Annotated in this window: 75 protein-coding genes, 1 tRNA gene and 1 other RNA gene (1 of these 77 running past the window's edge); 36 read left to right on the top strand and 41 right to left on the bottom strand. The window is 63.1% G+C overall.

The features are described from left to right. Positions 1-705: 705 nt before the first annotated feature. Positions 706-780, bottom strand: a complete 75-nt coding sequence (locus tag CLV78_RS24905; protein WP_425427943.1) for a VPLPA-CTERM sorting domain-containing protein — start codon at positions 778-780, stop codon at positions 706-708. A 146-nt stretch (positions 781-926) separates the two neighbouring features. After that, a complete protein-coding gene (locus tag CLV78_RS11230; protein WP_106204885.1) occupies positions 927-1,367 on the bottom strand; it encodes a hypothetical protein in 441 nt (146 codons plus the stop codon). Positions 1,368-1,775: 408 nt separating this feature from the next. On the opposite strand from CLV78_RS11230, the gene CLV78_RS11220 reads away from it, so the two are divergent. The 3 genes from CLV78_RS11220 (at position 1,776) to CLV78_RS11210 (ending at position 7,163) form a co-directional block, all read left to right on the top strand. Next, positions 1,776-4,181: an arylsulfatase gene (locus CLV78_RS11220; RefSeq protein WP_106204883.1), complete on the top strand. Its 2,406-nt coding sequence runs from the start codon at positions 1,776-1,778 to the stop codon at positions 4,179-4,181. Between the two features lie 401 nt (positions 4,182-4,582). Continuing rightward, the gene (locus tag CLV78_RS11215) at positions 4,583-5,956 is read left to right on the top strand and encodes an aspartate aminotransferase family protein (RefSeq protein WP_106204882.1); all 1,374 of its coding nucleotides are present in this window, start codon (positions 4,583-4,585) and stop codon (positions 5,954-5,956) included. A gap of 22 nt (positions 5,957-5,978) precedes the next feature. After that, positions 5,979-7,163, top strand: coding sequence for a M24 family metallopeptidase (locus CLV78_RS11210; RefSeq protein ID WP_106204881.1), 1,185 nt, complete (start codon positions 5,979-5,981; stop codon positions 7,161-7,163). Between the two features lie 204 nt (positions 7,164-7,367). Here CLV78_RS11210 and CLV78_RS11205 read toward each other — a convergent pair whose 3' ends face one another. Next, positions 7,368-8,114, bottom strand: a complete 747-nt coding sequence (locus CLV78_RS11205) for a gamma-glutamylcyclotransferase (RefSeq protein WP_106204880.1) — start codon at positions 8,112-8,114, stop codon at positions 7,368-7,370. Positions 8,115-8,642: 528 nt separating this feature from the next. On the opposite strand from CLV78_RS11205, the gene CLV78_RS11200 reads away from it, so the two are divergent. From CLV78_RS11200 to CLV78_RS11165, 8 genes are read left to right on the top strand one after another with little or no spacing between them, the layout of a single operon-like run. Further along, positions 8,643-9,038: a hypothetical protein gene (locus tag CLV78_RS11200; protein ID WP_106204879.1), complete on the top strand. Its 396-nt coding sequence runs from the start codon at positions 8,643-8,645 to the stop codon at positions 9,036-9,038. Then, on the top strand, positions 9,035-11,227 hold the full coding sequence (locus CLV78_RS11195; RefSeq protein ID WP_106204878.1) for a NosR/NirI family protein: 2,193 nt from the start codon (positions 9,035-9,037) through the stop codon (positions 11,225-11,227). The genes CLV78_RS11200 and CLV78_RS11195 overlap by 4 nt, the downstream gene beginning before the upstream one ends. Beyond that, positions 11,220-13,130 (top strand): TAT-dependent nitrous-oxide reductase, encoded by a 1,911-nt coding sequence (gene nosZ, locus CLV78_RS11190; RefSeq protein ID WP_106204877.1) that lies wholly within the window; start codon positions 11,220-11,222, stop codon positions 13,128-13,130. The genes CLV78_RS11195 and nosZ overlap by 8 nt, the downstream gene beginning before the upstream one ends. Before the next feature lie 3 nt (positions 13,131-13,133). Further along, complete coding sequence (locus tag CLV78_RS11185; RefSeq protein ID WP_106204876.1) at positions 13,134-14,390, top strand: nitrous oxide reductase family maturation protein NosD; 1,257 nt, start codon at positions 13,134-13,136, stop codon at positions 14,388-14,390. Beyond that, the gene (locus tag CLV78_RS11180) at positions 14,383-15,279 is read left to right on the top strand and encodes an ABC transporter ATP-binding protein (protein WP_106204875.1); all 897 of its coding nucleotides are present in this window, start codon (positions 14,383-14,385) and stop codon (positions 15,277-15,279) included. The genes CLV78_RS11185 and CLV78_RS11180 overlap by 8 nt, the downstream gene beginning before the upstream one ends. Then, a complete protein-coding gene (locus CLV78_RS11175; protein ID WP_106204919.1) occupies positions 15,279-16,100 on the top strand; it encodes an ABC transporter permease in 822 nt (273 codons plus the stop codon). Before CLV78_RS11180 ends, CLV78_RS11175 begins: the two co-directional genes overlap by 1 nt. Beyond that, a complete protein-coding gene (locus tag CLV78_RS11170; protein ID WP_106204874.1) occupies positions 16,097-16,612 on the top strand; it encodes a nitrous oxide reductase accessory protein NosL in 516 nt (171 codons plus the stop codon). Before CLV78_RS11175 ends, CLV78_RS11170 begins: the two co-directional genes overlap by 4 nt. Beyond that, complete coding sequence (locus CLV78_RS11165; RefSeq protein ID WP_106204873.1) at positions 16,609-17,538, top strand: FAD:protein FMN transferase; 930 nt, start codon at positions 16,609-16,611, stop codon at positions 17,536-17,538. Before CLV78_RS11170 ends, CLV78_RS11165 begins: the two co-directional genes overlap by 4 nt. 754 nt (positions 17,539-18,292) lie before the next feature. Here the strand turns inward: CLV78_RS11165 and CLV78_RS11160 are convergent. Further along, positions 18,293-18,379, bottom strand: a tRNA-Leu gene (locus tag CLV78_RS11160). A gap of 195 nt (positions 18,380-18,574) precedes the next feature. Between CLV78_RS11160 and CLV78_RS11155 the strand changes: the two genes are divergently transcribed. Then, complete coding sequence (locus tag CLV78_RS11155) at positions 18,575-19,555, top strand: complex I NDUFA9 subunit family protein (protein ID WP_106204872.1); 981 nt, start codon at positions 18,575-18,577, stop codon at positions 19,553-19,555. A 21-nt stretch (positions 19,556-19,576) separates the two neighbouring features. Here CLV78_RS11155 and CLV78_RS11150 read toward each other — a convergent pair whose 3' ends face one another. Together CLV78_RS11150 and CLV78_RS11145 are read right to left on the bottom strand one after the other, a co-directional pair. Then, positions 19,577-20,482 carry a hypothetical protein gene (locus tag CLV78_RS11150; protein WP_106204871.1) on the bottom strand — a complete coding sequence of 302 codons (906 nt, stop codon included), beginning with the start codon at positions 20,480-20,482 and terminating at the stop codon, positions 19,577-19,579. 9 nt (positions 20,483-20,491) lie between these two features. Next, positions 20,492-21,295: an undecaprenyl-diphosphate phosphatase gene (locus CLV78_RS11145; protein ID WP_106204918.1), complete on the bottom strand. Its 804-nt coding sequence runs from the start codon at positions 21,293-21,295 to the stop codon at positions 20,492-20,494. A 217-nt stretch (positions 21,296-21,512) separates the two neighbouring features. Between CLV78_RS11145 and CLV78_RS11140 the strand changes: the two genes are divergently transcribed. The 6 genes from CLV78_RS11140 (at position 21,513) to gltB (ending at position 29,501) form a co-directional block, all read left to right on the top strand. After that, on the top strand, positions 21,513-22,949 hold the full coding sequence (locus CLV78_RS11140) for an NAD(P)-dependent oxidoreductase (protein WP_106204870.1): 1,437 nt from the start codon (positions 21,513-21,515) through the stop codon (positions 22,947-22,949). Positions 22,950-22,953: 4 nt separating this feature from the next. Beyond that, positions 22,954-23,409, top strand: coding sequence for a GFA family protein (locus CLV78_RS11135; protein WP_158263508.1), 456 nt, complete (start codon positions 22,954-22,956; stop codon positions 23,407-23,409). A 77-nt stretch (positions 23,410-23,486) separates the two neighbouring features. Continuing rightward, a complete protein-coding gene (locus CLV78_RS11130) occupies positions 23,487-24,248 on the top strand; it encodes a hypothetical protein (protein ID WP_106204868.1) in 762 nt (253 codons plus the stop codon). Beyond that, positions 24,245-24,661, top strand: a complete 417-nt coding sequence (locus CLV78_RS11125; protein WP_245924968.1) for a GFA family protein — start codon at positions 24,245-24,247, stop codon at positions 24,659-24,661. Before CLV78_RS11130 ends, CLV78_RS11125 begins: the two co-directional genes overlap by 4 nt. Next, positions 24,658-24,966, top strand: a complete 309-nt coding sequence (locus tag CLV78_RS11120; protein WP_106204867.1) for a hypothetical protein — start codon at positions 24,658-24,660, stop codon at positions 24,964-24,966. The genes CLV78_RS11125 and CLV78_RS11120 overlap by 4 nt, the downstream gene beginning before the upstream one ends. Next, positions 24,963-29,501: a glutamate synthase large subunit gene (gene gltB, locus CLV78_RS11115; RefSeq protein ID WP_106204866.1), complete on the top strand. Its 4,539-nt coding sequence runs from the start codon at positions 24,963-24,965 to the stop codon at positions 29,499-29,501. The genes CLV78_RS11120 and gltB overlap by 4 nt, the downstream gene beginning before the upstream one ends. A 299-nt stretch (positions 29,502-29,800) precedes the next feature. Here the strand turns inward: gltB and CLV78_RS11110 are convergent, their stop codons facing one another. Next, the gene (locus tag CLV78_RS11110; protein ID WP_245924966.1) at positions 29,801-30,850 is read right to left on the bottom strand and encodes a TRAP transporter substrate-binding protein; all 1,050 of its coding nucleotides are present in this window, start codon (positions 30,848-30,850) and stop codon (positions 29,801-29,803) included. A gap of 218 nt (positions 30,851-31,068) precedes the next feature. Then, positions 31,069-31,878, bottom strand: coding sequence for a type I methionyl aminopeptidase (gene map, locus CLV78_RS11105; RefSeq protein WP_106204864.1), 810 nt, complete (start codon positions 31,876-31,878; stop codon positions 31,069-31,071). 188 nt (positions 31,879-32,066) lie between these two features. On the opposite strand from map, the gene ffs reads away from it, so the two are divergent. Together ffs and rsgA are read left to right on the top strand one after the other, a co-directional pair. Continuing rightward, an RNA gene (ffs, locus tag CLV78_RS11100) (signal recognition particle sRNA small type) lies at positions 32,067-32,165 on the top strand. Positions 32,166-32,302: 137 nt separating this feature from the next. Then, a complete protein-coding gene (rsgA, locus tag CLV78_RS11095) occupies positions 32,303-33,337 on the top strand; it encodes a ribosome small subunit-dependent GTPase A (RefSeq protein ID WP_106204863.1) in 1,035 nt (344 codons plus the stop codon). Positions 33,338-33,424: 87 nt separating this feature from the next. On the opposite strand, the gene sfsA is transcribed toward rsgA, so the two are convergent. Beyond that, positions 33,425-34,153 carry a DNA/RNA nuclease SfsA gene (gene sfsA, locus CLV78_RS11090; RefSeq protein ID WP_106204862.1) on the bottom strand — a complete coding sequence of 243 codons (729 nt, stop codon included), beginning with the start codon at positions 34,151-34,153 and terminating at the stop codon, positions 33,425-33,427. A gap of 48 nt (positions 34,154-34,201) precedes the next feature. On the opposite strand from sfsA, the gene CLV78_RS11085 reads away from it, so the two are divergent. Then, on the top strand, positions 34,202-34,933 hold the full coding sequence (locus CLV78_RS11085; RefSeq protein WP_106204861.1) for a competence/damage-inducible protein A: 732 nt from the start codon (positions 34,202-34,204) through the stop codon (positions 34,931-34,933). Continuing rightward, positions 34,930-35,649, top strand: coding sequence for a GNAT family N-acetyltransferase (locus CLV78_RS11080; protein WP_106204860.1), 720 nt, complete (start codon positions 34,930-34,932; stop codon positions 35,647-35,649). The genes CLV78_RS11085 and CLV78_RS11080 overlap by 4 nt, the downstream gene beginning before the upstream one ends. A gap of 199 nt (positions 35,650-35,848) precedes the next feature. On the opposite strand, the gene CLV78_RS11075 is transcribed toward CLV78_RS11080, so the two are convergent. Then, positions 35,849-38,170: a Tex family protein gene (locus tag CLV78_RS11075; protein WP_106204859.1), complete on the bottom strand. Its 2,322-nt coding sequence runs from the start codon at positions 38,168-38,170 to the stop codon at positions 35,849-35,851. A 457-nt stretch (positions 38,171-38,627) separates the two neighbouring features. Between CLV78_RS11075 and CLV78_RS11070 the strand changes: the two genes are divergently transcribed. After that, positions 38,628-40,979: an ELWxxDGT repeat protein gene (locus tag CLV78_RS11070; protein ID WP_106204858.1), complete on the top strand. Its 2,352-nt coding sequence runs from the start codon at positions 38,628-38,630 to the stop codon at positions 40,977-40,979. A gap of 74 nt (positions 40,980-41,053) precedes the next feature. Here CLV78_RS11070 and CLV78_RS11065 read toward each other — a convergent pair whose 3' ends face one another. The 5 genes from CLV78_RS11065 to CLV78_RS11045 form a co-directional block, all read right to left on the bottom strand. Next, complete coding sequence (locus CLV78_RS11065; protein ID WP_106204857.1) at positions 41,054-43,105, bottom strand: PTS sugar transporter subunit IIBC; 2,052 nt, start codon at positions 43,103-43,105, stop codon at positions 41,054-41,056. Between the two features lie 15 nt (positions 43,106-43,120). After that, positions 43,121-45,646: a phosphoenolpyruvate--protein phosphotransferase gene (gene ptsP, locus CLV78_RS11060; protein ID WP_106204856.1), complete on the bottom strand. Its 2,526-nt coding sequence runs from the start codon at positions 45,644-45,646 to the stop codon at positions 43,121-43,123. 246 nt (positions 45,647-45,892) lie between these two features. Next, on the bottom strand, positions 45,893-46,588 hold the full coding sequence (gene aqpZ, locus CLV78_RS11055) for an aquaporin Z (protein ID WP_106204855.1): 696 nt from the start codon (positions 46,586-46,588) through the stop codon (positions 45,893-45,895). 112 nt (positions 46,589-46,700) lie between these two features. Beyond that, the gene (locus CLV78_RS11050; RefSeq protein WP_106204854.1) at positions 46,701-47,690 is read right to left on the bottom strand and encodes an NAD(P)H-quinone oxidoreductase; all 990 of its coding nucleotides are present in this window, start codon (positions 47,688-47,690) and stop codon (positions 46,701-46,703) included. 56 nt (positions 47,691-47,746) lie between these two features. Beyond that, positions 47,747-48,499 (bottom strand): COQ9 family protein, encoded by a 753-nt coding sequence (locus CLV78_RS11045; RefSeq protein ID WP_106204916.1) that lies wholly within the window; start codon positions 48,497-48,499, stop codon positions 47,747-47,749. Positions 48,500-48,613: 114 nt separating this feature from the next. On the opposite strand from CLV78_RS11045, the gene rpsU reads away from it, so the two are divergent. Further along, complete coding sequence (gene rpsU / locus CLV78_RS11040) at positions 48,614-48,820, top strand: 30S ribosomal protein S21 (protein ID WP_005614280.1); 207 nt, start codon at positions 48,614-48,616, stop codon at positions 48,818-48,820. 416 nt (positions 48,821-49,236) lie between these two features. Here the strand turns inward: rpsU and CLV78_RS11035 are convergent, their stop codons facing one another. Next, positions 49,237-50,745: an ankyrin repeat domain-containing protein gene (locus tag CLV78_RS11035; RefSeq protein WP_106204853.1), complete on the bottom strand. Its 1,509-nt coding sequence runs from the start codon at positions 50,743-50,745 to the stop codon at positions 49,237-49,239. Positions 50,746-50,965: 220 nt separating this feature from the next. Here CLV78_RS11035 and CLV78_RS11030 point away from each other — a divergent pair, with 220 nt between their 5' ends. From CLV78_RS11030 to recR, 3 genes are all read left to right on the top strand, one after another. Next, the gene (locus tag CLV78_RS11030; RefSeq protein ID WP_106204915.1) at positions 50,966-52,726 is read left to right on the top strand and encodes a DNA polymerase III subunit gamma/tau; all 1,761 of its coding nucleotides are present in this window, start codon (positions 50,966-50,968) and stop codon (positions 52,724-52,726) included. A gap of 138 nt (positions 52,727-52,864) precedes the next feature. Next, complete coding sequence (locus tag CLV78_RS11025) at positions 52,865-53,212, top strand: YbaB/EbfC family nucleoid-associated protein (RefSeq protein ID WP_106204852.1); 348 nt, start codon at positions 52,865-52,867, stop codon at positions 53,210-53,212. A gap of 3 nt (positions 53,213-53,215) precedes the next feature. Then, positions 53,216-53,815 carry a recombination mediator RecR gene (gene recR / locus CLV78_RS11020; RefSeq protein ID WP_106204851.1) on the top strand — a complete coding sequence of 200 codons (600 nt, stop codon included), beginning with the start codon at positions 53,216-53,218 and terminating at the stop codon, positions 53,813-53,815. Positions 53,816-53,821: 6 nt separating this feature from the next. Here recR and CLV78_RS11015 read toward each other — a convergent pair whose 3' ends face one another. The 3 genes from CLV78_RS11015 to CLV78_RS11005 form a co-directional block, all read right to left on the bottom strand. Further along, on the bottom strand, positions 53,822-54,382 hold the full coding sequence (locus tag CLV78_RS11015) for a DUF4453 domain-containing protein (RefSeq protein ID WP_106204850.1): 561 nt from the start codon (positions 54,380-54,382) through the stop codon (positions 53,822-53,824). Positions 54,383-54,443: 61 nt separating this feature from the next. Then, positions 54,444-56,018, bottom strand: coding sequence for a DUF6798 domain-containing protein (locus CLV78_RS11010; protein ID WP_106204849.1), 1,575 nt, complete (start codon positions 56,016-56,018; stop codon positions 54,444-54,446). A gap of 52 nt (positions 56,019-56,070) precedes the next feature. Then, positions 56,071-56,838: a DUF1013 domain-containing protein gene (locus CLV78_RS11005; protein WP_106204848.1), complete on the bottom strand. Its 768-nt coding sequence runs from the start codon at positions 56,836-56,838 to the stop codon at positions 56,071-56,073. Positions 56,839-56,962: 124 nt separating this feature from the next. On the opposite strand from CLV78_RS11005, the gene CLV78_RS11000 reads away from it, so the two are divergent. After that, on the top strand, positions 56,963-57,592 hold the full coding sequence (locus CLV78_RS11000; RefSeq protein ID WP_106204847.1) for a ribonuclease T2 family protein: 630 nt from the start codon (positions 56,963-56,965) through the stop codon (positions 57,590-57,592). Between the two features lie 89 nt (positions 57,593-57,681). On the opposite strand, the gene dxs is transcribed toward CLV78_RS11000, so the two are convergent. From dxs to CLV78_RS10970, 6 genes are all read right to left on the bottom strand, one after another. Next, complete coding sequence (gene dxs / locus CLV78_RS10995; RefSeq protein ID WP_106204846.1) at positions 57,682-59,607, bottom strand: 1-deoxy-D-xylulose-5-phosphate synthase; 1,926 nt, start codon at positions 59,605-59,607, stop codon at positions 57,682-57,684. Positions 59,608-59,661: 54 nt separating this feature from the next. After that, positions 59,662-60,534, bottom strand: a complete 873-nt coding sequence (locus CLV78_RS10990; RefSeq protein WP_106204845.1) for a polyprenyl synthetase family protein — start codon at positions 60,532-60,534, stop codon at positions 59,662-59,664. Continuing rightward, positions 60,531-60,770, bottom strand: coding sequence for an exodeoxyribonuclease VII small subunit (locus tag CLV78_RS10985; protein WP_106204844.1), 240 nt, complete (start codon positions 60,768-60,770; stop codon positions 60,531-60,533). Before CLV78_RS10985 ends, CLV78_RS10990 begins: the two co-directional genes overlap by 4 nt. Then, positions 60,767-61,702, bottom strand: a complete 936-nt coding sequence (locus CLV78_RS10980; RefSeq protein WP_106204843.1) for a histone deacetylase family protein — start codon at positions 61,700-61,702, stop codon at positions 60,767-60,769. Before CLV78_RS10980 ends, CLV78_RS10985 begins: the two co-directional genes overlap by 4 nt. Positions 61,703-61,793: 91 nt before the next feature. After that, a complete protein-coding gene (locus CLV78_RS10975) occupies positions 61,794-62,513 on the bottom strand; it encodes a response regulator (RefSeq protein WP_245924960.1) in 720 nt (239 codons plus the stop codon). Beyond that, positions 62,510-63,022: a MarR family winged helix-turn-helix transcriptional regulator gene (locus CLV78_RS10970; protein ID WP_106204842.1), complete on the bottom strand. Its 513-nt coding sequence runs from the start codon at positions 63,020-63,022 to the stop codon at positions 62,510-62,512. Before CLV78_RS10970 ends, CLV78_RS10975 begins: the two co-directional genes overlap by 4 nt. Positions 63,023-63,178: 156 nt before the next feature. Here CLV78_RS10970 and CLV78_RS10965 point away from each other — a divergent pair, with 156 nt between their 5' ends. Beyond that, a complete protein-coding gene (locus CLV78_RS10965; protein WP_106204841.1) occupies positions 63,179-64,048 on the top strand; it encodes a branched-chain amino acid aminotransferase in 870 nt (289 codons plus the stop codon). A 126-nt stretch (positions 64,049-64,174) separates the two neighbouring features. After that, on the top strand, positions 64,175-64,603 hold the full coding sequence (locus tag CLV78_RS10960; protein ID WP_146136677.1) for a hypothetical protein: 429 nt from the start codon (positions 64,175-64,177) through the stop codon (positions 64,601-64,603). A 169-nt stretch (positions 64,604-64,772) separates the two neighbouring features. Here CLV78_RS10960 and CLV78_RS10955 read toward each other — a convergent pair whose 3' ends face one another. The 7 genes from CLV78_RS10955 to CLV78_RS10925 form a co-directional block, all read right to left on the bottom strand. Continuing rightward, complete coding sequence (locus CLV78_RS10955; protein WP_106204839.1) at positions 64,773-64,970, bottom strand: hypothetical protein; 198 nt, start codon at positions 64,968-64,970, stop codon at positions 64,773-64,775. Positions 64,971-65,051: 81 nt separating this feature from the next. Beyond that, the gene (queG, locus tag CLV78_RS10950; protein ID WP_106204838.1) at positions 65,052-66,080 is read right to left on the bottom strand and encodes a tRNA epoxyqueuosine(34) reductase QueG; all 1,029 of its coding nucleotides are present in this window, start codon (positions 66,078-66,080) and stop codon (positions 65,052-65,054) included. Positions 66,081-66,176: 96 nt separating this feature from the next. Beyond that, on the bottom strand, positions 66,177-66,842 hold the full coding sequence (fzlA, locus tag CLV78_RS10945; protein WP_106204837.1) for an FtsZ-binding protein FzlA: 666 nt from the start codon (positions 66,840-66,842) through the stop codon (positions 66,177-66,179). A 58-nt stretch (positions 66,843-66,900) separates the two neighbouring features. Beyond that, positions 66,901-67,671, bottom strand: coding sequence for a monofunctional biosynthetic peptidoglycan transglycosylase (mtgA, locus tag CLV78_RS10940; protein WP_106204836.1), 771 nt, complete (start codon positions 67,669-67,671; stop codon positions 66,901-66,903). 102 nt (positions 67,672-67,773) lie between these two features. Further along, positions 67,774-68,292 (bottom strand): hypothetical protein, encoded by a 519-nt coding sequence (locus CLV78_RS10935; RefSeq protein WP_106204835.1) that lies wholly within the window; start codon positions 68,290-68,292, stop codon positions 67,774-67,776. 188 nt (positions 68,293-68,480) lie between these two features. Beyond that, positions 68,481-69,041: a 16S rRNA (guanine(966)-N(2))-methyltransferase RsmD gene (gene rsmD, locus CLV78_RS10930; RefSeq protein WP_106204834.1), complete on the bottom strand. Its 561-nt coding sequence runs from the start codon at positions 69,039-69,041 to the stop codon at positions 68,481-68,483. Continuing rightward, positions 69,041-70,249: an NAD(P)/FAD-dependent oxidoreductase gene (locus CLV78_RS10925; RefSeq protein ID WP_106204833.1), complete on the bottom strand. Its 1,209-nt coding sequence runs from the start codon at positions 70,247-70,249 to the stop codon at positions 69,041-69,043. The genes rsmD and CLV78_RS10925 overlap by 1 nt, the downstream gene beginning before the upstream one ends. 81 nt (positions 70,250-70,330) lie before the next feature. Here CLV78_RS10925 and CLV78_RS10920 point away from each other — a divergent pair, with 81 nt between their 5' ends. Next, a complete protein-coding gene (locus tag CLV78_RS10920) occupies positions 70,331-70,819 on the top strand; it encodes a peroxiredoxin (RefSeq protein WP_106204832.1) in 489 nt (162 codons plus the stop codon). 15 nt (positions 70,820-70,834) lie between these two features. Here CLV78_RS10920 and CLV78_RS10915 read toward each other — a convergent pair whose 3' ends face one another. Genes CLV78_RS10915 through CLV78_RS10885 form a run of 7 tightly spaced genes read right to left on the bottom strand, consistent with a single transcriptional unit; the run spans position 70,835 to position 77,478 of the window. Beyond that, a complete protein-coding gene (locus CLV78_RS10915) occupies positions 70,835-71,620 on the bottom strand; it encodes a mechanosensitive ion channel family protein (RefSeq protein ID WP_106204831.1) in 786 nt (261 codons plus the stop codon). 37 nt (positions 71,621-71,657) lie between these two features. Continuing rightward, positions 71,658-71,942 (bottom strand): 4a-hydroxytetrahydrobiopterin dehydratase, encoded by a 285-nt coding sequence (locus tag CLV78_RS10910; protein ID WP_106204830.1) that lies wholly within the window; start codon positions 71,940-71,942, stop codon positions 71,658-71,660. Then, on the bottom strand, positions 71,942-73,132 hold the full coding sequence (locus CLV78_RS10905; RefSeq protein ID WP_106204829.1) for a GNAT family N-acetyltransferase: 1,191 nt from the start codon (positions 73,130-73,132) through the stop codon (positions 71,942-71,944). Before CLV78_RS10905 ends, CLV78_RS10910 begins: the two co-directional genes overlap by 1 nt. Positions 73,133-73,184: 52 nt before the next feature. Further along, positions 73,185-73,940, bottom strand: coding sequence for a glycerophosphodiester phosphodiesterase family protein (locus tag CLV78_RS10900; RefSeq protein ID WP_106204828.1), 756 nt, complete (start codon positions 73,938-73,940; stop codon positions 73,185-73,187). A gap of 6 nt (positions 73,941-73,946) precedes the next feature. Continuing rightward, positions 73,947-74,411, bottom strand: coding sequence for a RidA family protein (locus CLV78_RS10895; RefSeq protein WP_106204827.1), 465 nt, complete (start codon positions 74,409-74,411; stop codon positions 73,947-73,949). A gap of 23 nt (positions 74,412-74,434) precedes the next feature. Beyond that, entirely contained in the window at positions 74,435-75,745 is a 1,311-nt protein-coding gene (locus CLV78_RS10890; RefSeq protein ID WP_106204826.1) for an HlyD family type I secretion periplasmic adaptor subunit, read from the bottom strand. Then, positions 75,742-77,478, bottom strand: coding sequence for a type I secretion system permease/ATPase (locus tag CLV78_RS10885; RefSeq protein ID WP_106204825.1), 1,737 nt, complete (start codon positions 77,476-77,478; stop codon positions 75,742-75,744). Before CLV78_RS10885 ends, CLV78_RS10890 begins: the two co-directional genes overlap by 4 nt. A 109-nt stretch (positions 77,479-77,587) precedes the next feature. Here CLV78_RS10885 and CLV78_RS10880 point away from each other — a divergent pair, with 109 nt between their 5' ends. From CLV78_RS10880 to CLV78_RS10870, 3 genes are read left to right on the top strand one after another with little or no spacing between them, the layout of a single operon-like run. Continuing rightward, on the top strand, positions 77,588-78,460 hold the full coding sequence (locus CLV78_RS10880; protein WP_158263506.1) for an MlaA family lipoprotein: 873 nt from the start codon (positions 77,588-77,590) through the stop codon (positions 78,458-78,460). Further along, complete coding sequence (locus CLV78_RS10875; protein WP_106204824.1) at positions 78,450-79,055, top strand: MlaC/ttg2D family ABC transporter substrate-binding protein; 606 nt, start codon at positions 78,450-78,452, stop codon at positions 79,053-79,055. Before CLV78_RS10880 ends, CLV78_RS10875 begins: the two co-directional genes overlap by 11 nt. A gap of 45 nt (positions 79,056-79,100) precedes the next feature. Then, positions 79,101-79,487, top strand: a complete 387-nt coding sequence (locus tag CLV78_RS10870; RefSeq protein ID WP_106204823.1) for a VOC family protein — start codon at positions 79,101-79,103, stop codon at positions 79,485-79,487. Positions 79,488-79,615: 128 nt separating this feature from the next. Here the strand turns inward: CLV78_RS10870 and CLV78_RS10865 are convergent, their stop codons facing one another. Beyond that, positions 79,616-81,895 (bottom strand): transglycosylase domain-containing protein, encoded by a 2,280-nt coding sequence (locus CLV78_RS10865; protein WP_106204822.1) that lies wholly within the window; start codon positions 81,893-81,895, stop codon positions 79,616-79,618. Between the two features lie 265 nt (positions 81,896-82,160). On the opposite strand from CLV78_RS10865, the gene CLV78_RS10860 reads away from it, so the two are divergent. Continuing rightward, a complete protein-coding gene (locus CLV78_RS10860) occupies positions 82,161-82,499 on the top strand; it encodes a P-II family nitrogen regulator (protein ID WP_106204821.1) in 339 nt (112 codons plus the stop codon). 30 nt (positions 82,500-82,529) lie between these two features. Further along, the gene (gene amt / locus CLV78_RS10855) at positions 82,530-83,876 is read left to right on the top strand and encodes an ammonium transporter (protein ID WP_106204820.1); all 1,347 of its coding nucleotides are present in this window, start codon (positions 82,530-82,532) and stop codon (positions 83,874-83,876) included. A gap of 263 nt (positions 83,877-84,139) precedes the next feature. On the opposite strand, the gene CLV78_RS10850 is transcribed toward amt, so the two are convergent. After that, positions 84,140-85,082: the 3' portion of an amidohydrolase family protein gene (locus CLV78_RS10850; protein WP_106204819.1), read on the bottom strand. 329 nt of this gene lie beyond the right edge of the window; 943 of the gene's 1,272 nt are visible here — the last part of the coding sequence; its start codon lies beyond the right edge, outside the window; it ends in the stop codon at positions 84,140-84,142.

Below are 85,082 nucleotides of genomic sequence, written 5' to 3'. Positions count from 1 at the left end.
ATACAGGCCACCCGCGCCAGAAACCCTTGTTCCGATGGACCAGAGGCCAACGATGTACTAACAATCAAACCGGACCACCCATTGGGGGCACGCCAGCGGGAAGTGGCCTGTTGCCGTCTCAGTAGCGGAGCCACGAGCGGCGAACTGCTGTGGAGGTTTGAGTTTCAGAGAGAGTGTAGAGGGAGGGTAAGCGTCTCCTTGCCTCAATTTTGGGCCAAGGGCTGTAAGAATCGTCCGGTCTCCGGGCGGTTCGGTTCGTGCTTGCTCGAAAATACTCGGCAGCAACCCCATTCCTTTTAACCTTTTGATTTTGCTGCCTTGCGACTCGGCAGCAGACCGCATGCCGATTGCTCGATACAACCATTTGGAGCAAATCATTGGCAAGAAAAAGTACCATTGAAGAGTATGAGGCAGCCCTCGTCAGAAGATCTTGGAACTCGGATACCGTAGCAATCACATTCGATTTTATTTCAACGCCTTGGAACGCCCTTTCAACAGCGGGCGCATCACAGAGAACAAGAACGAAGTGAAGTGAGAGGACATTGCGCCCTCCGGCCCCGGAAACCAGCGTCCAAATGGACCGAAGGCCAGTCGTGCACTAACAATCAGATTGGACCACTCTAGGCTCTGGACCCATTAATCATTGCCACCCCAAAAGCAACACGCCCCGCGTTGGCTGGGCGCTTCGAGAACTGTCAGAGCGTGTCAACTACGGCGTCTGCGCCGCATCAGGCTCAGAGCGCCAAGTGCCATCACGAGCATGGGCAAGGCCGCGGGCACTGGGACCGGTGCGGGTGTATCGGTTTCACGGTAGAGAAGCCATGAGATGGGCAGATCGGAGAAAGAACCGCCGTCAGCATGTTGGTCTGAATCAGTTGTTGACCCCCACTCGTTGTTTTTGATCAACTGATCGGCGCCTGTGAAAGTTAGGATATACCCAACCTCCCGAAGAGCACCGTTGTCAGACAAAACCCAAGCATAGTTGGATGCGCACTATAGTTGTAACCCACCAGAGCATCGGAATTGACACCCAGACCGTCCGCACAAGTGCTCGAGCCAGTCACAGAGCAGTTGTTGAACTGCCCATCCAAAAAAGCATCGGTAAACGCCTGCGCCGTGGCTTTGTCGGCAATCATCCAGCCTTCGCTCTCTCTCGCGCCACCCGCGCCAATCAAATCAACCGTCTGTTGATAGGTCAGGTCAGCCAGAATATCCCAACGCATCCATTCCAGATTGTTCAGGCTGTCGGTGATAACCTCGGTACTGCCATCGGTGTTGCTGGACAGTGCGCCGTAGCTGACAGGAACAGCATAGGCCGTGGTGGAAGTACTCAGCGCCAACACGGCACCTGCAAACACCTTCTTCATAAGTCTCCCTCCACCTAATCGCTCAAGCCTTTGCGATCTGTTGAATCGAGTCAAATCCGTTATCAGAGCAACGAATGCGGCGGGGTTTGGAGCCTGAAGTTCGGTTGGGACTAGTGGGTCCAGAGCCTAGTGGGGCTGATCACATCAACCTCGACGTCGATCCGCTGGAACACAAGCCGTTCAACTACCCGCATATTCATACGTGGGTCATCGCCCATGCCGCTAGGATTGCAGGAGAGTTCAACGATAGCCTCAAGAGGGAACAGCCAATCCCCGTGGGCGCACCGCTCGATTTCGTACCAACCCATTCACAGTGAACGGCCGAGAGGCTACCTTTGCATCCGCCGTGTCGCAAAACCCGATCGGTCCACAATCCATTAAACCAAAATCAAAAAAGGAAAGGCGCTCATGACTTGGATCAAGACCTTTGCAACGGCCGCACTTGCGGCCATCTACCTCACACCGGCAATCGCGCAGGACGCCCCCACTGTCGACGGCTTTAATGGCAAGATCGAACTGGATGTCCGCGATTCCACACCGGACTGGACACCGTTCACGCCGAAACGGGCGCCGGACGGGGCGCCGAACATCCTGTTCGTTCTCTATGACGATACCGGGCTCGGGGCGTGGTCGCCCTATGGCGGGCGGATCAATATGCCGACAATGGACCGGCTGGCCGCCGAGGGTCTGACCTATACCCAGTGGCACACCACCGCGCTGTGTTCGCCCACCCGCTCAACCCTGCTGACAGGCCGCAATCACCATCTGAACGGTATGGCCTCGATCACCGAGACAGCGGACGGTTTTCCGGGCGCCAATGGCCGCCTGCCCGATCAGGTGACGACCATCGCGCAGGTTCTGCGCGACAATGGCTACAGCACCTTCTGGATCGGCAAGAACCACAACGTGCCCGAGCAGGACGTGGCCCCCGGTGCCAGCCGCGCCGAATGGCCGACCCAGCAGGGGTTTGACCGCTTCTATGGTTTCCTGGGGGGCGAGACGAACAACTGGTATCCCGATCTGGTAGAGGACAACCACTTCATCGAACAGCCCTATGGGCCTGAGGACGGATATCACCTGTCTAAGGATCTGGCCGACAAGGCGATCCAGATGCTGCGCGACAAGAACGCGACCAACCCGTCCAAGCCGTTCTACATGTGGTTCAATCCCGGCGCCAACCACGCGCCGCACCACGTGGCGGCGGAATGGGCCGACAAATACGCCGGCGCCTTTGACGAAGGCTACGATGTGTATCGCGAATGGGTGACCGGGCAGATGATCGAAAAGGGCATCCTGCCCGAAGGCACGGTCAACACCGCGCTGAACCCGATCCCCGAAGACATGGCGAACCCGGCCGATTTCGTGCCGCCGTGGGACAGCCTCAACGACGATCAGAAGAAACTCTTCAGCCGGATGGCCGAGGTCTATGCCGGGTTCTCGGAATACACCGACGCGCAGGTTGGACGGATTGTCGACTATCTGGATGAGACCGGGCAGCTTGAGAACACCGTGATCCTGTACGCTGCCGACAACGGCGCGTCGGGCGAAGGCACGCCTAATGGGTCGGTCAACGAAAACAAGTTCTTCAACAACTACCCCGACGATCTGGAAGAGAACATGAAGTATCTCGACGTGATCGGCGGTCCGGATACCTACAACCACTATCCGACCGGTTGGGCTGCGGCTTTCTCTGCCCCGTTCAAGATGTTCAAGCGCTATGCGAACTATGCCGGTGGCACCAACGATCCGCTGGTGATTTCCTGGCCCAAGGGCATCGAGGCACGCGGCGAGATCCGCCACCAGTACCACCATTCGGTCGATATCGTTCCGACCCTTCTTGAACTTGCGGGCGTGGAGATGCCTGAAGTCTACAATGGCGTCGAGCAATATCCGCTGTCGGGTGTTTCGATGGCCTATTCTTTCGACGCCGAACCGGATGCACCCACGCAGAAGGACGTGCAGTATTTCGCGATGCTGGGCACCCGCGGTGTCTGGAAAGACGGCTGGAAGGCGGTTGCCGTTCATTCGCCGCTCTCCGGCAAGTCGGGTTTCGACAAGGATGTCTGGGAGCTTTACAACGTGGAGGAGGACCGTTCGGAATCGAACGATCTGGCTCAGGAGAACCCGGAGAAACTGGAAGAGATGATTGCGGTCTGGTTCGACGAGGCCGACAAAAACCTCGTTCTGCCACTGGATGACCGCAGTGCCGCGGAAATCCTGACCATTGAACGGCCCACCGAGGAAGAGATACGCGACACCTACGTCTACTATCCGAACACCGCCCCGGTGCCGGAGGGCGTTGCTGTCAACATTCGGGGGCGTTCCTACAAGATCCTCGCCAATGTCGAGATTGAGGAAGGTGCCAAAGGCGTGATCTTTGCCCATGGGTCGCGCTTTGGCGGGCATTCGTTGTTCATCAAGGAAAGCAAGCTCTACTACGTCTACAACTTCCTCGGCATTCAGCCGGAGCAGGTGTTTGAATCCAATGTGGAATTGGCGCCCGGAAAGTACACGCTCGGAATGGAATTCGAGAAGACCGATCAGGGAGAATCCGGCGAGACACTGGGCAATGCCAAGCTCTACATCGACGATCAGGTCGTCGCCGAAGGCGAGATGCGGACCCAACCGGCCAAGTTCACCTTGTCGGGCGACGGGCTCTGTGTCGGTTACGACAGCGGCGATGCGGTGAGTGCGCTCTACGAGACGCCGGGCGAGTTCGAGGGCGGTACCATCCAGGGTGTTGCCGTGACCGTGTCGGGTGAAGCCTATGAAAACCTTGAGCTTGAGGCCAAGCGGATCATGAAACTCCAGTAGGGGGAAAGGATCGCGTGTGGCGATGACGTCGCCACACGTGGGTCTTCGGGCCTCCCGACAGGGCCGGCTCTCCGGCATCCGACCTGTCGCGGAGCGTGCCCCGGTGGCAAACCACCTTCAGTTGGCTCCGACAGACGGGCATGGCATGTGTCCGCCCTTCGGTGGGTCAAGGCTCTGCAGGCTGGGCGATTCGTACCGCCAAGCCACGCGAAACACTCTTGCCTTTGCCCGGCCTTGTATGCTCCAACATCGTCACGACCCTGGCAATAAAGGCATTGCGCGCTGCTGTCCGGGTGAGCGGAGCCTGTCTGCTCAATCCGGGGAAAGTCACCCCAAAGCGTGCAACCGGCTCCTTTCATACGCAACAAGGCGGCGCGCCGCCAAAGCCGGAAGGGTGGCCCATGCTACACAACGATCAACTTGAACACTGGGATCGCGAGAACTTCTTTCATCCCTCGACTCATCTGGCGGGGTTCGCGCGGGGCAATCAGCCTCACCGCGTCCTGACCGGAGGGTCCGGATGCCATATCGAGGATCGCGATGGAAACCGCCTGCTGGATGCGTTCGCGGGGCTCTACTGCGTGAATGCCGGATACGGACGGGCACCTATCGCAGAGGCAATCGCAGATCAGGCGAAGGAACTGGCCTACTACCACGCCTATGTCGGCCATGGTACCGAAGCCTCGATCACCCTGGCCAAGATGGTTCTGGACCGCGCACCCGATCATATGTCCAAGGTTTACTTCGGCCTGTCAGGGTCGGATGCGAATGAAACCAACATCAAGCTGATCTGGTACTGCAACAACATCCTTGGCCGCCCGGAGAAGAAGAAGATCATCTCGCGCTGGCGGGGGTATCACGGATCAGGGCTGATGACCGGGTCGCTGACCGGGCTGGAGCTGTTTCACAAGAAGTTCGACCTTCCGCTGTCGCAGGTCGTTCACACCGACGCGCCGTACTATTTCCGTCGCAGCAATCGCGACCAGACCGAGAGCGAGTTCGTGGCAGAATGCGTGGCCTCCCTCGAGGCGCTGATCGACCGGGAGGGCGCGGACACCATCGCCGCTTTCATCGGTGAGCCGGTGCTGGGCACCGGTGGCATCGTGCCGCCGCCCGAAGGATACTGGCCGGCGATTCAGGCGGTACTGGAGCGTCACGATATCCTGCTGATCGCCGATGAGGTGGTCACCGGGTTCGGCCGTCTGGGCACGATGTTCGGCTCCGACCACTACGGGATGCGCCCCGACCTGATCACGATCGCCAAGGGCCTGACCTCGGCCTATGCGCCGCTGTCCGGATCCATCGTGTCGGACAGGATGTGGAAGGTGCTGGAACGCGGCACGGATGAAAATGGCCCCATCGGACATGGCTGGACCTACTCCGCGCACCCGATTGGTGCAGCGGCCGGCGTGGCGAACCTGAAATTGCTCGACAGCCTTGGGTTGATCGAGAATGCCGGGTCGGTTGGCAGCTATCTGAATGCGACGATGCGCGATGCGCTTACCGAACACCCACATGTCGGTGATGTGCGTGGCGAGGGTATGCTGTGCGCCGTGGAATTCGTGGCTGACAAGGTAGGCCACCGTTTCTTCGATGCCGCAGACAAGATCGGTCCGCAAATTGCCGGGAAACTGCTGGAGCAGGACAATATCATCGCCCGCGCCATGCCCCAGGGCGACATACTCGGGTTTGCCCCACCCTTCTGCCTGACCCGCGAAGAAGCCGATCAGGTGGTGGCGGGCACGGTGCGAGCCGTGACGTCCGTGCTAGGCTGATAAACAGGAAGGGAGGTCGTCAATGACAACGTCCAACGCGCCGTTCAGTATCGCGGAATACGAACGGCGTCTTGCCTGCGTGCGCGCTGCAATGGCAGCCGCCGGGCTCGATGCGCTCTTTGTCACTGACCCGTCCAACCAGGCTTGGCTGACCGGGTACGACGGCTGGTCCTTCTACGTGCACCAGGGCGTGATCGTCACGATGGAAGACGAGCCGGTCTGGTGGGGGCGTCACATGGATATGATGGGCGGTCGCCGGACTTGCTGGATGCAGCACGACAATATCCTCGGATATGGTGACCATTTCGTGCAATCCACTGTCGTGCACCCGATGCAGGACCTTGCACGGCATCTTGAGGGGCGGGGCCTGCAACGGGCCCGCATCGGCGTCGAGATGGAGAACTACTATTACTCGGCCAAGGCGCATGCCGTCTTGGGCGCCGAGCTCCCCGACGCGGGCCTTGTCGATGCGACCGCGCTGGTGAACTGGCAACGGCTTGTGAAATCGAGCGACGAGATCGCCTTCATTCGCAAGGCGGCCCGTATATCGGAACATGTGATCCGGACCGCAATCGACCGAGCAGCGCCCGGCGTGCGAAAGAACGATCTGGTGGCCGACATCCTGCATGCCGGCATCACTGGCGTCGGGGACGATTGGGGCGACTATCCGGCCATCGTGCCGCTCACCCCGTCGGGGCTCGATGCCACTGCGGCCCACCTGACGTGGAATGGCACGCCGATGCGAGAGGGTGAAGCCACGTTCTTTGAGTTGTCGGGCTGCTATCGCCGGTATCATGCGCCGCTTTGCCGAACCGTTTTCCTCGGAACGCCACCAGACGATGTGCGCCGCGTCGAGGCTGCGCAGATCGAGGGCATTGCCGCTGGGCTCGAAGCTGCACGGGCGGGGAACCGTACCTGCGATATCGCCAACGCTTTCATGGCCGTCATGGCGCGATGCGGGATCGAGCGCTCGGGGCGCATGGGTTATCCGGTCGGCCTCAGCTACCCGCCCGATTGGGGCGAGCGTACCGCGTCGATTCGGAGCGAGGACGAGACCGTGTTGGAGCCGGGCATGACGTTTCACTTCATGCCGGCCCTTTGGATGGACACCTGGGGTCTGGAGACAACCGAAACGATCCTGATCCGCGACGACGGTCCCGCCGAGCCGCTTTGCAATGTCGAGCGCAAGCTGTTTGTGAAAAGCTGAGGCACCACCGTGCGGCGCGCGTGTCGGCACGCCAAGCTACATCAAGGTACCTCCCAACCGGCATTGGCAAAGTGCGGACGCAAGGGGGGCCTCGGTCGGTTAGTAACGTCGCCTGCGCGCAGGATCGGCCCGCGCGCGGCTGTTCCCGATGTGCTCCACTGCCGCGGTGCCGGTGGCTGGTCCAGGGTCTCAGTCAACAAGCGGTCATGGCGTCGCGCCGTCCGATGTGGTCGCGATATAGGTATCGACCGCCTCGAGCAGGGCGTGGCAATCGGGATCCTGAATGCCGAGGGCGTTGAAGTGGTCGATGATGTTGGCCAGGTAGTCGCGGCTGCTGCCCATGAAACCGGAGCCCGTGGCGATGAAACGGACCTGCTCCGCAGGGTCCAGTTCCGGACAGATCGCCGGCGCGTCGTGGTTCGCCACGAAGGTAAGCGCCTGCACGGGCCCCCGATCTGTTTCCGCCGTCACGAAAGTGGGCAGGTATCCCGGACCGATCTTCTCCCGGTTCCAGAGGATCTCTGTCTCATGATCCACCGCTTCGGCGGCGATGCGAAACACCAGCCCGGAACAGGTATCCCCCCGGTCAAGCGCGGCCATCAATCCCGGGTTCTCCCGCGTGCCACGCGCGCCATAAATGTCCTTGAGAATGAAGCGCCTGGCGTACCCTGTCAGTCGCGCGCGCCGGACCTCGACGAAATGAATCGCCGGATCCCACATGAGGGATCCATAGGCAAAGATCCACAGATCGCCATCGTGGCCGGCCAACGCATCCCTGCGAGTTGCTTCGCGTGCGTCATCGGTATGGAGGTGATCGAGAACCCACCGAAGATCGGGCTTGTCCTCGAAGAAGCGCCGCGCTTGGAATGTCCGGAAAAAGGAACTTTCCGGATCCGCAACGAGGTCGCGCAGTTCCGGATGATGCGCAAACGCATCCTTGTATTTGGTCAAGTCCGGCTCCTTTCGGGTCCATCATCGGGGATCGGCGTTTCGGGCGTCGTCCGGTTCAGGCTGTCGGCTCCCGAACGATACACGATCCTGCGGTCGCCCGCGAATGCGAGAGAGAGCGTCTACCGAACACGGCGCCGCTCGTTGCGGCGCATGTGTCCGGGAAGGGGCAATCCAGGGTCTCGGGAAGGATCGAACCCCTGGAACACGCGTTGAAAGCGACGCTCTTCAAACTGGAGATCCACGGCTTGCGCCCAACTGCGGGGCAAAAAGGCGTCGGCGATACATGCTGTTGCGGACTTGGCACCGCGCGGAAATCCAACGGGTCGGGTGACATGTTCCGCCGCGGCGACTAGACTTTCGTCGGCAACCCTAACAAAAGTCAAGGAAGGTTGCCGGACAGACGTCCAAGACGTCGGCAACGCAACATCGCACGATCGCGACAGAGGCTGAATGCTACCGCTTCCGCACCTACGACAGTTCAGGAACCAACCGTGGAAGTGGCTTCCGCGGTGTTTTCTTGGTGTCCTGGTGCTGTCCGTTGTCCTGCAATCGATCTTCCCGGTGCGTGGTCTGGCGTATGAGGCCGGAGAGCTGCTCGAAATCTGCTCGACGTCGGGAATCGTCGAGATCAGGGTTGATGCCGATGGCAACGAGATCGCGGGCGACGACGTGCCCTGCTTCGATTGCCGCGACTGTCCGCTTTGCATGATCGTGACGGGTTTCAGCCTTTCGGGCGAAGCCGGTTGGGACACGCACATGGTGCGGGAACCCCAGAAGCGCGGCCCCGAATGCGATACACACACGCGGAACCCGGCCCGGTTCTGGGCTGACAATCGCGGACCTCCAGCCCGCAACAAAAAGGCAATAGACTTGGCAGAAATATTGTTCGTGGAGCCAACCCGGGTCGAAGGGAGGGCGACATGAACGTGAAGCGCACCCTCACTGGCTGGTTCCTGGCCCTTGTGTTTGCAGTCTCCGTTCTCGGAGCTTCGACCCACACGGCGAATGCGGAAACGCTCGCCAGTTTCCTCCCCCAACTCACGGCATCCGATTTCCATCCCGAGGCCGATTCGTTCGGTCCGGTACGCGACGATGTCGCCGTGGCGCCGCTGCTGAAGGGTGGCGAGACGCTCGCCTGGGCATTCCTGACATCCGATTTCGTTGGCACGACCGGTTATTCCGGCAAGCCCATCCACGTTGTCGCGGCGATCGACAACGATGCGGTGCTGACTGGCGTGCAACTGGTCAAGCACTCCGAGCCCATTGTGCTGATCGGTATTCCGGACAGCAAGGTGAAGGCGCTCACCCAATCCTATGCCGGGCTCGACCTGAAAGCCGAAGTCGAGGAATACGGCTCTGCGCACGACCTCGACATCATCTCCGGGGCAACCGTCACCATCATGGTGATCGACGATTCCATCGTTCGCGGCGGTATCAAGGTGGCGCGTGCGCTTGGCCTTGGCGGGCTGGTGCCGGAAGTGACCGGGCCCAAGCGCGAACTCGACATGTCCATGACCGAGACGGCCGATTGGGGCACGTTGTCCGGTGATGGTTCAATCCGGCGGCTGACGCTCGATGTCGGGCAGGTCAACGCCGCCTTCGAGGCGACAGGCGATGAGCGCGCAATCAAGCGGCCGGAACGGGGCGACTCCGACGACACCTTCATTGATATGCACATGGCGCTGGTTTCGGTGCCCACCATCGGACGCTCGCTGCTGGGGGACAACGAGTACAAAAACCTCGTGGAGTGGCTGGAAGAAGGCGAGCACGCGATCCTCGTGCTGGGTCGGGGCACCTATTCCTTCAAGGGATCGGGCTACGTGCGTGGGGGTATCTTCGACCGGATTCAACTGATCCAGGGCGATTCCTCGGCGCGCTTCTTTGACAAGCAGCATCGACGGCTGGGTGATCTCGCCGCACCTGGCGGGCCGAGCTTCAAGGAACTGGATCTCTTCAAGATCCCTGCCGACATGGAGTTCGACCCGGCCGAGCCGTTTACTCTGCAACTTCTGGTACAGCGGTCTGTCGGAGCGCTGGAGCGGGTCTTTCTGACGTTCGACCTCGGCTATACCCTGCCAGAACGCTATCTTCTGGCGCCACCCGCGCCGCAGGTGGTCGACAATGCCGGAGACGAAGCCGCGGCAAAATCTGCGCTCTGGCAGCGGATCTGGCGGGACAAGACTGTCGAGATTGTGGTGCTGGGGGCAATGCTTCTGGTGCTGACCGCGACTTTCTTCTTCCAGTTCCAGGCGACGATGAATGCCCGCGTCTTCTACTGGTTCCGGATCGGCTATCTGACCATGACGCTGTTCTTCATCGGCTGGTACGCCAATGCGCAGCTGTCCGTCGTCAACCTGATGGCGCTGGCCGGGCAATTGCGCGCAGGCTTCAGCTGGGACGCATTCCTGATGGATCCGCTGGTGTTTATCCAGTGGTTTGCCGTCGCCGCCGCGCTCCTGTTCTGGGGGCGTGGTGCCTATTGCGGCTGGCTCTGCCCCTTCGGCGCGTTGCAGGAGCTGACCAACCAGATCGCCCGTTTCTTCAAGGTGCCGCAATGGACCCTTCCCTGGGGGCTGCATGAGCGCCTCTGGCCGGCCAAGTACATGATCTTCCTTGGTCTGTTCGGCGTTTCGCTTGCATCGATCCCCACTGCCGAGCATCTCGCCGAAGTTGAGCCGTTCAAGACGGCGATCATTCTGAAGTTCGTTCGCGACTGGCCGTTTGTGGTCTTCGCGCTGGCGTTGCTACTGGCCGGTCTCTTCATCGAGCGGTTCTACTGTCGATACCTCTGCCCGCTGGGGGCCGCACTCGCGATCCCGGCACGGATCCGGATGTTCGACTGGCTGCGCCGCTACAAGGAATGCGGATCGCCCTGCCAGACCTGCGCCAACGAATGCCCGGTGCAGGCGATCCACCCAACCGGAGAGATCAACCCGAACGAATGCGTGGACTGCCTGCATTGCCAGGTCCTCTACCAGTCGAAAACGAAATGCCCCGTGGTCATCAAGAAGATGAAGCGGCGCGAGAAGGTCGGCTCTGCCCTGAAGATGCCGCCCTCGAACCACCCGAACGCAAAGAAAACAGAACCTGAAGGAGGGAACGCCCATGTCTGAGAAACTGAAACAACTGGCGATGACACGCCGCGGAATGCTCGGCGCCACGGCCACGGGGGCAGTGCTCGCCTCCACCGGCATCGGCGGGACAATGATGTCCGCTACACCCGCTAAGGCGCAGACCGGCTCTGTCCATCTGGAGCCCGGCGAGCTGGACGACTACTACGGCTTCTGGTCTTCGGGCCAGACCGGTGAACTGCGCATCCTGGGCGTGCCGTCCATGCGCGAGCTGATGCGGATCCCGGTGTTCAACCGCTGCTCTGCCACCGGCTGGGGCCAGACCAACGAGAGTCTGAAGATTCTCACCGAAGGTCTGACCGAGGAGACGAAGAAGTTCCTCGCCGCCAACGGCAAGGTCACCTACGACAACGGCGACCTGCACCACCCGCACATGTCGTTCACCGATGGCACCTACGACGGTCGCTACCTGTTCATGAACGACAAGGCCAACACCCGCGTGGCCCGTGTCCGTTGCGACGTGATGAAATGCGACAAGATCATCGAGATCCCGAACGCGCATGACATCCACGGCCTGCGTCCGCAGAAGTTCCCGCGCACCGGCTATGTTTTCGCCAATGGCGAGCACGAGGCGCCGCTGGTCAACGACGGCAAGATCCTCGACGATCCGTCGCAATACGTGAATATCTACACCGCGATTGACGGTGACACGATGGAGATCGCCTGGCAGGTGATGGTGTCGGGCAACCTCGACAACACCGATTGCGACTACCAGGGCAAGTATGCCTTCTCGACCTCCTACAACTCGGAAATGGGCATGAACCTGGCCGAGATGACCGAGAACGAGATGGACCACGTTGTCGTCTTCAACCTCAAGGAGATCGAGGCCGGTATCGAAGCGGGCGATTATCAGGAGCTGAACGGCGTCAAGGTGATCGACGGGCGCAAGGGATCCAACAAGAAGTACACCCGCTACATTCCGATCCCGAACTCGCCCCACGGCATCAACACTGCGCCCGACGGCAAGCATGTGTGCATCAACGGCAAGCTGTCGCCGACGGTGTCGGTCATGGATGTCACCAAGCTCGACGCGCTGTTCGAGGAGGATGCCGATCCGCGGTCCTGCATCGTGGCAGAGCCGCAGCTTGGCCTCGGCCCGCTTCACACGGCCTATGACGACAAGGGCAATGCGTTCACCACGCTGTTCCTCGACAGCCAGGTCGTGAAGTGGAACATCGAGGACGCTATCAAGCAGTACGCCGGGGAAGAGGTCGACCCGATCATCTCCAAGGTCGACGTTCACTACCAGCCGGGCCACAACTCCACCTCCATGGGTGAGACCAAGGAGGCCGACGGCAAGTGGCTGATCTCGATGAACAAGTTCTCCAAGGACCGGTTCATCAACGTTGGCCCCCTGAAGCCGGAAAACGAGCAGCTGATCGACATCTCGTCGGATGGCATGGAAGTGGTGCACGATGGCCCGACCTTCGCGGAGCCGCATGATTCCATCATCGTCCGCCGAGATATCGTCAACCCGGCCACCAACTGGGAGCGCGACGACCCGATGTGGGAGGATGCGCGCAAACAGGCCGAGGCCGATGGCGTCGATCTGGACTGGGGTCACGAAGAGATCATCCGGGATGGCAACAAGGTGCGCGTATACCTGTCGTCCGTCGCGCCGGAATTCTCGATGGAGAAGTTCACGGTCAAGCAGGGTGACGAGGTCACCATCTATGTCACCAACATGGATGATATCGACGACCTGACCCACGGCTTCTGCCTTGCCAACTTCGGCATCGCGATGGAGGTCGGGCCGCAGGCGACATCCTCTGTCACCTTCGTGGCGGACCGCCCGGGCGTGCACTGGTTCTATTGCCAGTGGTTCTGCCATGCGCTCCACATGGAGATGCGCGGCCGGATGTTCGTCGAGCCACGGGCAACCTGATCGATGCGTTTGCTCTGGGCCATATCACTTGTGCTTGCCACGCCGCTTTCCGCGGCCGAGTGGGACGTGCCGGTGCGGCCCGGGGCAATCGCTGAAACACTGGCCCGGGCCGCGGAGGGCGATGTGCTTCGCCTGCGGCCCGGGACCTACCGCGAAACTGTCGAACTTGACTACCCGGTCACTCTGGACGGACAGGGACACGCCATTCTGGACGGGCAGGAACAGGGCAGCGTGGTGACGGTCACCGGCGCGGATGTCACCGTGACCGGGATCACCGTCATCGGATCGGGATCCGATCATGAAGAGATCGATTCCGGTATCAAGCTGACAAAAACGGCCGAGCGGGCCGTGGTGCGGGGCAATGTCCTTGAGGGCAACCTCTATGGAATAGACATCCACGGCGCGCGCGACGCGTTGGTAGCCGCCAACCGCATCACAGGTCGCACCGATCGTCGGATGAACACCCGGGGCAACGGAGTCTATGTCTGGAACGCGCCCGGTGCTGTGGTCGAGGACAACGACATCCGGCTTGGCCGCGACGGGATCTTTGTCAACTCGTCGAAGAAGAACATATTCCGGTACAACACGTTCCGGGACCTGCGCTTCGCGGTGCACTACATGTATGCCAACCAGTCCGAGGTGAGCGGCAACGTGTCCATCGGCAACGATCTGGGCTATGCCGTGATGTTCTCGAAACGGGTCAAGGTGGCGAACAACGTCTCCATCGACGACCGTGAGCATGGCGTGATGATGAACTACGCCAACAACAGCGAGATCACCGGCAACTACGTGCGCGGAACGGAGCAGAAATGCGCCTTCCTCTACAATTCGAACAAGAACACCTTTTCCGGAAACCACTTTGAAGGCTGTGGCATCGGTATCCACTTCACGGCCGGGTCGGACGGCAACCGGATTCTGGGAAACGCGTTCATCGGCAACCGGACCCAGGTGAAATACGTCTCTTCGCGCTGGGTGGAATGGTCCGAAAACGGCGAGGGCAACTACTGGTCCGACTTCGCTGCCTATGACCTGAATGGTGACGGAATCGCCGATGCTCCCTACAGGCCCAACGACAGCATGGACCATGTACTCTGGACACAGCCGGCGGCCAAGCTGCTGCTCGGCTCACCTGCGGTTCAGTTGGTGCGCTGGTCGCAATCGGCCTTCCCGGCGCTTCTGCCGGGGGGCGTGATCGACAGCCACCCCCTGATGCAACCGCGTGAAATTGACCTGATCTCACAGGAGGGGCTGGATGACTGATATCCTGTCGATCGACCGCGCCACGAAGCGCCGCGGCAAGCAGTTGACGCTCGATGGCGTAAGCCTGTCCCTCGCAGCCGGAGAACGCGTCGCGCTGCTCGGCCACAATGGGGCGGGCAAATCCACCCTGATGAAGCTGATCCTGGGCCTGACGTCGCTCGATGGCGGCGAGATCCGTGTCGGTGGCACGAAGCCGGGCAGCAACGCAGCTCGCCTCGCCACAGCCTTCCTCCCCGAAGCGGTAAGCTTTCACAAGTCACTCACGGGACGCGATCAGCTCGGGCTGTTTGCGCGCCTGGCCGGCGTGGGGATGACGCCGGTGGCGGACCTGCTCGAACGGGTTGGCCTCGCCGATGCGGCGGACCGCCGTATCGGCACCTATTCGAAAGGCATGCGGCAGCGGCTCGGCCTTGCACAAGTGTTGCTGGGCAAGCCCGCAGTGGCATTGCTCGACGAACCGACCAGCGGGCTCGACCCGATCTCCCGGATGGAGCTCTATGCGATCATCGATGAGCTTGCCGCGCAGGGGACCGCGGTGCTTGTTGCGTCCCACGCATTGACCGAGGTCGAAGCGCGGACCGACCGTATTGCGATCCTCCGAAAGGGACGTCTGGTGGCCAACGACACGCTGGCCAGCCTCTCGCGCCGGGCGGAACTGCCGACAAAACTGCGTATCCGCGCGCGCGCCGGGGAGGCCGACAGGATTGCCGCCGATACCGGCGGGCAACGGGTCAATGGCGCGTCGGTCGAGCTTCTTTGCACGCCGGAAGCCAAGATGGACCAGTTGCGTCGCTTCGCGGCCATGTCCGACGCCGTGGAGGACATAGAGATGACCCCGCCCCGGCTGGAGGACCTGTACCGCTACTACGCGCAGGAGGACGCACAATGATTGGCCGCATCCTTGCCATTGCCCGAACGGAGGCGCTGATCGTGCGCCGCAATCGTTGGGTGTTCCTCGCCACGCTCATCATGTTGCTTTTCGCGCTGGCTTTGACCTTCGCGGGGTCCGCGCCGACCGGAACGCTGGGCGTTGACCGTCTCACGGTTGCTGTTGCCTCCATGACCACGCTTTCGGTCTACTTGGCGCCGCTCCTGGCCCTGATGATGAGCTTCGATTCCATTGCCGGCGAGGCGGATCGGGGATCGCTTGCATTGCTTCTGTCCTACCCCGCCGGCCGGGGAGAGATCCTTGCCGGGAAATACGTGGCACATCTCTCGGCGCTCGCGTTCGCCATGATTGTGGGTTTCGGCACTGCCGGCGCCATCGCGGGCGCCACCGGCGGCGCATCACCCGAGAGCGTCACGGCGCTGCTGCGCCTGATCGGCACGTCGATCCTGCTTGGCGCTGTCTTCCTGGCCTTCGGCTACATGCTGTCGGGGCTTGCTGGCAGCCCGGCAGCCGCTGCAGGGCTTTCGGCGGCGCTGTGGCTCGTCTTTGTCGTGCTCTACGACCTCGGCCTTCTGGGCGCCGTGGTGGTCGATTCCGGCGGCTATTTCACCCAGCACATCTTCCCCTGGGTGCTTGCGGCAAACCCTGCGGATGCTTTCCGACTCTGGAACATGGCCGCCTCGCCCGATGTGGCGTTGGCAACCGGCATGGCCGGCGTCTCCGCGAGTCTGCCGGCATGGGCCGCGCCGGTTTCGCTCGGCTTCTGGCTGGTGGCAGGCTTTGTGCTTGCGCGCATGGCGTTTCGGAGGCTTGAGCCATGAGAACCCTGCTTCTCCCCTGTCTCTTGCTCCTCGCAGCCTGCAAGGAAGAGGTCGCCGAGATTCCCGAACCGACCCCGATGACCGAAACCGCCCTGAGCTACTTCTGCCAGATGAACGTGGCCGAACACGGTGGCCCCAAGGGGCAGATTCACCTGGAGGGCTACCCGGGGCCGATTTTCTTTGCGCAGGTGCGGGACATGGTCGCCTACCTGAAGAGCCCGGAGCGCGATGCCGATATCCTGGCCGTTTATGTCAGCGACATGGGGGCTGCCACATCCTGGGACAGCCCCGGTGCCGAGAACTGGATCGCCGCCGACAGCGCGCACTATGTCGTGGGCGCAGGCGTGGCTGGCGGCATGGGGGCTCCTGAAATCGTGCCCTTCGGCCAGTCGGCGGCGGCACAATCCTTCATGGAGCAATATGGCGGCGCCTTGATGCCGCTCGACACCATTCCGGACGATGCCGCAATCGGCGCTGTCGATCTCGACCAACAGTTGGAGCAACCCTCATGAGCCGATCTCTGTCACGCCGGCGGTTTCTTGCAATCGCAGCTTCCGCGGCGGCTGCTCCCGCAATCGCCGGTCCACAGGCCGCGCAGTGGCGAGGGGTGGCGCTTGGTGCAGGTGCCAGTATGCGACTCGAAGGGATCGCGCCGCGTCAGGCTGAGCCGATCTTTGCGGCGGTTGCCGACGAACTGCGCCGGTTGGAGTCGATCTTCAGCCTCTACGATGCCGGGTCTGCTCTTGTGCATCTCAACCGCAGCGGTCGGCTCGATCATCCCCCGGCCGAGTTGCTTGAGGTGCTGAGCCTGTCAGAACGCTTGCACCATGTCACCCGAGGTGCTTTCGATCCGACGATTCAGCCAATCTGGCGTCTTCAGGCCGAAGCCGCTGCCCGCGGGGAGGTCCCGGTAAGCGACGCTTTGGCACGGGCAATGGCACGCACCGGATGGGATGCCGTTCGGTTCGATTCGAAAGCCGTCGTATTCACCCGTCCCGGGATGGAAATGACGCTGAACGGGGTTGCGCAGGGGTACATTACCGACCGGATCAGTGCGCTCCTGCAGGGTCGTGGTTTGCACGATGTCCTGATCGACATGGGTGAGATCGCCGCCAGCGGCACCCGCGGGAATGGAGCGTCATGGGTTGCCGGGATCGCGCATCCGGACGGGCAGGTGATCCGCCGCGTCACGCTGAAGGATCGCGCGTTGGCCACGTCCTCTCCATCCGGCACACTCCTCGATGCCGCGGGCAAGGTCGGGCATATCCTCGACCCCGGAACGGGTGAAGCGGTGGCGCGCCACGGTCTCGTGTCGGTCAGCGCAGAGAAGGCCTCCGTCGCCGATGGACTCTCGACCGGGTGCTGTCTGTTGGCACCGAACACTGCGGCCGCGGCCATCGCGGCCACTCCGACAGCTCGGCTGGAGGCAATGGCATAGGTCGACAGGGCATCGGAGCTGCACGTCGTCGTCCGTCCCCGCAACCGGGGGCGCTGTCCGGTGCGTGCTGGTCCCACGAGGCCTTGCTGACGATGGGAGTGACTGCACTCAACCACTGAGACAAGACGCCGTCCCAAAAAACCAGTTCTGGAACCATTGGTTCTGCCGCTCCTGATCGCCATGAGATCAAGTGGGCGTCAGCGTTGTTCCGCTTTATCGGAACGAAGAACGAGCCGGGTGCTACCGCGACCACCGTTCAGCGCTACCGCCGCACACCAGTACGGTCGGGGCGGCGATCGCATGCCATCGTATTTCTGTGACCCCACGTTCCGCGATTGCTCCATATCTACATCTGAACGTGCAGCATTCTTCGGAGGTTGAACACGTTGCCATTCGGACGGATCAAGCAAACCGTTTCCCGGATTGCTCGCAATCGGAACGCCCCGGTGCAAGCCATGAAGCCCGGTTGGCTTGGCTGAGAGCCGGTTGATTGAACGGAACCTTTCACTTCGTCGGAGCCTACACGGTGCACCGATTGGCTAATCAGGCGCGACCTAGAGGCCACTTTTGCGGGCGTGTTCGTCCCTGGTCGAACTACCTGACCTACATTCCATTCGAAGGAGCCATACAACTCATTGGCCCAAGCTTAGAGTTGGCTTTCGATCCCAGTCCGTCGATTGCAACTAGCCCCACCAAGGCCAAGCCTTGCCGTCAAGGTCTATGCCTCGACCATCCGAGGGTACTGTTGGGGAAATGGTGCCCAGGAGAGGACTCGAACCTCCACGTCCATACGGACACTAGCACCTGAAGCTAGCGCGTCTACCAATTCCGCCACCTGGGCCGGTGTCGTGAGCGCGGTGACTACATCCGGTGTTAGGTGCTGTCAACGCGGTTTCACGGTTTTTTTCCGATTTCCTTCCGCGGCTGAAACGGTGGCTCTGGCGATGGTCATTCCTGCCGCGACGCAATCGCGTCTTGTCCCGCATCGCGCTGGAAGCTATCTGCTTTGCTAGCCACCGAACGGAGGGATCTTCTCATGTCCAAACTCGTCACGATCTTTGGCGGCTCTGGTTTCGTCGGGCGCTACGTCGCGCGGCGGATGGCGAAGGAAGGCTGGCGTGTGCGGGTTGCGACGCGGGTGCCGGACGAGTGCCTCTTCGTGCGCACCTACGGCGAGGTGGGGCAGGTCGAACCGGTGGCCTGCAATATTCGTGATGAGACCTCTGTTGCCGCGGCGGTGCAGGATGCGGATGCCGTGATCAATTGCGTCGGCATTCTCGCGGAAACGCGGAAGAACAGCTTCGGCGCCGTGCAGGTGGATGGCGCGGAGCGTGTCGCGCGTCTCTCCGCTGAAGCGGGCGTTTCTTCCATGGTCCAGATCTCTGCGATCGGGGCGGATGCCGGGTCTGACAGTGAGTATTCCCGAACCAAGGCAGAGGGTGAGGCGGCGGTTCTGCGGCACATGCCGAATGCGGTGATCCTCCGCCCGTCGATCATCTTCGGCCCGGAGGACGAATTCTTCAACCGTTTCGCGAAGATGAGCCGGTTCGGGCCGGTTCTGTCGATCATCGGCGCGGATACGAAATTCCAGCCGGTCTACGTCGATGACGTGGCCCGTGCCGCGGCGAGTGCTGCCATGGGGGAGGTCGAACCTGGCATCTACGAACTCGGCGGTCCGGACGTTGCGACCTTCCGCGAGTTGATGGAGCAGATGCTGGAGATCATCCGGCGCAAGAAGCTTATCAACAACGTGTCCTTCGGGATGGCCCGCATGATGGCGGGGGCATTCGGGCTGGTCGAGAAGATTTCCTTTGGTCTGGTGGATGCGCCGCTGACCGTAGATCAGGTCAAGAACCTTGCTCGGGACAATGTTGTCAGTGAAGGCGCCAGGGGTTTTGAGGATATCGGCATTCGCCCGGTGGCGATGAGCGCGATTCTCCCGGAATACCTCTGGCGGTTCCGTCCCAGCGGCCAGTACGAGGTTTTGACCGAGTCCGGAAAGAACCTGCACACCTGACCTTTGCCGTGATTGTCCGGCTCAGCCGGGCAGCATTCGGTGATGGTGAAGCCCGATGAGGGCATTGGCCGTGAGAACGGCGGACCAGGCCTGATCGGCCTGCTTCCATTCGGTTGCATCGACGAAATCCCAGTTCCAGAACGGACGCCATGCGCCGGAATCGTCCTGTGTGGCGGCAAGCGTCGAAGGCATGGCCGCCAGCCGGTCCGAGAACGCGGAAGCGCCGGGGGAGGTCGGTGTCGGCACGACCTGGAACGGCATAGCGTGGGCGTTGTCCGCCGATATGGCCGAGATCTCGCCGGGCAAGCGCCGCGTCAGCAGTTCGCGCAGTTCGGCGGGCAGGTTCGGGCTGTGGAAAAGCCGAATGCAGGGGTAGAGGTCGTAGATTTCCAGTGGACCCGGGTGGTCCACTTTCAAGCTGTGCAGGATCCGGGCGGCAAGTCCGTCGCGTATCTCCGGCGGGACAAGGGCCGCATGGTCAAAAAGGTAGCCTGCAAGCTCGGTCGAGGGGTTGAACACGAAGCCGATATAGCGGTCGAGGTCCGTGGCATCCCACCATGGGGCATGCGGGGCAGCATCGAGGCCGTCGTCGATGGCCGGCCAGACCCAGGCCTTCCGGTCGAGCGTCTCCAGCAAGTGGGCAATCGCCCGCTGCACCATCGGCAGGCTGCTCGGCGCGCCGCTGCTGCGCAGGTATTGGAATGCGACGCTGGTGGAAATGCCCTGCGTCAGCGGGGTCCGCAAGTCCGGTTCAATGCCCTGCGCAAAGCCGCCATCCGTATTCTGGTAGGCCTCCAGTTCGGCCCAGACAGCCTCGGCCGGCTGCTCGAGTACCACGTGGCGCGCCAGCGCATTGTCGAGTTGTCGCGGATTTTGGGCGAGATAACTCCATGCTTTCTCGATGCACTGTTTGGTCAGGTCGGGCATGGGTATTCCTCAAAGGTAGGTCATCGCCAGCAGGCCAAGGCCCAGCATGACGCGGTAGATGACATAGGGGGTGAAGCTGACGGAGCGAAGCAACCGCATCATCAGCGACAGCGCCAGCAGCGCCGCGGCGAAGGCAAGGGCCGCAGCAATCGACGCGTCGCGTGCCATGGCCCAGTTGGCGTGGGAGACGACGTCGATGCCAAGGAGCGTGCCGGACGCGATGATCGTTGGGATCGACATCAACATGGCGAGTCGCGCGGCGTCCTCTCGGGCATAGCCCAACTGGCGTGCGCCCGTGATGGTAATGCCGGAACGGGAGGTCCCCGGGATCAGCGCGACGGCCTGCCAGAGCCCCATGATGATTGCATCCCGCAGGGTCCAGTCGGCGGAATGGCGGGTCTGCTCACCCTTCTGGTCCGCCCAGTAGAGAACAAGGCCAAAGATCAGCATGGTCCAACCGATCACGGCGGTGGAGCGCATTGCATCGGCCAGACCCGTGACCTTGAGGACGAGCCCTACGAGGATCACGGGAACAGTTGCCACGATCAACAGGAAAGCGAGCCGGGCTCCCGGCGTGTCGATCTTGCCGCGAAGAAGGCGCGGTATGCCGCCGAGCGCCTGTTTCACATCGCTCCAGAAGTAGAGGATGACGGCGAAAAGCGTGCCCACATGGGTGGCGACATCGATTGTCAAACCCTGGTCATCCAGGCCGGTCAGATTCGGCAGAAGAATCAGGTGACCTGAGGAGGAGACGGGGAGGAATTCGGTAAGCCCCTGAATGATTGCAACAAGAAGGATGTTGAAGAGTGTCATGAGGTCCGGCAATTCTGTGAAATACGGGGATACCATAACCGGATGATTCCGAAAGGAAAGCTCAGAGCAAGGTAAGCAATGCTTACTTAAAATTCGGCGCTGCGGCGAAATCTGAGGTGCGGGTGTCAAAAAATCCTGCAATTAGGTAATATGTTCTGACTTTATTTCCCCGGCCGGGCGCTGTAGACAGCGCGGACTGAATAACGGAGGCAAGCCAGTGGCGAAACAGCGAATGCTCCAGTTCGTGGATGTGGACAAGCAGATGCCCGCGAAGCGGGTGGCGGATCTGCGTGCGCAGGATTTCGACGAGATTTATGGCGAGTTCGCGGAGGAGAAGGCGGCCGAGCAGTCCAGTCGCTGCAGTCAGTGCGGCGTGCCGTATTGCCAGTCGCACTGCCCGTTGCACAATAACATTCCCGACTGGCTTCGCCTGACGGCCGAAGGCCGGTTGCGGGAGGCCTATGACCTCTCCCAGTTGACCAACACCTTCCCGGAAATCTGCGGTCGCATCTGCCCGCAGGATCGTCTGTGCGAAGGCAATTGCGTCATCGAGCAGTCGGGGCACGGCACGGTGACCATCGGCGCCGTTGAGAAGTACATCACCGACACCGCCTGGGAAAAGGGCTGGGTCACACCGGTCAAGCCGGAGGTCGAGCGTGGCGAGAGCGTTGCGATCATCGGTGGCGGCCCTGGTGGGCTTGCGGCCGCCGACCGCCTGCGCCGCGCTGGTGTTCAGGTAACTGTCTACGATCGCCACGACCGTGCGGGCGGGCTCCTGACCTATGGCATCCCCGGCTTCAAGCTGGAGAAAGACATTGTCATGCGCCGCAACGAGCAGCTCGAAAAGGGCGGCGTCACCTTCGTTCTGAACTGCAACGTGGGCGAGGACATCAGCTTTGCGGATCTGCGGGCAAAGCACGATGCCGTGCTCATCGCGACCGGCGTCTACAAGAGCCGTGACCTCGGTGGGCCGGGCTCGGGCGCGGCCGGGATCGTACGCGCGATCGACTATCTGACTGCATCCAACCGCAAGAGTTTTGGCGACGAGGTTCCGGAGTTCGATTCCGGTGAGTTGAACGCCGAGGGTCGCAAGGTGGTTGTCATCGGTGGTGGCGACACCGCGATGGATTGTGTCCGTACCGCGATCCGTCAGGGCGCCACGAGCGTGAAGTGCCTCTATCGCAGGGATCGCGCCAATATGCCGGGCTCGCAGCGTGAGGTGCAGAATGCTGAGGAGGAAGGCGTCGTCTTCGAATGGCTGACCGCCCCCAAGGGCTTCACTGGCGAGCCGGTCACGGGCGTGATGGTGCAGAAGATGCGCCTTGGCGCGCCCGATGCCTCCGGTCGGCAACGGCCCGAGGTGATCGAGGGGGCCGACTATGTCGAAGAAGCGGATCTCGTGATCAAGGCGCTCGGTTTCGAGCCCGAGGACCTGCCCACGCTTTGGGGTGAAAAGGCGCTGGAGGTGACGCGCTGGGGCACCGTGAAGGCCGATTTCCGCACCCACGAGACGGCAATGCCGGGCGTCTACGCGGTCGGTGACATTGCCCGCGGCGCCTCGCTTGTGGTCTGGGCGATCCGGGATGGCCGCGAGGCAGCCGATGCCATGCTTGCCACGTTCGATGCGGTCGCAACCGGCGTGGCGGCGGAGTAACCCGATGGGTGCGGTCTCCACCGGGCAATGTCTCTGCGGTGCGGTCAAAGTTCGCGCCGTGGATCTGCCACGGGAAATGTCGGTCTGTCATTGCGACATGTGCCGGACATGGACGGGCGGCATGCCCTTTGCGGGCGTTTCTGTTGTCCGCGAGAATGTGACCTTCGAAGGTCAGGAGGCCATCCGCATCTATCGTTCGTCCAAATGGGTGGAGCGTGGTTTTTGCGGTACCTGCGGGACGAACCTCTTCTTCCGGATGGCAGGGGCGGCGGCCACTGCGAACATGAGTCTCGCGCCGGGTGTGCTGGACAGCATGAACGAATTCGCGCTGGTGGAAGAGGAATATGTGGATGTGAAGCCTGCGGGCTACGCTTTCGCAGGGAATCTGAAGCAGGTGACACGAGCACAAATGCACGATGCGCTCTCGGCGCATTTGCAGGGCCTGGGGCTGGCCGTGTAGCGCCGGGCAGACCAACGAAAAGAGCATCCGTCCGGGCAATTCCGGTCGGAATGGAAAGGAAAGGATGTCTGAACGGCATGGGACCGATGACAGGACATGAAGCCAGGAAGACCCGGGTGAGTGCCCGGGCCGCGCTCGTTGTTGTCGCCGGTCTTTTGGCCGCCGCGCCCACGCAGGCAGAGACCGTTATCGTGCCGGAGGGCTGCGAGGGCTTTCTGACCGCACAGATGAAGGGGTGTGGCGTCTCGCACTACTGGCGCTGCGAGGCGGCGCCGGAGGGCACCACCTGGGAGGTCCACTACGACCATGAAGGGGTTTTCTCGCTCTCGGTCTACGATCGTGATTTCCAGTGGCTCGACAGCCAGTATTTCAGCGATGGCACGCGGGAACACCTTGTCGGGGAAGGGCCCGACCCGGCCTCCCTCAGTACCCTGCTGGAGACCGGCCGCGATACATACGCCTTCGTCATCCGCGAGGAGGGACCGGACGGCACACGGGACGTCGTGCACCAGGGGTACGACCAGCTGACCGGCCAGACCGTCACGATTGATGGGGTGGCGCTGCTCGAAACCGAGTTCTCCTCTGTGGCGATGGATGCGGAAACCGGCGAGGAAATCTACTCCGTCTGGGGAAATCAATACGTGCATGAGGAGGAGCGGCTGTTCTTCATCGGACCGGACACTTTCCGCAGGGACGGTGAGGAGAATGCCAACGACCTCGGCCCGGTGCGTTTTGTCCACCCGGGAGAGCCCGGTTTTACGGATATGACCCCGCAATACGACTGCATCCAGTCTGAAGAGATCCGCTTCACGCCGGTCCCGTCGGAGGGTCTGCGATGAAGGGCCGTTGCATGTGTGGGGCCGTTCAAGTCGAAGCGACGCCCGAGACGCAGGAGTTGCACGCCTGTCACTGCGAGATGTGCCGCCGCTGGACCGGATCGGCCTTTGTGGAGATCGATGTGGCCGATGGAGACCTTTCATGGTCGGGCCCGGTAAAGACCTTCACCTCGTCGGACTGGGCGGAGCGGGCCTTCTGTGCCGAATGCGGCTCGACGCTGTGGTATCGAATGACCTCTCCTGAGCATCGGGGCTACAGCGTTTCGGCCGGCCTGTTCGAGAATGCCGGGGGCCTTTCCCTGAGCCGGGAGATCTTCATCGACTGCAAACCGGAGGGCTTCGCCTTCGCGGGAGAACGCGAACGATTGACGGAGGCTGAGGTCCTGGCCGCCTATGCACCGGAGGTCGCGCCATGACGCACCTGAGCCGGGACTGCCCGGTCGTCCCGCGCGTGCTGCCGCCTGGAGCCGCCCCCGCGTTCGCTGAACCTTTCTATGGCGGCTGGATCGGCCGGGCTGCACTGGACGCCCAAACGGCGCACGTGGCGGTCAGTCACACCGACCCGCACGAAATCCACATGGCGGTCTGTTCGGAGGTCACTCCGATCCCGAGCCGCCACCAGACTCATACCTACACCACGCTGCCCGGTTCCCGCGCCGGCGGGACCGGCCACGCCGGTCACGGCGCCAACGGCAGCCACCAAAGGAGGCATTCCCGATGACCAAGTACGACACCGCATGGGCGGCCGCGGAAAAGGCAAAGCGCGAATGGATGGCCGAAAACGGGCTCTACAGCGAGGCAGAGGAGCATTCCTCCTGTGGCGTCGGACTCGTGGTTGCCATCGACGGACAGAAGAGCCGCAAGGTTGTCGAAGACGGCATCAACGCGCTGAAAGCGGTCTGGCACCGTGGCGCGGTCGATGCCGACGGAAAGACCGGCGACGGTGCAGGGATCCACGTGCAGATCCCGGTCCCGTTCTTCTACGACCAGATCCGTCGCACCGGCCATGAGCCGGACGTGGACAAGCTGATCGCCGTCGGACAGGTGTTCCTGCCGCGGGTCGATCACGGCGAGCAGGAAACCTGCCGGACGATCGTCGAAAGCGAAGTCCTGCGGATGGGTTACTACATCTATGGCTGGCGCCACGTGCCGGTGGATATCGACTGCCTGGGCGAGAAGGCAAATGCCACGCGGCCGGAAATCGAACAGATCCTGATCTCCAATCACAAGGGTGTGGACGAGGAGACATTCGAGCGGGAACTCTATGTCATCCGCCGCCGGATCGAAAAGGCCGCGGCAGAGGCGCGGGTGCACGATTTCTATGTCTGTTCACTGTCCTGCCGGTCGATCATCTACAAGGGCATGATGCTGGCCGAGCAGGTGGCGGAGTTCTATCCCGACCTTCAGGATGAACGTTTCGAAAGCGCCTTCGCGATCTACCACCAGCGCTATTCGACCAACACCTTCCCGCAATGGTGGCTGGCGCAGCCTTTCCGGATGCTTGCCCACAACGGCGAGATCAACACGCTGAAGGGCAACGTCAACTGGATGAAGAGCCACGAGATCCGGATGGCCCACGGCACGTTCGGTGACATGGCCGAGGACATCAAACCGATCATCGCGCAGGGCTCGTCGGATTCTGCCGCCCTCGATTCCGTGTTCGAGATGCTGGTGCGCGCGGGCCGCTCCGCGCCGATGGCGAAGACGATGCTGGTGCCGGAAAGCTGGTCCAAACAGGCGGTCGAGCTGCCGAAGCCCTGGCGCGACATGTACTCTTACGTCAACGCTGTGATGGAGCCCTGGGACGGGCCGGCGGCGCTGGCCATGACTGACGGTCGTTGGGTCTGTGGGGGGCTGGACAGAAACGGACTGCGCCCGATGCGCTATGTCGTGACCGGCGACGGGCTGCTCATCGCGGGCTCCGAAGTCGGCATGGTGCCGACGGACGAGACCACGGTCGTCGAGAAGGGCGCGCTTGGCCCGGGGCAGATGATCGCGGTGGACATGAAGGAAGGCAAGCTCTTCCACGACGTCGAGATCAAGGACGCGCTTGCAGCCTCGCAGCCTTTCGGTGATTGGGTCCAGAAGGTCAACGAGATGGACGAGGTGCTCGCCGGCGAAACCGAGACCGCCTTGTTCACGGGCGGCGAACTGCGCCGGCGTCAGATAGCGGCGGGGTATTCGGTGGAGGAGCTGGAACAGATCCTCACGCCGATGGCGGAGGACGGCAAGGAGGCCATCGCCTCCATGGGCGACGACACGCCCTCTGCGGTGTTGTCGGAAAAGTACCGTCCGCTCAGCCACTTCTTCAGGCAGAACTTCAGCCAGGTGACCAATCCGCCGATCGACAGCCTGCGCGAGTACCGCGTGATGTCGCTCAAGACGCGCTTCGGTAACCTGAAGAACGTTCTGGACGAGGACAGCTCCCAGACCGAGATCGTCGTTCTGGAGAGCCCGTTCGTCGGCAATGCCCAGTTCGACAAGCTTGTCTCCGAGTTCAAGTCGCCGATGGTCGAGATCGACTGCACCTTCCCGGTGGGCGGTGAACAGAACGCCCTGCGCGAGGCGCTTGACCGGATCCGTGCCGAGGCTGAGGACGCCGTGCGTTCCGGCGCCGGGCACCTGGTTCTGACCGACCACCACCAGTCCGCCGACAAGGTGGCGATGCCCATGATCCTGGCGACCTCTGCGGTGCATTCCTGGCTCACGCGGAAGGGGCTGCGGACATTCTGCTCGCTCAATGTGCGCTCTGCCGAATGCGTGGATCCGCATTATTTTGCGGTGCTGATCGGGTGTGGCGCGACGGTGGTCAATGCCTACCTCGCTGAGGACAGCCTTGCCGACCGGATCGAGCGCGGGTTGCTTGACGGTCCGCTCAACACGGCGGTCGCGAAGTACCGTGCGGCAATTGATGCCGGCCTGTTGAAGATCATGTCCAAGATGGGGATCTCGGTGATTTCCTCCTATCGTGGCGGTCTGAACTTCGAGGCAGTGGGGCTTTCGCGTGCCATGGTGGCGGAGTTCTTCCCGGGCATGGTGAGCCGGATCTCCGGCATCGGGGTGGCCGGCATCCAGCGCAAGGCGGAAAAGGTGCACAAGTCGGGCTGGCTCGGCGGCAACGACATCCTGCCGCTCGGTGGGTTCTACAAGGCGCGCAAGTCGGGCGAGACCCATGCCTGGGGCGCTCAGTCGATGCACATGATGCAGACAGCCTGCAACACCGGCTCCTTCGAGCTGTGGACACAATATTCCAAGCGGATGCGGGCAAATCCGCCGATCCACCTTCGCGACCTGATGGATTTCAAGCCGTTGGGACGTCCGGTGCCAATCGAGGAGGTCGAATCCATCACCTCCATCCGCAAGCGTTTCGTCACGCCCGGCATGTCGCTCGGTGCGCTGAGCCCGGAAGCGCACAAGACACTGAACGTGGCGATGAACCGGATCGGCGCCAAGTCCGACTCCGGTGAGGGCGGTGAGGATCCGGCGCATTTCGTTCCGGAACCGAACGGCGACAACCCTTCTGCCAAGATCAAGCAGGTGGCCTCGGGCCGCTTCGGTGTGACCGCCGAGTACCTGAACCATTGCGAGGAACTGGAGATCAAGGTGGCCCAGGGCGCAAAGCCCGGGGAAGGCGGCCAGTTGCCGGGCCTGAAGGTCACGGACCTGATCGCCCGCCTGCGGCATTCGACCAAGGGCGTGACGCTGATCTCCCCGCCGCCGCACCACGATATCTATTCCATCGAGGACCTTGCGCAGTTGATCTACGACCTCAAGCAGATCAACCCGCGCTGCAAGGTGACGGTGAAGCTGGTGGCGGCAAGCGGTGTCGGCACCATTGCGGCCGGTGTGGCCAAGGCCGAGGCCGACGTGATCCTGATCTCCGGTCACAATGGTGGTACGGGGGCCTCGCCAGCGACCTCGATCAAATATGCCGGCCTGCCATGGGAGATGGGCCTGACCGAGGCGCATCAGGTTCTCGCGATGAACAAATTGCGCGGCCGCGTGACACTGCGGACGGACGGCGGCCTGCGGACCGGACGGGACATCGTGATGGCCGCGATGCTGGGCGCCGAGGAATATGGTATCGGCACTGCCGCGCTCATCGCGATGGGCTGCATCATGGTGCGTCAATGCCAGTCCAATACCTGCCCGGTGGGCGTCTGCACACAGGATCCCCGGCTTCGGGAGAAGTACACGGGGTCCGCGGACAAGGTGGTCAACCTGATCACGTTCTATGCGCAGGAGGTGCGGGAAATCCTGGCCGAGCTGGGCGCCAAGAGCCTCGAAGAAGTGATCGGTCGCACGGATCTGCTGGCGCAGGTCAGCCGCGGCAACGCGCATCTCGACGATCTCGACCTGAACCCGCTGCTGATCTCCGTCGATGGTGCCAAGGACATCGTCTACGACATGAACAAGCCGCGGAATGCAGTGCCGGACACGCTCGACGCACAGATCGTGGCCGACGCCGCGCGGTTCCTGAAGGACGGAGAGAAAATGCAACTCTCCTATGCCGTGCAGAACACGCTCAGGACCATCGGCACGCGGACGTCGAGCCATATCGTCCAGCGCTTCGGCATGCGCAATGCGCTCCAGCCGGATCACCTGACGGTCAAGCTCACGGGGTCTGCCGGGCAGTCGCTCGGGGCCTTCGCGGCACCGGGGCTCAAGCTTGAAGTGTCCGGCGACGCCAACGACTACGTGGGCAAGGGCTTGTCGGGGGGGACGATTGTTGTGCGCCCACCGATGAACTCGCCGCTGAAGGCCGATGACAACACGATCATCGGCAACACGGTGCTCTATGGTGCGACCGACGGCTATCTCTTTGCCGCTGGCCGCGCGGGCGAGCGGTTCGCGGTGCGCAACTCCGGTGCGAAGGTGGTGATCGAAGGCTGTGGGTCCAACGGGTGTGAATACATGACCGGCGGTGTCGCGGTGATCCTCGGTTCCATCGGCGCAAACTTCGGCGCGGGCATGACAGGGGGCATGGCCTACCTGTACGATCCGGATGGATCGTCGCTTGAGTTGATGAACACGGAGACGCTTGTGTCCGCGGCGGTCAGCCATCCCCATTGGGAGGCAGAACTGCGCGGGCTGATCGAACGTCATGCCGAGGAAACCGGTTCCGCAAAGGCGGCCAACATCCTTCAGCACTGGGATCTGGAGCTGTGCAACTTCGTGCAGGTCTGTCCGAAGGAGATGCTTGCCCACATCCCGCATCCGCTGACACAGGAAGAAGGTGCGATACCAGCCGAGTAAGCCGGACGGTCACGATCGCCGAATCGGTCCTTGCACCGGTTGCAAGACGCGAAACCATCAAATGCGCCCGCAGGCTTTGCGGGCGCTTTTTTCTTGCCGCAGGCGTGGGAAGGCCCGGGCGATGGACGGGATCCATTCGGCCGACAACTCAGGCACGGGTCAGGCGCAGGGTCCGCAATAGGAAACGTGGATTGCCCTGAAAGCGCGCCTCTCCGGAATGGCGCGGGCGTTGTCCAGACAAGAAAAGGGCGGCAGCCGGGTGTGACTGCCGCCGCTTTCGGGTCTTTTGTCGAACGGGGTCAGTTCGAGGCGGCTTGCGCGGCGATACCCTCGGCCATCATGGTGCGGGCGTCCTCCACGAGGGCGGCGCCATCAAGGCCCTTGGAATTGGCCTCTTCGATCCAGGCCGCGATGACCTTTTCCCCGACGTCCTTGATACGGTCGGTTTCCTCCGGACTGATCTCGGTGATCGGGTTCACGGTGGCAGCGACCACCGCCTTGCCCTCCGCATCCCCGGTGTCATGCGCCCGTCCGGCCCAGGCCGCCGCCATAAGGCCGGAGTTGTCGTCGATCACCTTCTTCAGGTCGTCGGGCAGGCTCTCGTACTTCGCTTTGTTCATCGCCCAGATGAAGTAGAGGTTGTAGAGTGAGTAGTCGCCGGCGACATCCGTATGGCTGTCGGCCAGTTCGTGCAGCTTGAGCGAGGGCACGATTTCCCATGGCACGACCCCGCCGTCGATCACGCCCTTGGAAAGCGCCTCCGGGAAGGCCGGGACCGGCATGCCGACCGGTGTGGCGCCAAGCTCCTTGAGCAGCATGGTCGCCGGACGCGACGGGCCGCGCAGGCGAAGGCCGGCGAAATCTTCCAGGGACTCCGGATTGGGGCCTTTCTTGTGGATGATGCCCTCGCCATGCAGATGCGCCATGATGACGTGGACGTCGGCAAAATCGTCCAGCAGGTATTTCTGCGTGAAGTTCCAGGCGGCGATGCTGGCGGCCTCGGTGTTCTTCGGGGTGATGAAGGGCAGTTCCAGCGCTTCCGCCTCGGGGAAGCGACCGGGCTGGTAGCCGGGGATGACCCAGCCGCCATCGATCACGCCGTCGCGGATCAGGTCGTACTGGCTGGTTGCCTTTCCGCCAAGCGCCATGCCGGCATAGATCTCGACCTTGATGCGGCCGCCGGACTGCTCCTCGATCGCCTTGGCCCAGGGATCCATGAAATGGGTCGGGTTGGCCGATTTCGGTGAGACGAAATGCTGGAAGCGCAGCGTCACCTCCTGCGCGGAAACGGTGCCCGCAGAGACGGCAAGGGTTGCCGCAAGGGCGAGGCTGCGAAGGGTGAATGGCACGACGGAGGTCTCCTCGTCATCATCAGTGTCAGTCTGAACGCGCGGCGGCGCGTTGCCGTTGTTTACGGGAGGCAAAATAGTCGGGCAACCGGATTGCGGAGGCATTCCGAAACCGCACCGAAACAATTTCCCATGCCCGGCGGCTATCGGAAACCGTCGTTCCAGATTCGAGAGCGGCGGTGTGCGGCATTGCTGCCCGTCGGCGAAGGCGAGGACCGTCAGCCCCAGGTGGGGTGAAACTTCTCCGCCGGAGACAGGGTGAAGATGTCGAACCCGTCGGCGGTCACGCCAATGGAATGCTCGAACTGCGCAGAGAGCGACTTGTCACGGGTCACGGCGGTCCAGTCGTCGGAGAGGACCTTGGTTTCCGGCCGGCCAAGGTTCACCATTGGCTCGATGGTGAAGAACATGCCTTCTTCCAGAACCGGCCCAGTCCCCGGACGGCCGTAGTGCAAAACGTTCGGCGGCGCATGGAAGACCCGCCCGAGCCCGTGGCCACAGAAATCCCGTACGACCGACATTCGGTGAGACTCGACGTAGCTCTGGATGGCATGGCCGATGTCACCGAAGGTGTTTCCGGGCCTGACGGCCTCGATCCCCTTGAACAGCGCGTCATGCGTGACCTGTATCAGCCGCTCTGCCTTGCGAGGCAGCTTGCCGGCCACGTACATGCGGGACGTATCGCCGAACCAGCCGTCCACGATCACCGTGACGTCGATGTTCAGGATATCGCCCTCGTGCAACTTCTTGTCGCTCGGGATGCCGTGGCAGACGACGTGGTTCACGCTGATGCAAGTTGCGTGCTGATAACCCTTGTAGCCGATCGTGGCAGAGGTCGCGCCGGCGTCCTCCACCATCTGCTGGACGGCGGCGTCGATGGTGCCGGTGGTCTGGCCCGGGAAGACGAGCGGGGCGACGCGGTCAAGGATATCGGCGGCGAGCCGGCCGGCCGCGTGCATGCCGGCGAAATCCGATGGCTCGTAGAGCCGGATGCCGTCTTTCGTCAGATGTGCGCGCTTTTCGTCCACGGTGATCGAGCCTCTTCAATCGTAACGGAGGGGAACATAGGGACCGCGGGCCGGAAATGCCAGATGCGCTTTGACGGGTGGGCAGATTGGCGCGGGAGCGGGCATGGCGAAACGCCCATAGCCGGGCAGGGACGGCTGGGTCAGGCCGGGATCTTGCAATCTCCGATCGGATACCCTACCTAGCCCCTCGAGAGGTTGGCGCGGGCAGGCGCCTCGCCAACCCGGTCAGGTCCGGAAGGAAGCAGCCGCAACGAGCCCCGCTTGGGTCGATGTCCAGCCTCTCACCAATCCCTGTCGACGGAGGTTTCATGGCAGAGCTTGTGATCATCCTCCGGGCATCGCGCATCTGACATCAGCGCCTTGGCCCGGCCGTTTTCGTTCCGGCAAATTGCCGGATCCATTGACGTGACCAGGGATCAGACCATTGACATCTATTACTCTTTCCGACCTCGGATGGTCGGCTCATTTCCGTGCGCAGCTTGACGATGCGCCAGAAGACCTCGCCCGTATCAGCGGCGTGGAACGTACCCGGCTGGAGGCACTGTCGCCGGACGGGCCAGTGTCGCTTTCGCTGCCCGGCGGGCAGAGCACCGGCGACTATGCCGTTGGCGACTGGGTTCGCTACGACCCGGAGACCGGCCGCTGCCTGCGTCGATTCGAACGCCAGACGCTCCTGCATCGCCGTGCGGCGGGGACTGGCGCTGTGGATCAGCTGATTGCCGCGAATGTCGACACGCTCGGCATCGTGACGTCCTGCAATGCCGACTTCAAGGAGGCGCGGCTGGAGCGCTATCTTGCCCTCGCCGCACAGGCGGGATGCCTGCCGCTGGTGATCATCACCAAGGCCGATACCGTTGACGATCCGGGCGCCTACCGCCGCCGGGCGGAGTCCTTGTCGCCGCTGGTCGTGGCGATTGATATCGATGCCACCGACCCGCTGGAGATCCGGCGGCTCAACGCCTGGGCCGCCGACGGGCGGACGCTTGCGCTGCTGGGCTCATCCGGCGTTGGCAAGACGACGATCTCCAATGCGCTGACTGGCCGGGGCGAGGCGACACAGGGCATACGTGAGGACGATGCCAAAGGCCGGCACACAACCACGTCGCGGGCGCTGTGGCGGACCACGGCGGGCGGCTGGCTGATCGATACACCGGGAATGCGGGCCCTGCGTCTGACCGATGCGGCAGAGGGGATCGACACGGTGTTCGCGGATCTCACGGATCTAGCCGGGCAGTGCCGGTTCAGCGACTGCACCCATGGCAACGAGCCGGGCTGCGCCATTCAGGCAGAGATCGACGCCGGGCGGCTGGATCCCGGCCGCTTGCGCCGCTGGGAGAAGCTGTTGCGGGAGGATGCGCGGAACTCCGAGACACTCGCGGAGGCCCGTGCACGGGATCGCTCGCTCCAGAAGGTCTACCGGCAGGGGCAAGCCATAGGGAAGCAGAAACGCGGGCTGTGAGCCGGGCGAACTGCCTTCGACAAGTTTGCTGAGCAAGGACGCGCTCGCCATTGCGTGGGCGCGTCCAATCCGCGTGGCGTCTTTTGCTCAACCCCGGCGGGACTGGGGCACTTCGTCCACCGGCATCTCGGGCCCGATCGACACGCCATCGCGGTCAATGACCGTGCCGTGGCAGATCATCTCCACTCCCGCCGCGCGGGCCATGTCGAACGCTGCCGCATAGCCCGGGTCAATGTCGCCGGACAGGCGGAACCGTGTGCAGTCTGTCCGCTGCACGAGGTACAACATCACCGCGCGATGCCCTGCTTCCAGCATTCGGGAGAGTTCCGCGAGGTGTTTTGCGCCACGTTTCGTCACCGAGTCCGGGAATTCGGCCCAGTCGCCCTCCCTGCGCAGGTGGACGTTCTTCACCTCGACATAGGCATCCGGCAGACCCGCCTCGCTCAGCAGGAAGTCCACCCGACTTCCTTCGCCGTATTTCACTTCAGGACGCACGCTGCCATAGGCCGAGAGCTGCGGGATGGCCCGCGCGTGCAACGCCTCCTTGACCACGCGGTTCGGCACGGCGGTGTCGATCCCTGCCCAGTGGCCCCCGGGCAGTTCGGACAGCCGCCAGCCGTACTTGAGCTTCTTTTTCGGATCGTCGTTGGGTTCCAGCCAGATCCGCGTGCCCTCCTCCTTCAATCCCATCATCGAGCCGGGATTGGCACAGTGGGCGGTGATCTCTTCACCGGTTGCCTCCAGCACCGCGTCGGCGAGGAAGCGTTTGTAGCGGCGGATCAGCCGGGCGGGCACGAGCGGGGTTTGAAAGCGCATGGGGCGGGCCTATACCGGCATTCGAGGCCAGACAAGAAGGAGCACCCGATGACGAATCCCACCGCCGCGATGCTGGTGATCGGTGACGAGATCCTGTCCGGCCGCACCCGCGATGCCAACATGAGCCACCTCGCCGTGGAGCTGACCAAGCGGGGCATCCGGCTGGCGGAGGTACGGGTGGTCGCAGACGACCCCGCGGCAATCGTTTCGGCCGTAAAGGCCCTGTCGTCCGGCTATGACCATGTCTTCACCTCCGGCGGGATCGGGCCAACCCACGACGACATCACCGCCGAGTGCATTGCCGAGGCCTTCGGTGCAGCGTTTGGTGTGCGCGACGACGCCCGGGCAATCCTGCAGGTGCATTACGATGCCAACGGGCAGGAGTTGAACGAGGCACGGCTGCGCATGGCCCGTATCCCCGAGGGAGCTGACCTGATCGAGAACCCGATCTCTGCCGCGCCCGGCTTTTCCCTTGGCAACGTGCATGTCATGGCAGGCGTGCCCACGATCTTCCAGGCGATGGTTGCGTCGGTCCTGCCGGGGATGACCGGCGGCGACCCGGTCCTGAGCCAGTCGCTGCGGATCAACCGGGGCGAAGGCGATATCGCGACGCCGCTGTCGGCGCTTGCGGAGGCCTTTCCGGACCTGTCGATCGGATCCTATCCGTTCATGCAGGACGGGGTATATGGCGCGAGTATCGTGATCCGGGGAACCAATGCCGGGCAGATCGATGATGCGATGACACGGCTGGCGAAACTGTTTCCGGGGGACATTGCGTGAGCGATCCGTCGGTTGCGGAGCTTTTTGAGGCCATCGACGCGACATGGCCCGCTGTCCGCCAGATCGAATTGCCGGGCTGGTGCGTCCGGGAGGGGCGGGGCGGCGGCAGTCGTGTATCGGCGGCCACGGCCACGACCTCGGCCCCCGATATCAGTGCGATGGAGGCCGCGCAGCGCGCTCTGGGCCAACTGCCGCTGGTGATGATCCGGGACGGCGAGGATGCGCTGGATGCCCGGTTGGCGGCGTCGGGGTTCACCGTGAAGGATCCGGTGGTTCTGTATGTGGGCGCGGTGCAGGAGATGGCCGTCGCGCCGCCTCCGGTCTCGGCCTTCCATGTGGAATGGCCGCCGACGAAGATCCAGGAGGAGATCTGGGCAGACGGCGGTGTCGGGCCGGCACGGCTGGCGGTCATGGACCGTGTGGACGGAGAGAAATGTGCGATCCTCGGCCGTTCCGCGGATCAACCGGCGGGCACGGCGTTTGTTGCGAAGCATGGCAGGGTCGCGATGCTGCATGCGCTGGAGGTGATGCCATCACTTCGGCGCAAGGGCACCGGCGTGAATGTCATGCATGCCGCCGCGATCTGGGCAGCGGCCCGCGGGGCACGTTGGATGTCGGTGCTGGTGACGGAGGACAATGGCGGTGGAAATGCGCTCTATACGGGGCTCGGGATGACCGCGGCGACTCGGTACCACTACCGGGTGAAGGCGGAATAGCGGCGCCCGACGGATGGTGGCTCGCGTGAACAAGCCCAAGGGCGACTTGCCGCGTCGGTAGCCGGTTCACCGCCAGGGGCTGCGCTTCGCGGTTCGGCGCGATCAAGCTCCCGGAACAATGCCGAAATGCATGGCGGCGAGATGCCCCGCCTGCCGCTGTCACGACAGCATCAAATTCCCGCAACGGATCGCTTCGCCGCTACTTCTTCTTCATCGCATCCATCAGCGCCGCACCGAAGGCTCCTGTGTCGCGTCCGGCTTTATTGGGCTTTGCCTGCATCTGCCGGGGCGGCTTTGCGCCCCGTGGCCCCTTGCCGGCCGGCTTGCCGCCGGGTTTGTCGCCCTGCGCCGACCGGTCTGGGTTCTTCCGCATGGAGAGGCCGATCCGTTTGCGCGGCACGTCTACCTCCATCACGCGAACCTTGACCACGTCGCCGGTTTTGACAACCTCGTGGGGGTCCTTCACGAACCGGTCTGCCAGCTGCGAGACATGGACCAACCCGTCCTGGTGCACGCCGACATCCACGAATGCGCCAAAGGCGGCGACGTTGGTCACGGTGCCTTCCAGCATCATGCCGGGCTTGAGGTCGGTGATCTGCTCCACCCCGTCGGTGAAGCTGGCGGTCACGAACTCAGGACGCGGGTCGCGGCCGGGCTTGGCCAGTTCTGCAAGGATATCGCGGACGGTGGGCAGGCCAAAGGTCGCGTCGACGAAATCTTCCGCGCGCAGTCCCTTGAGCCGTGCTTCGTCGCCCATGATCTGCCGCAGGTCGCGTCCGCAGGCGGAGACGATACGCCGGGCGACGTCGTAGGCCTCCGGGTGGACGGACGAAGCATCGAGCGGCTCGTCGCCCCCCGTTATCCGCAGGAACCCGGCGCATTGCTCAAAAGCCCGCGGGCCGAGGCGCGCGACCCCCAGCAGATCCTTCCGCGTCCCGAAGGCGCCGTTCATGTCCCGGTGGCTGACAATGGCTTCGGCCAGCGACGGCCCGAGGCCGGACACTCGCGCCAGAAGAGGTGCCGAAGCCATGTTGAGGTCCACGCCCACCGCGTTCACGGCATCCTCGACCACGGCATCGAGCTGCTTTGCCAGTCGGAATTGGTCGACGTCGTGTTGGTACTGCCCCACGCCGATGGCCTTGGGTTCGATCTTCACGAGCTCCGCCAGAGGGTCCTGCAAGCGGCGCGCGATAGAGACGGCCCCCCGCAGCGAGACATCGAGATCGGGAAACTCGCGTGCCGCCAGTTCAGAGGCCGAGTAGACGGAGGCGCCGGCCTCCGAGACGACAACCTTCGTGGGTTTCGGTGCGGGCAGTTCCGCCAGCAACTCGGCGACCATACGTTCGGTTTCGCGGCTGGCAGTGCCATTTCCGATGGCGATCAGTTCGACCCCGTGGGCCCGGATCAGTTTGGCGAGCGCGACCTGGCTGCCCCGCAGGTCGTTCTTTGGCTGGAAGGGGTAGATCGTGTCAGTGTCGAGCAGCTTTCCGGTGGCATCGACCACGGCCACCTTGACGCCGGTTCGGATACCGGGGTCGAGCCCCATCGTGGCACGGTTTCCGGCAGGCGCGGCGAGCAGCAGGTCCTTGAGGTTGCGGCCAAAGACACGGATGGCTTCCTCCTGCGCGCGCTCCCGCAGGTCACCTTGCAGGTCGAGCAGCATCGACAGGCTCAGCTTCACACGCCAGGCCCATCCGGCCACCCCGCGCAGCCACGCATCACCAGGCCCATTGCCCCGGGTTTCGAGCGCGGCGCAAACCATCGCCTCGACTGCGGGCAGGTCCGTTTCCGCGTCGGGCTGGATGTCGAGCCGCAGGACGCCCTCGTTGGAGCCGCGGAACATGGCCAGGGCACGGTGGCTCGGAACGTCGGCCCACCGCTCGCGGTGGTCGAAATAGTCGGAGAACTTGGCGCCCTTCTGCTCCTCGCCCTCATTCACGCGCGCCGTGAGATAGGCCCGCTCCTTCATGAACTCCCGCAACCGCCCGACGAGGTCTGCGTTTTCGGACAGCTGTTCGACGAGGATATCGCGCGCGCCCGCAAGCGCTTCCTTCACGTCGGCAACCTCGTCGGTGACAAACCCTTCGGCCAGTGCTTCCGGCGCGGTGTTCCGGTCCGCGAGAATGGCATCGACGAGCCCACCAAGCCCCTTCTCGCGGGCAATCATCGCCCGTGTGCGCCGTTTGGGCTTGTAGGGAAGGTAGAGATCCTCCAGCACCGACTTGGTGTCGGCGCCCCGGATCGCCTTCTCCAGATCGTCGGTCAGTTTTCCCTGGTCTCGGATCGTGTCGAGGATCGTGGCCCTGCGTGCCTCCATCTCCGTAAGGTAGCCCAACCGCTCCGAAAGCTCCCGCAACTGGCTGTCATCCAGACCGCCCGTGACCTCCTTGCGGTACCGCGCGATGAACGGCACGGTGGCGCCCTCGTTCAACAGGGCCACCGTGGCTTCCACCTGCTCGGGGCGGGCACCGATCTCTCGCGCGATGGTCTGGGTTATTCGGCGGCTGGTATCAGGCGTCATGGGCTGCGTCTCTTGTGATGGGGCATCCTTGGTAGCCTCCCACAGCCCCGCGGCCAAGCCCGGCGTCAAAGTTATCCCCAGACTTCTCGACCCCGACACCTTTCGCCGTTCGGAGCATTGGCCGCGGCCCCATTGGACGAATCGTCGGCACCGTAATTCGTGCCATTCGCCGTGTTTCACCGCCCCGTTGCCGACCGAGAAAACGCTTGACTTGCCGTAAGGTCAAGTGCCGAAACGGAAAAACCGAAATCGGCGCCTACCGGAACGGTCATTTGAGAAAAAACCGTTTTATGTCATACTGTTCTGGCATTTCAGGCAGCAGTCTCGTTGGAGGCGAGAGCATCGACCAGCAGCATTTCTCCAAACCCGGCACCACGAGGCACCGGCCCAACCTTCGAGCAGTTCTGAGGCAATACCTTTCACCCGGCGCTTTTCCAGCACTTCAAGGACTATCAACATGACCAGCATTCTTATATTCGCGGCAACAACGAACACACTTGGTACCGAGCTGTATGCCACGAGCGCTGACGGCAGCACGGCCACTCTGATCCAGGACCTGAATCCGGGTTCCGGAAACGGGGTTAACCCGGCATTCTTTCCCAATGCTCCATTTGCGACCCTTCGGGACTTCGCCACGCTGAACGGAGAGTTCTACTTCGGCGGTACCGACGGCACCGCCGGCAACGAGTTGTTCAAGACAAGCGGGTCAGGCGCCTCGCTTGTGAAGGATATCCAGTTTGGCGGTGGCGGATCGTTTCCAACGCAAATGGTCACGCTGAATGGCGAAATCCTCTTCCGTGCGAATGACGGTACGGACGGACAGGAGCTTTGGAAGACCGATGGCACGGGAGGGGGGACAAGCCTTGCAAAAGATATCTTTCCGGGTGGCGGTGGCTCAGCGCTCTTCGATCTGTTCAAGTTCGGAGACAAGGTAATCTTCCGTGCGAATGACGGATCCACAGGGGAAGAGGTTTACATCACCGACGGTACTTTTGCCGGTACCCAGCTTCTAAAGGACATCAACCCTGGCGGCAGTTCCTCTCCGGATATCGATGGCGGTGGCTTGCTTGGCAACACCTACCTGTTCAGGGCGAACGATGGGACAACCGGGCAGGAGCTCTGGAAAACAGATGGCACGACAGGTGGTACGGAGCTTGTAAGGGATATCAACCCGGGTGCCGGCGGCTCTACCCCTGACAACTTCACTGAGCTGAACGGCATCTCTCTCTTCTCGGCAAACAATGGGTCGGTCGGGCAGGAGCTGTGGCGCACGGATGGTTCTTTTGGCGGCACACAACTGGTGAAAGACATCAATCCCGGCGCTGCTGGTTCCAATCTGGGCAATCAGCTCACGCTGGGGGCCGTGGTCAACAACACATTGGTATTTCAGGCAAACAACGGGACAAACGGCCAGGAGCTCTGGGTGTCGGATGGAACTGGTGCAGGAACCAAACTGCTAGCGGACATCAACCCCGGTGCCGGCGGGTCAAATCCGACAAACCTTGTTCCGCTCGGTGATGGGTCGCTCGGTATCTTTGCTGCCAACGACGGCACGAACGGAAAGGAGCTTTGGATCACGGACGGTACGACTGCCGGCACGCGTCTGCTCAAGGATATCAACCCGGGTGCGGCGAGCTCGACGCCAAACGTGATGATCCCGGTCAATGACCTTGTTTACTTCCGCGCGAACAACGGCACGAACGGTGCGGAACTTTGGGTGACTGACGGCACCGAGGCCGGAACTGTTCTGGTCAGAGACATTGCCGGTGGCGCAGGGAACTCGAACCCGATTCCCGTCGGGCTACTCGATATCAATGTGGCGCCGACTGGTCTGGCGCTGAGTTCGAACAGCGTCAATGAGAATGCCCCCAGCGGCACCAATGTCGGGGCCCTGTCTGCGACGGACGCAGATGGCGACAGCCTGAGTTTCTCGTTGGTCAACAACGCTGGCGGAAGGTTCGGAGTCGTGGGGCAGAACCTTGTCGTGACGGGTGGCCTCGATTTTGAAACCAACACGAGCCACACCGTGCGCGTTCGCGTCAGCGACGGCAATGGCGGCTCTGAGGAGAAGAACTTCATCATCACCGTCAACGACCTGCTCGACGCGACCAATGGAAACGACAACCTTGGCGGCACGCCGGGCGTCGATATCCTGAACGGTCTGCGTGGCAACGACACCCTGCGTGGACTGGGTTCCGGTGACACGCTCAAGGGGGGCGTCGGCGCCGACAAGCTCTTTGGCGGCAACGGCGATGATCGCCTGATTGGCGGCTTCGGGGAAGATCTCCTGAATGGCGGCGCAGGGGCGGACTTCATGAAGGGTGGCGCCAAGAACGACACGATGAACGGTGGTCGCGGTGCTGACACGATGAACGGCGGCGTTGGCAACGACACCATGAATGGCGGTGGCGGCAAGGATTCGATGCAGGGCGGCGTCGGCAGCGATACCATGAACGGTGGTGGTCGGGACGATGTCGTGAACGGTGGCAAGGGCAACGACGATATGTCCGGCGGCCGGGGCGCAGACCGGATGATCGGTGCCAAGGGCCGGGACGAGATGGCCGGCGGCGGCGGCGCCGATACCTTCGTGGTTAACAAGATCTCCGGGAAGGACACGGTGACCGATTTCCAGCTTGGCGTCGATGTCATCGAGATTGGCGGCGGCCTGAACTTCAACGGGTTGAAGTTCTTTGGACTGGACGGTGGCAGCAGCACCCGGGTGGTGATGGCCAAGGGCAACTATGTCGACCTTGAGGATATTGCCCGTTCCGACATCACCAACTCGCCCGAATCCTTCGACTTCGTCTGAAGCGGTTCGATCTGAACTGAGACCCCGGGGCGCTTGCCGGCGCCCCGGGGTCGCTTCGTAGACGGCGTTCCGTTTCAGGCAGTCATGGCTGCCCGGATCTCGGTCGCGTACTGGTCGGCGTTCAGGCCGACAATCAGGTGTAGCAAGCCGTCGCCAAGGCTCTGAACCCCCAGAACGCCGGCAGCCGCCAGGGCAGCCGGATCGAGCTGTTCCCCATCGGCCAATGTCACCCGAAGCCGCGTCTCTGCCGCGGATTCCGCCTGCTGGACATTGCCGGCTCCCCCCAGCGCCGCCAGCATGGCCTTCGCCTTTTCGGCTGCCTGCGGGTCGGCAACCCTCGGCTTGGCCGCATCGGGTTTGTAGACCACTTGCGGGGCCGCGGCGCCTTCGGGCAACTCGGCTTCGTCGCCAGCGGTCCTGAGGTATTCCTGCATGTCGATCATCAACCCTTCGGCACGCGGTCCGAAGATCGCCTGAAGGTTGTTTCCAACCTGCACGACACCGGCAGCACCGAGCGCCTTCAGCTTGTCCTGGTTTGCCTTGCCGACATCTTCCACCTCGATTCGCAGGCGGGTGATACAGGCGTCCAGCCCCTTGATATTGGAGCGCCCGCCAAAGGCCAGAACGAGCTCTTTGGACATCTGGTCGGCTGCCGCATCGCCTAGTGCGGCCTCCGCCACCTCCGCGTCTTCACGGCCGGGCGTCTTCAGGTCGAACTTCAGGATCAACGTGCGGAAGGTGACATAGTAGATCGCCGCGAAGATCGGCCCGAGGATGAAGATGACCCATGGACGGATATTCGTCGCGTAGAAGAGCGCGAAGTCGATGAACCCGTGGGAGAAGGAATAGCCCAGACGTGCGCCGGTCAGGTAGGTGATCAGGTAGATGATCCCAACCAGCCCCGCGTGTGCGGCGTAGAGCATCGGCGCTACGAACAGGAAGGCGAATTCCAGCGGTTCGGTGATGCCCGTCAGGAAGGAGGTCAACGCGGCAGAGACCATGATTCCCGAAACCCGCGCCCGGTTTTCGGGCCGCGCCGTGTGGATGATGGCGAAGGCGGCGGCCGGCAGGCCGAACATCTTGAACACGAACCCACCGCCAAGGATGCCGGCCTCGTAGTCCCCCGCGAAGTAACGGCTGATGACGCCGTGCACGACCTCTCCCGAAGGCGTGGTGTACGAACCGACCTCGAAGAAGAATGGCACATTCCAGATGTGGTGCAGGCCGAACGGGATCAGCGCCCGCTCCACCCAGCCGTAGATGGTGACGGCCATCGCCGGGTTACCGTAGGCGGCCCAGTCCCCGAAGCTGCGGATACCGGCTCCGATCGGGGGCCAGACGACCGACAGGATGGCAGCCAGTCCGATGGCGGAGAAAGCGGTCGCAATCGGCACGAAGCGCTTGCCGGCGAAAAAGCCAAGGTAGGACGGCAGGCTCATTCGATAGAACCGGTTGAACATGGCCGCCGCGATGAGACCGATGAGTATGCCGCCGAACACCCCGGTGTCGATGCTCTCGAAGCCCATGACCTGGGTAATCTCGGCCCGCGATTGGGCGGGCGGAAAGGTAGACATCGTCCCGTCGCCGCTGTCGAACTGGGCGATGTTGCCCTCCATGACGAAGGGGATCGAGAGGTTGCCACAGGTGAGAACCTCGGCCTGGAGATCGTCGATGCGTATCTTTTCGAGCGTGCGCCCTTCGGCGTCGTGGCAGGTGAAGCGCCCGTGTGTCTTGTCAAATTCAACATAGGCGGTCTGCCCGGCGACCTGTATCGGCGTCACAGGGGCGCTCCACTGGATCACCAGCAGCCCCAGCACGCCCATGGCGGCGAGGAGGACGAAGTAGCCCACAGTGGCGGACATCGCCGCCACGCCATCGTTGTTGGTGAAGCCGAGTACGACGCCAATCGCGAAGATCAATGGCAGAATGGTGAAGACCGCCCCGCCAGAGGCCTCCATGATACGGCCGACCTCGATCAACCAGGGGGCCAGAGAATCGGAGCCGGCAATCGATGCGCCGACCCCAAGCAGGATACCTGCCACGGGAAGTACGGCGACCGGCAGCATGAGCGCCTTGCCGATCTTTTGCAGCGTGGCAAAGCTCGTGTCGAGAATTTGGGATGCCATGTTCGTTCTCCCGGATCAGTAGTCGAGCGGGACGAGCGCGCGCACATCCGCCGCGCTGTCGCTTGAAAGGGCCTTGCGGGCAAGTGCCTGGCACTCTTCGAGGGAATGGCGTCGGACGGTAGCCTTGATCGATGGCAAGGCCGGGACCGAGACCGACAATTCGTCCACCCCGAGGCCGACGAGGATGGGGACCGCCTGTTCGTCGCTCGCGATCCCGCCGCAGACGCCAACCCATTTTCCATGGGCATGGGCGCCCTCGACCGTCTGGCCGATGAGTTTCAGAACCGCCGGGTTCATCGCATCCGCCATCGGTGCGAGCTTGGGGTGCCCACGGTCCATCGCCAGGGTGTACTGGGTCAGGTCATTCGTGCCGATGGAGAAGAAATCGGCCTCGCGTGCAAATTGCTCTGCCATGACGGCGGCCGACGGGACCTCCACCATGATGCCAATCTGGATTGGGTCCGTTCGACCGAGATCGGCGGTTTCCTCCTGCACGACCTGCTTGAGGCTTCGGAACTCCTCCAGCGAGGAAATCATGGGGAACATCATCCCCAGCCTGGTGCTGCCCGTCACACGGAGAATGGCGCGGATCTGGGTGCGCAGGATCTCCGGCCGGTCGATGGCGAGCCGGACGCCACGCACGCCGAGAAATGGGTTCTCCTCCCGCGGGAGCGGCAGGTAGGGCAATGGCTTGTCCCCCCCCACGTCGAGCGTGCGGATGATCAGCGTGCGCCCGCCGAGGGCTGAGGCAACCCCCTGATAGATCTTCGTCTGCTCGTCTTCGGTCGGTGCCGTGGCACGTGCAAGGAAAAGGAACTCCGATCGCAGGAGGCCAACCCCTTCGCCGCCCAACCCGGTGGATTCCTCTGCCTCCGCGATACCGCCCACGTTGGCGACCACTTCCACCCTGTGGCCGTCGGTGGTGGTGGCAGGCTCGTTCGCAGCGGCGATGTCGGCTTCGCGCTTGGCGGCGGCGCGCTGTGTCGCCTCCCTGATCCGTGTCACTTCCGCCTCGTCCGGGTTGAGCCGCAGGGTGCCGCGCGCTCCGTCGATCACGGCTGTGGTGCCCGGTGGGACCTCCAGCGCCTGCGGCTCGATCCCGGCCACGGCTGGTAGGTCGAGCGCGCGCGCGAGAATGGCGACATGGGAAGTCGCCCCACCTCCCACGGTGCAAAACCCGACGACACGATCGCGATCGAGGCTCGCGGTGTCGGACGGCGTAAGGTCCTCCGCGATCAGTACCGTGCCCACCGGCAGTTCCGGCTGCTCCAGCGGTTGGCCGGTAAGGGCGGACAAAACGCGGCGCCCGACGTCTCGCAGGTCTGCGGCGCGGGCGGCAAGAAGCTCATTCGGCAGGGCCTCAAGCTGAAGCGCCTGGCTGGTGTAGGCCTGCTGCCAAGCATATTCGGAGCTCTTGCCCTTGGCGATCACGCTTTCGGCCACGTCGATCAGGTCGGGGTCTTCGAGCAACTCCTGGTGCGCTGCGAAGATTGCGGCCTTGGCCGGGTCGGCCTGTCCGTGGAGTTGCGCTTGCAATGCCTCCAGCTGCACCTTTGCGGCATCGACGGAATCGTCGAGGCGGCGACGCTCGGTATGCGGATCGGCACCTGTCTCCGGCACCTCGATCTCGTCTCGCTTGAGTTGGAAGACAGTGCCAACGGCCAGCCCGGGTGATGCGGAAACCCCGAGCAGCAGGTTCGGGTCGTCGGATCGACGCTTCGGCACCGGGGCGGCTACAGGCTTGATCACCTGTGTGGCGGGCGCAGGTGCCGGTGATGTACCCTCGTCGCCGAGGCCGGATGCCAGTTCCGGTGCCAGCGCATTTACAGCTTCGGCGGCGTCCGGCCCCTCGGCGACAATCTGCACCTTGGCGCCATGTTCGAGGTTCAGCCGCATGATGGAGACGACGCTCTTTGCGTTCGCCTGATCGTCGCCTCGCTGCAGAAGGATCTTCGAGGCGTATCCCTTTGCCATGTTCGCGAGAACGGCGGCGGGGCGCGCGTGCAGGCCGGATGTGTTGGGGATAAGGATCGCTTCGGAGACGACGGTCTCACCGCCCGCCACCTCCTGCTCGGTGATCGCGGAGGTTTCCAGCGTCAGCACCACGTCCTTCCCGGCGGAGACAGTCCCGGTTGCCGCCGTCATGCCCGACATCGCATCGGAATTGGTGACGATGACTTGTGTGAGCAGGCTTTTTGCATGGGTGGCGAGGTAATCGGGATCGAACCCGATCAACGGATCGCCAGTGGCAACGCTGTCGCCCTCGGCCACCTTGGGCGAAAAGCCCTCGCCCTTGAGCGCCACGGTGTCGAGCCCGACATGCAGCATCACCTCGACCCCTTCCGGCGACGTAACCGTGACCGCGTGCCCTGCACGGTGGACCTGCGTGATGGTGCCGCCAATCGGAGCGGTAAGCAGATCGTTCAGCGGATCGATGGAAATGCCATCGCCGACCATCTTCTGGGCAAACACCGGATCCGGCACCTGTTCCAGTGGCAACATCACACCATCCAGCGGTGCGACCAGTTCAACCCGAGCCAATTTGACCTCCCTCATGTAGTCCGCAGTAGCGGCGTCGAAGCTGGCCGGGAATGGGCCGGACCTCTGTTTTGCCGCAGAAAGCTATCTGTGTTTTCCTGTCGGGCCGCGGGGCAAGGTGTGTCTGTCCCGTCCTGGCGAGACCGACCACATGGGTGCCGCGACCCGGCAGGCGTCGCTCTGTCCCAGCACCAATGCCACCGGACGGACGATGTCCGGCCCGTCGTGGCCGGGGCCGCCGGCTTGCAGTCACGTCGCGTCGTCGGGCTCGACCATTTTCCACAGGATCGCGCCGAGCGCGCCGCCCAGCAAGGGTGCAACCCAGAACATCCAGAGTTGCAGGATCGCCTTTCCGCCCGCGAAAAAGGCCACGCCAGTGGAGCGGGCCGGGTTCACGGACGTATTGGTCACGGGGATCGAAATCAGGTGGATCAGCGTCAGGCCGAGTCCGATGGCGATCGGTGCAAACCCCGCCGGCGCATTCTTCGAGGTGGCGCCAAGGATGATCATGAGGAACATCGCCGTGAGCACGACCTCGGTCAGGAAGCCAGCAAAGAAGCCGTAGCCTGCCGGGCTGGCGGACCCGTAGCCGTTCTGCGCGAAGTTGCCGACGGAGGAGAACTCCGCCTGACCATTGGCGATGATCCACAGGATGAGTCCGGCCACAAGACCGCCGGCGACCTGTGCGCCCCAATACGGGAAAAGGTCACCCCGCTCCGCCTTGCCGGCCAACGTCAGCCCAAGGGTGACGGCCGGGTTGAAATGCCCGCCGGAAATACCGCCCACCGCATAGGCCATCGTCATCACCGTGAGGCCGAAGGCCAGTGACACGCCGAGCCAGCCGATGCCGACATCGGGAACGCCAGCGGCAAGCACCGCGCTGCCGCAGCCGCCGAATACAAGCCAGAAGGTGCCGAAGAACTCGGCGTAAAGTTTCTTGGTCATTTGGGACATCCCCCGAATGGAAATACATGAACCGAAACCGTCCCGGGTCGGGCGGTGCCGGTTCAGCATGACTCAGATTCGGCGAATCCCGTAGCGAATTCTGCGGCTTCCGTCAGGCGACCTTCAGAACGATCTTGCCGATGTGGCCGGAGCCTTCCATGCGCGTATGGGCGGCTGCGGCCTCTTCGATCGGAAACTCGGAATCCATCACCGGGGCAACGGCACCCGCTCCCAGAAGCGGCCATACCTTTTCCATCAGGGCCTCGGCGATCCGCGCCTTGGCGAGGTCGGATTGCGGGCGCAACGTGGAACCGGTGATGGTCAGCCGTCGCATCATCACCTGTGCAAAGTTCAGCTCTACTTTCGACCCTTGCAGGAAGGCAATGAACACGAGGCGCGCATCGTCGGCCATCGCTTTGATGTTTTGGGGAATATAGGTTCCGCCGACCATGTCGAGCACAAGGTTTGCCCCACCTTCTGCACGCAGGATTTCCACGAAGTCCTCTTCACGATAGTTGATTGCCCGCTCCGCCCCGAGGTCCATGCACGCCGCGCATTTGTCGGCCGAGCCGGCGGTGGCAAAGACGCGGGCTCCGAAGTGGCGGGCAAGCTGGATCGCCGTCGTGCCGATGCCGGAACTGCCGCCGTGAACGAGAAAGATCTCGCCCGCCTTCAGCCCGCCACGTTCAAATACGTTTGTCCAGACGGTGAAATAGGTTTCCGGCAGGCAGGCGGCCTCCCGCAGGCCGATGTTCGTAGGGACCGGCAGTGCATGGGCGGCCGGGGTGACACCGTATTCGGCATAGCCGCCACCGGGCAGCAAGGCACACACAGCGTCGCCCACGCTCCATTGGCTGACACCTGCCCCGACGGCGGCCACGGTGCCAGAGGCCTCAAGTCCCGGAAGGTCGCTGGCACCCGGGGGCGGATTGTAGAGCCCCGCCCGTTGCAACGCGTCCGGGCGGTTCACACCGGCATAGGCGACACGGATCAGGATTTCACCGGCTCCGGGCGTCGGCACCGGGCGTTCGCAGAGCGCGAGGACCTCTGGGCCGCCGGGCTGGCGGATCTCGATGGCGCGCATGGTTGAAGGCAGACTCATCTCGGGCTCCTTTCGGGGATCGCCCGGTTTGTCGCTCGCCATGCCCGCGATTGCAATCAGTCGGGATCGACCGGCGTCGGTCTGCCGCTGGTGGGCGCGACTGGCTGCTCCCAGCTTCCGGGGAACCCTCTGGTCTTTCCGGGGGCACGGATCCGGCCAGCCAGCCAGTTCGGGCCCGCGAAGACACGTTTCAGCACGGGGTTGCCGGTGACTTGCGCGCGCACCTTCTCAAGGTTCAGCACGTCGGCGACACGGCGGTCCATGAACTCCCAGGTTGCGGCGCAGTTCTCGCTGTCATCGCCGAGCCAGAACAGGACGGTAGAGCCATAGACCCCGGCGAGCGAGGCTCGCTTGGTGTACCAGTTGATGTCGTCGGAATGGTCGCCGAGCGCGGTCCAGATACGGTCTGCGGTACCCCAGATCGCCCGTGCCCCGTCCGCGGCATTGCCCGGCAGGGAAAACAGCGCGCTGCCACGGCGGACCGCCTCCTTGTCGTCGATCGCCTCGATCCTGTAGCGGATGGCCAGTGCGATCCGGTCGCGCAGACGCAGTGCGGCGAGATCCTCCCGGGAGAGGCGCTCCATCATCAGCCGGTCCCCGCGCTCATGATATGCCAGGGCCAGGTCGAGTGCACCGCGCGGGCACACGGCACGGGCCACGGCCGGATCGATGCCCGCGTCGGCGCAAGCCGCCCGAAAGGTGCCGTCACTCCAGCCATCGAAGGCAACGCCAAAGAGCGCCGCATCGAGCAGCCGGTCCCTGATCTCGGCCTCCGTTCCCTCGATCTCTGGCCTGGCCGTGTCGGACATGTCGAACACCTCGCTGGTTTCACGAACACACGATGGACAAGTAGCGCAGGGTTTGCTATAGCGCCACCTCCTGCAAACAGTTGCAACTCTAACAGGAAAGGTGGTGACACCCACATGCAGGTCAGTGTTCGCGACAACAATGTCGATCAGGCGCTCCGTGCGCTCAAGAAGAAGCTTCAGCGCGAAGGCGTTTTTCGTGAGATGAAGCTCAAGCAGCACTTCGAGAAGCCCTCTGAAAAGAAGGCTCGCGAGAAGGCCGAAGCGATTCGCCGGGCGCGTAAGCTCGCACGCAAGAAGGCTCAGCGCGAAGGTCTGCTCTGATCCGCTGGCGGCCGAGAGGCTCCCGGATCACGTGATCCAGACATAGCGAATACGAAGGGTGCCCGGTCACGGGCATCGTGTCGTTTGATGAAGCGCCTCGGCATCACGCCGGGGCGTTTTGTCTTTGGTGTCGTCCGCAGGCCATGGTGGACACATTCGTGGTCGTGGGGGCGGTGACAAAGGGACCGATAGTGTACGTCCCTGTCCGGAACAGCCAGTGGACGCGATGCCGGTCGGTGCCCCTTGTTCTGGGCTGACGGCCTTGGCCGGTTTCAACTCCGCCGATCCGACATCTGTGACCCAACCGGTGTGCGTTCCCTGCCGTAACGGAAGGCCGCGCGCGCCAGCGCGCGGCCCGGCCCAACGCTTTCGACCCCATCTTAGATGGGCTGAAAGGGGCGGGAGCACCCGGTTGGCTAGCTGGCTTCGGTTGCCCAATCCGACAGGTAGGCGGCCACGTCTTCTTCGCCAGCACCGGCCAGCACGTCGGCCCGAAAGGGGACGCCGGCGTTTCGGGCGAGTTCGAGGCAGGCCACATGGTCGCGCTCCGCCCGCGCCGGACAATTCTCCGAGCCGTGCACGATGGTCGCGAGAAGGTCACCGCCGTACCGGTTCACATGTGTCAGGTCGGGTTCAAGGGTCAGCAACCACCCCATCATATCCGGCAATCCCTCCCATCCGGCGACCTGTACCGGGGTCAGCCCCTCGCCGTCCGGCAGATCCGGGTCGAGACCCAGTGCAACCAGCCGCTTCACATGCTCCAGTTTTCCCGGCAGATGCAGAATCGTCCGAATGAGATCCCGGCAGGCCTCCGGCAGGTCTTCCTGTCGCACCTGGTTTTCCGGCAGGTCGCCGCCCTCGGCCGCCGTTGCCAGTGCGCGTTCGACCGGGGAGAGTTCCGGGACGTCGCCAATCGCCTCGATTGCCCGCCTGACCTCCTCGTTTCCGAACACGCGGGCATAGGCATAGGGGGTTATCCCCTCGAATGAGCGATGCGGATCGGCGCCGGCGTCCAGAAGCATCTGGGCCATCGCGCCGTCGCACATCCGCCGCGCGGCCTGGTGCAGGGCCGGGATCACCCAGGGCCGTTCACCTCCCACGTGCTCGCCGGCGAAGTCATCCGGATCAGCGCCGGCGTCCAGCAGCATCCGCACCGCTTCATGGTCATTGAAGTCCATCGCCCGCAGCAGTGCATTGGTGCCGGTGGGCTTCGCACCGTGCGCCAGCAGCATTCGCAACCCCTCGTGGTGCCCCAACTCGGTCGAGTGATAGAGGGACTCGCCATCGTTCGGGTCGGCACCCTGCTCCAGAAGCCAACGGCCCAGAACCATATTGTTTGCATGACCGATCGCGCCATAGAGCGCCGACAACGGGTGGGGATTGCCGATGCCGACCGGGCAAGTGTCATTGACGTCGGCCTCATGGGCGACAAGCATGTCGGCGATTGCCAGCATGTCGACTTCCAGGTCCGGCCGCGCATGGATCCAGCGCGAGAACGCCAGGTGCAGCATCGGTCGCCTCAGGCCAAAATCCTGCACCGCGCGGCTGGGATCCTCCGCCAGCATCCGCGCGACCTCCTCCCGGTTCAGAAGGGCCACCTGCATCGCGAACAGCCCGTCTGGAAGGTCCGGGGTCTCCGCCAGCAACTGCTCGGTCCGCCAGTTCTGGCCATTGTGGATCGCGATCTTCAGCCGCTGGATCCGCCCGGCACGATCAAGCCCTTCGGTTTCGGTGGCGAACTTCAGCCTTGGCCAGCTTGCAAAGCCCTGTTCCTGCGCGATGACATGCAGGTAGTCGGCATGCAGGAGTGTACCGTCGGCCTTCGGACCATGCACTTTCATCCGCAGGACGGCCTGAGCCTCGCCGGCCTCGTGTGCCTTCTTCAGGGCCTTCGCATCACGGCGCAATTGTTCCAGGGGTTTCATCGTGGTTTCTCCCGTTCACGCCCGATGGTCCGCCATGCCGGGCAACGTGAAAAACCGATGTGGGTTCTTCGCAGGCGAGGTGCCGATGACGGCTTTCCGCGGACCGGGATGCCGCCTCGCGAGCGGCGCTGGCAGAATACCACAGGTGCCGCACATCGCAACGGTGGACCTCCGCCGCGCGTCCCACTACCTTGGCGCGGTCAGTACGAAGCGAGGCGAGATGAGCGAAACAGGCGATACCGGCTACCAGGTCCTGGCGCGAAAATACCGACCGCAAACCTTCGCCGACATGGTTGGTCAGGACGCGATGGTGCGAACGCTCAAGAACGCTTTCGCCGCAGATCGCATTGCCCAGGCCTTCATGATGACAGGCATCCGCGGGACCGGGAAGACGACGACGGCGCGGATCATCGCCAAGGGAATGAATTGCATCGGCGCGGATGGCGAGGGCGACCCGACAACCGACCCGTGTGGCGCCTGCGAGCATTGCGTGGCGATTGCGGAGGGCCGTCACGTCGACGTGCTGGAGATGGACGCGGCCTCCAACACGGGCATTGATGACATTCGCAGCCAGGTGCTCGATTCCGTGGCCTACGCGCCAAGCTCCGCGCGGTACAAAGTCTATATCATCGACGAGGTTCACATGCTGTCGAAGAGCGCGTTCAACGCGCTTCTCAAGACGCTGGAGGAACCCCCCGCCCACGTGAAGTTCATCTTCGCAACGACCGAAATCCGCAAGGTGCCTGTCACGGTGCTTTCGCGGTGTCAGCGCTTCGACCTGCGCCGGATCGAGCCGGAGGACATGCTGGCGATGCTGCGTCGGATCGCGGATGCCGAATGTGGCGAGATCACCGACGATGCGCTTGCGTTGCTGGTGCGTGCCTCGGAAGGATCGGCTCGGGATGCGCAGTCCCTGCTCGACCAGGCGTTGAGTCAGGGTGTTGGCGAGACCGACGCGGATGCCGTGCGCGCGATGCTGGGACTTGCGGACCGGGGCAGGGTGCTCGACCTCTTTGACATGATCCTGAAAGGGGATGCGGCGGGCGCATTGACCGAGCTTTCGGCGCAATATGCCGACGGTGCGGACCCGATGGCGATCCTGCGGGACCTCGCAGAGGTGTGCCACTGGGTTTCGGTGACGAAGATCACACCGGAGGCGGCCGACGACCCGACGGTGCCTCCCGACGAACGCGACCGTGGCCGGGCGATGGCGGAGGCGATCGGAATGCCGATCCTTGCGCGGATGTGGCAGATGCTCCTGAAATCGCTGGAGGAAGTCGGACAGGCTCCGAACGCGATGATGGCGGCAGAGATGGCAATCATCCGCCTGACCCATGTCGCTGACCTGCCCACGCCCGGGGATCTGGTGCGCAAGTTGAAGGATTCACCGCCGCCGACCCATCCGGGCGGTCCCGGCGGTGGTGGCCAGGGCGTGCCGCAAGGCGGGCCGGTTGGCTATGCCGCGCCGCCGCCCTCCGCCCCGGCCGGAACCCCGCCCGGGGCGGGGCCCGTGGCGGCGTTGAAAGTGGCGCCGGAGGAGGCGCTGGCGCGGTTCGCGACCTTTGATCACGTCCTCGACCTGATCAGCGCAAACCGGGAGGTGACCCTCCTGATCGAGCTGGAAAACACCCTTAGGCTGGCGAAATACGCCCCCGGCCGGATCGAGTTCGAGCCGACCCCCGATGCAGCCCCCGACCTTGCACAGCGGCTGGGGCAGCGGTTGCAGACGATGACGGGCAACCGATGGGCGGTCTCCGTCGTCAGCGAGGGCGGCGCGCCGACGGTGGCCGAGGCGCGCGACAGCGAGAAGCGCGCCCTGGAGGAGGCCGCCATGGAGCATCCGATGGTGCAGGCCGTGCTGGAGACCTTCCCAAAGGCGAGGATCACCGAAATCCGCACGCCCGACCAAATCCAGGCCGAGGCTGCCGTGGAGGCGCTGCCGGAGGTCGAGGACGAGTGGGATCCGTTCGAGGAGGACTGACGAACCGGCTGTCGTAAAGCGGGTTGCTGCCAGCCCGACATTGCCGCCGGGCGCGACATGTCCCATATGGCAGTCAGAACATGAAACACCGGGCCGCCCAAACGACGCGTGCCGGTACAGGAACCGAAAGGACACGACATGCTGAAAGGACTCGGCGGTCTCGGCGACATGGCCAAGATGATGAAGGCCGCGCAGGACATGCAGAACAAGATGGCCGCGCTCCAGTCCGACCTGGAGAACACGGTTGTCATTGGCGAGAGCGGCGCCGGTCTGGTGAAGGCACGTTGCACCGCCAAGGGTGAACTGACCGGGCTCGACATCGACCCCTCCATCTTTAACGCCGACGAGAAAGAAGTCGTGGAGGATCTGATCCTCGCCGCGATCAAGGACGCGCAGGGCAAGGCGCAGGACAAGTCCAAGGAAGAGATGGAAAAGCTCACCGCAGAGATGGGCCTGCCCGCGGGCATGAACATCCCCGACATGTAAGCCATGACCCGGGCACCGCGCGATATCGAGGACCTGATCGACCTGATGGCCCGCCTTCCCGGCCTCGGGCCGCGGTCGGCCCGGCGCGCGGTGCTGCAACTCATCAAGAAGCGTGGTCAGTTGCTGATCCCGCTGGCGGATGCGATGCAGTCGGTCGCGGTCTCCGCGCGCGAGTGCATCACCTGCGGCAACGTCGGCACGACCGAGATCTGCGAGATCTGCACCGCGGAGAAACGTGCCATCGGCGAAATCTGCGTTGTCGAGGATGTGGCCGACCTGTGGGCGATGGAACGGGCTGCAGTGTTCAAGGGCCGATACCACGTGTTGGGAGGCACGCTTTCGGCGCTTGATGCCGTCGGACCGGATGAGTTGCGCATCCCGCATCTCGTCGCCCGGGTGCAGGAAGAAGAGGTCAGCGAAGTGATCCTCGCGCTGAACGCGACGGTCGACGGTCAGACCACGGCTCACTACATCGCCGAGCAACTGGAGCCGCTGGGAATCGCGGTGACTTCGCTGGCGCAGGGCGTGCCGATCGGGGGTGAGCTTGACTATCTCGACGACGGAACGATCACCGCCGCCTTGCGCGCGCGCAAGGCGATGTGAACGGCCTCACCCGGCCCACTGATCGCAGCCATCCTCTGAATAGGGCACTTGCGACCAACCCATGAACGCCTCCCCCGTGGAGGGGCGCCGCACGATCACGAACTCCCAGTTGCCCTCGGGCATGTAGCTGAACCCGATGTGATCGCCGGGAACGATCCGGCCGGTGACGGGCGTATCGAACCGCTTTCCCTGATGAAGCTGCAACACGCCACCGCGCCAGCCCATGCAACCGCTCTCGCCATCGCCTCGGACCGGAAGCGTCAGGAATCGGGCGCGCTGTTCGATATCCGCAAGGTCGAGCCACGTGGACTTCGTGTCCACGCTGCACTCAAGGAAGCTCTCCATTTCCTTCACACGGGCGACGCGGGTGGCATCCGCCGTTTCGAGTTGCGGAGAGCCGGTGGAGCAATCGGAATTGTCGAACACCGCCTTCCCGAGGTCGGAGCCGAAGCAATAGCCTGCTCGATCGAAGATCAGGTTCCGGGTGAACCAGAGGTCATGGCAGATGTCGTCCGCGAAGGCGGGCTGGCCTGCCAGGGGCAGAAGCAAAAGGAAGAGGGTCCGCATGTATGGCTCCGGGATCGGTCTGGCACGACGCTAGGCGGCGCCCCGGGGGCAATCAATGTGCTCAGTGGACGCGGTAGATCCAGCCGTCGGATGCGTGCAGCAACTCCAACCGGTCGCAAGTCGCGTACTCTGCGGTCGCGGCGTTCCGGATCATCAGGTGGGTCACTGGGGTTTCAGCCATCAGGCGATCCAGCGCACCGCAATCGAAGGGGACCTCTGCCGATCCGGCCTCGCTCGCGCCGAAGACGGCATCGGCCAGTTCGACGCGCCGCCGCCAGGCCAGAACTTCGGTGTCCAGGTAGGGGTGGGTTTTCCAGGTTACGTAGTGGGGCACGAGCGCGTCCAGCCGGAAACTGCTGTGCGCGGGTGATGCGAGATAGCTGTCACCGGGTTTGAAACTGTCGCGGGCGAAGGCGACGTAGTTCGCGGGCTGGCTGGTGCGCACCAGCCTGAGCTTGTCGCCCGCCCCGTCCGTTGCCGCGAAAAGAGCGTATCCAAGAAAGGGCAGGGTGGCGACCAGTTGCCCCCGCCGTGTGGGGAGGACGCGCAGAACCCTGTCGACGACCCAGCCAGACAGGATCGCCACAGAGACCGGAGCGATGATGACGGACGCCCGCCATGGTGCCACAAGGGCCAGTTCCGCGCTGCGCGTAAGCCAGACCACGGCGGTGCCGCCCGCGGCGATCACCAGCAAGACGATCAGCCCGCTCTGCAGCGGCCCGCGCGGTGCGACCGCGATGGCGAGGACCGCGACCAGGAGTTTGCGAAAGGCGGCGAAGTCGAACCAGTGGGAGGGGTCGGAATGATGCGGGATGCGCTCGAAGGCGAGGATCTCGTTGGCCTTGGCAAAGGTCACGGGATCGGTCGGTGCGAAGCGAATCGAGAGATCGAGCGGTGGCAGGATCAGAAGTGCCAGTGCCGCCAGTGTTACCATCTTGGGGATGCCCAGCCCGTCGCGCCAACGGTGAACAAGGAATACGGCCAGCATGGCCCCCGAGTAGGCAATGTAGGCCGGGTGAAACGCCGCCGGGATTGCGGCAAGAAGCAATCCCGCCGGGTGCCCGCGCTGGGCCAGCAGGAAGGCTGGCAGGAAGAGGATCCCGAACTCTGCCGGCTGGAGGTAGCCATGGGTCAGGTATTGACCGGCAACGCCACGAAGGTTGTCGTCCTGCCAGTCGTGTACGAAGATCACGAGCAGGCTGCCGGTGATCAGCGTGAAGGCGAGCCCTTGTCCGGAACCCCGGCCGACGAGCCGGGCGAGCGCCAGGAGAGACAGGCACATGATGCCCAGCATCAGCACTTCCAGCGCGTAGAACAGCACCGGGTCTCCGTATTCGGCAATCAGGTAGACCAGATGGGTGAAGGCCGGCAGCCCGTCGACGGTGCCGGCGGTCCAGTCCGCCCCGAGCCGTTCCGGCCACGCCTGCGCAAGTCCGTGCAGGAACTTGGTGTTCTGGTTGGAATGGTAGAGCAGCGGCATCGGGATCGTTGCCACGAACAATGCCCAGGTGCAGAGCGCAAGCCAGGTTCGGTGGGCACGGCCCAGGGGCGAGACGTCGCCGAGATGCGCCATGTCCGTGGCTCCGATACTGTACCGCCCGGGCATCCCGAGCCCGACACGTTCCAGAAGTTGCATGATCCTTCCGGGGGATCAACCGCGCGCCGATGGAACGGCGCGCTGCAACGGATCAGGGCTGCTTGTCGTCGTCCTCGTCCTCGTCGTCATTGTCGGGCAGGTTGAAGAAGCTGTCTGCGTCGAGAATTGGCTCGTTGCTGTCCTCTGCCTCGTCGCCACGCGGGTCACCGCCGAGCGTGAAGGTCTCCAGCCCGGAGATCGCGGTCGGGATCTTCGGTTCCGGATCGGCAGCCAGCGACTGCTCGGTGGAGACGAGCTTGCGGCGTTCGTCGTCGCTCATCACCTCGCCATCGGCGGCCTTCTTGGCGGCGGCCTTCTGAACCACGGCGTCGAGTTCGGATTGCTTGCACAGGCCAAGCGCGACGGGGTCGATGGGCTGCATGTTGGCGATGTTCCAGTGCGTCCGCTCGCGGATCGACTGGATGGTCGGCTTGGTGGTGCCTACCAGCTTGGAAATCTGGCCGTCGGTCAGCTCGGGGTGGAACTTCACCAGCCAGAGGATCGAGTTGGGCCGGTCCTGACGCTTGCTGAGCGGCGTGTAGCGCGGGCCACGGCGTTTTTCCTCGCCAAGTGCCGCGGCATTGAACTTCAGCTTCAACTTGTGAAGCGGGTTCTTCTCGGCCTCGTCGATCTCGCTCTGGACCAGTTGATTGTTGGCGATGGGATCGAAGCCCTTGACGCCGGCGGCGACGTCGCCATCGGCGATCCCCTGCACCTCGAGTTCGTGCAGGCCACAGAAATCGGCGATCTGCTTGAAGCTGATCGTCGTGTTGTCGACCAGCCAGACGGCGGTGGCTTTTGCCATGATCGGCTTGTTCATGTCTGACTCCTTAGCACAGTTCTTCCGTGGCCGGGAAACGGCCGCAGCCGTTGGCGGGCCGCATTTCCTCGTTTTCGGGGATTGGGGGGGATATAAGACCGCAAGAGCGGAAAGGGAAGTCAAAATGCGGTGGATGGTTGCGTTGGCGGCACTGGCAGGCGCCGCGATGGCGGATGGGGAAGCCGCCGGGGAGTTCGACTACTACGTCATGGCGCTGAGCTGGTCGCCGAATTTTTGTGCCATCGAAGGGGATGCTAAGCAGGCGGAGCAATGCGATCCGGGGCTCGACCTCGGGTGGGTGCTGCACGGTCTCTGGCCACAATACGAGGATGGCTGGCCCAGTTTCTGCCCAACCGCCGAGCGGAACCCATCGCGTGGGCAGACCGCCGACATGGCGGATATCATGGGGTCCGCCGGCCTGGCGTGGTACCAGTGGAAGAAGCACGGACGCTGCTCCGGCCTGCCGTCGGACGACTACTACGCGCTGTCCCGGTTGGCCTTTGAAAGCGTGGAGCGCCCTGAGGTACTGCGCAAGCTGGAGGAGCCGGTGGTGTTGCCGGCGTCGGTTGTCGAGGACGCCTGGCTGGAGGCCAATCCGCAACTGCAACGAGATATGGTTACCGTGACCTGCCGCGCCGGCCGGATCATGGAGACCCGGATCTGCCTCACGCGGGACCTGAAGCCGCGCCGCTGCGGGCGGGACGTCATCAAGGATTGCACGCTGCCAAAGGCGCGGCTGGACCCGGTGCGCTAGCCTACGGGTTGACGAACGGGGTGATGGGGCGCCGGGCCCGGAGCTACGTCGCCTGACATCAATGCAATTGCGATGGCCGGTCTTGGCGATCAGGCGGTTGCGGCGCCAATGCTGGCGATGCCGAGCGTGTCGAGAACCCTGGCCTCGATCTCCTCTGCGTTCATTCCCGCGACCCTGTACATGTCGGCGGGGCTCGCCTGATCGATGAAAGTGTCGGGCAGAACCATGGAGCGGTATTTCAACCCTTTGTCGAAAATGCCCTTTTCCGCCAGGAGTTGCGCCACATGTGAGCCGAAGCCACCGATGGCGCCCTCTTCGATGGTAATCAGCGCCTCGTGATCGGCCGCCAGCCCGAGGATCAGGTCCTTGTCGAGGGGCTTGGCAAAACGGGCATCGGCAACGGTCGGGTTGATCCCGCGACGGGCCATGTTCTCCGCGGCTTTCTCGACCTCCTGCAATCTCGTGCCGAAGGACAGCAGGGCCACACGAGAGCCCTCGCGGACGATCCGGCCACGGCCGATCTGGAGAATCTCGCCGCGCTCCGGCATTTCGACGCCAACACCCTCGCCACGTGGGAAACGGAAGGCGATCGGCCCGTCGTCATAGGCCACGGCGGTCGCAACCATATGTTTCAATTCGCTTTCATCCGCTGCTGCCATGACCACGAAGCCCGGAAGATTGGCAAGGAACGCGATGTCGAACGATCCTGCGTGGGTCGCGCCATCGGCCCCTACGAGGCCCGCCCGGTCGATCGGGAACCGCACGGGAAGACGCTGGATCGCGACATCATGCACAACCTGATCGTAGCCGCGCTGCAGAAAGGTCGAGTAGAGCGCGCAGAAGGGTTTGAGCCCACCCGCCGCCTGTCCGGCGGCAAAGGTCACCGCATGTTGCTCGGCGATACCAACGTCGAAACAGCGGCTGGGGTAGCGTTCAGCGAAGAGATTGAGGCCCGTCCCATCCGGCATTGCGGCCGTGATCGCGGTGATCCGGTCATCTTCGGCGGCGTGCTGAAGCAGCGATTCGGCGAAGACCTTGGTATAGCTCGGCGCGTTCGATTGCGCCTTCTTCTGCGCCCCGGTTACAACGTCGAACTTGCCAACGCCATGGCCCTTGTCGATGGCCTCCTCGGCCGGGGCGTAGCCCTTCCCCTTGCGCGTGATCGCGTGGATCATGATCGGGCCGTTCGCCCGCGCCTTGACCATCCGCAGAACCGATAGGAGCATGTCCATGTCGTGCCCGTCGATCGGGCCGACGTATTCGAAGCCAAGCTCCTCGAAGAGCGTGCCGCCGATGGTGGCGTGCTTGACCATCTCCTTGGCGCGTCTGGCGCCTTCGTAGAACGGCTCGGGGAGGAAGCTCAGTGCACCTTTCGCGGCGGCTTTCAGATCCTGGAACGGTGCTCCGGCATAGAGCCGCGACAGGTAGGACGACATTGCCCCGACCGGGGGCGCGATGGACATCTCGTTGTCGTTCAGGATCACGATCAACCGCTTGCCCAAGTGGCCGGCGTTGTTCATCGCCTCATAGGCCATGCCGGCGCTCATGGATCCGTCGCCGATGACGGCGATGGCGTCCCCAAGGCCGACCTCGGTGGTGCCGCCAAGTTCGCGGGCGGTCGCGAAACCGAGGGCGGCGGAGATCGAGGTCGAAGAATGCGCCGCGCCGAACGGGTCATAGGCCGACTCGCTGCGCTTGGTGAAGCCCGACAGGCCATCCTTCTGGCGCAGTGTCCGGATGCGGTCGCGACGTCCGGTGAGGATCTTGTGCGGGTAGCACTGGTGGGAGACGTCCCAGATCAGCTTGTCGCGCGGCGTGTCGAAGACGGCGTGCAGGGCTACCGTCAGTTCAACCACCCCAAGCCCCGCCCCCAGGTGCCCGCCGGTCTCGCTCACCGCCGAGATCGTTTCGGCGCGCACTTCGTCGGCCAACTGCGCGAGGTCTTCGTCGGACAGGTGCTTGAGATCTGCCGGGGTGTCGACCCGGTCCAGCAGTGGGGTAATCGGTTTCACCATTGCTCGGCCCTCCAACGGCCGTGGCTTCCCCGCGTTCGCGCGACGCGGGGCCTCCTATTTCTTGCGGGCGATAACGAAACGGGCGGCTGCCCGCAAGTTCTCCGCTGCCGCACCATATCCTGATAGCGCCGCTTCGGCCTCCTCCACCAGTCCCCGGGCGCGCGACTTGGCGCCGTCCAGCCCCAGCAGGGAGACGAAGGTCGCCTTGCCCGCCTCTTCGTCTTTGCGCAGGCGCTTGCCGGCCAGTGCCGCATCGCCCTCCACGTCGAGGATGTCGTCCGCGATCTGAAAGGCAAGGCCAAGTGCCGTCGCATATGCCCGCAGCGGCGCGGGATCTGCCTGACCAAGGAGGGCTCCGGCGGTGGCCGACCAGCGGATCAAAGCACCGGTCTTGTTGGCCTGCAACTCGGTGATCCGGGGCAGATCCAGCGGTTGGGCCGCCGTTTCGGCAGCGATGTCCTGCGCCTGGCCGAGCACCATCCCCTTCGCGCCAGATGCCAGCGCCAGATCGGAGATCAGGGCAAGCCGCACTTCCGGTTCCGGCGAGCATTCGGGCCGTGCCAAAAAGTCGAAGGCGAGCGTCTGAAGCGCATCCCCGGAGAGGATCGCGGTCGCGTCATCCCATTTGACATGCACCGTCGGCTGGCCACGCCGCAGGTCGTCGTTGTCCATCGCCGGCAAGTCGTCATGAACCAGCGAATAGGCGTGCACGGCTTCCACCGCTGCGGCCGCATAGATGGCGGCGCCGGGCGCGACCCCGTGCAGCGCGGCACCTTCCAGCACAAGAAAACCTCGCAGGCCTTTGCCACCGGTGGTCGCATAGCGCATCGCCTCGATCACCGGCTGATCGGGATAGCCCGAAAGCTCCCTCGCGAGGAAGGCCTGAACCTGCCCCGACGCTTCCGTCAACGTCTGCGGGAATGTCATTCGTCCAGCGGCGCCGTTCCGGTTGGGGTGCCGTCCGCGGCCTGGGTGATCTTCGCGACCTTCTCCTCGGCGGCTTTCAACTGCTCCTCGCAGCGGGCCTTCAGGCTGGCGCCGCGCTCGTAGAGCGTGATCGATTCCTCAAGCGGTACGTCGCCGTTCTCCAGCCGGTTCACCACCTGTTCAAGCTCGGCCATCGCCTGCTCGAAGCTCATTTTCTCGACGGGAGTGTCATTCATCCGCCCTGCTCCATCAGAACCTTCACATGCGCCGCGACGCTGGCGGCAAGTGCCTCCAGATCATAGCCACCTTCGAGAGTCGAGACCACGCGCCCCCCGCAATGCCGGTCGGCCAGCTCACACAGAGCCCGTGTCGCCCACACGAAATCCTCGACCTCCAGGTTGAGCTGTGCCAGCGGGTCGGAGCTGTGGGCATCGAACCCGGCAGATATCAGCACCAGTTCCGGCCTGAAATCCTCAAGCGCGGGCAGCACCAGCCCCTCCATCGCCGTGCGGAAGGCCGCACCATCGGCACTGGGCGGCAACGGCACGTTCATGATGTTGTCGTGGGCTCCTGTTTCGTGCCGTTCCCCGCTGCCGGGGTAGAGCGGCATCTGGTGGGTCGAGGCAAAAAGGACCCGCGCTTCGTTCCACAAAAGGTCCTGCGTGCCATTGCCGTGATGAACGTCGAAATCGACGATGGCGACACGGGACAGGCCGTGGTGATCCAGGGCACGCTTTGCCGCGATCGAGATGTTGCCGAACAGGCAGAACCCCATCGGAGTCGATGTCTCCGCATGATGTCCGGGTGGACGAATGGCACAGAAGGCGTTTCGCACCTCGCCTGCCACAACCGCATCCACGGCCGCGGTCACTGCCCCGACACCTCGCCATGCCGCGTCAAGCGATTTGGCCATCACATGCGTGTCGGCATCGAGGGAGACCCAGCCATCCGCCGGTACGGCGGCCTCGATGGCCGCAACGTGGGCTTCGGGATGCACCCGCAAGACGTCTTCGCGCTCGCCCAAAGGCGCCACTCGCCGATCCAGCGCCCCGAAGGCGGGATCATCAAGTGCGGCAAGGATCACCCGCAACCTGTCCGCGCATTCGGGGTGACCGGGCGGTGTCTCGTGCCCGAGGCAGGAGGGATGGGTGAATAGCGCCGTGCTCATGGGCGGATGCCCTCCTTCTTCATGGCTCCTGAGCCCTCCACTTGCGGGCGGGCCGGATCGCGGTCCTGCTCCCTCTTGGGGCGCGGCGCGGTCATTCGGGGGCCAGCATATACCCAGCGCCGCGAACCGTCTGCAGGTAGCGTGGCTGACGCGGATCGCTTTCGATCTTGCGCCGAAGCCGGGTGATCTGCACGTCCACAGCCCGTTCCTGCGCCTGTCCGCCGTCGCGGCCAAGCTCCTCCACCAACTGGCTACGGCTGACGGGATCTCCGGCATGGGTCGCGAAGATCCGCATCAATTGCGCTTCTGTCGCCGTCAAACGAACCGCTTCCTCGCCGCGCCACATCTCGCCCTTCTCGACGTCGTACCGCACAGGGCCAAGCGTGAGCACCTTCGGTCCGGTGTCGACGTTCTCCTCGGACGGCATCCGGCGCAGGATCGCATTGATCCGCAGCAGCAATTCCTTCGGCTCGAATGGCTTGGCAAGGTAGTCGTCAGCCCCCGCCTCAAGTCCCTCGATCCGGTCGGCTGTCTCGCCCCGGGCGGTCAACAGAAGAATGGGGGTCGGCATATCCGCCCGAAGCGACCGGGTCAGGCTGATCCCGTCCTCGCCCGGCATCATCACATCGAGCACGACGAGGTCGAACTCCAATCCCGACAGCAATCGGCGCGCATGTGCCGCATCACGTGCGGCGCTGACCAGAAACCCGTTCCGGATCAGGAACTTCTGCAGAAGGCTGCGGATGCGTTCGTCGTCATCGACAATCAGCAGGTGGGCCTCGACATCCGATGGCTCCGGCATTCCAATCATTGGCCACCCTCCGTCAGCCGGAGATAGCGCCGCCGCATCTCTCCATCCATCATTGCCTCCAGGACGGTACGGAACCCCGCCACCGCTTCCGGCCCTGCAACGCGAAACGCATCACGCATTCGCGCACGTTGAGCATCGCTCAGTTCCTGTTCGAGAATCTGGCCGGTCTCGGTGAGGTAGAGATGCCGCTCCCGCTTGTCGCGCGTCCCGACCCGGCTTTCGACCAGCCCGTCCTTGATCAGGGTCCGAAGCACCCGGTTCAGAGATTGCTTCGTCACTCCGAGAATTGCCAGAAGGTTATTCACCGTCGTCCCGTGCGAGCGATGGATGAAATGAATCGCGCGGTGGTGAGCCCGTCCATAGCCGCGGGTCTCCAGTATCCGGTCGGGATCCGCGGTAAACCCCTTGTAGGCAAAGAACATCGCCTCGATGCCCTTGCGCAATTGCTCGTCCGTCAGGAACAGCAGCGTTTCACCGCGCTGTGCGCCTCCGCCTGGCCCGTCTGCCATATCCGACCTCGTTTGATCGTCGTTTCCCGAGTTTTATGTCAGCCTTGTTGACATTGCCAGACTCAACTGCTAGCTCCGATCAGTTTTTGCGCAACAATGCGTCCGAAGCGGACATAATCTGCGCAACTTTTGAAAAATCGGCCCCGGAGAAATGATATGGCTGGCGCATACGATGATCGAGACGGAGTTATCTGGATGGACGGCAAGCTCGTGCCCTGGCGCGAAGCGAACGTGCACATCCTGACGCACGCGATGCACTATGCCTCCTCCGTATTCGAGGGAGAGCGCGCGTATCACGGCAAGATCTTCAAGAGCGTGGAGCATTCCGAGCGCCTCAGGAAGTCCGCCGAGATGATCGACTTCGAGATCCCCTACAGCGTGGAAGAAATCGAGGCCGCCAAGGCGTTGACGTTGAAGGAAATGGGGCTCGACGATGCCTATGTCCGGGTCGTTGCCTGGCGTGGTGCCGGAGAAGACATGGGTGTCGCGTCGGCGCGCAACCCCGTCCGTATGGCAGTGGCCGCCTGGGAGTGGGGCGCCTACTATGGTGACGCCAAGTTCAAGGGGGCCAAACTGGATATCTCCAGGTGGAAGCGCCCCAGCCCGGAGACGATCCCCAGTCATGCCAAGGCGGCGGGTCTCTACATGATCTGCACCATGTCGAAGCACGCGGCGGAGGCGAAAGGGTGTTCGGATGCGATGATGTTCGATTATCGCGGCTATGTTGCCGAGGCGACGGGCGCCAACATCTTCTTTGTCCGTGACGGCGAGGTGCATACCCCGCTTCCCGATTGCTTCCTGAACGGGATCACGCGGCAGACGGTGATCGAGATGCTCAAGCAGAAGGGTATTTCGGTGAAAGAGCGCCACATCATGCCCGAGGAGCTGGAAGGCTTCCAGCAATGCTGGCTGACCGGCACGGCCGCCGAGGTCACCCCGGTGGGCGAGATTGGCGACTACTCTTTCGAAGTCGGTGAACTGGCCCGCGGTATCGCCGAAGAGTACGAAAAACTCGTTCGCACCTGATCCCACGGGACGGAAGGACGAGCGCCACGCGGCAACGATTGGCGCTTAACGATTTCTTTGGTCGTTCGGCCCTAGGCTCCTGTCATGGAGCATTCGGCGCCGAAACGGCCGCAGCGGCAGATATCCGTGTTGGTGGCGATGATCGTGGCGATTGCAACGCCAGCCACGATCGCGCTCAGCTACTATCACATTTCCGGGGATCCAACTTTTCAGCCACTTGCCTTGACCATGGAGAGGCTGGCGGCAAAGGGACTCGAAACCAACAGTATGGTCGTTCGGGCGGATATCCACTGTGGTGTATCCCCTGATCAGAAACGGGCCGCACATTACCTCGGCGCAAGACTCCACGACGCGTTTTACGCAAAAGGCATCGAGGTCTCTATCCTCCTCCACCAGGTTTCCGGCAGGCAAGGTGTCGATGTCACCTTTCACGTCGGCGATTCGTCATTCGGTCCTTACCATGCCGCGGATGCTGCCACCGGCCTTCGGCTGTCGACCGAGGCGGCAAGTCTCTTGCGCCAGCGACGCGATGCTGCGCGCCCACATAGCTGGTGATGCCCGGTCCCAACACTGGGCTACAGCCCAACCCAAACGCGCCGGAGAGCAATCGCAATCCGGTTCGGGTTCCGATCAATGAACACACGCCTGCAAAACGCTTCGTCAACCCGGCCCGTCTTTGCGGGACAGGTCGCACAGACGGCCATTCAGGCAATTTCGACCAACCTCAGGCCTCGTAGCCCCGTTCTATTCTCAGGAACGCGCGCGTGCGCAGCGACGCGTTAACCGGCGCTTTCGTCCGGCGAAGCATCACACGTGCCCGAGGGCTGGTCATGGTCGGTTCCAGACGCCGCCGAACGGTGACGAAAGGAACGACGCGCGACGAATCGCGGCGAGTCGGATGATCCAGAACATGTTTGCTCATGGCGATCTCCCCAAATCACTTCCACCGCCATCTTACCACACTCGACGCCGCCGACAAACGCGACCCGCCGCCCCAAGGCCCCTACGATAGCCGGTCGATCGCCCATTGGGCCGCGTCTGCGACTGCCGGATCCGGGTCGTCCAGAAGGGGTTTCGCGGTTGCGATCAACGCCGGCGCACCGGAGTTCCCAATTGCGTAGAGCACGTTGCGGACGAAGCGATTTCGCCCGATCCGCTTTATCGGGCTGCCGGCGAAACGCTCTCGGAAGGCACGGTCGTCCAGAGCTGCAAGTTCGGCAAGCGGCGGTGCCAATGTCCCGTCACGCGCAGCATAGCGCATGTCGCTTGCGGCCACCGCGAACTTGTTCCACGGGCAGGCGGCCAGGCAGTCGTCGCAGCCGTAGATCCGGTTCCCCAGACCCTCGCGCAGGTCTTCGGGAATCTGGCCCTTGTGCTCGATCGTCAGGTAGGAAATGCACCGGCGGGCATCCATCCGGTACGGCGCCACGAAGGCCGCTGTCGGGCAGACATCGAGGCAGGATCGGCAGGACCCGCAGTGATCGACCTCAGCGGGGTCTGTGGGAAGCTCCAGTGTGGTGAAGATCGAGCCCAGGAACACCCAGTTCCCCATGTCGCGGCTGACTAGGTTGGTGTGCTTGCCTTGCCAGCCAAGCCCTGCCGCCTGCGCCAGAGGTTTTTCGGCCACCGGCGCCGTATCCACGAAAACCTTCACCTCGCCACCAGCTTCGGCGATCAGCCACCGCGCGAGCCGTTTCAACCGTTTCTTGACGAGATCGTGGTAGTCCTTCCCGCGCGCATAGACGGAGATGTTCCCGCAATTGCGCTGTTCGAGCCCATCACGCGGGTCATCATCAGGTGAATAGCTCTCTGCCAGGACGATCACCGATCGGGCCTCCGGCCAGAGCGCCACGGGATCGCCACGCCAGGCCATCCGGTCGGCCATCCATTCCATCTGTCCATGGTAGCCTTCTGCCACGAACGTAGACAGTGCCTCCGGAACATGCCCGATGGAATCTGGGCGGCAGACCCCCATTGCAACGAACCCTTCCGCGCGGGCCTGTGCCTCCAGCCGAGCCCTCAACCCGTCCATGCGCTCAGTCCTGCTCCTGACGAACGGAGGCCCTGCGGGCAGTCCACCACGACGCGCCGAAGCGGGCGCAAACACCCACACGCGCGGCTGGATATCTCAGAAATCAAGATCGGCGTATTGCACCGACGGCGGGAAGCCCGGGATCTGGTCGGCCAGAAGCCCCCGGAAGGCCGGGCGCGACTTGATCTTGGCATACCAATCCCTGACATTTGCGCTCCGGTTCCAGTCCACGTCGGAAATATAGTCCAATGCGGAGATATGCGCAGCCGCCGCGAAATCCGCCATCGACATCTGATCGCCAGCGAGCCAGCGCCGCTGGTCCAGAAGCCACGTCATGTAGTCGAGGTGATACTTGATCGCCTTCGCCCCTGCTTTCACGTTGCGGCTTTCGGGATAGCCCTGCTTGGTGATCTTCTTGTTCACACGCTCGTACAGCAAGTTTGCCGTCACCTCGTGGTGAAACTTGTCATCGAACCAGGCGCACAACCGTCGTACCTCATAGCGCCCCTCCGGTGCTCTCGGCAGCAGCGGTGGTTCCGGCGAGATCTCCTCCAGGTATTCGCAGATCGCCTGGCTCTCCGACATCGTGCGCCCGTCCATCCGCAGGACAGGCACCTTGCCGGCGGGATTGCGGCGCAGGAAATCCGCGTCCTGTTCCCAATACCGCTCCTCGACCAGTTCCACCTCGATCTTCTTCTCTGCGAGCACAAGGCGCACCTTGCGGCAGAACGGAGACAACGGGACGTGATAAAGTCGGTTCATGGGTGATGTGTTCTCGGTTTCCGGCAATGCCTTTACTTGCAGCCTAACCCCGGGTTTTTCAATCCTCGAAACATGCTGCGCGGCCGTCCGCCTCAATTGTCGCCGCACCGTCGGCGATGGAAGCGGCCCGCCGCCGCACGAATGAACTCGGTTGCCCGGCATTCCGACCCTTGGGATTTGGCAGCACGGCGGCGATCCGCGCGGCCTGTGTGGCGGTCAACTCCAGCGGGGGGCGGTCAAAATACCGGTGCGCCGCCGCTTCGATGCCGAAAACGCCTTCGTCCATTTCGGCAACGTTGAGGTAGATCTCCAGGATTCGCTTCTTCGGCCAGGCAATTTCCACGACCGGCGTGATCAGGGCCTCCAGCGCCTTGCGCACCCAGCTGCGCCCCTGCCATAGGAAGACGTTCTTCACAGTTTGTTGGCTGAGCGTGGAGGCACCACGCTGACCGCCGTCGTCCAGCGCCTCGCGAATCGCGGCCATGTCGAAGCCCCAGTGCAGGCAGAAATTGGCATCTTCGGCCGCCACGATGGAGCGCGGCGCAAACTCGGAGACATCTTCGATATCGACCCACTGCTGGTCCACCGAGCCGAGCCGATGCCGCTCGGTCCAGATCGTGTGGGTGATCGGTGGATCGACGAACCGGTACAGGATGATCAGCGCCAGCAGCAGCACTGGCGGGACCAGCATCAGGCGCCAGATCCAGCGCCGTAGAAACAGCGCAACCCGAACGGGAAGCGCGGGGCGCTTCGACCGGGCCGTCTTCGCCGGTGCCGCGGTTCGGGTGGACTTGCCCTTGCCGCTCCTTGATTTGCTTGTCCTTGCCACGCCGCGGACCTTATCGGCGCGGCGTCCGGGCGCAACAATTTACATGGTCTGCCCGTGATTCAAGCGCGCATGTATTGCGATGAGGCACCGCAGTGGTTTGCATCACCGGGCGCGAAGGCGCCCCACCAGTTCCAGCAGGTAGGTTTCTGCCTGCCGCAATCGCTGGAGGTCGTCGATGTCGGGGTAGATGCCTGCCTTCAGGGCTGTTGCATGGAGCTCGATCACGTTGCGCCCTTTGGGCACGTCGAGGACCAGCCGTGTCACACCACCGTCGGCAATGCTCGGCACGCTTCCGCGCGCAGCGTCTGTGGCACGTATCTCCGCCTCGATTCGGGTATCATCGATTGTCAGCACTCCGATATCTTCCACCAGCACACGGAGGATCGCTGCAAGGCTGTACTCTGTGAGTTGGCCCCGGACCTCCGGGATCTGCCCGGGCACTTCCCGGACTCGAACCCGGGCCTTTGCATCGATCTCCAGCAGCGGCAAGGCTGGCGAACCAGAGGACGTCACGTCGTAGACAAGCACGGACGGTTCAGCCGCGATTCCTGCCGGTGGCGCAATCGCCATGCTCGCGGCGATCCCTGCCAGGATTGCTCTGCGCTGCCAGGTTCGCTCCATCACTCTCTCCATTTCGTCGTAATTTCCTCGGACACCTCCACTCACGGCGGGCCGTCCGTGGCCTCTTGCACCGTCATCGTTCCGGATCCGAACCAAGCTTGCCGAGAGCACGGGCGTTCGTTTCGCAGTCCGTCGGGATACGTTCAGCGCGCGCCCTCACTCAGTGGGCGGTCGCCGACACAACCAGACTAACCGACCCGCCGCATCAGGGTCATGTGCGTATCGCCGTACTTTCGCCGATCCTCCAGTGTGAAGCCGGTCGGAACCTCCTGGGGTGTGTTCTCTTCCCAGATGATCAAGGCGTCTGGCGCCAGCCAGTCTCCCTCGACGCAAGAGGCGATCGACCGTTCGCCAAGTCCCTTCCCGTAGGGCGGGTCAAGAAAAACCAGGTCAAATGGCGCGCCGCGGTTTGGTCCCATACGGGTGGCATCGCGACGGTAGAGCTTCGTGATGCCCTGTGTCCGTGTTTTCTCGATGTTTTCCCGCAGCAGCGCGCGCGCCTTGGCGCCTTCGTCCACGAAGGTTGCATGTACAGCGCCCCGCGACATGGCTTCCAGCCCGAGCGCGCCTGTCCCCGCGAAGAGGTCGAGTACACGTGCCCCCGGTGCCGGGTCGCCGTGGCTTGCCGCGAGCAGGTTGAACAGACTTTCGCGCACACGATCCGACGTGGGACGCAGATGCGCGGCGGCATCTCCCTTGCCGACCGAAGCGAGCCCGAGTCCGCGAAACTTCCCGGAAATGATCCGCATCAGCGCAACAGGGATTTCAGCTCGACCGAAGGGTCGCAGACGATGTTCAGATCGGGAGATTTCCCATTGTCGATCAACCTCTTGCCCACCATGTAGGCACGCGGGTCGTTCATGGCGTCCACTGCCAGGAGCGTGTTGCCCCGATAGTACCAGTGAGACACCACGCCGACCTTGTCGCCCGGGCGGGTCATGACGCGGTCATAGCCAGTGTTGAGCCCGGCGATCTGAAGCTTCACATCGTACTGATCCGACCAGAACCAGATTTTCGGGTCATAGGCAGCCGCCGCACCCAGCATGTTGCAGGCCACCAGTTCCGCCTGGTCAATGGCGTTCTGAACGCTTTCCAGTCGAATACGCTCACCATGCCGGGGGAAGGAGGCGCAGTCGCCCGCCGACCAGATGTTCGGGTTGGACGTGCGTCCGAAGGCATCCACAGCAATCCCGTTGTCGAGGGTCAGCCCGGCGGCCTCGGCCAACCCCGTGGCGGGAGAGATGCCGACGCCGACGATCACGATATCGACGGCCAGTTCGGTTCCGTCGGTGAGCCGGGCACCGGTGACCCGCCCTTCGCCCAGAAGGCGCTCCAGACCGACGCCCTCGCGCAAATCCACGCCGTGGCCTTCGTGAAGCGTGCGGAAGTAGTCCGAGGTCTCGGGCGCGGCGACCCGCTGCAAGATGCGTTCGGCCATCTCCACCAGCGTGACCTCAAGGCCCAGCTTGCGGGCGACAGCCGCAGCCTCCAGCCCGATATAGCCACCGCCAACGATCAATGCCCGCGCGCCGGGCGTCACCTCTGCCGCCATCCTGTCGACATCGGTCAGCGTGCGCACCACGTGCACCCCGTCCAGAGATCCGCCAATGGCTGACGGCAGACGACGCGGAACCGACCCGGTTGTCAGTGCGAGGTGTTCGTAGCTCAGGGTTTCCGAGCCCATCAGGATCGTGCGGCCCGCCGGATCGATCGCATCGACGTGGCGGTCGGTCAGCAGGCGAATGTCGTTGTCGACATAGAAGGCTTCGGGGCGCAGGAAGAGCCGTTCAAGCTCCATCTCGCCCAAGAGGTATTTCTTTGACAGCGGCGGGCGCTGATAGGGGGGGACATGCTCTTCGCCGATCAGCGTGACCGGCCCCGAGAACCCCTCGGTCCTGAGTTTTGCAACCAGCGATGCGCCGGCCTGACCGGCTCCTACAACCACGATCCCCGACATGTTTCCCTCCAAAGGCTGGTCACTCCGAACGCACGTCCTATATCTGGCAGCCGAAGCAATGAAAACGGCGCGAGGGACCCCATGAAGATTTCAAACGGACAAAAGCTGCCAGATGCGCGTTTCACCGTGATCGGAGCAGAGGGACCAGAGCAGGTCGACCTTGCACCCCTGCTCTCCGGACGGCGTGTGCTGGTGCTCGGCATGCCGGGCGCTTTCACTCCGACGTGCTCCACAGCGCATCTTCCCAGCGTGATCCGGTCCGCAGACGAGATCCGGGCGAAGGGCATCGACGAGATCCTGCTGATCTCTGTCAACGATCCACATGTGATGCGCGCCTGGGGCGAACAGTCCGGAGCGTCGGCGGCTGGCATCACCCTGTTGGCGGATGCCGGCTGCGAGTTCACGGAGAGCATCGGAATGCGGTTCGATGCGCCGATGGTCGGTCTTGTCGCGCGCTCCTTGCGATACGCGATGGTCGTCGACGATGGCGCGGTGGAGCTCCTGCGCATCGAGGAAGGGCGCGGCACCTGTGCGATGACGGGCGGCGAGGCGGTGCTTTCGCTGCTCTAACGCCGCCCCGGCTGATCAGACCGCCTTGTTGATCTGCAATTGCGTCGGGAAGGGAATGTCGATCCCGCCCGCCTCGAAGGCATCCTTTGCCTTGCGGGTGAGGTCGAACTTGAGATCCCAGTAATCCGCGGCCTCGCACCAGACGCGAACGGTGAAGTCCACCGAACTGTCGCCGAGGTTCGTGACCTTGACGAAGGGCTCGGGGTCGCTCTTGAAACGCGGCTGTGTGGCGATCAGGTCGTTCAGGATCTTCTCGGCCGCCTTCAGGTCGCTGTCGTAGGAGACACCGAAAACGAGATCCACGCGCCGCGTGTCATGGGCGGAGAAGTTGACGATGGCCGAGGACCAGACGTCCCCGTTGGGCACGATGATCTGCACGTTGTCCGGGGTTGTCAGTTCTGTCGTGAAGAGCGTGATCTGTTCGACTGTGCCGGAATGCCCTGCGACTTCGATGAAATCACCCAGTTTGAAGGGGCGGAATCCGACCAGCATGACGCCGGACGCCAGATGGCCAAGTGTCCCCTGAAGGGCGAGGCCGACCGCGATACCGACGGAGCCGATGAGGGCCGCCAGCGACGTCGTCTGGATCCCGAAACGCCCCAGTATGAAGATGATTGCAAACGCCAGGATCGCGTATTTTGCGATGCTGGCGAGAAACCGCGCCAGCATCGGGTCGAACTTTTCGTTGTAGGCGGGCAGCTTGCGGATCCGCCCCGCGACCCAGTTCGACAGCCAGAGGCCAACGATCGCAATGGCCAGCGCGTAGAGAGCGTTGATAATGAGATTGTCGGGGAGTTCCATGATACCATCCCTTTGAAATGCGCGGGATGGGTCCGTATCACCCCGCCAGTTTGTCCATGACCTGCGCTAACGAGACATCCAGTTCGGTCAATCCGCCAGCGTCATGCGTGCTCAGCGTGACTTCGACCGTCCCGTAGACATTGGCCCATTCTGGGTGATGGTTCATCTTTTCGGCATGCAGCGCAACCCGTGTCATCCAGCCGAACGCCTCGACGAAGGATTTGAATCGGAAAGTCTTTTGAAGCGCGTCCCGGTCGTCCTGAATCGCCCAATCGGCGGCCAGAAGTGCTTCCAAAGCGGAGCGGTCCTTCAGGGGTTGCATCAGTCGTGTTCCTCCTCACTGCGTCGAAACGGGCCGTAGCTCGTCAGGATTCCCATATCCTGTTCCACCGCGCGGGCCTCGGCCGCCAGGAACTCCTCGATGGCCCGCTTGAAGCCAGGGTCGGCAACCCAATGCAGGGAATGCGTGGCCACGGGAAGGTATCCGCGGGCCAGCTTGTGTTCGCCCTGGGCCCCCGCTTCCACAGTATCGAGTCCATGCGCGATGGCGTAGTCGATTGCTTGATAGTAGCACGCTTCGAAGTGAAGGCACGGGTGATGCTCCAACGCGCCCCAATACCGGCCGAAAAGCGACCGCCGACCGATGAAGTTCAGCGCACCGGCCACGTTGAAGCCGTCACGCTCGGCCATCACCAGCAGGATGTCGTCGCGCAGGGTCTCATGTGCGATCTCGAAGAATTCGCGGGTCAGGTATGGGCTTCCCCACTTTCGCATGCCGGTGTTCTGGTAGAAGGCCCAGAAGTCGTCCCAGTGATGTGGCTCGATCTGGTCGCCAGTCACCTGCACGAGCTTACCGCCAAAGGCCTGTGCCGTGCGCCGTTCCTTGCGGATGTTTTTCCTCTTCCGGGAGGAAAGCGCAGCGAGGAAGTGGTCGAAATCCGCATAGTCCGCATTCTCCCAGTGGAATTGCTGGGTGACACGGTGCATCAGTCCCATCTGCTCGCCTTGCCTGGCCTCGATCAGTGTGCAGAAGGTGATGTGGAGCGACGAAAGCTGGTTTTCGGCGGCCACCTGTACCGCACCCTGCACCAAAGCACCGGGTCCGATGTGCTCGAAACCCGGCTTCACGAGGAAACGCCGGCCGGTCACAGGGGTGAAGGGCACCGCTATCTGCAACTTGGGGTAGTAGGAACCACCAGCGTTTTCGTATGCCTGCGCCCAGGAATGGTCGAAGATGTACTCGCCCTGGCTGTGGTGTTTTCCGTAGAGCGGCGCGACGGCGATGATCTCCTCGTGCTGTTTGGCGATCAGGTAGGTCGGTTGCCAGCCGGTGCCCTTACCGACCGATGCGCTGTCTTCCAGCGCCATCAGAAAACGGTGTGTCGTAAACGGGTCGAGCGGTCGGAATCCATCGGCGGCCTCAGGGCACGCACAGGCATCCCAGTCTTCCGCCGGGATTTCGGAGAGGCTGGGCAGCGCCAGGATTTCAATGGCGGTTTCGTTGGAGCTCATGACCACTCGTCGCTTTCAGACAGCCCTACACTTGGCCTTCATGCGACCGGGATCAAGCGGCCGTATATCCTTCGAAGGTCACGTTGTCGGCAATCCTACGCGCCTCTGCTTCGGCCGCCGCGCTGCGAACCGTCCAGCAGAGAACGGGCAGGCCCGTTGCCTTGATCCTTGCTACATGCGGCGAGGCCAGGTCGCGCGCCCGGTGGCTGATGAACGCGGCACCTGTCTCTTCGAGGTCGGGGATTCCGACAAGACGATCGCGCATGGAGGACGGCACTGTTGGCCAATGCTCCGCCGTGAAACTGCAAGTGGTCAGCCCACGGACGAAGTCCGGCGCAATCCGACCCAGTGCGATCATGGCGTGAGGGTTGAAGGACATGAACGCCAGCGGGCCGTTGTAGCCTGCCGCGTCTGCCGCCGCCGCCGCTTCCAGTTCGCCGACATTCGGTCCGAGTGCGCCATCCTGGTCCTTGATCTCCACCAGGAGCGGGACCTTTCCCGCCGTGATGTCGAGGATCTCGGCAAAGGTCGGAATGCCCTCGTCTCCACTCAACAGCGGGATCTGTCCGAGTTGGGCGGCGCTGCGGCCGCGCACGGGGCCTGCCTCCCCCGTCAGCCGATCCAGTGCGTAGTCGTGGAACACTATTGCCCGACCGTCGGCCGACATTTGCAAATCAATTTCTATCCCGTAGCCGGCCGCGATCGCCGCGCGGACGGCTCCGCGCGAGTTCTCCGGGCGCCGGGCCGTTAGGTCGTGCAGGGCCCGGTGTGCAATTGGGCGTGCGAGAAACGCCGGATCCAACGCCATATCGGGTCAGGAAACCTGGAAAATCGCCTCGATCTCGACCGCTACGCCTCGCGGAAGAGCCGCGGCGGAAACGGCGGAACGAGAGTGCCGCCCGGCATCGCCAAGCGCATCGACAAGGAAATCGGAGGCGCCGTTGACCACCTCGGGCTGATCGGTGAAATCGACCGTGGAATTGACAAAGCCCGTGAGCTTCACCACGCGAACAAGCCTGTCGAGGTCGCCTCCACAGGCCGCCTTGCACTGGGCAAGAAGCGCGATAGCGCAGGTCCGTGCCGCGGCGGCGCCCGCCTCGACATCCATCGTGTCACCAAGTTTGCCGGTGATCAGCCCATCCGGCCCCATGCTGATCTGGCCAGAGACATAGACAAGGTCGCCAACCCGCACGAATGGCACGTAGTTGGCTGCGGGAGCAGGCGCATCGGGGAGCGTCACGCCAAGTTCGGCGAGACGGGCCTCGTGGGTACCGGACATGTGGAAACTCCTTTGTGGCGTGTTCAGCTCTCGCGGAAGGCCTTGTTGAGATAGTCGGTGAAGGGTTTGAGAAGGTAGGCCATTGGTGTCCGGTCGTCGGTGCGGATGTAGGCTTCCACCGGCATTCCGGGAATGATTGCCTTGCCTTCGAGCTTGTCGATCTCGCCCGGGTCGAGTTCAATCTCCGCGCGGTAGTAGGATATCGCCGTGCGCTCATCCGTGAAGATGTCGGCGGAAATCTGAACCACGTGGCCGTTCATTTCCGGGGTCGTGCGTGCATCGAAGGTCGAGAACCGCAGAACGACCTCCTGCCCGACAAAGACCTGGTCCACGTGGATCGGTTCGATCCGCGCCGCGATCACCAACGGGCGATCCTGCGGAATGATGTAGGCAAGCGGTTCGGCCGCGCGGACCACGGAGCGCGGGGTGTTCACCGTCATGCCGTAGACGATGCCCCCCACGGGTGCAGTGATGTCGAGGCGGTCAAGGCGCTTTCGCAGTGACTGGCGGCGCTCGATCAGTTCGACAAGCGTGTACTGCAGGTCGCGCAGGCGAGTGATTGCCTCTTCGCGCCGCCGGGTCTCCAGCTTGAGCATTTCGATGTCGAGTTCCGTGATCCGGCCGAGCGCCTCGGCCCGACTTGCGGTCAGCTCGCCGATCAGGCCGGACAGGCGGGCTCTCTCCCGTTGCAAGGACAGCACGCGGGTCGCTTGCGCCAACCCCTTGTCGAGCAGGACCTGCTGGTCCTCCAGTTCCTCTCCGATCAGGGCAAGCTGTTCGCTGAGCGCGTCGGTCTGCGCGTCAATGCCCTCGACCTGCGACTCGATCTGTTCGCCGCGCCGGGCCAACTGGTCGACTTCCTTTTGCAAGGTCACCTTGCGGGCCTCGAAAAGGCGCTCCTGTCCGTGCAGCAGTTCTTCTATTTCGGCGCGCTCGCTGGCAACCTCCAGCAATTCGGGGTGGAACTCGATGTTCTCCAGCCCATCGCGCTCGGCCACCATGCGGCCGGCACGGGCCATCAATTCGTAGAGCTGGCCCTCGACGATTGTCAGTTCCGATTGAAGGTCGGTGGGGTCGAGCCGGATCAGGACGCCACCGGCCTCGATCTTGTCGCCCTCCTCGACCTCCAGTTCGGCGACCACTCCGCCGTCGAGGTGCTGCACCACCTGCCGGTTCTGGTCCACTTCCAACTGGCCTCCGGCAATGATTGCGCCGGAAATGTTGGTCGTCACCGACCAGACCCCGAATCCGCCGACGAGGGCGAGTACCGCGAGGAATCCCAGCACGAGGTGGCTGCGTGCGGACGGCACGGAGCGTTCTTTCCCTTCGGTCATGTCACACCTCCCTGGCTCTTCGAGCTCTGGATCTGGGCGGCGTTCTGTACCACTTCGCGCAGAACGTCATCGCGCGGCCCGAATGCCCGGCGGATGCCGCCATCGAGCACCAACAGAAGCTCGCATTCCTGGATCGCGGCGGGGCGGTGGGCCATGATGATGATCGACCGCTCCTCCGACTTCATTTGCCGGATCGCCTTGTTCAGCGCCTCCGACCCTTCGTTGTCGAGATTGGAGTTCGGCTCGTCCAACACAAGGATCTGCGGGTCGCCGTACAGCGCGCGCGCCAGGCCGATCCGCTGGATCTGTCCGCCCGACAAGCGTCCGCCGGCAGCGGCAAGTGGGGTGTCGTATCCACGCGGCAGTTCGAGGATCATCTCGTGGGCATCGGCCTTCTGCGCAGCTTCCACGACCTTCTTGGCGTCGGGCTGGGTGGACAGTCGCGCGATGTTCTCGGCGATGGTGCCTTCGAACAGTGTCACACGCTGTGGCAGGTAGCCGATGTGCTGGCCGAGCACGTCGGGATCGTACTGGTCGAGCGCAGCCCCATCGAGGCGGATCTTGCCGCCCGCGCAGCGCCAGACGCCACAGATGGCACGCGCCAATGTCGTCTTGCCCGAACCCGAAGGACCGATAACGCCCATCGCCTGACCCGGCGGAAGCAGGAAACTGACCATCCGCAGCGAGGCCTGTGATTCTCCGGGCGGCACCACGGTGACCTGCTGCCCTTCCAGACGTGCTGCAGGCTTCGGCAGCGGCGTGCGCGGGATTTCCGGCGGCACGTCGGACAACAGCTTCGAGAGATTCTGCCAGCCGCGGGACGCGCGTTGCAGCAACTCCCATTGCCCGATGGCCATTTCCACCGGTGCGAGGGCACGGCCCAGCAGGATCGAACCGGCGATCATGGCACCGGCCGTCAACTCGTTCTGCAACACGAGGTAGGCACCCAGTCCCAGCATCGCGGATTGCAGGAACAGCCGCAGCGACTTCGTGGCAGCCGTGAAGCCGCCAGCGCGATCGGAGGCCGCAAGGTTCAGTTCGACGGCCTTGCCGCGCGCGAGTTGCCAGCGATCAAAGGTTGCTTCGCGCATGCCGAGGGCCTCCACGGCCTCCGCTTCGTCGCGCATCTGGTCGCTCATCCGCTCGGCACGCTGGCCCATTCCGGCGGCTTCCAGCGCAGGCTGACGCGTGCGCCATTGGTTCAGAAGCGTCACGCAGACAATGAGCGTGCCACCGGACACAGCGAGGATGCCAAGCCACGGGTGGAAGACGAAGATCGCAAACAGGAAGATCGGCGTCCACGGCATGTCGAAGAACGCAGTCAGCGCCGGTGACGAAAGGAAGCGCTGCACCACCTCCAGGTCACGCAGGCCGGTCTGGGCAACTTCGGAGCCCGGGCGCCCGGTCTCGCTGCGCAGAACGGCGGAGAAGACGCGCGCATCCAGCAATGTCTGGAATCGCGCACCGGCCCGGGCCATCACTCGGCCGCGTGAGTAGTCGAGTATACCCATCATCAGATAGAGAAAGGCCACCAGCACCGACAGGGCGATCAGCGTTTCCTCTGATCGGGACCCCAGCACGCGGTCGTAGACCTGAAGCATGTAGAGCGGTCCGGTCAGCATCAACAGGTTGACGAAAATGGAAAATACGAAGGCGGAGATGAAAAGGCTCCGGCTTTCGACGCGGGCATCCTGCAGTTCTTTTCTGCCTGCCGCCGTTTCGGATTGGCGCATTGCCGATTGTCTCCTGGCTACAGCCGGTTGTCTCCTTTGCCCGCCGACGCTAGATTGCGTCGGCAGCCGGCCACGGGGGCCTTGCAATGGGGCTGGGTGGCAAACTACGATGAAGTTCTTGTTAAATCCAATGTCTGTTTTGAAACATTATTTGCCACGCAGTGCTGGCGCAATCGGAATTTGCGTTCTTTTCGGCTCTCTTACGGCCTGTGGCCCTGCGGACATCCCTACCGGAATCAATGATCCGAACGAAGCGCGCAACAGGGGCGTTCACGAGTGGAACAAGCGTGTCGACACGCAGTTGCTCGGCGGCTCTGAAGAGGGAGCCGAGGCCGAGATCCCGCTTTCGGAGGATGAAGGGCAACCGACGGCCGGCATCGACGATAGCATTGAGGGAGGCGCCACCGATGCGCCGGCGCGTGGAGCCAGCAACGCCCTGATCGCGCTCAGTAATTTTGGCACGAACCTCGACAACCCGCGACGCGTGGTCAACAGCCTGCTACAGGTGAGACCGGGTGATGCAGCGCACAACACATTGCGTTTCGGGATCAACTCCACGGTTGGTATTCTCGGTCTGATCGACGTGGCCGGGGCTGCAGGTCTGCCCGAGATCGACACCGATTTTGGCGAAACCCTGCACGTTTGGGGCGTGTCGGAAGGCAACTTTCAGGAGCTGCCGGTCGTTGGTCCATCAACTCAGCGCGATACCGCCGGGATGGCGGTGGACTTCGTGATGAATCCTCTATGGTATGTATTCCCATGGCCACAGAATCTCGTGGCCAACGGGTTTACCTGGGCCGGAGAGGCGACCGATCGGTTCAGGTATTCGGACACGGTGGACTCGATCTACCGGGATTCGGCCGACAGCTATGCGCAGTCGCGGCTGATCTATCTGCAGAATCGCCGGTTCGAGATGAGCCGCGGTGAGGTAACGGAAAACGACGAGAGCATTGATCTCTTCGAGGAGCTTTATGGTGACTGATCTATCCCGCCGGTCCTTCGGGGCCCTTGGACTGGGCGCATGTGCCAGCCTTGCAATGCCATCCGGCGCGTTCGCGATGACGACGGAATCGGCGTCCGCGCTGGTGAGCAAGCTGGTCAACGACATCAACAAGGTCATCGCTTCGGGCAAATCCGAATCCGCGATGTACCGGGATTTTGAGAAAATCTTCGTCAAGTATGCCGACGTGTCTTCGATCGCGCTGGTCTCGCTCGGGGCCGACCGCCGCAGGGCCTCCAAGTCGCAACTGAAGGCCTACACCAAGGCCTACCAGGGCTATATCGCGCGGAAGTACGGCAAGCGTTTCCGGGAGTTCATCGGCGGCCGTCTGGAGCTTCAGAGCGCCAAGCCGGTCAAGAAATACGTCGAAGTCACCACGATTGCGCATCTGCGCGGCGAGGCGCCCTTCGATGTGAAATTCCTCGTGTCCGATCGCTCCGGCCGCGAGAAGTTCATCAACATGTACATCGAGGGTGTGAACATGGTGCTGACCGAGAAGACGGAGATCGGCTCGATGCTCGACCGCCGTGGCGGTGACATCAACGCCCTGATCGCCGACCTGGGAAAGGCCAGCTGAGCGACACTGACCTTGCTGGCCGCGCATGACTGACGGGAGGCTAAAATGGAGCTTGGCGCATTTTCCGTGAGCCTGAGCGTGACCGACCTGAAGGCTTCCATGGCCTTCTACGCCCGGCTGGGGTTCGAGCCCGTGGCCGGCAATGAGGCAGACAACTGGATCATCCTCCGGAACGGGACCTGCACGCTCGGTCTTTTCCAGGGGATGTTCACGGGGAACATGCTTACCTTCAACCCGGGATGGCAATCGGAAGAGCGCGAACACGCCGCGTTCACTGACATTCGTGATATCCAGGCGCACCTGCAGGAAGCCGGTATCACGCTGGACGAAACCACCGATCCCGCCGGAACCGGGCCGGCGCATATCCTGCTGAAAGACCCCGACGGAAATGCCATTTTCCTCGATCAGCACGTTCCCGCGCCCACACGCTGAAAACCCTTGCCTGCGGCGCGCCGATCAACTCGATCGCGGGCGCCTGGCCATCGGTTGAAGGGAAGGCGGCGCAGGTGCCGCATCCTTCGACCCATTCATCTTTCTGATGGCCCGACGCTCTTGCCGCATCAGTTCTTCCGTCCAAACAAGTTGCCCAGAACATCCTGAAGAACCCGCTCGGCGAGGTTGTCCTTTCTGGGCTTCTGCTGATTGGAGCTTTGCGCGGTCGACGTGTTGCCGTCATAGCGGGGCGCAGTTTGCTGGCCTCCTTGGCCGCCACCTTGCGCAATCGGGCGCCCGGCCTGCGGCTGGTTCATGGGCAGGGGCATCACGGGGCGGCCATCGTGGATTCGCACCATAGCTTCGTTCCAGATTTCCGCGGGCAAACCGCCACCGGTCACGCCCGAGAGCGGCGTGTTGTCGTCGTATCCCATCCAGACACCGGCCACGTAGTCAGCGGTGAAGCCGATGAACCACGCGTCCCGGGCGGCTTGGGTCGTCCCTGTCTTGCCGGCGGCGGGTCGGTCGCCAAGCTTCGCCCGCTGGCCTGTGCCAACTTCAACCACCTGGTGCATCATGTAGACGAGATTGCGGGCAGCCTCGTCGGAGATGACCCGCTCGCCATATCCACCGCCCTGACCCATGAGAGAGTCCTGCTCACCCTGAAGCCGAAGGTCGATCAGCCCGTATGGCTTCACCGAGCGCCCGCCATTGAGAATGCCGGCATAGGCCCCTGTCATCTCCAGCAAGGTCGATTCGGAGACCCCAAGGGCAAGCGCCGGGCCGACCGCCAGTTCGTTGTCGATGCCGAAATCGGTCGCGATCGTGCGCACATTCTCCCGTCCGACCGCCTCGGATACCTTCACGGCGGGGATGTTCAGACTGTCTGCAAGAGCCTTGGCAAGCGTCACGCGGCCTTTGAACTCGCGGCTGTAGTTCTTCGGACAGTAATTCGGCTGGCCGGGCAGTGCGATGCAGTAGGGTTCGTCGACAACGGTCGCCAATGGCGTGTAGCCGAGGTCCATCGCCGCGGCGTAGACGAACGGCTTGAAGCTCGACCCCGTCTGGCGTTTGGCCATGGTTGCGCGGTTGAATGCGCCCGAGACCTTCGTTTCCCGCCCGCCGACCATCGCCCGCACGGCGCCGTCGGCCGACATCACCACGATTGCGGCCTGTGCCTTGGAGCCTTCCTTGACCTTTTCCTGGAAGATGAACTTCATCGCCTCCTCGGCGGAGGTCTGGATGTCCTGATCCAGGGTGGTGTGAAGGATCACATCTTCCGTCGTGTCACGGGTCAGGAAGTTCGGTCCGGTATCCATTACCCAGTCCGCGAAATATCCGCCTGCGCGCGCTTGTGCAGCCTCCGACAGAGTCGCGGGGTTGGCCCAGGCCTGATCGCGCTGGCTCTCGTTCAGATAACCCTGATCGTACATCAACCGCACGACGGTATCCGCACGGTCCTGCGATCGCTTGAGATTGTTGGTCGGTGCATACCGCGTCGGAGCGGGCAGGAGCCCGGCCAGCATTGCGGCCTGAGCCGGTGACAATTGAACCGCAGGAATGCCGAAGTACCGCTGCGCGGCTGCTTCGAACCCGCGCGCGGAGGCACCGAGGTAGGCGCGGTTGAAGTAGATCACAAGGATTTCGTCCTTTGTGTACTTCAACTCCAACGCCATCGCGTAGATCGCTTCTTTTGCCTTGCGCCAGATGGACCCGCGCCGGCAGTCGGCCTCGTATTCGGCCTCGGTCTGGCCTGTGGACGGGTCATAGGGGATGCCGATGCAGAGCAACTTGGCCGTCTGCTGTGTCAGCGTCGAGCCGCCGTGACCGGACAACGCGCTGCGCCCTTCCGAAAGGTTGATCCGGATCGCCGAGGCGACCCCGCGCGGGCTGACGCCAAGGTGCCAGTAGAAGCGTTTGTCCTCAGCGGCCACCACCGCGTTCTTCAGGTGCGGCGAGACCTGCTCGATATGCGTGATCGAATCGAACTGTTCCCCGCGCCATGCATAGACCTCCCCCTCTCGGTCGAGGAGGGTCACCGAGCCCCGGGTCCGGCCATCGATCAGTTCCGTGAACTCCGGCAGGTCGGCATAGAAATAGAGGACCGCACCCGCGAGGATCAGCCCGACCACAGCGGCCGTCCGCCAGGCAATGCTCCAGATCAGGCCGAGCACGAACCCGATCAGGCGGCGCAGCCACCCAAGGGGTCCACGCCGCTGCCGGGTCTTGCGCGACGCGCTCTTCCGGCTGCGTCTGGCCGCGGTCGCCTTTGCCTTGGGTTTGGACTTGGCCTTCGATTGTGCCTTGGTCGGCTTGGGCTTTGCCCGGGCCGATTTTCCCTTGGCGGGTGCCTTCGAATACCGTTTGTCGGCCCTGAGAGTCGGGCGCTTGCCACCGGATGCGCTCATGGGAGCCCTTGCACTGAAACCTGCTCTTGTTTTGCCCCTTGATACCGTGCCTGCCGACCGAAGGGGAGAGTTTCGCGCTTTTTGAGTCGTCCACGAAGAGCTTAAAAAATAGGCTGACCGGTCAAAATGTGCAAAAATTGTGCAAAACACCCGGATTCTGCCCATGTGAGCGCCATGCGATTCCTTGAACCTTGGCCCGCACAAAGTCTGTCTTCCCTCATCACCCGCCGGGGCCCTCTCCCCGGCCAATCGGAAGGGGAGCAAAGTGAAACTCATCATTGCAGCAATCAAGCCGTTCAAGCTCGAGGAGGTGCGCGAGGCGCTCACCGCCATCGGTGTGCGAGGCATGATGGTGACCGAGATTAAGGGCTTCGGCTCGCAGTCGGGTCACACAGAGATCTACCGTGGCGCGGAATACGCTGTGAACTTCGTGCCCAAGGTCAAGCTGGAGATCGTCGTGAACGCCTCCATGGCTGACCAGGTTGTCGAGACCATCCAGAAGACGGCCAAGACCGACAAGATCGGCGACGGCAAGATCTTCGTTCTCGACGTCAACCAGGCCGTTCGCGTTCGTACCGGCGAAACCAACGACGATGCGCTCTGAGCCCAGGTCAAACAGGGAAATTCTAGACACATGAAACTGACCAAGTTCATTCCTGTCATCGCTGCGGCAGCCACTCTGCCCGGCATGGCCCTCGCCCAGGAGGCCGCTCCTGGTGTGGACGCCTCCTCGGATAGTATCTTCATCTTCAACTCGTTGCTGTTCCTGATCGGTGGCTTCCTCGTGTTCTGGATGGCGGCAGGCTTTGCTATGCTCGAAGCTGGCCTCGTGCGCTCCAAGAACGTGACCATGCAGCTGACCAAGAACGTCGCCCTGTTCTCGCTGGCGGCGATCTTCTACTACCTGATCGGCTACAACCTCATGTACCCGCTGGGCAACTGGTCCATCGGCACCGATGAGACCGGCGGCTACCTCGGCGCCTTCGGCCCGGCCATCCTCGAAGCTGTCGGCATCGGCCGTGACGCAGCCGACGACTACGGCTATGCCTCCACCGGCTCGGACTTCTTCTTCCAGCTGATGTTCTGTGCGACAACTGCCTCGATCGTCTCCGGCACGCTGGCCGAGCGGATCAAGCTGTGGCCCTTCCTCATCTTCACTATCATCCTGACGGCCGTCATCTACCCGATCCAGGCCTCCTGGAAATGGGGCGGCGGTTTCCTCGACAGCCAGTACGGCTTCCTGGACTTCGCCGGTTCGACCGTGGTGCACTCCGTTGGTGGCTGGGCTGCTCTCGCCGGTGCCATCATCCTCGGCCCACGTATCGGCAAGTACAAGGATGGCCGCGTGCATCCCTATCCTGGTTCCAACCTCGCCCTGGCCACGCTCGGCACGTTCATCCTGTGGCTCGGCTGGTTCGGCTTCAACGGCGGTTCGCAGCTGGCCATGGGCACGGTGGGTGACGTTGCCGACGTGTCACGCATCTTTGCCAACACCAACACGGCTGCTGCCGGCGGTGCCATTGCTGCGCTGATCCTGACCCAGGTTCTCTACGGCAAGGTCGACCTCACCATGGTGCTGAACGGCGCGCTGGCGGGCCTCGTGTCCATCACCGCCGAGCCGCTGACCCCCTCGCTGGGTCTGGCAACCATCATCGGTGGTATCGGTGGCGTGATCGTGGTCTTCGCGGTTCCGATGCTCGACAAGCTGAAGATCGACGACGTGGTCGGCGCCATCCCGGTGCACCTGATCGCCGGTATCTGGGGCACGCTCGCCGTGCTGCTCAGCAACCCCGATGCGACCCTGACCGGTCAGGTGATCCCGATCATCATCGTCGGTGTGTTCGTCTTCGTCGTCAGCTTCGCGCTCTGGTTCATCCTGAAGATGGTCATGGGCATCCGCGTGGACGAAGAAGCCGAGATCAACGGTCTCGACATCCATGAGCTGGGCATCGAAGCCTACCCTGAGTTCCACAAAGGCTGATCTCCCTTCCTGTCAGCCAGGACCTGGCCCCGGTCGCAGTCGCGCCCGGGGCCATTTTGTTTTGCAGACGTGAAGATATCGGAGCTTGCCAGCGAAGCGAACGCGCCTGTGCAACCAAGCAGAGCGTCGGGCGTCCGCCGGCCCGATCCTGCGGGTGCACCAGTAGGAGCACACTGCTTGACGGGCGCCGCGGATGCCAACCCCTTGGTCGTTTTGACCATGGAGCGCGCCATGCCAGGCTACGGTCGCATTAAGCGTGCCGATCACATGGCGGGGTCGATCCTGTCCGGACGTCCGGGAAGCGAGAGGCTGGCCGTGCTGGCCGGCGTTTCTGCGATGACCCTGCCCCGGCGAATCACCGACAGGCGTGTTGCACGCAACCGGATCGCCTCGATCGGATCTGCCGCTTGCAGGATGTTGAAGTTTGCCGTGCATCCCTTGGCCACACCGTAGTCTTCGAGCCCCATGATTGCAGCGGAGTTGACCGTGACGGCATCGAAGCACCAGCGCATGTCGTCGCGCGATGAAAGCTGCCCGACATGCAGCCCCATGGCCGCGACGTCCAGCATGTCCGCCCGCCCGAGCGAATACCACGGATCCTTCACGCAATCGGATCCGAATCCCACGGTCAGCCCAGCATCGCGAAGCTCCCGCACACGGGTCTGCCCACGCCGTTTCGGATAAGTATCGTGCCGTCCCTGAAGCATGATGTTGATGAGCGGATTGGGGATCACCCGCAGCTCGCTCTCTGCCATCAGGGCAATCAGCTTGGAGACGTAGTAATTGTCCATCGAGTGCATGGAGGTCAGGTGCGACCCCGCCACGCGTCCCTGCAGGCCCAGCCGCTGGGTCTCGTAGGTGAGTGTCTCGACATGCCGGGAGTGCGGGTCGTCGCTTTCGTCGCAATGCATGTCGACCATCAGCCCGCGCTCCGCCGCGATCTCGCACAATGCCGTCACCGAGGCGGCGCCATCGGCCATCGTGCGCTCGAAATGCGGAATGCCGCCGACGACATCGACTCCCATGTCGAGTGCGCGGAGGGTGTTGTCCATGGCCGTCGGGTCACGGAACACCCCGTCCTGCGGGAAGGCCACCAGTTGCAGCTCGAGGTAGTCCTTCACCCGATCCCGCACCTCCAGCAGGGCCTGCACGCCGGTCAGCGTGTCGTCGCAGGTGTCCACGTGAGAGCGTATGGCGCCCATCCCC

Origin of the sequence: Aliiruegeria haliotis (assembly GCF_003003255.1) — a bacterium.
In the GTDB taxonomy this organism is placed as follows: Bacteria; Pseudomonadota; Alphaproteobacteria; order Rhodobacterales; family Rhodobacteraceae; genus Tropicimonas; species Tropicimonas haliotis.
The sequence above is the reverse complement of the archived record's forward strand: the minus strand, read 5'-3'. Positions and strand labels throughout refer to the sequence as shown.

Coding starts and splice junctions, on each gene's coding strand:
- CLV78_RS11170 (WP_106204874.1), top strand. CDS start 16,097: ATGAGAACCCTGCTTCTCCCCTGTCTCTTGCTCCTCGCAGCCTGCAAG.
- CLV78_RS11165 (WP_106204873.1), top strand. CDS start 16,609: ATGAGCCGATCTCTGTCACGCCGGCGGTTTCTTGCAATCGCAGCTTCC.
- gltB (WP_106204866.1), top strand. CDS start 24,963: ATGACCAAGTACGACACCGCATGGGCGGCCGCGGAAAAGGCAAAGCGC.
- dxs (WP_106204846.1), bottom strand. CDS start 59,607: ATGGTGAAACCGATTACCCCACTGCTGGACCGGGTCGACACCCCGGCA.
- CLV78_RS11075 (WP_106204859.1), bottom strand. CDS start 38,170: ATGACGCCTGATACCAGCCGCCGAATAACCCAGACCATCGCGCGAGAG.
- CLV78_RS10935 (WP_106204835.1), bottom strand. CDS start 68,292: ATGGAGCGAACCTGGCAGCGCAGAGCAATCCTGGCAGGGATCGCCGCG.
- CLV78_RS11150 (WP_106204871.1), bottom strand. CDS start 20,482: ATGCCCGACCTGACCAAACAGTGCATCGAGAAAGCATGGAGTTATCTC.
- CLV78_RS11230 (WP_106204885.1), bottom strand. CDS start 1,367: ATGAAGAAGGTGTTTGCAGGTGCCGTGTTGGCGCTGAGTACTTCCACC.
- sfsA (WP_106204862.1), bottom strand. CDS start 34,153: ATGCGCTTTCAAACCCCGCTCGTGCCCGCCCGGCTGATCCGCCGCTAC.
- CLV78_RS11045 (WP_106204916.1), bottom strand. CDS start 48,499: ATGTCCGACACGGCCAGGCCAGAGATCGAGGGAACGGAGGCCGAGATC.
- CLV78_RS10905 (WP_106204829.1), bottom strand. CDS start 73,132: ATGAGCTCCAACGAAACCGCCATTGAAATCCTGGCGCTGCCCAGCCTC.
- CLV78_RS11210 (WP_106204881.1), top strand. CDS start 5,979: ATGACAACGTCCAACGCGCCGTTCAGTATCGCGGAATACGAACGGCGT.
- CLV78_RS11030 (WP_106204915.1), top strand. CDS start 50,966: ATGAGCGAAACAGGCGATACCGGCTACCAGGTCCTGGCGCGAAAATAC.
- rpsU (WP_005614280.1), top strand. CDS start 48,614: ATGCAGGTCAGTGTTCGCGACAACAATGTCGATCAGGCGCTCCGTGCG.
- CLV78_RS11120 (WP_106204867.1), top strand. CDS start 24,658: ATGACGCACCTGAGCCGGGACTGCCCGGTCGTCCCGCGCGTGCTGCCG.
- CLV78_RS10915 (WP_106204831.1), bottom strand. CDS start 71,620: ATGGAACTCCCCGACAATCTCATTATCAACGCTCTCTACGCGCTGGCC.
- CLV78_RS10895 (WP_106204827.1), bottom strand. CDS start 74,411: ATGTCCGGTACCCACGAGGCCCGTCTCGCCGAACTTGGCGTGACGCTC.
- CLV78_RS11135 (WP_158263508.1), top strand. CDS start 22,954: ATGGGTGCGGTCTCCACCGGGCAATGTCTCTGCGGTGCGGTCAAAGTT.
- fzlA (WP_106204837.1), bottom strand. CDS start 66,842: ATGAACCGACTTTATCACGTCCCGTTGTCTCCGTTCTGCCGCAAGGTG.
- CLV78_RS10910 (WP_106204830.1), bottom strand. CDS start 71,942: ATGCAACCCCTGAAGGACCGCTCCGCTTTGGAAGCACTTCTGGCCGCC.
- CLV78_RS11185 (WP_106204876.1), top strand. CDS start 13,134: ATGCGTTTGCTCTGGGCCATATCACTTGTGCTTGCCACGCCGCTTTCC.
- CLV78_RS11010 (WP_106204849.1), bottom strand. CDS start 56,018: ATGCAACTTCTGGAACGTGTCGGGCTCGGGATGCCCGGGCGGTACAGT.
- CLV78_RS10885 (WP_106204825.1), bottom strand. CDS start 77,478: ATGCGCCAATCCGAAACGGCGGCAGGCAGAAAAGAACTGCAGGATGCC.
- aqpZ (WP_106204855.1), bottom strand. CDS start 46,588: ATGACCAAGAAACTTTACGCCGAGTTCTTCGGCACCTTCTGGCTTGTA.
- CLV78_RS11130 (WP_106204868.1), top strand. CDS start 23,487: ATGGGACCGATGACAGGACATGAAGCCAGGAAGACCCGGGTGAGTGCC.
- CLV78_RS10890 (WP_106204826.1), bottom strand. CDS start 75,745: ATGACCGAAGGGAAAGAACGCTCCGTGCCGTCCGCACGCAGCCACCTC.
- CLV78_RS11180 (WP_106204875.1), top strand. CDS start 14,383: ATGACTGATATCCTGTCGATCGACCGCGCCACGAAGCGCCGCGGCAAG.
- CLV78_RS11215 (WP_106204882.1), top strand. CDS start 4,583: ATGCTACACAACGATCAACTTGAACACTGGGATCGCGAGAACTTCTTT.
- CLV78_RS10880 (WP_158263506.1), top strand. CDS start 77,588: ATGAAGTTCTTGTTAAATCCAATGTCTGTTTTGAAACATTATTTGCCA.
- CLV78_RS11005 (WP_106204848.1), bottom strand. CDS start 56,838: ATGAACAAGCCGATCATGGCAAAAGCCACCGCCGTCTGGCTGGTCGAC.
- CLV78_RS11070 (WP_106204858.1), top strand. CDS start 38,628: ATGACCAGCATTCTTATATTCGCGGCAACAACGAACACACTTGGTACC.
- CLV78_RS11035 (WP_106204853.1), bottom strand. CDS start 50,745: ATGAAACCCCTGGAACAATTGCGCCGTGATGCGAAGGCCCTGAAGAAG.
- CLV78_RS11195 (WP_106204878.1), top strand. CDS start 9,035: ATGAACGTGAAGCGCACCCTCACTGGCTGGTTCCTGGCCCTTGTGTTT.
- CLV78_RS10870 (WP_106204823.1), top strand. CDS start 79,101: ATGGAGCTTGGCGCATTTTCCGTGAGCCTGAGCGTGACCGACCTGAAG.
- amt (WP_106204820.1), top strand. CDS start 82,530: ATGAAACTGACCAAGTTCATTCCTGTCATCGCTGCGGCAGCCACTCTG.
- rsmD (WP_106204834.1), bottom strand. CDS start 69,041: ATGCGGATCATTTCCGGGAAGTTTCGCGGACTCGGGCTCGCTTCGGTC.
- queG (WP_106204838.1), bottom strand. CDS start 66,080: ATGGACGGGTTGAGGGCTCGGCTGGAGGCACAGGCCCGCGCGGAAGGG.
- CLV78_RS10970 (WP_106204842.1), bottom strand. CDS start 63,022: ATGGCAGACGGGCCAGGCGGAGGCGCACAGCGCGGTGAAACGCTGCTG.
- CLV78_RS10875 (WP_106204824.1), top strand. CDS start 78,450: ATGGTGACTGATCTATCCCGCCGGTCCTTCGGGGCCCTTGGACTGGGC.
- CLV78_RS11065 (WP_106204857.1), bottom strand. CDS start 43,105: ATGGCATCCCAAATTCTCGACACGAGCTTTGCCACGCTGCAAAAGATC.
- CLV78_RS10980 (WP_106204843.1), bottom strand. CDS start 61,702: ATGAGCACGGCGCTATTCACCCATCCCTCCTGCCTCGGGCACGAGACA.
- CLV78_RS10900 (WP_106204828.1), bottom strand. CDS start 73,940: ATGGCGTTGGATCCGGCGTTTCTCGCACGCCCAATTGCACACCGGGCC.
- CLV78_RS11085 (WP_106204861.1), top strand. CDS start 34,202: ATGACGAATCCCACCGCCGCGATGCTGGTGATCGGTGACGAGATCCTG.
- CLV78_RS10925 (WP_106204833.1), bottom strand. CDS start 70,249: ATGTCGGGGATCGTGGTTGTAGGAGCCGGTCAGGCCGGCGCATCGCTG.
- CLV78_RS11125 (WP_245924968.1), top strand. CDS start 24,245: ATGAAGGGCCGTTGCATGTGTGGGGCCGTTCAAGTCGAAGCGACGCCC.
- CLV78_RS10865 (WP_106204822.1), bottom strand. CDS start 81,895: ATGAGCGCATCCGGTGGCAAGCGCCCGACTCTCAGGGCCGACAAACGG.
- CLV78_RS11000 (WP_106204847.1), top strand. CDS start 56,963: ATGCGGTGGATGGTTGCGTTGGCGGCACTGGCAGGCGCCGCGATGGCG.
- CLV78_RS10975 (WP_245924960.1), bottom strand. CDS start 62,513: ATGATTGGAATGCCGGAGCCATCGGATGTCGAGGCCCACCTGCTGATT.
- CLV78_RS11155 (WP_106204872.1), top strand. CDS start 18,575: ATGTCCAAACTCGTCACGATCTTTGGCGGCTCTGGTTTCGTCGGGCGC.
- CLV78_RS11025 (WP_106204852.1), top strand. CDS start 52,865: ATGCTGAAAGGACTCGGCGGTCTCGGCGACATGGCCAAGATGATGAAG.
- CLV78_RS11145 (WP_106204918.1), bottom strand. CDS start 21,295: ATGACACTCTTCAACATCCTTCTTGTTGCAATCATTCAGGGGCTTACC.
- recR (WP_106204851.1), top strand. CDS start 53,216: ATGACCCGGGCACCGCGCGATATCGAGGACCTGATCGACCTGATGGCC.
- CLV78_RS10955 (WP_106204839.1), bottom strand. CDS start 64,970: ATGAGCAAACATGTTCTGGATCATCCGACTCGCCGCGATTCGTCGCGC.
- CLV78_RS10920 (WP_106204832.1), top strand. CDS start 70,331: ATGAAGATTTCAAACGGACAAAAGCTGCCAGATGCGCGTTTCACCGTG.
- CLV78_RS11050 (WP_106204854.1), bottom strand. CDS start 47,690: ATGAGTCTGCCTTCAACCATGCGCGCCATCGAGATCCGCCAGCCCGGC.
- CLV78_RS11220 (WP_106204883.1), top strand. CDS start 1,776: ATGACTTGGATCAAGACCTTTGCAACGGCCGCACTTGCGGCCATCTAC.
- CLV78_RS10965 (WP_106204841.1), top strand. CDS start 63,179: ATGGCTGGCGCATACGATGATCGAGACGGAGTTATCTGGATGGACGGC.
- CLV78_RS10985 (WP_106204844.1), bottom strand. CDS start 60,770: ATGAATGACACTCCCGTCGAGAAAATGAGCTTCGAGCAGGCGATGGCC.
- CLV78_RS11015 (WP_106204850.1), bottom strand. CDS start 54,382: ATGCGGACCCTCTTCCTTTTGCTTCTGCCCCTGGCAGGCCAGCCCGCC.
- nosZ (WP_106204877.1), top strand. CDS start 11,220: ATGTCTGAGAAACTGAAACAACTGGCGATGACACGCCGCGGAATGCTC.
- CLV78_RS10990 (WP_106204845.1), bottom strand. CDS start 60,534: ATGACATTCCCGCAGACGTTGACGGAAGCGTCGGGGCAGGTTCAGGCC.